The sequence below is a fragment of the Massilia agrisoli genome (genome assembly GCF_020831365.1).
Taxonomy (GTDB): domain Bacteria; phylum Pseudomonadota; class Gammaproteobacteria; order Burkholderiales; family Burkholderiaceae_D; genus Telluria_A; species Telluria_A agrisoli.
Window position 1 is genome coordinate 57,174 of record NZ_JAJHPV010000020.1, and the last position, 115,343, is coordinate 172,516.

The window sequence follows — 115,343 nt, forward strand, 5'->3', positions numbered from 1 at the left end:
GCGCCAAACCATTTCATCTCGGTGGGTGTCGGCATGACCCTGGCCAACCGCAACCACAACCAGGCGTATTTCGGCGTCACCGAGATCGAGTCCGTGCGCGGTTTGAATCCGCAATATGCGGCCTCGGGCGGCCTCAAGGACGTGCACCTGAACGCGCGCTGGAACTGGTCGCTGAGCCCGTCATGGCTGGTGACGACCGGCGCCCAGGCCACGCGCCTGCGCGGCAGCGCCGCCGACAGCCCGCTCACCGAGCGGCCGACCAACCTGACCGTCTCGACGGCCCTCGCTTACCGCTTCTGACCATGCGCGCCTCCCGTCACCTCCCGGCTATCGTTGCCCTGCTGCTTGCGGCAGGCAGCGGTACGGCCGTGGCTGCGGCAACGGGGGAGTGGATCAGCTACCGCGACGCTTACCGCGCCATGGTGGTGTTCGAGAAATACGGCAAGCCGAAGAATTTCATCCAGAACCACTACCAGGTAATGCCGCGCGAAAAAGGCATCAGCCTGGATGGGGTGCAGCTCAGCCTGCAGGGCAAGACGATGCAGGTCAACCTGCCGCTCGATCCGACCGGCCGCACGGTATTCCCGTTCCTGAAGGCGGCCTACGACGAAAATGCGGCCCTGGTGCTGAACCGCAAAGTCGCGAACTATGTGTTCCGTCCGCGCATTTCCATTATTGTCCAGGCCGACGGCCTTTATGAAACGGGGGACCTGCGCGCGGCCTGCGAACAAGTGCTGGCCTGGCGGCGCCATGTTGACGCCACGGCAAGCGCCAAGAAATGCGTCGGCGTGCGCTTTGCCTTTACCGGCGCGGGCGGCGAACCGGAAGTACGGCTGAGGAGGGGAGCTGCGGGAGAAACCGTGCTGCCGGCAGTCACGGGCGCGGCCTTCAGCGACGATCCCAACGCGGCCTTCCGCGTGGTCAACTACCGCTTTGCCGACAGCACGGTCGCGGGGCAGGTCGTGATGACCGACGCGCCGCTGTCGATTGCGGCGCTGATCGAATAAGCCGGGCTCAGGCCCAGGCCGACGGCGAGAACAGGTAGCCCTCGCCCCACACCGTCTTGATTTTTTCCGACTCGGCGTCGTCGAACTTGCGGCGCAGCTTGGAGATGCAGTTATCGATGCTGCGGTCCAGGCCATCGAACTCGATCCCGCGCATCTTCTTCAGCAAGGCATCGCGCGACAGCACCGTCCCGGCCGCTTCGGCCAGCACCAGCAGCAGCTTGTACTCGGTATTGCTCAGCACGCAAGGCTGGCCGCGCCAGGTGACGCTGCGGTCATTGGTAAAGATCGACAGCGCGCCGAAGGCCAGCACGCCGGTGTCGGGCGCCGAGCGGTTCTGGGCGCGGCGCATCAGGGCGCGCAGGCGCGCCAGCAACACGCGCGGCTGCACTGGCTTGTTGACGAAATCGTCGGCGCCCTGTTCCAGGCCGGACACCTCGTCATACGAATCCTCGCGCGCGGTCAGGATCAGGATAGGCACATCGCCCAGCTCGCGCAGCTGGCGGCACACCACCATGCCATCGAGGCCGGGCAGCATCAGGTCGAGCACCACCACATCCGGCGAAAGTTCGCGGTAACGCTGCAGCGCCTCATCGCCGCGTGTGACCACGTCGACTGAAAACTCGTAGGCCGTCAGGTACTCCGTCACCAGCTGCGCAAGGCGCGCATCGTCTTCCACCAGCAGTAATTTATGCATAACGCTCTCCTAACCGATCATTGTATAAGAGCAAGTGCCGAAAAGGACGATTGCAGGACCAAGACGACAAATCGATACATTTTGATGACAAAGCTGAGTCGGTGAGCAACAGTTTCCAAAATCGGGGTCAGACCACAGGTTTTTTGGAAGATTCCAGAACAGGCGTGGTCTGACCCCGAATTGGGAAACGTTGGCGCAAAATCGGGGTCAGACAACAGGTTTTTTGGAATATTCCAGAACAGTGTGGTCTGACCCCGAATTGGGAAACGTTGGCGAAAAAAAAATCCGCCGGAGCGGATTTTTTTGGAGGCACGCTTGGAATTTAAGCGGCGTTTTGGGCGACGAAGTCCCAGTTGACCAGGCCCCAGAACGATTCAACGTACTTGGCGCGCAGGTTGCGGTAGTCGATGTAGTAGGCGTGCTCCCAGACGTCGCATGTCAGCAGCGGGGTGTCGCCAGTGGTCAGCGGGGTGCCGGCGTTCGAGGTGTTGACGATGTCAACCGAACCGTCCGCTTTCTTGACCAGCCAGGTCCAGCCGGAACCGAAGTTGCCGACGCAGGACTTGGTGAATTCTTCCTTGAACTTGTCGAACGAGCCCCACTTGGCGTTGATCGCGTCAGCAACCACGCCAGTTGCCTGGCCGCCGCCTGCCGGCTTCATGCAGTTCCAGTAGAAGGTGTGGTTCCATACCTGGGCTGCATTGTTGAACACGCCGCCGCTCGACTTCTTGACGATCTCTTCGAGCGACATGTTTTCGAACTCGGTGCCCTTGATCAGGTTGTTCAGGTTCGTTACATAGGTCTGGTGATGCTTGCCGTAGTGGTACTCAAGCGTTTCCTGCGAGATGTGCGGTGCGAGGGCGTCCATCGCGTATGGCAGTGCCGGCAGTGTATGTTCCATGTTGTTGTCCTTTATTGATTTGGAAATGCGTTATTTCTTCAGAAACGACGCTTATTGTAATTCGTCTCAGGTTTCATTGCACATTGCTTCGCGCCGGCAAAAAGGATGGGGCTATTCCAGCACCTTTTGCACGCTCGCTACGCCGACCTCGGCAGTACCCTCGGCCAGCCTCACCGTCAGCGCTTCGCGCGCCTGGATGTCGTCCGGCGAGCGCAGTACCTTGCCGCGGCTGTCGCGCACGATGGCGTAGCCGCGTTCCAGCGTGCGCTGCGGGTTAAGCAGCTCCAGCTGGGCCGCCAGCGCGCCCAGCGCATCGCGGCGCTGCCCCAGCTGGCTGGCAATGCTGGCCGCGCAGTGGCGCTGCTGCGATGCGAGTTCCGCGCGTAGCGCGCGTACGTCGGGACGGTGGCGCGCCCAGCGCGCGCGCAGCTGCGCCAGCGCGAAGCCGTGGCGGTTGACCGGCGCGCGCACCGCATGGGTGAGGGCGGTCGACAGCGCCACCACCTTCAGGCGCTGGTGCCCGATCTGCGCCGATGGGCTGAGCAGGCGGCGGGTGTAGTTGTCGAGGTTGAGGTTCGCTTCCGCCAGCGCGCGCCGCATCGCGCGCCGCAGGTCGGTGGCGTCGCCCGACAGGGAGGCCATCCAGTCGGCGCGCGGCGTGGCCGCCAGTTCGGCCGCCGCCGTGGGCGTGGCGGCGCGCATGTCGGCGGCGAAGTCGGCGATCGTGAAGTCGGTTTCGTGCCCCACGCCGGAGATCACCGGCACGCTGCAGCCGGCGATCGCGCGCGCGACCACTTCTTCATTGAAGCTCCACAGGTCTTCAATGGAGCCGCCTCCGCGCACCACCAGCAGCACGTCGACTTCGGCGCGGTGCGAGGCAATGGCGATGGCGTCGGCGATCTTTTGCGCCGCCATCTGGCCCTGCACCGGCGCGGGGTAGAGCACGATGCGCAAGTGCGGCGCGCGCCGCTGCAGCGCCGTCAGCACGTCGCGCAGCGCCGCCGCCTGCGGGCTGGTGACGATGCCGACCGAGCGCGTGAACATCGGCAGCGCGCGCTTGCGGTCCTGGTCGAACAGTCCCTGCGCGGTCAGCTTGTCCTTCAGGCGCAGGAAGGCTTCGTAGAGCGCGCCGACGCCTGCGCGGCGGATCGCCTCGACATTGATCTGGTAGTCGCCCCGCGCGCCATACAAGGTGACCAGCGCGCGCACTTCAACCTTGTCGCCTTCGCGCGGAATGAAGCCTGCAAACTGGGCGCGCCCGCGGAACATCACGGCGCGCACCTGGGCCGCGTCATCCTTGAGCGTGAAGTACCAGTGCCCCGAACTGGCGCGCGTGAAGTTGGAGATCTCGCCGCCAATCCATGTCAATGGAAAGCTGCGCTCAAGCAGGCGCGCCACTTGCGCGTTCAGCGCGGTCACGGTCAGGACGGGCGGGGCAGCGTAGCCTGGGTCGGCGTCGGGAATGGTTTGCATGGCTCGGACGAATCTATCTGATGCTTTTGTCGCAAAGCCGACATGGTATCAAGATATCAGCTTAAGTATTTGATTTTCAAAGAAGTTATCCGCTGCCTCAAATTGCTGCATCGAACAAAAACCTTTACGGATCAAGGACTTTGCATCGCTCCCTGCGAATTGCGCACAAAGTTATCCACAGAATGTGTGGGGAAGTCGGGCCGGTCCGGAAAGCATTTCCGTGCTGAAAAATTGAGCGCAGGAAAGAAATCCTTTGCGAATCAAAGACTTACCGGTTTGTCAATTTGATTGCGCACAGTGTTGTCCACAGAAGGTGTGCAGAAACACCCGTCCAGAGGCGCCAGGGGCCTGGTTTATCCACTGCCGTATTTTTAAGCGGCGACAGATTTTCCTTTAAAAACAAGGGGCTTACGGAGTGTTTGGGGGCTTGCACACAGTCTTCTCCACAGAAGGTGTGCAAAACAGCGCGAGAGGTCCCCAGCGCGGGAAAAACGGCCTGTATCGCACGATTGCGGGTCACCAAACGGGGCCATGAGCGGATCAAAACCCGCCTTGCATACAATTTACGCAAGGAAAGAAAGCTGTTTCAAATCAACGATCTTGGCGCGCAACGGGCAGCTTGCTCACAATTTTATCCACAAAAAATGTGAAGAAACCCACAGGCCGATCTGTCACCTACAGGGCATCACGCTGCGTATTTTTTAATCGGTGGGAGATTGTTCTTTGGAATCAACGACTTGCGCGGTGAGGAAGGGCATTGCTCACAATTTTATCCACAGTAAATGTGCAAAAATGTGGACGAGTCATGATTTCAGCTCAACAGGAAATCCTGCCATATTTTTAAGCTGATTGAATTTCTTGTTTTGAATCAGTGGCTTGCAATCGTGCGCGCCCTATTGCTCACAATTTTATCCACAGATTCTGTTTGCAACTGGGGATAAGCCCCGTAACCAATCGCGCGAAGTATTCCTCGTCGGGCTTCTTCCTCTGCCTTTTCCACCCTGCCTTGATTTTGATCAATACGATAATTCCTATTGAAATCATGGGCTTAGGTATATGCATGCCTGCTTGCGCACAATCTTATCCACAAAAGCTGTGCGTAACCGTACTTGCCGTCTTGCTGGCAACACGTTACATTGCCGGGGTTGTCTCACCCCGGCTTTTTTCTTCTCAGGAGTTTGTTTTGCTCGCCATTATTCAAGCTGCAGGCTGGCCTATCTGGCCATTGTTGATCGCCTCCGTCGTCGCCCTGGCGTTGATTATCGAACGCCTGATCTACCTGCGCCGCGCAAAGCTGCTTCCGCCGCAGCTGCTCGACGAGGTAGTGCGCGTCTACCATAATGGCAAGATCACCAAGGACGTCGTCGAAAAGCTCGAGCAGAATTCGCCGCTCGGCACCGTGCTCGCGGCAGCCCTGCGCAATGTGAACGCGCCGCGCGACGTGATGAAAGAGTCGATCGAGGAAGCAGGGCGCGGCGTCGCCCACGTGCTTGAACGCTTCCTGACCACGCTTGGCACCATCGCTTCGCTGGCGCCGTTGATGGGATTGTTCGGCACCGTGGTCGGCATGATCGAAATCTTCGGCGCCCAGAACGCCACCGGCACCAACCCGGCGCAGCTGGCGCACGGCATTTCGGTCGCCCTGTATAACACCGGCTTTGGCCTGGCTATCGCCATGCCGGCACTGGTCTTCTACCGCCACTTCCGCGCGCTGGTCGACAGCTTCATCATCGACATGGAGCTGCAGTCGGTGAAGCTGGTCGACATCGTGCACGGTGCCCGCAAATGATGGACTTTCGCCGCGGCCAGCGCCGCGAAGACCCCGAGATCAACCTGATCCCGTTCATCGACGTGCTGCTGGTCGTGCTGATCTTCCTGATGGTGACGACCACCTACAGCAAGTTCACCGAGCTGCAGATTACCTTGCCGACGGCCGACGCCGAGAAGGCGCTGGAGAAGCCGTTCGAGATCAACGTCACCGTCGACGCCAAGGGTAATTACACCGTCAATAACGTGCCGGTGTCGTTCCACAGCGTGGCCGGCCTGGCCGAAGAGCTGAAGAACGCCGCCCGCACCGGCGCGGACGGCCAGCCGCTCGCAACGCCTGCGGAAAGCCCGGTCGTCATCGTCAACGCCGACCAGTTCGCGATGCACCAGATGGTCATCAACGTGCTGGAAGCGTCGCGCATCGCCGGCTACGACAAGCTGACCTTCGCCGCCCAGACGGGCACCAAAAAGTAGTAACGCGGGCGAAGCACTTCGCCCGCTGTTCGCATGCCCCACACTAAACCTTCCCTCGAATCGACGCTCACGCGCGCCTGGCTGCGCCGCGGCCCGCTCGCCTGCGCGCTGCTGCCGCTGTCGCTGCTGTTCGGCGCGCTGGCGGCGCTGCGCGTGCGCCTGTTCAGGTCCGGCGTGCTGGCCTCGACGCGCCTGCCGGTGCCGGTGGTCGTGGTCGGGAACATCTTCATCGGCGGCACCGGCAAGACGCCGCTGACGATCTGGCTGGCCGGGGCGCTGCGCGACGCAGGCTTTAGCCCGGGCATCATCTCGCGCGGCCATGGCGGGGAGGGAGGCGCAGCGCGCGCCGTCACGATCGGCTCGAACGCGCAGGAAGTGGGCGACGAGCCTTTGCTGATGGCGCGCCGCACCGGCTGCCCGGTGGTGGTGGGCCGCAAGCGCGCCGAGGCGGGGCTGGCGCTGCTGGCGGCGCATCCCGGCGTAAACGTTCTGATTGCCGACGATGGCCTCCAGCACTACGCATTGCAGCGCGATGTCGAAGTGCTGCTGTTCGACGGCCGCGCCGTCGGCAATGGCTGGCTGCTGCCGGCCGGGCCCCTGCGCGAGCCGCGCGGGCGGCGCCGCGATTTCACGGTGGTTAACACGCCCCAGCTGACGCCGCAACTTGCCGCGGACGTCGGCGGGCAGCCGTTCCAGATGCGCCTGGCGGGCGAATATGCCGAGCCGCTGGCCGGCGGCGCGCGCGTGCCGCTGGCGTCGCTGGCCGGCAAGCGCATCGCCGCCGCCGCCGGTATCGGCAATCCCAAGCGCTTCTTTGACATGCTGCGCGGCGCCGGCCTGGCGTTTGCCGAGCTGCCGCTGCCCGACCACCACGACTTCCTCGACGACCCGTTTGCCAGCGTCGACGCCGACATCATCCTGATCACCGAGAAGGATGCAGTAAAATGTGGGCAAATTGAAAACCTGATCAACGATCCACGTTTGTGGGTCGTCCCGGTGACGGCGCAGCTTGACCGCGCGCTGGCCGAACAAATTGTGGAGAAATGTCGTGGATGCTCGACTGCTTGATATCCTGGTCTGCCCGCTGTGCAAGGGTCCCCTCGAATACGATAAAAAGGCGCAGGAACTGATCTGCCGCGGCGACCGTCTCGCGTTCCCGATCCGCGACGGCATCCCGATCATGTGGGCCGACGAGGCGCGCAAGGTCGAGCCGCAATAAGATGGGCTTCACCGTCATCATCCCGGCGCGCCTGGCGTCGACCCGGCTGCCGAACAAGCCGCTGGCCGACCTGGGCGGCAAACCGATGGTGGTGCGCGTGGCCGAACGCGCCGCGCTGTCGGGCGCCTCGCGCGTGATCGTCGCCACCGACCATCTCGATATCGCCGCTGCCTGCGCCGCCCACGGCGTCGAAGCTGCCATGACCCGTTCCGACCATCCGTCCGGCACCGACCGCATCGCCGAAGTGGCGCGCGCGCTCGATCTCGCGCCTGGCGAAGTCGTGGTCAACCTGCAGGGCGACGAGCCGCTGATCGACCCGGCGCTGTTGTCCGCCTGCGCGGCGCGCATTTCGCCCGACGTGCCGATGGCCACCTGCGCGCATCCGCTGCATGATGCCGCGGACTGCTTCAACCCGAACGTGGTCAAGGTGGTGCTCGACAAGCATGGCCGCGCGCTGTACTTCTCGCGCGCGACGATTCCGTGGCACCGCGACGCCTTCGCGCAGTCGAAGGAGTCGCTGCCCGCCGGCTACGCGCCGCTGCGCCACATCGGTCTTTACGCTTACAGCAACGCCTTCTTGCAGGCCTATCCGGGCCTGGCCGCGTCGCCGCTCGAAGACGTCGAGGCGCTGGAACAGCTGCGCGTGCTGTGGCATGGCTATCCGATCGCCGTCCACATTACCGACAGCGCACCGGCGGCCGGCGTGGACACGCCCGAGGATCTGGTGCGCGTGCGCCAGCACTACCCCACAATGGCCTGAGCATTGTGCGCATGCGCATTTCTTGAGTGCACAGAAATGAACGCTGCCTGCGCCAGATCAATCAAAAATGGCAAAGCATTTCCAAAGTGGCTTATTCAATGACTTTTGTGGTAAGTTTCGTACCAAGGTAGTCAGATATGCATCAATGTGAAGTTGTTGCCAAAACTATAATCAAATTTAAATCAGTCTAGGAATTTTCATGCGTCTCATTTTGTTAGGAGCACCAGGTGCCGGCAAGGGCACCCAAGCTAACTTCATCAAGGAAAAGTACAACATTCCCCAGATTTCGACCGGCGACATGCTGCGTGCCGCGATCAAGGCCGGGACCGAACTTGGCCTGGCTGCCAAGAAGGTGATGGACGCAGGCGGCCTGGTGTCGGACGACATCATGATCGGCCTGGTCAAAGACCGCCTGAAGGAAAAGGACACCGAAAACGGCTACCTGTTCGACGGCTTCCCGCGCACCATTGCGCAGGCCGACGCCATGAAGGACGCCGGCATCGACGTCGACTATGTACTCGAATTCGACGTGCCCGATGAACTGATCGTCGAGCGTATGAGCGGCCGCCGCTCGCACCCGGCTTCCGGCCGCGTGTATCACACCAAATTCAATCCGCCAAAAGTGGAGAACGTCGACGACATCACCGGCGAACCGCTGGTGCAGCGCGACGACGACCTCGAAGAGACCGTCAAAAAGCGGCTCGCCGTCTACCACAACCAGACCGAAGTCCTGCTCGGCTACTACAACCAGTGGGCCCAGTCGGGCAAGCCTGGCGCGCCGAAATACCGCAAGATTTCCGGCGTAGGTCCAGTCGAGGAAGTGCGCGACCGCGCGTTCGCGGCACTGTCCCAATAATCGAACGAAGCGGACCTTGGTCCGCTTTTTTTATGCTCATTGAATGAAGCCAGCGCGCTGCAGCAGCAGTTGCGCGAGGTCTCCGGGTTTTTAGTTTCAAGGTTTTGCAGCACGCAGTTGTTTGACTGGTAAGCGGTCTTTCGGATGTGTTTTTGTGTTACTTGATTAGAAAAACAAGGGGACTTTTATGGCAGCGAGCTTTCTCGTATTTGCGGTAGCGTGTGGCTTCATCGCGGTGATTTACGGCCTATGGTCGCGTAGCTGGATTCTCAGGCAGGATCCTGGCAACGCCAGGATGCAGGAAATCGCACAGGCGATCCAGGAGGGGGCTGCCGCCTACCTTGGACGCCAGTACCGCACCATCGGCCTTGTCGGCGCGGTGCTGCTCGTTGCGATCGCCGTCCTGCTGGGCATGCAGACCGCAGTCGGTTTCCTGATTGGCGCCGTGCTGTCGGGGGCCTGCGGCTTCATCGGCATGAACGTGTCGGTGCGCGCCAACGTCCGTACCGCGCAAGCGGCTACCAAGGGCATGAACGAAGCGCTCAACGTCGCCTTCAAGGGCGGCGCCATCACCGGCATGCTGGTGGTCGGCCTGGGCCTGCTTGGCGTCACCTTGTTTTACTGGTACCTCACCATGTACGCCGTCGGCGACATGACCCCGCACGACACGATTGAGCCGCTGATCGGCCTCGCGTTCGGCGCATCCCTGATCTCGATCTTCGCCCGCCTGGGCGGAGGCATCTTCACCAAAGGCGCGGACGTCGGCGCCGACCTGGTCGGCAAAGTCGAAGCCGGCATTCCGGAAGACGACCCGCGCAACCCCGCGGTGATCGCCGATAACGTGGGCGACAACGTCGGCGACTGCGCCGGCATGGCGGCCGACCTGTTTGAAACCTATGTCGTGACCCTGATCGCCACCATGCTGCTTGGCGCACTGGTGTTTGCGGACGCCACCGCGGTCCAGGCCATGATCTACCCGCTGCTGCTTGGCGCGGTATCGATCCTCGGCTCCATCGTGGGCTGCTCGATGGTCAAGGCCAAGCCGGGCAAGAAGATCATGTCGGCGCTGTACACCGGCTTGTGGTGGGCCGCCATCCTGTCGCTGATCGGCTTTGCCGCCGTCACCTGGATCGTGTGGGGCGATGAGGCGATGCGCATGAAGATGATCGGCTGCGCCGTCGTCGGCATCGTTCTGACCGGCCTGATGGTCTACATCACCGAGTACTACACCGGCACCGAATTCAAGCCTGTGCGCCACATCGCCGAAGCCTCGACGACTGGCCATGGCACCAACATCATCGCCGGCCTGGGCGTGTCGATGAAGTCGACCGCGTATCCGGTACTGGCAGTGTGTATCGCGATCCTGGCGTCCTACCAGATGGGCGGCCTGTATGGCATCGCGATCGCAGCGACCTCGATGCTGTCGATGGCCGGCATCATCGTCGCGCTCGACGCCTATGGCCCGATCACCGACAACGCCGGCGGCATCGCCGAAATGTCCGGCCTGCCGGACTCGGTGCGCGCCATCACCGATCCGCTCGACGCCGTCGGCAACACCACCAAGGCCGTCACCAAAGGCTATGCGATCGGCTCGGCGGGCCTGGCCGCATTGGTGCTGTTTGCCGATTACACCCACGCGCTGCAGGACGTTGGCCAGGACATTTCGTTCGACCTGTCGAACCCGATGGTCATCGTCGGCCTGTTCATCGGCGGCCTGATTCCTTACCTGTTCGGCGCGATGGCGATGGAAGCGGTAGGTCGCGCGGCCGGCGCCGTGGTAATCGAAGTACGCCGCCAGTTCCGCGATATCAAGGGCATCATGGACGGCACCGGCAAGCCGGAGTACGACAAGGCGGTCGACATGCTGACCGCGTCGGCCATCAAGGAAATGGTGCTGCCATCGCTGCTGCCGGTCGTGGTGCCGATTTTGGTTGGCATGCTGCTCGGCCCTGCCGCGCTGGGCGGCCTGCTGATGGGGACCATCGTCACCGGCCTGTTCGTCGCGATCTCGATGACCACGGGCGGCGGCGCATGGGACAATGCGAAAAAGTACATTGAAGACGGCAACCACGGCGGCAAGGGCTCCGAGGCGCACAAGGCGGCCGTGACCGGCGATACCGTTGGCGATCCGTACAAGGACACGGCCGGCCCGGCGGTGAACCCGTTGATCAAGATTATCAACATCGTGGCGCTGCTGCTGGTGCCGCTGCTGCCGCAAACCGGCTGGATTGCGGTCACCGAGCCTGCGGCAGCCCATGCCCCGGCCCCGATCGTTCCAGCGGCGGTGGACGCGCCTGTCGTGGCGCCCGCTCCGGCTCCTGCGCAGTAATCGCAATTGAACGCCGTTCCCGTCCCGAGGGCGGGAACGGCGTGGCCGCGCCAGCTTGAACTCCCACCCGCGCCACCTATACTGAAACCTCCAGATGCCTTATCGCAGGAGGTGTGTCATGGGACGCAAATTCATCGATTGCCGTGAGGTTCCCAGCGAGACTCACTGCTCCATTGCCATTGCCGCGGATAGCGAAAATGAACTGATCGAGGCAGCCGTCCAGCACGCCGTCGCGGTGCACGGGCACCATGACGACGAGCAGTTGCGTGGACAGCTCAGGCAAGCCATCCACGAGGGTACGCCGCCGCCCTGACGCAGCATCGCGTTCAGAAAACACACATCTTGTTGGCCGCCTCGCGTAGCGCAGGGCGGAAGTCCGGGTGCGCGATCGCGATCATTGCCTGCGCGCGCTCCTTGGCCGATTTGCCGCGCAGCTGGGCCACGCCGTATTCGGTCACCACGTAGTTGACGTCGTTCTTGCTGGTGGTCGCATGGGTGCCGGGCGTGAGCGTCGGCACAATGCGCGAGATGCTGTTTTCCTTCGCCGTCGATGGCAGCACGATAAATGACTTGCCGCCGCGCGAGCGGTTTGCCGCGCGCACGAAGTCGACCTGGCCGCCGGTGCCGGAATAGGGCAGGTGGGCGATGCTCTCGGAGCCGCACTGGCCCAGCAGGTCCACCTGCAGGCTGGCGTTGATCGAGATGAGATTGTCGTTCTGGCCGGCGATGTACGGGTCGTTGGTGAAGTTCGACGGATGCATCTCGATCATCGGGTTGTGGTGCATGAACTTGTACAGCTTCTGCGATCCGAGCGCGAAGGTGGCCACCATCTTCCCCGGCATGAAGGTCTTGCGGCGGTTGGTCACCGCGCCCGATTCGATCAGGGTCAGGATGCCGTCGCCCAGCATCTCGGTGTGGATGCCGAGGTCGTGCTTGTGCGTCAGCTGCATGACGACCGCGTCGGGAATGCCGCCGTAGCCGATCTGCAGGGTGGAGCCGTCGTCGATCATGTCGGCCACGTATTTGCCGATGGCTTCCTGGACCTGGCCGATCTTCGGCAGGCCCACTTCCAGGATGGCTTCCTCGCTTTCGACTACCGCCGTCACCTGCGAGATGTGGACGTGGCACTGGCCATGCGCGAACGGGACGTTGGTATTGACTTCAAGGACCACCGCGCGCGCTTTGGCGAGCGCCGCCATTGTGTAGTCGGTACCGAGGCTGAGCGAGAAAAATCCCTGCTCATTCATCGGGGATGCCATCGCAAACACGACGTCGGACGGCATCAGGCCGCGCTCGATCAGCACCGGAATCTCGGAGAAATAGTTGGGGATGAAGTCGCACCATCCGCCTTGCCCCGCGCTACGCGAGGCGCCGCCGAAGAACAGCGCCGCATGGCGCACGTGGCGCGACGTTTCCTGGTCGAAATATCCGAACTTGCGCATGGCCAAAATCTGCGCGACCTTGACGTCGTGGAAACGGGTGCGGTGGCCGGAGAGGGCGGTCAGCAGGGCGGGCGGTTCGCCCACGCCGGTGGGGACGATGATCATGTCGCCGTCGCGGAGGTGATTCAGTGCATCTTCCGCGCTGCACAGTTTTGCCTGGTATTGCTCGTGTGGTTTTTGCATTGCTGTCTCCTTATGCGCCCATGCTAGCCCGCCAAGCTGACCGCGCGCTTACTTGCCTGCATTGTTACGATGTGTATCGATGCGCGTGCGCGCCTGCCGCATGGGCAATAATGGCAGCATACGCACGAGGCAGGCGGAGGCCACCATGAGAGTCGCGAACATCGTAACCATGCTGTCTGTCGCGCTGGCGACCGCCGGCGGCGGCGCGCTGGCGCAGGAACAGGCCGCGCCCGCGGAAAAGGCGCAAGAGGCGCTGCCGCTCCGGCCAGATCCGTCAAAGCTGAAGAAGCCGCTGGTCAAGCGCCGCTCGGTGCAGCAACGCATCGAGCGCATGCCCACGCCGGCCCCGATCGTTACTGACGGTTACCGCCCGACCCTGACGACGCGCGGGCCGATCGTCGCAGGCCAGCCGGCGCCCGCGCTGCCCGCGCCGTCCCCGCCGATGCCGTCGCAGGTCAACAGCTGCGACGGCGGCGGCTGCACCGACACCAGCGGCGCTCGCTATACAGGCGGCGTCGGCAACACGGTGCTGGACCAGAACGGGCGCAGCTGCACCCGCACGGGCAACACCGTGCAATGCTTTTAATGCCAGTTTTCGGTTGATCCAATCAAAAGTTCGCTACAATCCTGTTGGTTGACGTTTACGTAAACGTTAAAAAGAACTTTTCTGAGGAAAACCATGCAAATCCAAAACAATGTCTTCATCGTTACCGGCGGTGCGTCGGGCCTGGGCGCTGCCACCGCGCGCATGATCACGGAAGCGGGCGGCAAAGTCGTCATCGCCGACGTGCAGGCTGAAGCTGGCGCCGCGCTGGCCCAGGAATTGAACGGCCAGTTCGTCCAGTGCGACGTCACCTCGGAAGCCGATGGCCAGGCGGCAGTCGCCGCTGCCGTCGCGATGGGCACGCTGCGCGGCCTGGTCAACTGCGCCGGCGTCGCGCCAGCGGTCAAGACCGTGGGCAAGGATGGCCCGCACCCGCTCGACGTGTTCCAGCGCACCGTCAACATCAACCTGGTCGGCACCTTCAACATGGCGCGCCTGGCGGCTGACGCAATGAGCAAGACCGAAGCGGGCGACTCCGGCGAGCGCGGCGTGATCATCAACACCGCGTCGGTGGCGGCGTTCGACGGCCAGATGGGCCAGTGCGCTTACGGCGCGTCGAAGGCGGCGGTGGCCGGCATGACCCTGCCGATGGCGCGCGACCTGGCGCGCAACGGCGTGCGCGTGATGACGATCGCGCCTGGCATCTTCGAGACCCCGATGCTGATGGGCATGCCGGAAGAAGTGCGCGAATCGCTGGGCAAGATGGTGCCGTTCCCGCCGCGCCTCGGCCGCGCCGTCGAATACGCCCACCTGGCCAAGGCCATCATCGAAAACACCATGCTCAACGGCGAGACCATCCGCCTCGACGGTGCGATCCGCATGCAGCCCAAGTAATTGATGTAGCATTGCAAGAGTATCGGGCGCGCGGCCCTGGTCGCGCGCCTTTTTTTTATTCCGGAGGAGGATTCATGGTCAAGTTGAAGATGCTGGCGCTCGCTGCGCTGCTGGCGGGCGCGTTCGCGCCGGTGCACGTACTGGCGCAGGACGCGGCGCAGGCGGCGCCCGAAGTCGGCATCAACTACACCGACAAGGCTGGCTGGGCCTCCAAAAAATTCATGGTGTCGGCGGCCAACCCGCTGGCTGTGGAAGCCGGCTACACGATCCTGCGCCAGGGCGGTTCGGCCATCGACGCCGCCATCGCCACCCAGCTGGTGCTGACCCTGGTCGAGCCGCAGTCGTCGGGCATCGGCGGCGGCGCCTTCCTGGTCCATTACGACGGCAAGGACGTGCAGGCATTCGACGGCCGCGAGACCGCACCCGCCAAGGCCACTGAAACCTTGTTCCAAAAGGCCGACGGTTCGCCGGTCTCACGCCTTGACGGCGTGGTGGGCGGCCGTTCGGTCGGCGCGCCGGGCGTGCTGCGCATGCTTGAAATGGCGCACAAGGAGCACGGCAAGCTGCCGTGGAAGGCGCTGTTCGCGCCGGCGATCGCGCTGTCCGAGCGCGGCTTCCCGGTCAGCGAGCGGCTCAATGGCATGCTCCAGTGGGACAAGCATATCCGCAAGGACCCGGTCGCCGCGGCCTACTTCTACGACAAGGCCGCCAAGCCATGGCCGGTCGGGCACCTGCTCAAAAATCCGGAGCTGGCCGACACCTTGCGCGCAATTGCCGCCGGCGGCGCCGACGCCTTCTACAAAGGCTACATCGCCCGCGATATCGCCGCCAAGGTGGCTGCCCACCCGACCAATCCTGGCCTCTTGAGCGCCGCCGACATCGCCGGGTACCAGGCCAAGGTGCGCAAGCCGGTCTGCAACGACTACCGCGCCTTCACCGTGTGCGGCATGCCGCCGCCATCGTCTGGCGGCATCGCCGTGGCGCAGATGCTGGGGATCCTTGAAACGAAGGACATGCGCGCGCTGGCGCCAGTCGACGGCAAGGTCGGCGCGGATGCGGTGCACCTGTTCTCCGAAGCCGGACGGCTGGCCTACGCGGACCGCAACCGCTATGCGGCCGATACCGACTTCATTCCGCTGCCTGGCCGCGGCATCCCCAGCCTGCTCGACAAAACCTACCTGGCCAAGCGCGCCGCGCTGATCGGCGAGAAGTCGATGGGCGTGGCCACCGCCGGCACGCCGCCCGGCATGGACGTGGCGTGGGGACTCGATAACGCGATCGAAACGCCATCGACCTCGCACCTGGTGGTGATGGACGGCAGCGGCGCCGGCCTGTCGATGACCACCACGGTGGAAGACGCCTTCGGCTCGCGCCAGATGGTGCGCGGCTTCATCCTGAATAACCAGCTGACCGACTTCTCGTTCGACTCGCGCGACGCAAACGGCCCGGTGGCCAACCGGGTCGAGCCGGGCAAGCGCCCGCGCAGCGCGATGTCGCCGACCATCGTGTTCGACAAGAAGACGAAAAAGCTGGTGCTGGCGGTTGGCTCGCCGGGCGGCCCGGCCATCATCAACTACGTGGCCAAGGTATTGGTGGGCACGCTGGACTGGGGCCTCAACGTCCAGCAGGCGATCAGCCTGCCGAACTTCGGCAGCCGCAACGGTCCCACCGAGCTGGAAGCAGGGCGCTTTTCACCCGCCGTGCATGAAGCGCTGAAGGCGCGCGGCCACCAGTTGCGCAGCTACGACATGAACTCCGGCCTGCACGGCATCCAGCGCCTGACCATCCACGGCCAGCAGTACTGGTTCGGCGGCGCCGACCCGCGCCGCGAAGGCGTTGCGAAGGGCGACTGAGACGCCGTCATGCAGTAAGTTTTGCTACCGCAAGCAGGGCAGAGCCTGATAACCTTGCTGTATGGGATTAAATCAGAAAACCGGGCTGATTCTGACCGGGGGCGGGGCACGCGCGGCCTACCAGGTCGGCGTGCTGCAGGCCATATCGCGCATTTTGTGGGAAGCCGGCTGGGCGCCCGCGCGCTCGCCTTTCGACATCATCTGCGGCACGTCGGCCGGCGCCATGAACGCGACAGCGCTGGCCTGCCGCGCCGACAACTTCGGCGAGGGCGTGCAAAAGCTGCTCGACGTGTGGGAAAACATCGCGGTCGAACAGGTCTACCGCGCCGACTCGATCGGCGTGCTGCGTTCCGGCGCGCGCTGGCTGTCGCTGCTGTCCTTCGGCTGGCTGCTGCGCAAATGGCGCGCCGCGCCGCCTGCCTCGCTGCTCGATAACACGCCGCTGGTCGGCCTGTTGCACCGCATGCTCGACCTGCCGCGCCTCGACGCCGCGCTGTCGGAAGGCCTGCTGCATGCGCTGGCCGTCACGGCCTCGTCGTACACGGCCGGTAACCACATCACCTTCTACCAGTCCGCCACCGAGATCGCGCCGTGGGTGCGCATGCAGCGCATCGCGATGCAGGCGCAGATCGGCGTCGAGCACCTGCTTGCCTCGTCGGCGATCCCGTTCATCTTCCCGGCGGTGCCGCTGTACACCGAGGGGCGCCACGAGTACTGCGGCGACGGCTCGATGCGCCAGCTGGCGCCAATCTCGCCGGCCATCCACCTGGGCGCGACCCGTGTGCTGGTGGTCGGCGCCGGACGCCTCGCCGAGCCCCCGCACACCGGCCCGGCCAATCCCAGTTATCCAAGCCTGGCGCAGATCGCCGGCCACGCGATGTCCTCGATCTTCCTCGACAGCCTTGCGGTCGACATCGAACGCCTGAACCGCATCAACCTCACCTTGTCGCTGCTGCCGGGCGAGTACCGCGACATGACCCCGCTCAAGCCGGTCGACCTGCTGGTAATCGCGCCGTCCGAGCGGCTCGACGACATCGCCAGCCGCCACGTCGCCAGCCTGCCCGCGCCGGTGCGCACGCTGTTGTCGGGAATCGGCGCCACCGAAGCGCGCGGCTCGGCGCTGGCGTCTTACCTGCTGTTCGAGGCGAGCTATACGCGCGAACTGATCGCCCTTGGCCGCCGTGATACCGAACAGCGCAAGGACGATGTGCTGGCCTTCTTCGCTTCATGAGGAATCAATGAACCACACCATGAAACAACTGCTGGCCGTAGTGGCGCTGTTCTGGATGCTTGCCGCGGGCAGCCAGGCGGTTGCGCCAACCCGCTCGCTGCGTTTCGAGCACCTCAGCGTGGAGCATGGCCTGGCCCAGGAATCAGTGCTGGCGATCGTGCAGGACCGCGACGGCTTCATGTGGTTCGGCAGCCAGGCCGGCCTGTCGCGCTTCGACGGCTACCGGGTGGTGGTCTACCGCCATGAAATCGACAATCCGAAAAGCCTGGTCAATAACTGGGTGCGCGTGCTGCATGTCGATGCGCGCGGCGACCTGTGGATCGGCACCGACGGCGGCATCGACCGCTTCGATCCGAAGACCAACAGCTTCCGGCATTACTTCCCGCAGGAGACGGTCCGGCGCGGCAACGGCAACCGGCACATCCGCGCCATTACCGACGACGGCGAGGACGGCTTGTGGGTCGCCACCAGCGACGGACTGCAGCACCTCGATACCGCAACCGGCAATTTCACCGTCTGGCACAACGTGCCGGGCGATCCGGCCAGCCTGGCCGACGACCAGGTCAACGCACTGGCAGTCGATGCTGGCGGGCGCCTGTGGGTGGGCACCGCGACGGGCCTGGACAGCCTGGCGCCGGGCTCGCGCAGCTTCGTGCACCATCCGGCCGCCGACGGCGACCTGCGCTTCAACGCGGTGCAGGCACTGATCGTCGACGCCCAGCAGACCCTGTGGATCGGCAGCATGGGCGGGCTGGAACGCAGCACCGGCGACGTGCGCGATGCCAAAGAGCGGATCGAGCGCCGCCGGCTGGGCCAGTCCAGCGGCCTGAAAGCCGGGGTGATCGCCAGCCTGTACGAGGACGCCGACGGCAGCATCTGGGTCGGCAGCTACGCCGACGGCCTGTATCGCTGGGATCCGCGCGCCGAACGCTTCCAGGGCCACCGCCACCTCCCGGGCGATGCGCACAGCGTCGCCGACAACCGCATCTCCGCGCTGTACCGCGACCGCGTCGGCACGCTGTGGGTCGGCACCTGGTTCGCCGGCGTGAGCCGGGTTGACCTCAACAGCGGCGGCTTCTCGCGCATCAGGCGCCAGCCCGACGCGCCAGGCGCCCTGTCGGGCAACAAGGTCCGCGCGATCCTCGACGACGGCAACGGCAAGCTGTGGCTGGGCATGAACAGCGGGCTGAATCACTACGACCCGCTGACCGGCATGGCGCGGGTGTACCGCCACGATCCGGACAACCCGAACAGCCTGGCCGACATGGCGGCAGGGGCGCTGGCGCGCGACCGCAACGGCGGCCTGTGGGTGGGCGGCGATAGCGGCCTGACGCGCTTCGACCCCGCCACCGGGCGCTTTGCCCGCATGTCGCTGGGCGACCCTGAAAGCGACAAGGTGCGCGGCATGCTGGCCGACCGCGCCGGCCAGGTATGGGTGGCCACCCGCGGCGGCCTGCACCAGGTTGACCCGGTGACGCGGCGCGTTGCCAGCTACCGCCATGACGCGGCCGATCCTGCCTCTCTGGCCGATAACGTGGTGCGCCCGATCCTCGAAGACCGCCGCGGGCGCTTCTGGGTCGGCACCTTCGATGGCCTCGACCTGATGGACCGCGCCACCGGAACGTTCCGCCATTTCCGCCACGACGCCAACGACCCGGCCAGCCTGTCGCATGACGAAGTCCACTACCTGCTCGAAGACAGCAAGGGCACGATATGGGTGGGCACCGCCGGTGGCCTGAACCGCATGCGTATCGATGCGCGCGGCAAAATCAGCTTCCAGCGCTACACCGTGCGCGACGGCATGTCCGACGATGCGGTTGCCGCCATCCTCGAAGACAGCGCCGGCTTCCTGTGGGTCAGCACCAATACCGGCATCTCGCGGCTCGAGCCGCTGACCGGCAAGTGGCGCAATTACAGCGCCATCGACGGCACCATCGAAGGCGCCTACTTCGACGGCTCGGCCCTGCGCGCGCCGGATGGCACGCTGTATTTCGGCGGCTTCAACGGCGTCACCGCGTTCAACCCGCGCGCCATCACCGACAACCGCATCCCGCCGCGCGCGGTGGTGACCGGGTTCCAGATTTTTAACCAGCCGGTGGAACTGGCGCGCCCGGGGCTCGTCAAGGGACCGGTCGAGCGCATGCGCGCGATCACGCTCGACGCTTCCGATTCGGTGTTTTCGCTTGAGTTCTCGGCGCTCCATTACGCCGCGCCGCAGCGCAACCGCTTCGCCTACCAGCTCGAAGGCTTCGACCGCGACTGGGTCGATACCAGCGCGGGCCGGCGCTTCGCCACTTACACCAACCTCGATCCCGGCACCTACACGTTCCGGGTCAAGGCAGCCAACAAGGACGGCGTCTGGGGCGTGCCGGGCGATCCGCTGGTCATCACGGTCCTGCCGCCGGTATGGAAGACCTGGTGGTTCCGCACCCTGGCCACCTTGATGCTGCTGGGCGCCGCCTGGCTGGCCTACCGCGGGCGGATGTCCGGCCTGCGCCGCCAGAAACTGCTGCTCGAACGCCAGGTCAGCGCGCGCACCGAGGAGATCGAACAGCAGAACCGCCTGCTCGAACAGCAGAAACGCGAACTGGAAGCCGAGCGCCTTGAGGCGGACCGCCAGCGCGCCGAGGCCGAGCGGCGCCGCGCCGACGCCGAGCGCCAGAAGGAAGAAGTGCAGCGCCAGAAAGAAAACGTCGAACAGGCGCACCGCGACATTTCGGTGCTGTCCGAACGCCTCAGCCTGGCCAAGCGCCGGGCCGAGGACGCGACCCGCCAGAAGTCGGAGTTTTTGGCCAACATGAGCCACGAGATGCGTACCCCGCTGGCCGGCGTGATCGGCATGCTGGGCTTTGCGCTGCGCGACCAGAAGCTGCAGCCGGCCACGCGCGAACAGGTGGTGCGCGGCCAGGCCAACGCCCGCTCGCTGCTGGCGATCATCAACGACCTGCTGGACTTTTCCAAGATCGAAGCGGGCAAGCTGGCGCTGGAGCACATCGACTTCAGCCTCGAGAAAAAGATCGAAACCGTGGCCAGCCTTTTCGAGGAGCAAGCCGCGTCGCAGGGCGTCCACTTCGCCATCGAGCTGGGCGAAGGCCTGCCGCGCTTTGTGGTGGGCGACCCGACCCGCTTGCGCCAGGTGCTGGTCAACCTGGTCGGCAACGCCTTCAAGTTCACCAAGCAGGGCAGCGTTACCTTGCGGGTCGAACGCGCGGCGGCGCCCGATGCGGCCAGCATGGTCAACATGATCCGCTTTTCGGTGCAGGACACCGGGATCGGCATCGCGCCGGAAGCGCTGGCGCGGCTGTTCCAGAAGTTCGAGCAGGCCGACAGCACCACCACCCGCCGCTATGGCGGCACCGGACTGGGACTGGCGATCTGCCGCCAGCTGGTGCTGCTGATGGGCGGCACCGTCACTGCCGAGAGCACTGAAGGAGTGGGCAGCACCTTCAGTTTTGTGCTGCCGCTTGCCGACGGCAGCCGGCCGCAGCAGGCGCCGCAGGCGCCGCGCGAACCGCATTCGCACCGCCTGACGGTGCTGTGCGCCGAGGACTTCCCGACCAACCAGATCATCATCCGCACGATGCTCGAAGACCTCGGCCATTATGCCGATGTGGTGCCGAACGGCTTGCTGGCGGTGGCGGCATGCGCGCGCACCGATTACGACCTGGTCCTGATGGATGGCCGCATGCCCGAAATGGATGGCGCCAGCGCCACGCGCCTGATCCGCGCGGGCGGCCCGGCCGATGCGCCGGTGCGCGACCCCGGCGTCATGATCGTCGCGCTGACCGCCAACGCCAGCGAGGAAGACCGGGCGCGCTACCTGGCCGCCGGCATGGACGATTTCCTGACCAAGCCGATCGACGAAGCGGCGCTGTACGCCCAGTTGGGCAACGCCGTGGTGCGCCAGCTGGCGCGCGGCGTGGCGCTGGCGCCGATGCCCCCGCAAGGACCGAGCACCAGCGACCTTGACGCCATGTTCGGCGTGGTCACCGGTACGCCGTCCCTGGACGGCGGCCGTGGCCCCGGTTTGCCGGATGAGGCACTGCAGCGCCGCATCCGCGCGGCGTTCGCCGCCGACCTGCCGGCGCGCCGCGCCGAGCTGGAGGCGTCGGTCGCCGCGCGCGACCACGACACCGCGGCGCGCCTGCTGCACGGGATGAAAGGCAGCGCCGGCCACCTGCGCGCGGGCGCACTGCACGCGCTGTGCGGCGAACTGGAAAGCGCCGCCGATGCGGGCAACTGGCAGGCGCTCGAACACGCGCTGCCGCGGCTGTATGCGCTGCTGGCCGACTATGAAATGGCCCCAACGAATTCTGGAGGAATTGAATGAAAGTGCTGGTAGTGGATGACGATGTAGTCTCGCGCATGGTGCTGATGCACCTGGTGGACAGTTGCGGCGGGTACGACATCATCGAGGCCGCCGACGGCCAGGATGCATGGGACCAGCTGGAAGCGGGGCTGCGTCCCGCGATCCTGTTCTGCGACCTGCGCATGCCGCGCCTGTCCGGAATGGAGCTGCTGGCGCGCGTGCGCGCCGATCCCGCCTTCGAGGCGATGCCCTTCATCCTCGTCACTTCCAGCACCGACACCGCCACCCTGGAGCAGGCGGCCAGCCTCGGCGTGGCCGGGTTTATCGTCAAGCCATTCCAGGCGGGCCAGGTGAAAGTGCACCTTGCCGCGTTTTCCGACCCGCCCGCCGGCTGGGTGCACCGCGCCGAACCGCCTGCGGCCACCATGGCTCGCCTGCGCATCGACGCGCGCCGGCTGCTGGCCTACCTGGGCGGCTTCCAGGTGCAGCTGACCGCGGCCAGCGGCGACATCGACGCCATGGCCGCGCGCGGCGAAGCGGAGGCGGCGCGCGCGCGCATCGAACGCTTGCATACGGGCTGCGTCACGCTCGGCCTGCTTGGCGCCGCCGACGCCTTTGAAGCACTTGGCCAGCGCGGCTATGAAGGCGACCGCGTGCACCTGGTACTGGCCGACGCGGTGCGCGCCGCGATGGCCCAGGCCGGCCTTGCGCGGACCCTGATGGCGGCCAATTGACGGGGATCAAATAGCACTTGCTGAGGGTATAGTTTAGGTTTAAAGTTCCTGCCACACATCCGACTCAACCTTTATCCCGGGGCGACCATGGCAAGCTTGACCGCAGCAGAACTGAGTCCATCCGGCTATGCCGACCATTTCGCGCGCGAGCATTTGCCGCCCGCGGATCAATGGCCTGAGTTCCTGTTCGACCTGCCCGAACTGCGCTATCCCGAGCGGCTTAATTGTGTCGCCGAGCTGCTCGACGCCGCCGTTGCGCGCGGCGAGGGCGGACGCACCGCCGTCATCGGCGAGCACGAAACCCTGACATACGCCCAGCTGCTGGCGCGCGTCGACAGCTTCGCCCACGTGCTGCGCGAAGACATGGGACTGGTCACCGGCAACCGGGTCATGCTGCGCGGCGCTAACAACCCGGCGATGGCGGCCGCCGTGCTGGCGGTGCTCAAGGCCGGCTGCATCGCGGTGCCCACCATGCCGCTGCTGCGCGGACGCGAGCTTGCCACCATCATCGACAAGGCCAGGGTCGACGCGGTGCTGTGCGCGCAATCGCTGCGCGCGGAAATCGATGCGGCGATCGAGAGCGCCGATCCTGGCAACGTCAGGCGCGGCACGGTGTTCTTCAATGATCCGGGCAATGAAGGTTCGCTGGAAGCGCTGGCTGCGCGGCACAAGGCGCCTTTTGCGGCATGCGACAGCGCCGCCGACGACGTCTGCCTGATCAGCTTCACCTCGGGCACCACCGGCGTGCCCAAGGGGACGATGCACTTCCACCGCGACGTGCTGGCGATCTGCGACTGCTTCCCGCGCCACACGCTCGGTTCGCAGCCGGACGATATTTTTATCGGCACGCCGCCGCTGGCCTTTACCTTCGGGCTCGGCGGCTTGCTGCTGTTCCCGCTGCGGATCGGCGCCGCCGGCGTGCTGCTGGAAAAGCTGACGCCCGAAACACTCCTGGCCAGCATCGAAAAATACCGCGCGACGATCTGCTTCACCGCGCCCACCTTCTACCGCCAGATGGCGCCGCTGGCCGGCAAGTACGACTTGTCGAGCCTGCGCGAAACTGTCTCCGCCGGCGAAGCGCTGCCGCTGCCGACGCGCGATGCGTGGCAGGCCGCCACCGGCCTCGACATGATCGACGGTATCGGCGCCACCGAGATCCTGCATATCTTTATCTCGGCCGCCGGCGCCGACATCCGCCCTGGCGCCACCGGCAAGCCGGTGCCTGGCTACCAGGCCTGCGTGCTCGATGCGCAGGGAAGGCCGGCCGCGCCGGGCGTGGTCGGGCGGCTGGCGGTCAAGGGGCCGACCGGCTGCCGCTACCTGGCCGACGAGCGCCAGCTGAACTACGTGGTCGATGGCTGGAACCTGACCGGGGACGCATACGAGATGGACGCCGACGGCTATTTTTACTACCGCTCGCGCACCGACGACATGATCATCTCGGCCGGCTACAACATCGCCGGCGCGGAGGTCGAGGACGTGCTGCTGCGCCATCCGGCGGTCGCCGAATGCGGGGTGGTTGGATGTCCCGACGAGGAAAGGGGGCAGGTGGTGGAGGCCCATGTGGTGCTCAAGGCGGGCTTCGCGGCGTCGCCCGAAATGGCGCTGGAACTGCAGAACTTCGTCAAGGCCGGCATTGCGCCGTACAAGTATCCACGCTCGGTGAAATTTGCCGACAAGCTGCCGCGTACCGAGACCGGCAAGCTGCAGCGGTTCAAGCTGCGTAACCCATAACCCGCTGCTCCAGGTGAGGAAGCGATGCGCGATAAAACAGATAATGATGACGCCGACCATCCCGACCTTGCCAGCCGGCTGACTGAGGACCACCATCAGTCGCTCAAGCTGTGGCTGCGCATGCTGTCGTGTACCGTGCGGATCGAGAACGAGATCCGCAGCCGCCTGCGCGCCAGCTTCAACATCACGCTGCCGCGCTTTGACCTGATGGCGCAGCTTGAGCGCCACCCGGAAGGCTTGCGCATGGGCGAGCTGTCCCGGCGCATGATGGTCACCGGCGGCAATGTCACCGGCATCACCGACCAGCTCGAACGCGAACAGCTGGTGGTGCGCGTGCCGCACCGGACCGACCGGCGCGGCTACAGCGTCAAGCTGACCGACGAGGGGCGCCGCGCTTTCGCCGAAATGGCGGTCGTGCATGAGGGCTGGATTGCATCGATGCTGAAGGATATGTCGGCGGCGGAAAAGACCCAGATGATCGGGCTGCTGGCGCAGATGAAGCAAGGCCTCGATGCGCAGGATGGGGACGGCGCGTAGTTGAGTGGGCTGCAGCGCCCTCCCGACCTATCGTGCACCCTCCACAGTCCAGCTCGTTGCAAAATACCTGACTCATCATCAGGACGGAGCAACGCATGCTGTTCAAGGCACTGGTTACCCTGCTGTTCGGCTCGGAGTGGAAGCTCAAGCAGCGCATCGTGGCCGCGCGCCATCCCCGCGCGCGCCAGCTGATGGTCAAGCTGTGGGGGGCGCTGCAGTACGAATGCGGCAGCTCGGTCGCATGGAATGCCAGCTTCGCCGGCGAACCCTGTTTCCCGCACGGGATCAAGAGCATCTTCATTTCCGGCGCCGCCAGCGTCGGCAGGAACGCCGTGATCTTCCAGCAGGTAACGATCGGCTCGAACACGCTGGCCGGGTCGAAAGGCTTCGGCGCCCCCGAGATCGGCGACAACTGCTACATCGGGGCCGGCGCCAAGATCGTCGGCAAGGTGAGGGTGGGGAACAATGTGCGGATCGGCGCGAACGCCGTGGTGTACAAGGATGTGCCCGACAACAGCGTCGTGCTGAGCGGCGAGCAGCGCACCGTGGCCGGGCGCGAGCACATGGATAACCGCTTCTACAGCTTCCGCGGCCAGTGGTGCTACTTCGATGAAGGCAGCTGGCGCCCGGTCAGCGACCCGGCCGTGCTTGCGCACCTGGCCGGCGTCAGCGCAGGCGCTTGATGATCTCGGGAAGGCGGTAGGGCTTGGACACGAAAGGGAACTCGTCGATGTCCCCTTGCTGCTCGAGCAGGGCAGGCACCGGATAGCCGGACGCCAGCACGATGCGCGCGGCCGGATACGCGCGCCGCACGATGCGCGCCAGTTCGATGCCCGACATGTGCGGCATCATCACGTCGCTGAACACCACGTCGACATCCGGATTGCGCTCCAACATCGACAGCGCATCCTTGCCGTTATTGGCAATCAGCACCTCATAACCGAGGCTTTCGAACAGCGTTGCCGCCAGCAGGGCCAGGTCTTCCTCGTCCTCGACCACCAGCACCTTTTCGCGCCCGCTTCCCGCGGCCGGGGCCTTGCCCTCGAGCCCGGCGCTGGCAGGGAGCAGGATCCGGAAAGTGGTGCCTTTGCCCGGCGTGCTCTCGACGGTGATGTCGCCACCGGACTGGACGAGGAATCCGTGCACCTGGGCCAGGCCCAGCCCGGTCCCCTTGCCAACGGGTTTGGTAGTGAAGAAGGGCTCGAAAACGCGCGCGGCGACATCGGGCGGCATGCCCATGCCGGAATCGATCACGATGACTTCGACATAGTCGCCCGGCGCCAGTGAATTGTGGGAGTCCAGTGTCACGGCGCGGGTTTCCAGCAGCAGCCGCCCGCCGTCGGGCATCGCATCGCGCGCGTTGACGACCAGGTTGAGGATCGCGGTTTCGAAGCGCGCCTCGTCGATGCACGCGTTAGGCAGGCCGGCAGCCAGGCGGCACTGGAAGTCGACCGAGGAGTCGACCGCGCGCCGCAGCACGCTCTCGAATCCCTCGATCAGCTTGTTGATGTTGTGGATTTCCGGCGCCAGCGGCTGCTGGCGCGCGAACGCCAGCAACTGCTGGGTCAGTGACGCGCCGCGCTCGATCGCGCGGTTCATGCTGTCGATGACCCTGCGGTCGACGCCGCCGCCGCCTTGCGCCTTGATGATTTCCAGCCCGCTGGCCACCACCGACAGCAAGTTGTTGAAGTCATGCGCGATGCCGCCGGTCAGCTGGCCGATCGCTTCCATCTTTTGCGACTGGAACAGCGCGGCGCGGGTTTGCTCGAGCGATTGCGCGGCCTCGCGCTGTTCGGTGACGTCGCGGGTGATCTTGGCAAAGCCAAGCAGGGTGCCGCTATCGTCGCGGATCGGGTCGACCACCACGTGGGCCCAGAAGCGCGAGCCGTCCTTGCGCACGCGCCAGCCTTCGGACTCGTACTTGCCGCTGCGCTCGGCGGTGGCGAGCGCCAGCGCCGGCATGCCGGCTGCGCGGTCGGGCTCCGTGTAGAAACGGGAGAAGTGCGAGCCGATCACCTCGGCCGCGCAATAGCCCTTGATGCGCTCGGCGCCGGCGTTCCAGTTCGATACCTCGCCCGTTGGCGACAGCATGTAGATGGCGTAGTCGACCACCCCTTGCACCAGCAGGCGGAAGTGCTGTTCGCTGGCGTGCAGCGCGTCGCGGGCGGCCTTCTGCTCGGTGATGTCGCGGGTGATCTTGGCAAACCCGATCAGCTCAGTACCATCGAACACGGGGTCGATCACGACGCTGGCCCAGAACCGGGTCCCGTCCTTGCGCACGCGCCAGCCTTCGCATTCGAACTTGCCCTCGGTGCGGGCGGTCTGCAGGGCCCGGGCCGGCACGCCCCTGGCCTGGTCCTCCGGCGTATGGAAGCGCGAGAAATGCTGCCCGACGATTTCGTCGGCCTGGTAGCCCTTGAACCGTTCGGCGCCGGCGTTCCAGGAACTGACACGGCCCTCGGCGTCCAACAGGTAAATGGCGTAATCCCGTATGCTCGAGATTAACAGTTGCTGGCGCTGCTCCTGGTTAAGGGAGGGAATCCGGTTGGTCATGTTGCAGGGTGTCCTCGTGAGGTTGACGCGACGCGACGCGGCCAAGCGTGCGCTTGCTGGCGTTCAGGCTCGAGTACGTTTGCCCGAGGCATTCGCCCTGGGCAAAATTCACGGTCGTTTTCGGCCGTAACTATTTGGCAATTGTAAAGCAACAGGCAAAACCGTGCTTCACTGCTGAGCAGTGGCAGTGGTAGCTTGACGGGTGCGGTGAAACGAGGGGAATGTTCGCTCCGTTGCGAATTCACTTCCCTATGTGGGATCGTGAATTGCAACGGAGATACCAATAAAGCCGGCAGCAATCTTCCACTGCTATGAGCCATCCATTCGCCGCACAGCCACGGCGCGCTGATCTTTAATATCAGGCAACAGGATGAGGCGCGGACGAAAGTGGCAGCGACTGATGGTCGGGAGCCAGGAGTGTGACATGGGAGGCGTGGCCATTCCGAATCACGATCTCTTCGCGGACGTACTCCATGCTGGCAATGGAGCTGATGTCATCGTCCCCCGTCGACTCCCAAGAGCCGGCGGCGGCATCGGTCAGTGCAGCGCGCAGTTGCAGCACGAAGCGAGCAAGCATCCAGATGAAATAGGATCCAATGGCGACGGCCAACGCCATACCGATATTAGCTAGCACGGCAAACCACCGTGCCGCCGCTCGTACTCGGCAGCGTACTTCTTGCCGTCGCGCCCTTCAGCCAACTCCCATTTGTAATGGCCGATCAACTGGTCATCGGGAATAGCGGCCAACGCTGCACTGTCCTTGGCGAACATCGCCCACAACTTGTAAGCCAGATATGCTAAAACCACCGCCGTAACAACGAGTGCTATTGTTTTCATCTCCATCCCCTTATGTGCGCCAACTAACATAGTCTCGGTTTTGTAACCAAAAAGCAAGAAAAATATCTTTGTGACAATGTGTGAGGATTGAAACTGTTGAGGCGGTCAGATTCTCGGCGCCGCATTGACGAGCCACCAGCATTCCTGGGCTCCCGTCGCTGTGCCCTTTGCTTGCCGGTGAAACGTATCTGTGGTGGTTTGCATCTCCCTGTTGGTCATCCAGCCTCGATGTCGAGATGCCAACAGAAACGCCAACAAAATGTTGGCGTTGGGATAGTTTGGAGTGGAACAAGCGGATTCGCAGCTTGTAACGAATGGCGTGGAGAGTCACAGATGGAGCGCCCAGTCGTTCGGTGCAACTACTGGTCCCCCCGACTGGAATCGAACCAGTATCCCACGCTTAGGAGGCATGTGCACTATCCATTGTGCTACGGGGAGGACTCTCGGGTTCGGCGATCGGCCGGGCCGGAAAAGGCCGGGCCGGTGTCGTGAACCGAGCGCAATTATAGCCGAGGACGGGCGACAAATAGAATGGCGTGCCCGATCTATCGGTACAATGCGTCTTTCTTTCATTCCGGCCCTGCTTTTTTGCATGGCCTCGCACCGGTAAATTAGTCATGGCTGTCATCTCCCTCTCGTCGGCGCAACTTGCGTTCGGCCACGTCGCGCTGCTCGATCACGCGGAATTTTCCATTGAAACCGGCGAACGGGTCGGCCTGATCGGCCGCAACGGCACCGGCAAGTCCTCGCTGCTGAAAGTGATCTCCGGCCGCCAGAAGCTCGACGACGGCCTCCTGGTGATGCAGCAGTCGGTCAAGATCGCCTATGTCGAGCAGGAGCCCGTGTTCGATCCGTCGACCTCGGTGTTTGACGCGGTGGCCGCCGGCATGGGCGACCAGGCCGCCATGCTGGCCGAGTACGAAACCCTGACCGGCCAGTTCGGCCAGGGCGACGACGACGCCCTGATGGAACGCATGCACGAGCTGCAGGTCAAGCTCGACGCCTGCGACGGCTGGAGCATGCAGAACAAGGTCGACACCACGCTCGACCGCCTCAACCTGTCCGGCGACATGCTGATGGGCACCCTGTCGGGCGGTATGCAAAAGCGCGTGGCGCTGGCGGTGGCGCTGGTGTCGGCGCCCGACGTGCTGCTGCTCGACGAGCCGACCAACCACCTCGACTTCAAGTCGATCCTGTGGCTGGAAGGCCTGCTGCGCGACTTCAAGGGCTCGGTGCTGTTCATCACCCACGACCGCAGCTTCCTCGATAACGTCGCCACCCGCATCATCGAGCTGGACCGCGGCCGCATCCTTTCGTTCCCCGGCAACTTCACCACCTACCAGTCGCGCAAGGCGGAACTGCTGGAAAACGAGGAAGTGGAGAACGCCAAGTTCGACAAGTTCCTGGCGCAGGAAGAAGTGTGGATCCGCAAAGGCGTCAAGGCGCGCCGCACCCGTGACGAGGGCCGCGTGCGCCGGCTTGAAGAACTGCGCCTGCAGCGCAACGCGCGCCGCGAGCAGCAGGGCCAGGTGAAGCTCGACGTCGGGTCGAGCGAGCGTTCGGGCAAGATCGTGGCGGACATGGAAAACATCTCCAAGCGCTATGGCGACAAGGTCATCATCGAGGACTTCAGCGCCACCATCCTGCGCGGCGACAAGGTCGGCCTGATCGGCCCGAACGGCGCCGGCAAGACCACCTTGCTGAAGATTATCCTCGGCGAGGAAACCGCCGACAGCGGCAAGGTCCGCCTCGGCACCAAGCTGCAGGTGGCGTACTTCGACCAGATGCGCGCCCAGCTCAACGAGGAAGCGAGCCTGATGGATACCATCGCGCCGGGCAGCGACTATGTCGAGGTCAACGGCCAGCGCAAGCACGTGATGAGCTACCTGAACGACTTCCTGTTTGCGCCGGAGCGCGCGCGCTCGCCGGTCAAGTCGCTGTCGGGCGGCGAACGCAACCGCCTGCTGCTGGCGCGCCTGTTCGCCAAGCCGGCCAACTGCCTGGTGCTGGACGAGCCGACCAACGACCTCGACATCGATACCCTGGAACTGCTGGAAGAACTGCTGGAAGATTACAAGGGCACCGTGTTCCTCGTCAGCCACGACCGTACCTTCCTCGATAACGTGGTCACCCAGGTGATCGTGGCCGAGGGGCAGGGACGCTGGCGCGAGTTCGTCGGCGGCTACAGCGACTGGGAGCGGGTCAAGGCCCAGGCGCCGGCGCCGGCGCCGGCCAAACCGGCCGCCAAGCCGGCCGCGGCGGCGAGCACGGTAGACGCTCCTGTTGCAAAAAAAATAAAGTTGAGCTACAAGGAACAGCGCGAGCTTGAAGAGCTGCCGCTGCTGATCGCCAGCCTCGAAGACGAGCAGAGCCAGATCACCTTGCAGCTCAACGCCCCCGACTTCTACAAGACCAACCCGGCCGACGCGCGCCGCATCAACGCGCGCTTTGCCGAGATCGAAGAGCAGCTGCTGGTGGCGCTCGAACGCTGGGAGGAGATCGAGGCTCGCACGAATGGGTAATTAACCAAGGAGAGCCATGCCAGAGAAAGACCAGACGCCGCCCGCGTCCGCCAGTGCCGCAGGCGACGGGTCCGCCGCAGAAGCACCGATGTTCAGCCGCGCCGCGTGGGCGCGGATCCTGCCGTTCATCACCTACATCTTGTTCATCCTGGTGGCCGACCTGCTTGGCCGCCTCGGATGGAATGCCCACGACTTGAGATGGCTCTACGCCGTCAAAATCAGCGCCGTCATGCTGATGCTGGTCATCTTCCGCCGCCACTACACCGAATTGCGCGACGCCCGCCTGGGGTTGGGCGCGGCCATCGCCGCGCTGGTCACTGGCGCGGTGGTGCTGGTGCTGTGGGTCAGCCTGGACGCGGACTGGATGATCATCGGTTCGCCCGACGGTTTCAACCCCACCACCGATGGCCGGATTGACTGGCTGATGGTGGCGGTGCGCATCTTCGGCGCGGCGCTGGTGGTGCCGGTGATGGAAGAGTTGTTCTGGCGCTCTTTCCTGATGCGGTGGATCGACAACGCCGATTTTGAAAAAGTTGAACCAGCGAAAATTAGCTTGAAAGCATTTGTTGTCACAACTTTATTGTTCGGCTTTGAACACAACCTTTGGCTGGCTGGAATCGTCGCCGGGGCGGCTTTTAGCATCCTATATGTTCGGCACCGCACGTTGTGGTCGCCCGTTTTAGCTCATGCTTTGACAAACGGCCTGCTGGGCGTCTGGATTGTCACTACCGGTAACTGGACTTATTGGTAAGGGCAAGCTACGGTTTCCAGCAGCACTATCAATAAAAAGATGGCTGATATGTTGAAACCTTTCCAAACTACTTTGGGCGCGCACGCGCCGCGCGCCTGCCGGATTGCCCTGATGATCGGCGCCGTCTGCAGCATGCAAGTGTCCCAGGCCGCCCCCGGCGACGAGGGCTTCGATGTGATGGCCGGGCTCGGTTACTTCCACGATGACAACCTGTTCCGCCTGGCGGACGACCAGCCGGCCTTCGACGGCAAGCGCAGCGATTCGGCGCGCCAGGCCCACGCCGGCCTGGTCTTCAACAAGACCTACAGCCGCCAGAAGATCTACGCCCAGGCCAAGCTGACCAAGGTCGAGTTCGACCATTTCGACCAGCTCGATTACGACGGCAAGGACCTGCAGGCGCGCTGGAACTGGCAGCTGGGCAACCGCTTCGAAGGCGTGCTGGGCGCGAACTATGAGCAGACCCTGGCGCCGTACACCGATTTCCGCAGCAACGAGCGCAACCTGCGCGAGCACCGCCGCCAGTACTTCGACGGCGCCTGGCGCTTCCATCCGAGCTGGCGCGCCCGTACCGCCGCCTCGCATGACAAATACGAATACGAGCTGCTGGCCCAGCGCTTCAACAACCGCACCGAGGATGCCTACGAGGCCGGGGTCGACTACCTGCCGCGCAGCGGCAGCACGGTGGGCCTGGTGGCGCGCAAGGTCAAGGGCAAGTACGACAACCGGCGCATCCTGGGCGGCCTGTCGCTCGACGAGAGCTTCGAGCAGGACGAGCTGAAGGCGCGGGTCAACTGGATCGCCAGCGGCAGCACCACGGTGCAGGTGCTGGCCGGGCACGCCAAGCGCAAGTACAAGTCGCGTTCGGAACGCGACGCCAGCGGCTTCAACGGCCGCATCACGGCCACCCACCAGCCGCGCGGCAAGATGCGCTACACGGCGGCGGCCTGGCGCGAGTTCTCCGCTGTCGAAAGCAACATCGTCAGCTACAGCCTGAACCGCGGCGCCAGCGTCGGCGCCACCTGGGACGCGACCGCCAAGATCCGGGTCGACGCCAATGCCAGCTACGAAAAACGCGCCTACAACGCGCGCGTGTCGCAGGGCGCCGCGCAGGACCTGGACGACTCGCTCAAGCAGGCGGCGCTGTCGGCCACCTGGAGCCCGCGCCGCACGGTGGCGGTGACGGCGCAGGTGGCGCGCCAGGAGCGCAGCGGTTCGCCGTTCCTGGGCCTCGGCCGCTTCAAGTCCAACACGGTGTCGCTGGTCGCCAACGCACAGTTCTGAGCATGACGGTCAATGATATCCCCCTGATCTCATTCTTCCAGCGAGTCCTCGACCCGCTGATCATCATGGGGACGCTGTACGTGGCGACCCTGCTGTACCAGGAGCCGTTCAACGGCTACTCGCTGGTGCTGATGGTGCTGGCCTTCTTTATTTCGTCGGCGGTGTACCAGCATGTCGACCCGTACAAGCCGTGGCGGCGCGGGCGCATGGGCGCGTATGTGCGCGATACCGTGCTGGGCTGGGTGCTGACGATCGGGGTGCTGCTGTTCCTCGGTTCGGCCAGCGGCCTGTCCTACTATTTCGACGAACGCGTGGTGCTGTTGTGGTTTATCGCCACGCCGGTGTTCCTGCTGGCCAGCCACCTGGCGGTGCGGCGTTCGTCGATCGGGCCCGGCAGGAAGGGCGGGGTGCGTTCGGTGGTGGTGGTCGGCGCCAACAACGCCGGGCTGAAGTTCGCCGGCAACTGCGCGCGCCAGCCCAACCTGTTCATGGAAGTGCGCGGCTTCTTCGATGACCGCGCCGACGAGCGCCATCCGGAGGCGCTGCGCCATCCGATGCTGGGCAAGATGGACGACATCGCGGCCTACGTCCGCCAGCACAACATCAAGATGATCTTCATCAGCCAGCCGATTTCGGCGCAGCCGCGCATCCGCAAGCTGCTCGACGCGCTGCAGGACACCACCGCCTCGGTCTATTTCCTGCCCGACGTGTATGTGTTCGACCTGATGCAGGCGCGCTTCGACAATGTCGGCGGCATGCCGGTCGTGGCCATCTGCGAAAGCCCCTTCATGGGCGTCAACAGCATGGTCAAGCGCACCAGCGACATTGTGTTCGGCGCCGCCATCTTGCTGATGCTGCTGCCGGTGATGGCGGTGATTGCCCTCGCGGTCAAGCTGACCTCGAAGGGGCCGGTGATTTTCCGCCAGCGCCGCTACGGCCTGTATGGTGAAGAGATCATCGTCTACAAGTTCCGCTCGATGACGGTGACCGACGACGGCAGCACCATCGTGCAGGCGCGCAAGAACGATGCGCGGGTGACGCCGATCGGCGCTTTCCTGCGCCGCAGTTCGCTCGATGAGCTGCCGCAGTTCGTCAACGTGCTGCAAGGGCGCATGAGCATCGTCGGCCCGCGCCCGCACGCGGTGGCGCATAACGAGCAGTACCGCAAGCTGATCAAGGGCTACATGCTGCGCCACAAGGTCAAGCCAGGCATCACCGGCTGGGCCCAGGTCAACGGCATGCGCGGCGAAACGGAAGTGCTGGAAAAAATGGAAGCGCGGGTGCAGTACGACCTGGACTACCTGCGCAGCTGGTCGCTGTGGCTGGACCTGTGGATCATCCTGAAGACGGTCAAGGTGGTGCTGACGCGCGAGAACGCGCACTGAACAGTGCAACAAAAGTTCCACCAACAAGCGCTTCCTTAAACGCCGCTTAAGCAGCCTCCGCACGATTGGCGCAGCGGTTGAATTTGGGTTTTGAGGCGTTAGAATGATCTGAAAATTGCAATGTTTTCAATATGGCCTCAAGGGCGTAGCATGTTGTAGGCACTGCACTGAAGAAGGGTTGGTATAAGAATGAAGAAAGCACTGATTACCGGGGTGACCGGGCAGGACGGCTCCTACCTCGCCGAGCTCTTGCTGGCCAAGGGTTACGAGGTACACGGCATCAAGCGCCGTTCGTCGCTGTTCAACACCGACCGCATCGACCATATCTACCAGGACCCGCACGCGCCGAACCCGAATTTTTTCCTGCATTACGGCGACCTCTCTGACACCTCCAACCTGACCCGCATCCTGCACGAGGTGCAGCCGGACGAGGTCTACAACCTGGGCGCGATGAGCCATGTGGCGGTGTCGTTCGAGTCCCCCGAATACACCGCCGACGTCGACGGCATCGGCACCTTGCGCCTGCTCGAAGCGATCCGCTTCCTGAAGATGGAAAAGACCACGCGCTTCTACCAGGCCTCGACCTCCGAGCTGTACGGGCTGGTGCAGGAAACGCCGCAGCGCGAAAGCACGCCGTTCTATCCGCGCAGCCCGTATGCGGTGGCCAAGCTGTACGCTTACTGGATCACGGTCAATTACCGCGAGGCGTATGGCATGTACGCCTGCAACGGCATCCTGTTCAACCACGAATCGCCGCGCCGCGGCGAAACCTTCGTCACGCGCAAGATCACGCGGGCCCTGGCCAACATCGCGCTGGGCCTGGAAGGTAAGCTTTTCCTCGGCAACATGGATGCGCTGCGCGACTGGGGCCACGCGCGCGACTACGTCGAGATGCAATGGCTGATGCTGCAGCAGGACCGGGCCGAGGATTTCGTCATCGCCACCGGGCGCCAGTATTCGGTGCGCCATTTTGTCGAAGTGGCCGCGCGCGAGCTCGGCATCGACATCGAATGGCGCGGCCATGGCGCCGCCGAAACCGGCACGGTGGCGGCGGTGCGCGGCGAGCGCGCCAAAGGCGTGCGGGTGGGGCAGGTCATCGTGGCCGTCGACCCGCAATATTTCCGCCCGACCGAAGTCGAGACCCTGCTGGGCGACCCGGGCCGGGCGCGCGACAAGCTGGGCTGGGTGCCGCGCATCACGTTTGAAGAAATGGTGCAGGAGATGGTGGCGCATGACCTCGACAAGGCGCGCCGGCATGCTTTGCTGAAGTCGCATGGATATAACGTAGCAATTTCACTGGAGTGAGTTTTGAAGAACGAGCAACCACGTATTTTTGTCGCCGGCCATAAGGGCCTGGTCGGTTCGGCCATCGTCCGCGTCCTCAAGGGCCAGGGCCTGGCCAACATCGTCACGCGCAGCCACGCCGAACTGGAACTGACCGACCAGGCCCAGGTGCGCGAGTTTTTCCGTACCGAACAAATCGACCAGGTCTACCTGGCCGCGGCCAAGGTCGGCGGCATCCATGCCAACAATACCTATCCGGCTGAATTCATCTACGACAACATGATGGTGCAGGCCAATGTGGTGCACGAGGCATGGAAGAGCGGCGTGCAGAAGCTGCTGTTCCTCGGTTCGTCCTGCATCTACCCGCGCATGGCCGGGCAGCCGATCCGCGAGGAATACCTGATGAGCGGGGCGCTCGAGCCGACCAACGAGCCGTATGCGATGGCCAAGATCGCCGGCATCAAATTGTGCGAGAGCTACAACCGCCAGTACGGCACCGATTACCGCAGCGTGATGCCGACCAACCTGTACGGGCCGGGCGACAACTACCACCCGGAAAACAGCCACGTGATCCCGGCGCTGATCCGGCGCTTCCATGAAGCCAAGGTGGGCGCCGCGCCGGAAGTGGTGATCTGGGGCAGCGGGCGGCCGATGCGCGAGTTCCTGTATGTCGACGACATGGCCGAGGCCAGCGTCTACGTGATGCAGCTCGACCGCGCAACCTATTGCGACAACACCGACCCCATGCATTCACACATCAACGTCGGCACCGGCCAGGATGTCACGATTGCCGAGCTGGCCAGGCTGGTGGGCAAGGTGGTGGGCTACAACGGCAACATCGTGTTCGACGCAAGCAAACCGGACGGCACGCCGCGCAAGCTGCTCGATGTATCGAAGCTGCGCACGCTGGGCTGGAGCGCGCGCACCACCCTTGCCGACGGCCTCGGCAGCGCATACCGCGCCTTCCTGGAAAGCCAGGCGGCGCACTGATTTCCTGCTTGAAAAGGCAGGCGGGCGCGTCCTACGGGGCGCGCCAATTTCTGGGTCCGTGATAAATTTGTAAAGAGTATTGTTGATTCGGCAAGACCCAACCAACGATAAAAAGAGGAACTATCTTGAACAACACTGACATGGCTAGCCCGATGAAATACAAGACCACACCACCACCGCGCCGCGCCCTTGGCGCCGCCGCACTGATCCTCGCCATCCTCGCCACCGCCGCCCTGACCGGCTGCGGCGACAAGGAAACCGAGGCCAAAAAACCAGGCCAGGCGATCGCCAGCGTCAACGGCGAAGAGATCACCACGATGCAGCTGAACGAAGAGCTGCAGCGCGCCAACATCGCCCCGGCCAACCAGCAGGCCGCCAGCAAGCAACTGGTGCGCGTGCTGGTCGACCGCCAGCTGCTGCAGCACGAGGCGGAAAAGGAAAAGCTCGACCGCGACCCGAAGGTGATGCAGGCGATCGAACGCGCCAAGGCGCTGATTATCGCCCAGGCCTACATGCAGAAGCACATCGGCACCCAGGCCAGGCCGACCCGCGCCGAAGTCGAAGCCTACTTCAACGCGCATCCTGAATTCTTCAGCAAGCGCAAGGCCTTCGACATGCAGCAGCTGGTCATCGCCACGCGCGACCTGACGCCGGAAGCGAAGAAGGCGGCGGAAACCTCCAAGTCGCTGGAAGAAATGGCGGCCTGGTTCGACGCCAACAAGGTCAAGTACGCGCGCAACCGCGTTACCCGCAGCACCGCCGACATGCCGCCGGAACTGTCGGCCAAGCTGATGTCGATGCAGAACGGCCAGATTTTCGCCGTGCGTGAAGGCGAGCGCAGCCTGCTGGTGTCGATCGCCGATGTGCGCGACGCGCCGGTCACGGTCGATGTCGCCGCCCAGCAGATTGAACAGTTTTTGATGAACAAGAAGAACAAGGATGCCGCCGATGCCGAACTGGCGCGCCTGCGTTCGACTGCCAAGATCGAGTACCTGAACAAGGACCTGGTGCCGGATGCAACGGCGCCGGCGGCCCCGGCGGCCATGCCTGCCGCGGCCGACACCGCCGCCGCCAGCCCGGCCACCACCGGCGACGCGGCGGCGACAAGCGCCGAGCAGAAAGCGGCACTCGATCGCGGCGTAGCCGGACTGAAGTAAGCGCGTTAATTTGAACAACAACATTTTCACGGAAGAGGGCACATCATGAAACGACTCGTAAACTGGTTGATGGCAACCGCGCTGGTAGTGGGCATGGGTTTCGCCGGCATGGCCAGCGCCGCCGAAACCCCGCTGGGCGCGGGCGACGTGGTCAAGCTGTCGGTCTACGGCAATCCCGACCTGGCGCTGGAGACCCGCATCAGCGAAGCGGGCACCATCACCTTCCCGCTGGTCGGCCAGGTGGAAATCGGCGGCCTGTCGGTGGCGGCGGCGGAAAAGAAGATCGGCAACCTGCTCGAGCGCGGCGGCTACCTGAAGAAGGCCCAGGTCAACATGATCGTCACCACGCTGCAGAGCCAGCAGGTAGCGGTGCTGGGCCACGTCAACCGCCCGGGCCGCTATCCGGTCGAAGGCAAGCGCAGCGTGCTTGACCTGCTGGCGATGGCCGGCGGCATGTCGGCCGAAGGCGGCGACGCCATCAGCCTGGTGCGCAACCGCAAGGGCGCCGTGACCCGCGAGACCATCGACATCGTGCAGATGGTGCGTTCGGGCCAGCTCGACCAGAACATGGAAGTGGCCGGCGGCGACGTGATCTACGTCGAACGCGCACCGCGCTTTTACATCGTCGGCGAAGTCCAGCGCCCAGGCGCCTTCAAGGTCGAGCGTTCGATGACCGTGCTGCAGGCCCTGTCGGCCGGCGGCGGCCTGACCGCGCGCGGCACCGACCGCGGCATCCGCATCACCCGCAAGGATGCCAGCGGCAAGCCGACCATCATCAACGCCAGGCACGACGACATCGTGCAGGTCGACGATGTGATCACGGTAAAGGAAAGCTGGTTCTAAGCTTTCTCCTGCAATGCAAGACGACTTGAGGTTCAACCATGAATGTTCACCAATTTTTGCTCATCCTGCTGGCGCGTAAAAAGCTCATCCTGGCGGTGCTTGCCGCCACGGTGCTGCTGACGCTGGGTTACAGCTTGCTTCAGGCAAAGACGTACAAGGCGACCGCATCCGTGCTGTTGAACTACAAGGGCGTCGATCCGCTGACCGGGCTGACCATGCCCGGCCAGCTGCTGCCGGGCTACATGGCCACGCAAATCGACATCATCGGCAGCAAGAACGTCGCGCTGCGCGTGGTCGACCAGCTGAAACTGGCCAGCAGCCCGGCCGTTGTGGCCCAGTTCAAGGAAGCATCCGACGGGCGCGGCACCGTGCAGGACTGGCTGGCCGACTTGCTGCTGCGCAAGCTTGAAATCGTGCCTTCGCGCGAGTCGAGCGTGCTGGAAATTTCCTTCAAGGGCGCCGACCCGACCTTCGTGGCGGCGGTGGCCAACGCCTTCGCCGACGAATACCAGAAACTGTCGGTGCAGCTGAAAACCGAACCGATGAAAAAGGCCTCGACCTATTTCGACCAGCAGACCAAGCAGCTGCGCGACAACCTCGAGGCCGCGCAGGCGCGCCTGTCCAAGTACCAGCAGGAGAAGGGCATCGTCAGCCTGGACAACAACCGGGTCGATGTCGAGCTGTCGCGCCTGAACGACCTGTCGGCCCAGATGGTCGCGGCGCAGTCGCAGTCGATTGAAGCGGGCTCGCGCGAGCGGATGGCCAATGGCGCCGGCGGCAGTTCGCCCGACGTCGCCAACAACGCGATGGTGCAGAACCTGCGCGTCTCGCTCAGCATGGCCGAATCGAAGCTGGCCGAAATGGGCCAGCGCCTGGCCCGCAACCACCCGCAATACGTCGCTTCCAAGGCCGAGGTCGACCAGCTGCGCCGCCAGCTGAACGGCATCGTGTCGAACGTGTCTTCCAGCGTCAGCAACAACGCCGAAGTGCTGCGCCAGCGCGAGAACGAACTGCGCAGCGCGGTGGCGGCGCAAAAGATCAAGGTGCTGGAACTGAACCGCGCCCGCGACGAGCTGGGCGTGCTGCTGAAAGACGTCGAGAGCGCCCAGCGCGCCTACGACGCCACCTCGCAGCGCCTGTCGCAGACGCGCATCGAAGGCCAGTCCGAGCAGTCCGATATTTCCACGCTCAACCCGGCCACGCCGCCGATGGCCGCCGACGGCCCGCGCGTGCTGTTCAACACCCTGGTGTCGCTGCTGCTGGGCACCATCCTCGGCGTAGCCATCGCGCTGCTGGCCGAAATGCTGAACCGCCCGATCCGCTCGCCGGGCGACCTCAAAGAGTCGCTCGGCATTCCGGTGCTGGGTACGATCGAATGGAATCCGCCGCGCCGCTACAACAGCGCGGGCCTGAAGAACCTGTTGAATCCGCGCCGATTGCGCCTGAACTAAAGAGACGGACCAGACTATGAACTCTCCAGTGCTGTCAGCGGCGACGCCGCCTCCCGAGCATCACCACGTAAGGCCCCCGATCGACCGCCCGGCGCCCGAGACCACCAGCATGGGCGCCATGCTGCTCGATTCCGGCAAGCTCACCCCTGAAAACGCCGAGCGCGTGCTGCGCATGCAGAAAGAACTTGGCATCCGCTTCGGCGAAGCGGCGCAGCGCCTCGGCCTGGTGACCGAATCGGACATCCAGCAAGTGCTGGCGCGCCAGTTCGAGTATCCCTACCTGCAGCGCGGCGAAGCGAATTTCTCGCCCAACCTGGTGGCCGCGTTCGAACCGTTTTCGCCCCAGGTCGAAGCCTTGCGCGCCGTGCGCAGCCAGCTGATGCTGCGCTGGTTCGCGCGCGGCCGGCGCGCACTGGCCGTGGTCGGCGTGGGCGAGGGCGATGGCGTGAGCATGTTCTCGGCCAACCTCGCGGTGGTGTTTTCGCAGCTCGGCGAGCAGACCCTGCTGGTTGACGCCAACCTGCGCCATCCGTGCCAGCACGAAATTTTCGACCTGAAGGGCCGCCAGGGCCTGTCCGACATGCTGGCCGGCCGTGCCGAGCTCGACGTGGTGCAGCGCATCCCGTCCTTCGTCGACCTGTCGGTGCTGCCTGCCGGCACCTTGCCGCCGAATCCGCAAGAACTGCTGGCGCGCGCTTCCTTCCGCGCGCTTAACACCCAGCTCGAATCGCGCTACGACGTGGTGCTGTACGACGTGCCGCCGTTCTCGAAAGGCGTCGATGCGCTGGCGGTGGCCAGCCGCGCCGGCGGCGTGCTGCTGGTCGCCCGCAAGGACCGCACCCGCATTTCCAATGTCAGCCGGATGGCCGAGCAAATGGCGCAGGCCGGCGCCGAAGTGGTCGGCTCGGTGGTGGTGGACTTCTGATGACGGCGCACGCACAGCGCGGCATGCGCATCGACATGGGACAGGCCCGTGCCGCCATGCCTGAATGGCTGCCGGTCGTGCTTGGCCTGCTGGTGTTGTTCGTCCCGACTTTCTACCGCCTGGCCACCGGCGCCTGGGCCACCGAAGAACAGGGCCACGGCCCGATCATCTTCGCCCTGTTTGCCTGGCTGACCTGGCGCAAGTGGCCGGAAATGCTGGCCGCCACCAATCCGGGCGACACCTCCTGGGCCGGCTGGCCGCTGCTGGCCATCGGCCTGTTGCTGTACATGTTCGGGCGCTCGCAAAGCATCCTGATGCTCGAAGTGCTATCGATCGTGCTGGTGCCTGCCGCGGTACTGCTGGTCAAGCGCGGCGCGCGCGCCCTCAAGGTGCTGTGGTTCCCGTTCTTCTTCCTGTTGTTTATGGTGCCGCTGCCGGCCGAATTCGTGGCGATGGTGACGATGCCGATGAAGATGGCGGTGTCCTACGTGACCGAACACCTGCTGTTCATGGCCGGCTACCCGATCAGCCGCTCCGGCGTGATTTTGCAGATCGGCCAGTACCAGCTGCTGGTGGCGGACGCCTGCGCCGGCCTGCAGACTTTGCTGACCCTTGAAGCACTCGGCCTGTTCTACCTGAACCTGGTGCGCCACCCTTCCGCCTTCCGCAACATTGCGCTGGCGATCCTGATCATCCCGATTTCGTTCGCGGCCAACGTGATCCGCGTGATCACCCTGACCCTGATTACGTACAACTTTGGCGACGCCGCCGGCCAGGGCTTCCTGCACGGCTTTGCCGGCATGGTGCTGTTCCTGACGGCGCTGGTGCTGATTTTGGCAATGGACTCGCTGCTGCAGTGGATCATCCGCCGCAGGCAGGGTCGCGCCGCGCCCAAGGGGAGGGCCGCATGAACCGCCGCATCCTTGCCAGCGTCGTGCTGGGCGCCGCCATGGTCAGCGCCTCGGCGCTGACCGGCGCGCTGACCCCGACCGTCAAGCTGGCCGAGCAACAGGGTCAGTTCAAGCTCGAGACCATGATCCCGGCCTCGTTTGGGCAATGGCAGGTGGACACCTCGATCGTGCCGCTGCAGGCCGACCCCGAGCAGCAGGAACTGCTGGAAAAAATCTACGACCAGACCTTGTCGCGCACCTACGTCGACCGCGACGGCCAGCGCGTGATGCTGTCGATCGCCTACGGCGGCGACCAGAGCCGCGCGCTGCAGATCCACCTGCCCGAAGTCTGCTACGTGGCCCAGGGATTCGACATGCTCGACTCGCGCGACGATATGCTCGACACCGGCCACGGCGTGGTGCCGGTCAAGCGCCTGGTGGCGAAGCAAAATGCCCGCAACGAACCGATCACCTACTGGATCACGGTCGGTGACAAGGCCATCAAGTCCGGCATCGAGCAAAAGATCCAGCGCTTCGCCTATGGCTTGTCGGGCAAGATCCCGGATGGCATGCTGGTGCGCGTCTCGACCATCGGCCCGAATGCGGCCAGCGCCTACCAGGTACAGGACCGCTTTATCAAGGACATGCTGTCCGTGGTCGACGGCCGCGACCGGGTTCGCCTGATGGGGGCCGCTACCGCCGAACGGACGGCCGCGCGCTGATGGACCCGATTCTCCAGTATGTCTTCACCGCGCTGCCGTTCATCGTCGTGCTGGCGATGGCGGTGCTGTCGGTGGTCGGCATCGGCGTCGGCCTGGTGCAGCCGCGCATGCTGGCCTATGTGTACCTGGCGATCTTCTTCCTGTTTAATTCCTCGACCTACGGCAACCTCGCGCTGATGTCCGGCGGGAACATCTATGGCCGCGGTTCGGGATTGCTGTATTTCCCGCTGCTGCTGTGGTACCTGCTGGGCGCCTGGTGCTGCGCGCGGGTGGCTGCCACCTTCTCGCGCGAGGCGCTGCAACCTTGCAACCTGCGCCCCTGGTTCTGGGGCTGGGCCGCGCTGCTGGCGCTGCACGTGGTGGCCGCCTTCTTCCTCGACGTCAAGCTGCGCGAGGCGCTGGCGCCGTCGGGCTTCTCGAACATCGTCTGGATGGCGCCGCTGGTGTCCTTGCTGCTGCTGTCGTTCCGTACCCGCGCGCACGTGATCGAGCTGTCGCGCTTCGTCATGCTGATGGGGCTGGGCCGCGCCACCTACGGCCTGGCGCGCTGGGCCATCGGCGGGGGCGACCCCAACAATGTGTACGCCAACATGAACGCCATCAAGATCAAGCTGACCTTCTTCGACATCAACGACAGCCTGCTGTGCGTGGTGGCCCTGTCGATCGCCGCCGTCAACCTGTTCCAGACCGGCCAGGCCCACGCGTCGCGCTTCTGGCGCAGCGTCGAGTGGGCCACCTTGCTGGCCACCACCGCCTGCATCGTGCTGTCCTACCGCCGCACCGCCTGGATCGGCCTGCTGCTGGCGCTGGTCGTCATCGCCTTCCGCTTCCCGCTGGCGCGGCGCACCCAGATGCTGGTGTTCGGCCTGCCGGCTGCCGGCGCCGCCGTGCTGTTCGTGGCCATCCGGCGCCTGTCGCAGACCAAGGGCGCCACCGGCGGCGGCATCGAGCGCTTTTTCTACGACATGGGCTCGCGCCGCTTTGGCGCCGAGAGCGAGCGCGTGCTTGAACTGAAGTATGCGCTGGCCGACTTTTTGTCGAACCCGATCACCGGCATTGGCTCATGGGGCCGGTATACCGGCTACCAGCGCATCACCTGGCAGGCCGGCCCGGATGGCGGCACCTTCATCCACAGCGGGGTGCTGCACCTGACGCTCAAGAGCGGCTTGCTGGGGCTGTTCCTGTTCCTCGGGCTGGCGTTCGCGTTCTACACCTTTACGCGGCGCGCGCTGCGCCAGCTGCCGCCGGAACTGGTCGGGCTGGGCACCGCCGGGCTGGCGGGCATCGCCTTCATGCTGCCCGACTTTTTGATCGGCACGCCGGTGCCCCAGCTGCGCACCACCCAGCTGCTGGCCTTCTGCATGGCCCTGCCGTATGTGGCGATGGCCGGAACAGCCGCCGCCAGGACCGCCCAGGCGGCCGCGCCGGTGCATCTGCGCAGCGCCGCGCTGGCAAGCCAATGAGGATGGCGGATCGCTGCCAGATGGCAGGATTTGGTTGTTGCTGGGAGGCGCCATGAACCTGCGCCTGATGCGTAACGCCGTGTCCAACCTGATGGGCGCGGTGGTGCCCGCGCTGGTCGCGCTGGGCACCGTGCCGCTGGTGGTCAAGGGGCTGGGCGAGGCCGGCTATGGCGTGTATTCGCTGGTGACCGCCATCGTCGGCTATTTTGCCGTCATCGACATCAATGTGACGGCCGGCTCGGTCAAGTTCATCGCCGAGCACAACGCCCGCGAAGACCGCGACAAGATCAACCAGACGCTGTTCTTCGGCATCATCGTGTACGCGCTGATCGGCCTTGTGGGCGGGCTCGGCCTGTTCTTCGGCGCCAGCTACTTGGTCAACGATGTGTTTACCGTACCGGCCGCCATCGTGCCGGAAGCGGTTGCCACCTTGCAGCTGGCCGCGCTGGGGTTTTTCCTCGGCCAGCTGCAGACCTACCTGCAAAGCGTGCCGCAAGCCTTGATGCGCTACGACATCTCCAGCCGCATCGAAATGTTCTTTGGCACCCTGGTGCCCCTGCTGACCGTTGGCGTGCTGATGCTCGGCTACGGCCTGTTCGAGGTCATCCTGCTGCGCGTGGCCGCCAGCAGCATCCACTGCCTGATCCTGTGGGCCGGCATCCGCCGCCTGCTGCCGGGGCTGGCATTTCGCTGGGCTGGCGCGGCCGTGCGGCGTGAACTGCTGGGCTTTTCCGCCTACTCGTTCCTGTCGCGTTTCGCTTCGCTGTCGTACGCCCACGCCGACAAGCTGATCATCGGCGCGCTGGTCGGGGTCACCGGCCTGGCCTACTTCACCGTGGCGGCCACCCTGGCCAACCGCATCCTCGGCATGACCTACCGCCTGTCGGGCGTGCTGTTCCCGGCCGCCAGCGCGCTCGCTGCCGGCGGCGAATTCGACCGCCTCAACCGCCTGTACCTGACCGCCAACCGCTATGTGGTGTTCCTCAACGCCGCCATCCTGGTACTGGTGGCCGTGTTTGCCGAACATATCCTGCGCTACTGGATGAATCCTGATTTCGCGCGCAACGGCGCGCTGGTGCTGGCCGTGATGGCGATGTCGCAGTTCATCGATTCGCTGACCAGCCTGCCGTCGCTGGTCAATGACGGCATGGGCCATCCGCGCGTGTCCGGGCTGTTCGCCGTCGCCCGCGCCTGCACTGGCCTGGTGATTGTCTATATCGGCGTACGCCTTGGCGGCATCGACGGCGCCGCCTACGCCCACCTGGCCGCGTCGGTGATCTTCACCATCGCCTTCCTCGGCTACGTCCACGGCCGCACCGTCCGCACCTCGCTGCGCGACTTGCTGGTCCATAGTTATTTCCCGACCCTGATCGGGGTGGCGGCCATTGCCGTCGCGGCGCGCCTGGCCGACGACCGGCTGGCCCCGACCGTCTCGAATTTCGCCTTGCTGCTGATGGCGACGATGGCCTTGCTGTTTGCGCATGGCATGTTGTTCGTCATCGAGCGCGGCGACCGCGACGCCGCCTGGCTGAAGGTCAAGAAGGCGCTCGGCCACGCGCGGGGGAAGCCCGCTTGAAGATCCTGATGGTTTCCGAAGACTTGCCCGGCACCCAGATCGGCGGGCTGGGCAAGCACGTTGTCACCCTGGCCAATAACCTACTGGCGCAAGGCCATCAAGTCGACATCCTGGGACGCAACGACCGCGGCCTGGACGCATGCGCCGCCCAGATTGGTTTCCATGGCCGCTTTATTCCCGGATTCGACTATGCGCGGCCCGGTTGGAAGGAATTGCAGCTGGGCGTGTTCAATCCGCTCAAGCGTCCGTTCTTCGCGAAAAAAATCGCCGGCGCCATCAACGCCCGCGCGCGCCATTACGACGTGGTGCATTACCACGGCCACCTGCCGATGACGGGGCTGTACCTCGATCCCGGTATTAATTATGTGCAGACCCGCCACGACCAGGGCAGTGAATGCCTGACCCACCTGCGCTTCCGCAGCGGCGAGGTATGCACGACGGTGACGCCGCAGGACTGCTCGGCCTGCATTTCCGCCAATGCCGGCCCGTTGCGCAAAGCGGTCACCGCCGTTGCGGTGCGCAACTACCGTGAAGGCGCCGCCGCGTCCTTCGGCAGCCAGAAGACCGTGTTCGTGTCCGAATTCCTGCGCCGCCAGTTCCTGCGCGCCGTGCCCGGGGCGGACCTGTCGCGCACCCGGGTGATCCACAACTTTATCGATTACGCGCGGCTGGCGCGCCACACCCGGGCCGCGGCCGGCGAAGTCCACCGCGGGCAGGTGATGCTGGTCGGGCGCATCGACGCCGGCAAGGGCTTCGGCGAATTCCTGGCGGAAGCGGCGCCGCGCCTGCCGCCGCACGCGCAGGTACTGATCGTCGGCGACGGGCCCGAGCGCGAGGCGCTGGCAGCGGCCTACGCCAGCGCCCGCATCCGCTTCCTCGGCTGGAGGGAGTATGACGAGGCCATCGCGCTGGCGGTGCGCAGCCACGTCTGCGTGGTGCCGTCGGTGTGCGAGGAAGCCTGCAGCACCACGGTGCTCGAGGCGCTGGCGCTGGGCAAGCAATGCGTGGCGCTGGCGCGTGGCGGCACCCCCGAATTGTCCGGCTACCAGCGCTACCCCGGCCAGCTGCAACTGGGCGCAACCATGCGCGAGCTGGTCGGCAAGCTGGTGCTCCAGCTGGACGGCGCCCCGCTGGTGCTGGCGCCGGCGCCCGCGTTCGGCGCCGATTCCCTGCAAGTGATTCCGAAACTACTGGATTTTTATGCTGAATAAACCCACTTTCTCCATCGTGACCTGCACTTGGAACAGCGCCGCTACCCTGGGCGACACGCTGGCGTCGGTCGCGTCCCAGACCTGCGGCGACGTCGAGCACATTTTTGTCGACGGCGGCTCCACCGACGGCACCCTGGACATGATCGCCGCCTACCAGGGCAACAAGCGCGTGCTGCGCGACGTCAAGGGCGGCATCAGCCGCGCGATGAACGAGGGCATCCGCCATGCGAAGGGCGAATACATCGCCCACCTGCACTCGGACGATTACTACTTCAGCAATGACGTGCTGGCCACCGTGGCCGAGCGTTTCGCCGCCGACAAGGTGGATTGGATGTTCGGCAATATCCAGGTGTTGAAGGACGACGTGCTGCAGGCGCCGCACACGATGAACCCGTTCAGCTACCAGTCGCTGGCGGCGGGCAAGGCCTTCGTCCCGCACCCGGCCGTATTCGTGCGCAAGGCCGCGTTCGAGCGGGTAGGGGTGTTCGACGAGCAGCTCAAGTACGCGATGGATATCGACCTGTGGCTGCGGCTGGGCGCCGTCGCGCGCCCGTCCACCGTCGACCGCACCTTTACCGTGTTCCGCGACCATGCCGGCAGCGTCTCGTCCGCCAACAAGATCAAGGCCCGCCAGGAGGAGTTCGGGGTGCGCCGCCGCCATATGGACAAGGCCCCGCTCGCCTTCGGCATGTACTGCCTGCGGTACATGAAACGCATGCGCCAGCTGCGCCGCGACGGATAATACTGGGTAAATTGTTAAATTACTGTTCAATAAACTAAGCTTGCAAGTTCGAAAACTAAGCTGATTGAAGGTCAATTGACAGCCGAATAAATGGTGTTGCTTTCACGCAGATTCCGTGAAGAATCATAGGCTTAAACGGGGAAATTGCCTCACTGAAATTTAATTTGCGGTACTATGAGTCCTGCCTAAAGCGAACTCAGCGCTTTAACAATCGCGCGCCAGCCACAGTGGCTGGGCAGCGAAACCGCAGCATTCATTTTCACGGAGTTAGTTTCATGAACCGTTATTCGCACCGAATCCTCCGCGCCGCCCTCATCACGGCGACGCTGTTCGCGGGCATCGAAGCGCGCGCGGACTGGGCCCAGTCGGCCGACCCGCTGGTGATCCAGCCGGCGCCGCGCGACTACCAGATCCAGGCGCAGAATCCGCCTGGTTTCACCTGGGCGCGCCATGCCACCGGACCTGCACAATACGAAATCGAGATCCTGGCCCAGGGCTCGACCACCCCGATCCGCGCCATCGTCGACCGCAACTGGTACCTGCCGACCAAGGCTATGGCGCACGGCAACTACACCTGGCGCGTGCGCCCGGCCACGTCGAGCGACTGGTCGGCCCAGCGCCCGTTCTCGATCACCTCGCGCTCGACGGTGTTCGAAGTGCCTGACAACGCGACCCTGCGCTCGCGCATCCTGGCCAAGGCCCGCCCGCGTTCGCTGCCTGGCACGGTCACCCCGTTCTCGACCTGGAGCACGGCCAAGAAGACCGACCTCGAAGCGTATTCGAGCCGCCTGACCAATGAAGTCAAGCTGCAGATTACGGCCTTGCCGGTACTGTCGGACGACCGCTGGCCGCTGGTCATCACCTCGCCCCTGACCGCGGCGATGGCCGCCCAGCAGACCGACATCCGCCAGCGCATCAATGAAGCGAGCCGCCAGCTCGAAGCTGCCGCGCTGATCTACCGCATCAAGCGCGAGAAGATCTTCCTGGACGAAGCGCTGCGCAAGGGCGACCAGCTGGCCTCGCTGAACCCGAAAGGCCCCACCAGCTACGTCAACCAGGACCAGGCCACCCGCCAGATCGCGCTGTCGCTGATCAAGGCAGTCGACATCCTGGCTGGCGACCTGGACGCTACCCGCAAGGCCAAATGGCTGTCCACCGTGGCCGTGCGCTCGAATGAAATCTACGCCAACCTGGCGGGCGACAACGGTCGCCTCGACCAGTATCCGTTCGACTCGCACGCCAACACCAGCCTGGTCTTCATGGTGCTGATCTCGAGCCTGTCGCTCGGCGATATCCCTGAAGCGCAGAAGTGGTTCGATTTCTCGTTCCGCGCCTACGCCAACAGCCCGTCGCCATGGAGCGGCCCGGAAGGCGGCTATGCCAACGGCACCGCCTATGCCGAATACACCGCCGGCTACCTGGTCGCGCTGTGGGACCCGCTGTCGCAGGCCACCGGCGTGAACTTCTACGCCAAGCCATGGACCCTCGGCTTCCTCGACTTTGCCACCCAGTTCACCCCGCCGGGCTCGAACAAGCACTCGTTCGGCGACGGTTCCGAGCAAAAGCCGGACACCCGCGTGTTCCGTGCCTTCGCCTCGCGCCTGGTGTCGCCGCGCGCCGCCTGGTACGTCAAGGGCCTGGGCGGCATCGAAGACTCGCTCAGCCTGCTGCAAGCGCCATACCCGCTGCCGGTCGCCCACACGACCTTCCTGTCGCCACCGTCGAACTCGGCCTACTACCCGAGCATCGGCTGGGCCGCGATGCACAGCGACATCGCTTCGCCGGGCCGCACCTCGGTCTACTTCAAGTCCAGCCCCTACGGTTCGTTCAACCACAGCCACGGCGACCAGAATGCCTTCCTGCTGTCGGTGGCCGGCCAGCCTTTGATCACCAAGGCCGGCTGGTATGACTGGTACGGTTCGCCGTACTGGAAAGACTGGTACCACCAGAGCAAGTCGCAGAACACGATTACCTTCGACGGCGGCGTTGGCCAGCTGGTCGACGGCTACCGCGAGACCCTGCAGCGCAACGGCCGCATCACCGGCTTTGCCGCCCAGCCGACCTACGACTTCGCCGAAGGCGACGCGCAGCTGGCCTACGGCGCCCAGCTGACCCAGGCCAAGCGCCAGCTCTGGTACCTGCGCAACCAGAACGCCGTGGTCATCCGCGACAAGCTGAGCTCGGCAGTTGCACGCAAGTATGAGTTCAACATGCATGCGCCGATCGCCTTCACCGTCGAGGACGCGAAAAACGTCAAGATCGCGATCAACGGCCAGTCGGTGTGCGTCCGTTCGCTCGGCGCGGGCGCCTGGGAAAAGCGCATCGGCGCGGCCCCGAAGCCAGGCACCATCGAAGACCACGGCGCCTTCGTGCTGGCTGGCAGCCCGAACGTGCTGACCGAGTTCCTGGTCGTGCTCGACGTCGGCTGCAAACGCCCGGCAATGAGCGTCACCACCACCGGCACCGGCACCTCGGCAACGCGCACGGTTACGGTGGGCTCGCAGTCGATCACGCTCAATTAAGGTAACATCGCCCAGGCCGGGTTCGCCCGGTGCTGGCGGGAACAATGTCCTTCCGTCCGCGTTTGCGGTTGGGAGGACATTTTTTTTGCCCAGGGATTCCATGCCTTTGCGACGCCGATGAAACAGGTCATCCTGATCCACGCCCACAAGGACCTCGACCAGCTCAACGCGCTGGTCGGCCAGCTGGCGCATGAGGACTTCATCATCTATGTCAATGTGGACGCCAAGTCCGCGCTCGACGTCACACGCATCAGCCCGCAGGCCCGGCTGGTGCGGCAACGCATTGCGGTGCACTGGGGCGACTGGAGCCAGGTCCGCGCCATGCTCAATTCGCTGGAAGAGATTGTCGACGGCGTGCCCGAATTCGATAAAGTTGTTTTCATCAGCGCCCAGGATTTCCCGCTGCTGTCCAACCAGGCCTTGCAGCAGGCGCTCGACGCGGCGCGCGGCAGCGAACTGCTCGAATGCGCGGCGATCGGTCCGGATGGCTGGGCCTGCCAGGAACGCTACCAATATTTTTACTGGCCGAGGGGAGGGCGCCTGGCCAAGACTGCCGGCAAGGTATTGCTGCACGCCATGCGCACGCTGGGCTTGCGCCGCAAGATGGCGGCGGGCATGCGGCCATACGGCGGCTCCTGCTGGTGGGCGCTCAGCCGGCCGTGCATCGAGATGATTCTCGCCAGGGTCAGGAACGAGCCTTCGCTGGAACGGTATTTCCGCACGGTGGCTTGCCCGGATGAAATGTTTTTCCAGACACTGGTGATGGATTCGCCGTTCGCCGCGAAGGTCGTGTCCAATAATTTCCGCTACATCCGGTGGCCGGACAGCGGCGCGCGCAATCCCAAAATTCTCGACGCCGGCGACTTCGACGACATTGCCCGATCCGGCGCCCATTTCTGCCGCAAGATCGATAGCGCCGCCAGCGCGGCCCTGCTGCCGATGCTGGTGCGGCTTAGTTCCCCGCGAACCGCCCGGCACGACTGAGGCACCGCAACCGTCGCCAGGCCGTGCGCTGGCATCGTCGAGTCATGCCATGTGGCGTGCCAGGCGGGGGCGGGATGAATGTACTGATGGTCGGGGCCGGCAATGCCGGATGCGCACTGGGCGCCTTGCTGGCGCTGGACGGGCACCGGGTGGCGCTGCTCAAGACGTCGCGCGCTTTGCACGACGAAAACTTCGACCTTGTGCGCGCGCGCCTGGCGGTCACCGTGGTCAGCAATCCTGAAGGCGGCGCCACCCGCACTGCCAGCCTGGCGCTGGCCACGCGCGACCCGGGCGAAGCGTTTGCAGTGGCGCCGGACGCCATCATCATCACCACGCAGACCCAGTGCCACCCGCGCATCGCCGCCATGATCGGCCCCTACCTTTCCGCCAGCCAGCTGGTGCTGCTGGCGCCCGGCTACATGGGCTCCTGCCATTTCCTGCCGTGGCAGGCCAGCGCCGGCTTCATGCTGGCCGAGGGCGAAAGCCTGCCCTACGATGCGCGCCTCGTTGCGCCGGGGGTCGTTAACATCTTGTACCGCAACACGCGCAACGCGCTGGCCTTTGTGCCGCGCGAGCGCAGCGCCGAAGGCCTGGCCCGCGCCGCCCGCCTGTTTCCTACCTACGTTGCCACCCGCACCAACGTGGTCGAATCGGCGATGCACAACCCGAACCTGATCGTCCATACCATCGGCACCTTGCTGTCGGCCAGCCGCATCGAATACGCGCAGGGCGAATTCTGGATGTACAAGGAGGCCTTCACGCCTGCGGTGCTGCGCCTGCTGGCGCGCCTTGACGACGAAAAGAACGCCGTCATCGAAGCCACCGGCGGCAAGCCCTCGCCGTACTTCGACGAGTGCCGCTTCCGCAACGAGGAAGACCTGGAGCAGCCCGCGCTGTCGGTGTTCCGCCGCTACGCCGAAGAGGGCGGGCCGAAGGGTCCGGCCAGCATCGACACCCGCTTCATCACCGAAGACGTGCCGATGGGCCTGGCGCTGATGTCGTCCATCGGCCGCCTGATGGGCGTGCCCACCCCGGTGGCCGACGCGCTCATTGTGATTGCCGGCGGCTTGCTCGACCGCGATTTTTCGCGCGAGGCGCGCACCCTGGCCAGCCTTGGGTTCGGCAACGTCTCGCCGGCCGAATTCCACCGCACCATCAACGGATAAGGCGATGACAATTCCCGGCTGGCTCGGTGCGCGCTACTATGCCTGGCGGCCATGGCTGCCGGAACGCCTGCTATACCACCCCGATTTTTTCCGGGTCCGCGCGCTGTTGCGGCTGGACCCGGCGCTGGGGGCGGCGCACGCCAGGATACGCCTGCGCCATATACTGGTTGGCGCGCTGACCCATGTGCCGTACTATCGGCGCACGGTGCCGGTGACGCCGGACGAAGCGCGCCACGAGCCCTTGCATGAAGTGCTGGCGCGCTTCCCGCTGCTGTCGAAGGACGAGGTCATGGCGCAGCAGCGCGCATTCCTCGACGCCCGTTTCGACCCCCGCACCCTGTTCTACGCCACCAGTGGCGGTTCGTCCGGGCAGGGCATCGGCATGTGGCGCAGCAAGCGCGTGGCCGACATAGAAAAAGCCTTCTTCAGCCATGAATGGGGCAGGTTCGGCTTCAGCTTCAACAAGGCGCGCACCTTGCGCATCGGCGCGGACGCGCGCCGCCTGGCCCACGAAAGCCCATGGCGCATTGTCGGCAACCGGCTGATGCTGTCGCCTTACCATATCAACGCGCGCTACAAGGCCGAGATTGCCGGGGCGATCCAGCGCTTCCAACCCGCCTTCGTGCACGCTTATCCAAGTTCGGCGGCGGCGCTGGCCGAACTGCTGTCGCCTGGCGACATCGGCATGCAGCCCAGGGCCGTGCTGCTGGCGTCGGAGCCGGCAACCGGACCGCAGCTCGCTGCCATCGGGCGGCTGTTCCGCTGCCCGGTGTCGGTCAATTACGGCCTGTGCGAGCGCACCAACCTGGCCTTCGCCAACCATGTCGACGGCGTCACCTCGCCGTATGCGTTCCAGCCCTTGTACGGCTGGTCCGAAAACCGCCTTGCCGACGGCCGCGCCGAAATCGTCGGCACCTCGTTGTGGAACGATGTGATGCCGCTGATCCGCTACCGCACCGGCGACTACGGGCTGATCGAGCCTGATGGCCGCTGCGCCGCGATCGACGGGCGCGGCCACGAATTCCTGGTGGACCGCTATGGCAACCACATTCCGGGGCTGGCGATTGTGATCGACGAGGCGACCTGGGACTTTGTGCGCCTGTACCAGGTACGCCAGCGACAGGCAGGCGCGATTGCGCTGGCGGTAGTCGGACGCCACGGGCCGCTGAGCGCTGCCCAGAAAGCCTTTCTGCTCAATGCCCAGCTGCGTCGGTGGGGCGGGTTCTTTGACATTGACATCGAGGAGGAGAATGATATTCCCCTGGCCGCCAACGGAAAGCGGAAGCTGGTAGTCGGGCTGACATAGGCGGCGGGAACAGGAGCTTCCCGGCAGGGGGCGCACGATTGTCATTGTTGCAATATCGAAACGACCACTTGGGTTAGAATCGCTCAGCACCCACTCGTTGCAACTAGGAAATTCATGCGCCGTACACCCCTGTCCATCGCTTTCGTCATCCGCGATCCGCTGCCGCCGATCCGGGCCGACGTGCTGACCCTGTTCGGCGCCGAGATGCCCCAGTACGGCATCGGCACCGACCTGGTCGGGCAGGTGGGCGGTGAGGCTGCGGCGGGCGGCTGGAGCGCGGGCGCCGTGCACCCGGTAGGCAGCCTGAAGCACAAACTGGCCAGCGTCCTGTCGCCGTTCTGGGACGCCCTTGGGCTGGCCCGCGCCTGGCGCCGCGCGCCGCTCGATTGCATCCAGGTGCGCGACAAGATCGCCAGCGGACTGGTCGGGCGTGCCGCGGCCGCCGTGCTGGGCCTGCCTTTCGTCTACTGGATGTCGTTCCCCATCGTCGAAGGCTTCGAGGTGCGGCGCGACGAGATCGGCCGGCGCGGCCGCGGCTTGCGCTGGCTGGCCCACGCGGCGCGCGCCGCGCTGTCGCGCTACGTGATCTACCGCCTGGTGCTGCCGGGCGCGCGCCATATTTTCGTGCAAAGCGACGCGATGGCCGACTGGCTGGCCGCCAAGGGCTTCAACCGCGCGCGCATGACGGCCGTGCCGATGGGCGTCGACGCCAACCTGTTCCGGCGCGCCTCGGTCACTCCCAGCACCGACCCGCGGCTGGACGGGCGCCGCGTCATCGTCTACCTGGGCCGCATCGCGCAGTCGCGCAAATCGGATTTCCTGCTCGACGTGGTCGAAGCGCTGCGTGAGCGCCAGCCCGACATCCTCCTGGTGATCGCCGGGGACGCGCCTTCGGCCGATGAAATGGAATGGATGCGCAGCAGCATCAGCAAACGCGGCCTCGACAGCCACGTGCTGCTGACCGGCTGGTTGCCCCAGCAGGCAGCGCTGGGCTACGCGGTGCGGGCCGAAGTGGGCCTGTCGCCGATCCCGCGCGGCGCCTTGTTCGACGTCTCCTCGCCAACCAAGCTGGTCGAATACCTGGCGCTCGGCATCCCCAGCGTCGCCAACGACATCCCCGACCAGCGCCTGGTGACTGCCCAGAGCGCCGCAGGCCTGTGCGCGCCGATGGAGGCAGGGGCCTTCCGCGACGCAGTCCTCGAACTGCTGGGCAACCCGACGATGGCCTCGCAATTTGCCGCGCGCGGCCCGGCCTGGGTGCGCACCCACCGCACCTACACCGTGCTGGCGGAAAAAGTTGCCGCCGCCTACGATCAGATCTTGCCGGACCGGCCTTGCTGACCGACCAATCATGTTGCTGCGCACAAATGCCAAAACGGGGGTAAGTCCTGATGAGGTATGATCGATTATTGCCCCATTGATAATTTTCGCATGATGAAGAAGCTTCCATATATCGGCGGAGCGCGCGGGTGACGGCCATGGCCCCGAGGGTGCTGATGATCGGTACCGCGCTGTCCGGCAAGGGAGGAATCGCCGCGGTGGTCTCGGTACTGGACCAGGACGGCCTGTTCGAGCGCGAGGGCGTGCGCTACCTGGCCACCCATGCCGAAGGTTCCCGTGCCGGCAAAGCCAGGGTGGCCCTGGCCGGCTTCTGGCGCACCGCGCTGGCCTGCCTGCTTGAACGCCCGGCCGTGGTGCACGCGCACTCGGCCTCGCACGCCAGCTTCTTCCGCAAATCGCTGCTCCTGTTGATCGCGCGCCGCTGCGGCGCGCGCACCGTCTTCCACCTGCACGGCGGCGGCTTTCGCGACTTCGCCACCAGCGAGTCGGGCCCTGTGGCTCGCTGGTGGATCCGCCATACGCTCGAGGCCAGCTCGGTGGTGATCGCCTTGTCAAGCGGCTGGGCGGCATTCCTGGCCGGCTTTGCGCCGAAAGCCCAGGTGCGCGTGGTGCCCAATTCGGTCGATGTCGCGCGCCTTGCCTCACGCTGCGAAGAAGAGCCGGGCCGCATCCTGTTCCTTGGCCGCGCCGACACGCCCAAGGGCGTGTACGACCTGCTTGCCGCCGTGGCCGCGCTGGCGCCGGCATTCCCGCACGTCCGGCTGGCCGTCGGCGGCGACGGCGACCTGGCGCTGCTGCGCACGCGCGCCGCCCAGCTTGGCGTCGCCGAACGCCTCGAAGTGCTTGGCTGGATCGGCGCGCAGGACAAGGCCGACCAGCTGGCGCGCGCGTCCGTGTTCTGCCTGCCGTCCCATGCCGAGGGCCTGCCGATGGCCATGCTCGAAGCGATGGCAGTCGGCAAAGCGGTCGTGGTGTCGCGCGTCGGCGGCATTCCTGAAGCAGTGGTGGACGGCGACAACGGCTTGCTGGTCCCGCCGCGCGATGTGCAGGCGCTGGCTGCGGCCCTGTCGCGCCTGATGTCCGATGAAGTCCTGCGCCGCCGCCTCGGCGAACGCGCGCGCCAGACCGTGGCCGAACGCTTTTCCACCGCGGTCGTCATCGGCAAGCTGTCCGCCGTGTACCGCGAACTGTGCGCGCGGGGAGCGCGATGAGCCGCCAGCCGCCGGTCGAGCGCCTGGCCTGGCTGGTCAACCGGCTGCGCTGCATGTCGGTGGGCGAAGTGGGCTACCGCATGCAGCAGGCGGCGGTCGGCCGGCTCGAACGGCGCGGCATGCTGCGCTGGTCGGCGCCCGCGCCTGAAAGCACGGCGCGCGCCTTGCCGCGCGCCGGCACGCCGCCGCTGCAGCCCGGCGAGGCCGACGCCATCCTGCTTGATGCTGAACGCATCAAGTCGGGCGAAGTCGTGCTGTTTGCCGAATGCCGCTTCAACGTCGGCGCGCAGCCCGAATGGAACCGCGACCCTGCCAGCGGCGTGCTTGGCCCGTCGGTGTTCGCCGGCGACATCCGCATCACCGACCGCGCGCTGGTGGGCGACATCAAGCACGTCTGGGAACTGAACCGCCACCTGCACCTCGTGCGCCTGGCCCAGGCCTGGCGGGTCAGCGGCGACCCGGCATGGCTGGCCGTGCTGCGCGCCCAGGTCTCGGGATGGCTGGAACAGTGCCCGCCGATGACAGGCCCGAACTGGACCAGCTCACTGGAAATGGGCATCCGCCTGATTAACTGGGCCATGGTGTGGCAACTGGCCGGCGGCGCCGACGGCCAGCTGTTTGCCGGCGAAGGCGGCCAGGCGCTGCGCCGCGCATGGCTGGACAGTATCTACGCCCACTGCCAGTCGATTGCGCGCCACCTGTCGCGCCACTCGTCGGCCAACAACCACCTGATCGGCGAACTGGCGGGCCTGTATGTGGCGACCACCGCATGGCCATGCTGGGACCAGTCGGCGCGCTGGCGCGGCCAGGCCGCGCGCGAACTCGAACATGAGGCGCTGGCGCAGTTTTCCAGCGATGGCGTCAACCGCGAGCAGGCGTTTTCGTACCATGTATTCTCGAGCGAATTCCTGTTCGTGGCGGCGCTCGCGGGGCAGGCCAGCGGAAGGCCGTTCTCAAGCCAGTACTGGGAGTCGCTGGAGCGTGCGCTGCACTTTTTGCGCTCGGTGATGGACGTGGGCGGCCATGTGCCGATGGTCGGCGACGCCGACGACGGCATCGTCTGGCGCCTCGACCCCGGCCACAACGACCGCGCTGCGCTGCTGCTGTCGCTCGGCGGCGCGCTGGCGGGCGAGCGCGCGCCGCAAAGCGCCACCGCGCGCTGGCTGCTGCACGCCTTTCCGGGACAGCGCCCACGCAGCATCCAGCCCGCGCAGGCGCCCGGCTGGTCCTTCCCGGACGGCGGCTACCTGCTGTTCGGGCGCGATTTCGGCGCCGCCAGCGAGATCAAGGGCCTGCTCGATTGCGGCCCGCTCGGCTATCTCGGCATCGCGGCCCATGGCCATGCCGATGCCTTGTCGCTGACCTTGTCGGTGGCCGGCGAAGAATGCCTGGTCGATCCGGGCACCTATTCGTACTGGCAGGCCCTGAAGTGGCGCGACTACTTCCGCGGCACCTCGGCCCACAACACGGTGCGCGTGGACGGCGCCGACCAGTCGGTCAGCGGCGGGCGCTTCATGTGGGTGCGCAAGGCGCGCAGCCACGTCGAACGCATGCCGCAATCGCCCGGCCAGTTCGATTTCCGCGGCACCCACAACGGCTACATGCGGCTGGCCGACCCGGCGCGCCACATCCGCGAAGTCAAGTTCGACGCCGCCTCGCGCACGCTGATCGTCACCGACCGGGTCGCCGCAAAGGGAGCGCACAAGGTCGAACAGTTCTGGCACTTCGCGCCCGGCCTTGCGGTCACACGCCATGCCAGCGGCGTCCACGTGCGCGGCAAAGCGTTCGGGCTCCAGCTGGAAGTGGTGGGCGAGGGGGCCGTCATCGAACTGGTGCGCGGACAGGAAGACCCGCCGCTGGGCTGGTACTCGCGCAGCTACGAAGCGAAACAGCCGTGCGATGTAGTAAAAATTACAACAGTATCGAACGGCGCGCCGTTAGAATGCCGGTTTACAATATCATTTTCTCAATGTTTACCTGAAGGTTAGCTATGCCTACTATTTACCTGGTCGCGGGCGCCCGCCCGAACTTCATGAAGATTGCACCGATCGTCCGCGCGTTCCAGGCGCAGCAGGCGCTGTCCTTCAAGATCATCCACACCGGACAGCACTACGACCGCGACATGAACGAGGTGTTCTTCGAAGAGCTGGGCATCCCGCAGCCGGACGTGTTCATGGCCGCCGGCGGCGGCAGCCACGCGCAGCAGACCGCCAAGATCATGGTCGGCTTCGAAGAGCTGTGCATGGCCGAGCGCCCCGACGCGGTGCTGGTGGTGGGCGACGTCAATTCGACGCTGGCCTGCTCGATCGTCGCCAAGAAGCTCAACATCCCGGTCGCGCACGTCGAAGCTGGCCTGCGCAGCGGCGACATGTCGATGCCGGAGGAGATCAACCGCCTCGTCACCGACAGCATCTCCGACTGGTTCTTCGTCACCGAGCCGGCCGCGCTGGAACACCTGAAGCGCGAAGGCAAGCCTGATTCGGCGGTCCACTACGTCGGCCACGTGATGGTCGATAACGTCCTGTTCCAGGCCGATAAGCTGACCCGCGCCGACACCAGCGGCTTCGAGACCGCCGGCTTCAAGGCTGCGCGCTCGGACGCAAAGCAGCGCTACGGCGTGGTCACCCTGCACCGTCCGAGCAATGTCGACGATGCGGAAAACTTCGCCCGCATCGGCGGCGCGCTGCGCGAGATTTCCAACGAACTGCCTTTGATCTTCCCGGTCCACCCGCGCACCCGCGCCAACCTGGAAAAATTCGGCATCGACCTCGGCCCGAACATCACGCTGGCAGGTCCGCAGGCTTACATGGCCTTCCTCAACCTGTGGAAGGATGCGGCGGTGGTGCTCACCGACAGCGGCGGCCTGCAGGAAGAAACCACCGCGCTGGGCGTGCCTTGCGTGACGATCCGCGAAAACACCGAGCGTCCTGTCACGGTCGATGAGGGCTCGAACGTACTGGCCGGCACCGACCCGGAGAAGATCCTGCTGGAAGCGCGCAAGGTACTGCGCGGCGAAGGCAAGACCGGACGCCGTCCGCACCTGTGGGACGGCAAGGCGGCCGAGCGCATCGTCGAGATCCTCGCGAGGTATGTGTCATGAGCGGGCGCATCACGTTGATGGGGTGCGAGGTCGATAACCTGACGATGGAAGAGACGCTTGGCAAGGTCGAGGGTTTCATCCAGTCGGGCCGGCCGCACCAGCACGTGGTGGTCAATGTCGACAAGCTGGTCAAGGCCAGCCGCGACCCTGGCCTGCGCGGCATCATCAACGAATGCGCCTTGATTAACGCCGACGGCATGCCGGTGGTGTGGGCTTCGCGCCTGCTCGGCAAGCCGTTGAAGGAAAGGGTCGCCGGCGTCGACCTTTTTGAAGCGCTGATGGCGCGCGCAGGCGACAAGGGCTGGCGCGTGTTTTTGCTCGGCGCGCGCGAGGAAGTCGTGCGCGCGGTAAAGGACACGTACGAACGCAAGTACCCGAAGCTGCAGATCTGCGGCTACCGCAACGGTTACTGGAAGGGCGAAGAGGAGGAGGCCCAGGTCGCCGCGCAAGTACGCGACAGCCGGGCCGACCTGCTGTTCGTGGCGATCAGCTCGCCCAAGAAAGAGCAGTTCCTCGGCCGCTGGCAGGCCGACATGAAGATCCCGTTCGCGATGGGCGTCGGCGGCACTTTCGATGTCGCGATCGGCAAGGTGAAACGCGCGCCGGTGTGGATGCAGAAGTCGGGCCTCGAATGGTTCTACCGCTTCCTGCAGGAGCCGCGCCGCATGTTCCGCCGCTATTTTATCGATGACATGGCCTTTATCTGGCTGTTCATCAAAGAGGCCGCAAGGCGCTAAAAATTTACCGCCGTCGTTCCCGCGCAGGCCTCGGCGGCCCCGCAGGAACCCATAGCTTCGCTCAGCATGGATTCCCGCCTCCGCGGGAACGACGGGACTAATAAAGGGACACAGATGAAGATACTCGTTACAGGCGGCATGGGCTACATCGGATCCCATACCTGCGTTGAACTGCTCAAGGCCGGCCATGAAGTGGTCGTCTACGACAACCTCTCCAACAGCAACACCGTCGTCGGCGACAAGGTCGCCCAGATCACCGGCAAAAACATGGCCTTCATCGAAGGCGACATCCGCGACCGCGCCGCGATGGAAGCGGCGTTCGGCTCCAATGCGATCGAGGCGGTGATCCACTTTGCCGGCCTGAAGGCGGTCGGCGAATCGGTGGCGCAGCCGCTGCGCTACTACGATAACAATGTCTACGGCAGCCTGGTGCTGTTCGAGACGATGGCGAAGTTCGGCGTCAAGACCCTGGTGTTCTCGTCGTCGGCCACCGTGTATGGCGATCCGGCCAGCGTGCCGATCGTCGAAGACTTCCCGCTGTCGGCCACCAACCCTTACGGCCGCAGCAAGCTGATGATCGAAGAGATGCTGCGCGACCTGTCGGTGTCCGACCCCAGCTGGCGCATCGCGCTGCTGCGCTATTTCAATCCGGTCGGCGCGCACGAAAGCGGCCTGATCGGTGAAGAGCCGAACGGCATCCCGAACAACCTGGTACCCTACATCGCCCAGGTCGCCGACGGCCGCCGCGAATTTTTATCGGTGTACGGCGGCGATTATCCGACCCCGGATGGCACCGGCATGCGCGACTACATCCACGTTGTCGACCTCGCCATTGGCCATGTAAAAACGCTAACCAAGCTGGCGACAGGTCCTGGCGTTGTTACGTACAATTTGGGGACCGGGCGCGGCAACAGCGTGCTGGAAATGGTACGCGCCTTCGAACAGGCTTGCGGCAAACCCATTCCCTACAAAATCGTTGACCGCCGCCCAGGCGACATCGCCAAATGCTACGCCGATCCCCACCGTGCCCAAACCGAGCTCGACTGGAAGGCCGAACGCGATGTCGCACAAATGTGCGCCGATGCATGGCGATACCAGTCAATGCCGAAGTAACGAAAAGGATGGACCGATGAAAGCTATGATTCTGGCTGCGGGCAAGGGAACACGCGTACGTCCGCTCACCTATGACCTGCCAAAACCAATGATCCCGCTGCTTGGCAAGCCGGTCATGGCTTACCTTGTTGAACACCTCGCCAAACACGGCGTCACCGAAATCATGGTCAACGTCAGCTACCTGCATGACAAGATCGAAGAATATTTCGGTGAAGGCCACCAGTTCGGCGTCCAGATCGGCTACTCGTTCGAAGGCTATACCAACGACGACGGCGAAGTGGTGCCGCAGCCGATCGGCTCGGCCGGCGGCATGAAAAAAATCCAGGAGTTCGGCGGCTTCTTCGACGAGACCACCATCGTCTTGTGCGGCGACGCGCTGATCGACCTCGACCTCAAGTCGGCGCTGTTCGAACACCGCCGCAAAGGCGCGCTGGCCTCCGTCATCACGCGCGAAGTCCCGTGGGACAAGGTCTCCAGCTACGGCGTGGTGGTCACCGACAAGGAGGGCCGCATCACCCAGTTCCAGGAAAAACCATCGAAGGAACAGGCGCTGTCGAACTTCATCAGCACCGGCATCTACATCTTCGAACCCGAAGTCATCGACCTGATCCCATCGGGCCAGTCGTTCGACATCGGCTCCGAGCTGTTCCCTTTGATGGCCGAGCGCGGCCTGCCGTTCTACGCGCAGAAGCGGCCGTTCAACTGGCTCGACATCGGCAGCGTGGCCGACTACTGGGAAGTGCTGCAGGACGTGCTGAAGGGCGAAGTGGCCCACATGGACGTGCCGGGCATCCAGGTCGAAGACGGCGTCTGGGTCGGCTTAAATACCAGCATCGACTGGAACGGCACCGTCATCAAGGGGCCGGTCTACATCGGCTCGGGCTGCCTGATCGAATCAGGCGTGACCATCATCGGGCCGACCTGGATCGGGCACGGCAGCCACATCTGCGAAGGCGCCGAAATCACGCGCAGCGTCTTGTTTGAATATACAAGGGTGTTGCACGATGTAACGTTGCATGAAATGATAGTATTTAAAGATTATAGTGTCGACCGTCAAGGCGAGATGAAACACAGTACCGAATACTCGTCCGAAGAGTGGGTGAATGCGCGCGACCGGCGCCAGCACCGCCGCACTGAAGGCGACATGATTTACGCAAAATAAGAAAAGGATTTACATGAAAATTTACCCAGTCATCCTCTCCGGCGGCGCCGGCACCCGTTTGTGGCCGCTGTCGCGTGCAGTGCTGCCCAAGCAGCTGCTGCCGCTGGTGACGGACCGCACGATGCTGCAAGAGACAGCATTGCGGGTTGGGGACTGGCCTGAACTGATGGCGCCGCTGGTTGTCTGCGGCAATGACCATCGCTTCATGGTGGCCGAACAGATGCGCGAAATCGGCGTGACGCCGCTTGGCATCCTGCTGGAACCGGCCGGCCGCAATACCGCGCCCGCGGTGGCTGCCGCCGCCAACTACCTGATGGCGATCGATCCTGAGGCCGTCATGCTGGTGCTGCCGGCCGACCACGTCATCAAGGACAAGAAAGCCTTTGCCGACGCGGTCGCGCGCGCCGCCAACACGGTGCGCGATGGCGCGCTGGCTACTTTCGGCATCGTGCCGACCGCGCCGGAAACCGGCTACGGCTACATCCGCCGCGGCAGCGCCATCGGTTCCGACGACTGCTACAAGGTCGACCGCTTTGTCGAAAAGCCTGACCAGCCCACCGCAGAAGGTTTTGTCGCCGATGGCGGCTACTACTGGAACAGCGGCATGTTCCTGTTCCGCGCCCAGACCTATCTGCGCGAACTGGAGCAGTTCAAGCCGGACATCGCCGCCGCTGCCGAAGCTGCCGTTCGCCTCGGCTACCGCGACCTCGACTTCTGCCGCCTGGATGAAGCCGCCTTTGCGGGCAGCCCGTCCGACTCGATCGACTATGCCGTCATGGAACGCACCTCGCACGCGGTCGTCGTGCCGGCCGATATCGGCTGGAGCGACGTCGGCTCGTGGTCGGCCTTGTGGGAAGTGCAGGAAGGCGATGCCCAGGGCAACGTGCAGCGCGGCGACGTCTACCTTGACGGCGTGTCCAATTCGCTGGTGCGCGCCGAGAGCCGCATCGTGGCCGTGGTTGGGGTGTCCGACTTGGTCGTGGTCGAAACGCCGGACGCGGTGCTGGTCGCGCACAAGAGCCAGGTCCAGCGGGTCAAGCAGGTGGTCGACCACCTGAAGTCGAAGGAACGCACCGAACACCTGCACCACACCAAGGTGTACCGCCCGTGGGGCTACTACGAAGGCATCGATGCGGGCGACCGCTTCCAGGTCAAGCGCATCTGCGTCAAGCCGGGCGAAAAACTGTCGCTGCAGATGCACCACCACCGCGCCGAGCACTGGGTGGTGGTCAGCGGCACCGCGCGCGTGACCTGCGGCGAAACGGTCAGCCTGCTGGCCGAGAACGAGTCGACCTACATCCCGATCGGCATGAACCACCGCCTGGAAAATCCGGGCAAGGTGCCGCTCCACATCATCGAGGTGCAGTCGGGCAGCTATCTTGGCGAGGACGACATCGTCAGGTTCGAGGACATTTACAAGCGCGCGTAAGCGCCAGGCAAAGGAGGCTCAGGCCTCCTTTTTTTTCGCCTGGAAATATGCATTGCGTAGCGGACTGAGCCGTAAGCGCACTGCATCCTACCGTGCGTGACCGCACCAAACTTCCAGGCCACTGTGGTAGGTTTCACTGATCACCGCATCTATAAAGGATGATGACATGAAGAAAATCAAAATGGCGGGAGCCGCCCTGGTGCTGGCCTGCGCGCTGCCGGCGCAGGCGGGCGCCATCCTCGGCGGCAGCGCGCTGCTTGACGCCAGCGGCCATGCCCAGCTTGAACGCTGGCTGGGGCAGGGGACGTTCGACCTGTCCAACGTGTTCACGCGCGACGGGGACGACACCTCGGCCGACTTCCATGCCGCCACCGACGGCCGCGGCCCCACCTTTACGCTGATGCAGGTCACCAACGACGCCGGCCAGAGCTTCCTGGTGGGCGGGTTCAATCCGCAAGGCTGGTCGTCCACCGACGGCTGGCACAACACGCCCAGCGACGCCTACCGCACCGGCTTCATCTTCAACATGACGGAACCGGCGGTGTACCGCCAGGTGCTGTCGGACTACGTGCTGCCCAGCCAGGGAGAGCGCCAGACCTTCAACGGCATCGACTACGGCCCGACGTTCGGCACCGGCCACGATTTGTACGTGAACGCCTCGCTGAAGGCGGCGTTCTCGTGGCAGGTCACCTACGGCAATCCGCTCGACTCGGGCCTGTCGATCATCGACCGCTCGCTTGGCGGCCAGCTGGTGCAGGTCGATGCGCTGGAAGTGTTCACCTTGTCGCCGATTCCCGAACCTGCCACCTACGCGATGCTGCTGGGCGGGCTGGCACTGCTGGGCGGCGCTGCCCGGCGCAGCATTGTCATAAAATAAGTATTGAAGATTTTTCAACTGATACAGGCAAGCTGAATTTGAAGAGCACAACCCTGCTGGCCCGCCACCTGGTGCGGCGCAACCTGCTGTCGCGCGCGCGCGCCGCCGGCCTGCTGGCGCGCGAGCGGCTATCCCCCGGGCGCCTGCGCGAGCGCCAGCAAACGCTGCTGCGCGCCAGCTTTGACAGCGCGCGGCGCAAGCTGCCGTTCTACGCCAGCCAGCCGGAAGCGCCGCCCGGCGCCGACCTGCACGGCTGGCTGCGCGACTACTACCCGGTACTGTCCAAGCCCGACCTGCTGGCCCGCCGCGCCGAGCTGTACCCGGCGGCCGGCAAGCGCCGCCCGTGGTGGCCGCTTGGTAAAACCAGCGGCACCTCGGGCACGCCGCTCGAAGTGTTCCGCAGCATCCCATCCGTCATATGGGAAGAAGCGTTCAACATGCAGGCCTGGGCCTGGGCGGGTTTTCGCGACGGCCAGCCGCAGGCAGTGTTGCGTGGCGACGATGTTGCCGATGTGGCGCAGACGGCGCCGCCGTTCTGGTTCTGGGACCGTTTCGGACGCCAGCTGTTCATGTCCACGCGCCACCTGTCGGCGCCCAATGCGGCGGCTATGCTCGACGCGCTCAAGGCCGCCAACCCGGCCATGCTGCGCGCCTACCCCTCGTCCTGCGTCGAGCTCGCCCGGCTGGCCGACAACAGCGGCTACCAGCTGGCGCTGCCGGCAGTGGTGACGGGGTCCGAGCCGCTGTACCCGGTGCAGCGCGAGCTGATCCAGCGCGTCTTCGGCTGCAAGATCTTCGATTTTTACGGCATGGCCGAACGGGTCGCCTACGCGGCGCAATGCGAGCACGGCCACTATCACATCAACCCGGAATACTCGGTGGTCGAGATCCTCGACGACCACAACCAGCCGACGGACGACTTCGGCTATATCGTCGGCACCACCTTGCACAACCATGTGATGCCGCTGCTGCGCTACCGCATTTCCGACCGCGCCCGCTGGATCCCCGGGCCATGCCCGTGCGGGCGCAGCTATCCGCGCATCGAACTGTCGTCGGGCAAGGTGGAAGACCAATTGTTCGACCGCGACGGCGCGCCGGTAAGCGCCAGCATCATTACCTTCGCCTTCAAAGGACTGTCCCACATCCGCAAGTCGCAGGTGGCGCAAGTCGGGCCGGGCCGCTGGGAAGTGCGGCTGGTGCCGGACGCGGGCTACGGTGACGCGGACGGCGAGGCGCTGCTGGCCAACTTCGGCAAGTACATCAGCAACAAGCTGGACGTAAGCCTGCGCATTGTCGACGACATCCCCCTGCTGGCCAGCGGAAAATACAAGTGGGTGGCGCAGGAGTGGAAGGGCGCCGCGGCGGCAGGCCCCAGCCTGCCTGTTCAACGATAGGACGCGCTATGCATCGTCTGACCCTTGCCGTACTTCTTGCCATGGTCGGCAGTGCGCAGGCTGAGCCGGCGCGGCCGGGCCTGAGCCCGAAGCAACTGGCCATCGTCATCAACGACGCCGACCCCAACAGCGTTGCGGTCGGCGCCTACTACCGCAAGGTGCGCAATATCCCGAAGGCCAATGTCGTCCATGTGAGCATCCCCAACAGCCCGCAGCGGCTCGACGCCGTGCAGTTCTCGGTGCTGAAAAAGGAAATCGACAGCCAGCTGGGCGACGGCATCCAGGCTGTGCTGATGATCTGGACCGCGCCCTACGCGGTCGAATGCAATTCAATCACCAGCGCCTACACGATGGGCTTCGACCCGGGGCAGTGCACGCGCACCTGCGACGCCGGGCGGCCCAGCAAGTACTTCAATTCCGCCGCCAGCCAGCCCTACGCGGCACTGGGCATGCGCCTGTCGATGCTGCTGCCGGCCGACTCGGTACAGCAGGCCAAAGCGGTGATCGACCGTGGCGTGGCGGCGGGTTTTCGCATCGTTCCCGCCACTGCCTATTACATGGTGACGTCCGAGGCCGCGCGCAACGCGCGCGCCAGGTTCTACCCGCCGGCGGCGCGGCTCGCGTCGAAGAAGATCGCCACCAAAGTGGTGCATGCCGACGTGCTGGAAAACGCCGACGACATCATCATCTACCAGACCGGCATGGCCCACGTCGGCAAGCTCGACACGCTGGGATTTCGTCCCGGCGCGCTGGCCGACCACCTGACCTCGCTCGGCGGCGACCTGCTTGGGCAGTCGCAAATGAGCAGCCTGCGCTGGCTCGAAGCGGGCGCGACTGCCAGCTACGGCACGGTCAGCGAGCCGTGCAACCACTGGCAAAAGTTCCCCCATCCCGCCATCTTGCTGCGCCATTATGTGGGTGGCGCCAGCGCCATCGAAGCCTACTGGAAGAGTGTCGCCTGGCCCACGCAAGGCCTGTTCATCGGCGAACCCCTCGCCGCGCCCTACCGCCGCTAAAAAACAGCTAACAAGGCGCACGTTCTTCCTCTTTCCCAACTTCGGGGTCAGACCCGGGGTCAGGTCCCGGATCTGACCCCGAAGTTGGGGTCTGTCCCCGGGTCTGATCCCGATGTTGAAGCCCGAGATTGCGATGGGTGAGCTGGCCGAGCGGCGACGCGCCAGCGCGGCGATTCTTATCCGGCATGCATACCAGATTAGTCCAAGCGGACTAATGCCCAGTCATCACGTTGTCATTTTGCGCATTTACTATCCTTTTTGCTAATAACCAATACTTTTTGCTAACAGTCGGCAGCCTGGCGCATGGATATTTCCATCACGGCTGGCGCTTTTTCGGGAATTTCAATGACCAAGATTCATGCTCCAGGACGGCTGACCGTCCTTGCCGCGTTGCTGGCCGGGATGGCTGCGCCAGCCTTCGCGGCGTCCGATATCGTCATCAGCCAGGTATATGGCGGCGGCGGGAATTCCGGTGCGGTCTATAAAAACGATTTCGTCGAGCTGTTCAACCGCGGCGCTACCGCAGTCAGCCTCGAGGGCATGAGCATCCAGTACACGTCGTCGAATGGCCCGGGCGCCACCGGTACGTCCAACTGGGGCGTGGCCGTGCTGCCTGCAAAAACGCTGCAGCCTGGCCAGTTCCTGCTGATGCAGATGGCCGCCGGCGCAGGCAGCCAGCCGGCGTTGCCCGTTGCCCCTGATGGCACCGGCTCGCTGAACCTGTCTGGCAGCGGCGGCAAGATCCTGCTGAGCAGCGGCACCGCGCCGCTCACCGGCTTCCAGCCAACGACCTCCGTGCTGGACCTCCTCGGTTGGGGCACCACCAACGGCTACGAGGGCGCCTTCGCATCCGGCACCAGCAACGCGACCGCCATTGCGCGTGCGAACGCTTGCGTCGATACCGACAACAACGCCGCAGACTTCGCGGTGCAGGCTCCGTCGCCACGCAATATGGAAACCACCCCGACCCCTTGCGGCGGCCCGGTGGTAGTCCCGATCGTGGCAAGCTGCCCGGCCAACCTGCTGGTCCAGCAGGGCGTTGCCGGATCCGCGCCCTTGTCGGCGTCCGATGAAGACGGCATCGTCACCGGCGCATCGATCACCGGCGGCGCGGCTGCGGGCATCACCTTGGCAGGCTTTACCGCGTCAAGCGCCAACGGCCAGCCGGCCACGGTCAGCCTCGACGTCGCGTCCAGCGTGGCGGCCGGCACCTATCCGGTGGTCGTCAACTTCACCAACAACCAGTCGCAGGAAAAGAGCTGCACCATCGGCGTGAGCGTGCAGGGCCTGGCCGCCGTCACCCACACGATTCCCGAGATCCAGGGGCCAGCCGCAAAGAGCCCGTACGAGAACACCGTGCAGACCACCGAAGGCGTCATCACGCACAAGGTCGGCAGCGGCTTCTTCATGCAGGACGCGGCCGGCGACGGCGTCGAAGCGACTTCCGACGGCATCTTCGTCTACATGGGCAGCACGGCGCTGTCGGCCAATGTGGGCGACCTGGTGCGCGTCACCGGCACCGTGACCGAATACGCGCCAACCGGCGCGTCGCGTAGCTACACCGAACTGAAAGATACGACCGCGGTCATGGTGCGCAGCAGCGGCCACAGCGTGGCGCCGACCAACGTCGATTCGCTGGCCGGCCTCGACAAGGTCGAAGGCATGCTGGTCAATTTCACCAACACCCTGACCGTCAACCAGACCGCCTACCTGGGCGAGCGCGGCGAACTGACCCTGTCGGTGGGCCGCCGCGAAACCCCGACCAACCGCTTCCGCCCGAACTCGCCGGACGCACTGGCACTGGCCGCTGCCAACGCAGCGAACCAGCTGGTCCTCGACGACAACATCTTCGTCACGCCAACCGTGATTCCTTACATCGGCGAAGGCGGCACCGTGCGCGCCGGCGACAGCGTGACCGGCCTGACCGGGGTGATCGATTTCGGCGCCATCGGCGGTGGCGGCGCCACCTTCAAGCTGCAACCGACCGCGGCGCCGCTGTTCTCGCGCACTAACGCGCGCACCGATGCACCGCTTGTGGCCGCGGGCAATGTCAAAGTGGCCAGCGCCAACGTGCTGAACTTCTTCACCACCTTTACCAACGGCGGCGATGCCTGGGGCCGTACCGGCCAGGGCTGCAAAGTCGGCAGCACCACCCGCGCGTCGAACTGCCGCGGCGCCGACAACATGGCCGAGTTCGAGCGCCAGCGCGACAAGATCGTCCATTCGCTCAAAGCCATCGACGCCGACATCGTCGGCCTGATGGAAATCCAGAACAACGACGACGTCGCGGTATCCTACCTGGTCGATGCGCTGAACCAGGCCGTTGGCTTCACCGCCTACGCCTACGTGCCGCGTCCGCCGCAAACCGGTACCGACGCGATCCGCGTGGCGATGATCTACAAGCCGGCCAAGGTCAGCCTGCAAGGCACGGCGCTGTCCGATGGCGACCCGGTCAACAACCGTCCGCCGATGGCGCAGGCCTTCAAGGCTGCCAACGGCGCACGCTTCTCGCTGATCGTCAACCACCTGAAGTCGAAGGGCTGCGGCGGGGCCTCCGGCCTCAACGCCGATCTCGGCGACGGCCAGTCGTGCTACAACGCCGACCGGGTCGAGCAGGCGGTCCGCCTGCGCGACGTGTTCATCCCGCAGGTCGTCGCAGCCGCCAACGACACCGATGTGCTGGTGATCGGCGACATGAACGCGCATGGCTTCGAAGACCCGATCCACGAACTGATGAAGGGCGGCTATGTCAACCAGCTGGAACGCTTCGTGCGTCCGCATGGCCTGCCTTATTCCTACGTGTTCGGTGGCCACAGCGCCTACCTCGACCATGCACTGGCCAGCGCGTCGCTCAATAGCCAGGTCGCTGATGCCACCGAGTGGCACAACAATGCCGACGAGCCGGAAGTGATCGACTACAACCTGGACGGCAAGCCCCAGGACCTGTACGTCAACAACGCCTACCGCGCATCGGACCATGACCCGGTCGTGGTCAGCCTGGCGCTGGCGCCGACCTACGCCGACGTCACCACCAGCTTCAGCCGCGCGCTGTCGGGCCCGACCTACAACCGCAGCACCGGCAAATACACCGGCAAGGCCACCTTCACCAACAAGACCGGCGCCACGATCAACGGCCCGTTCCATGTGACCTTCAGCGGCCTGGCGGCAGGCATCACGCTCGATAACGCCAGCGGCCAGCACAACGGCGTGCCTTACATCACTGCCACCGCAGCGTCGGTCGCCCCAGGCGCCACCGTCACCGTGTCGATGACCTTTACCAACCCGGCCAAAGCCGGTATCAGCTTCAGCAACGCCGTCTACCGCGGCGCATTCTAAGGAATTATTACCATGTTCAAACTCCAGACCCTTCTCCGCCAGGCCATGCTCGCACTGTTGTTGTGCGGCGCCAGCCTTGCCGCCCACGCCGACGTGATCCCGGGCAGCTACCGCGTCACCATCAACTCCAATGTTGCGGGCGCCAGCTTCCTTGACATGAACTTCAACAGCTTCGGCGGCGCTGCCGAAGCCATCGCCACCATCTCGAACCTGCAGGGCGCTTTCGGCGCGGTCGACTCCTTCGAGGGCAACGTCGGTTTCATGCCAGGCGGCGTATTCACGATCAGCAACCAGGGTACGAACTTCCTGACGCACAGCATTACCGCTGGCGGCATGCTCAGTTTCGATGTCGTCTTCAGCGGCGCCTTCCTGACCGAGATCGGCGACTTCACCAGCATCTTCTCGGCCGCCTTGCTTGGCGATGACTACGCCGCTGTCGGCAACGCCGAGGGCGACGTGATTTTCTCGATCGCCCAGATCAGCGACACCGCGGCCGCCGCCGTTGGCTTCGAGACCTTCGGCAATGCCGAGGTGTCGGTCAACGCGGTGCCGGAACCTTCCGAACTGCTGCTGATGCTGACCGGCCTTGCGCTGATGGGCGCGATGGTGCGCCGCCGCCAGCGTTGACCGGCACGCAACGGGCCACATCGGCCCGTGTTCTGCAAGCACATTTGCTCGGAAACGACAGATGTGCTTTTTTTTAGCCTGTGTGCAACTTGTCTCTTAGAATAGGGCAGGTTTTCATGCACAAGGTGTTTCATGGCAGCACAGATTCTCGTCGTGGACGCCGACCAGGCGATCCAGCAGCTCATCGGGCTGAACCTCGCCAGCGCGGGCTACCAGGTGCAGGCCGCGGCCGACGCCGAGGCGGCGCTGGTGATGCTCGACGAGGATCTGCCCGACCTGGTGCTGGCCGAATGGACCTTGCCCGGCCAGTCCGGGGTTGCCTTGGTCAGGCGCATGCGCTCCCAGCCGCGAACGCGCGAGCTGCCGGTGATCATGGTCAGCGCGCGCAGCAGCGAACACGACAAGGTACTGGCGCTGGAATCGGGCGCCGACGATTACATCACCAAGCCTTTCGGCACGCGCGAGATGCTGGCGCGCATCCACGCGCTGCTGCGCCGGCGCGCCCCGCACGCGTCCGCCGATACCGTCCAGATGGCGGGGCTGCGCCTGGAGCCGGGCACCCAGCGTGTCACGGCCGGCTCGCACCAGATCACGCTGGGACCGGTCGAGTTCCGCCTGCTCAATTTCCTGATGCACCATCCCGAGCGTGTCCACAGCCGCTCCCAGCTGCTCGACAAGGTGTGGGGCAGCCACGTCTACCTCGATGAACGCACGGTCGACGCCCACGTCGGCCGCCTGCGCAGTGCGCTGCAGCCGAGCGGCCACCAGGAGCATATCCAGACGGTGCGCGGCAGCGGCTACCGTTTCGTGGTGGCGTGGGAAGCGCGCCCGCGGCTGGGCTGGCCGAGCGCGGCCTGAACCGTCGATGAACGAACTCGTCATCCTCTCGCCGCTGGAGCAGGAGTACCTGCTGCGGGTGGTGGAAGCGGGCGCCCGGGTGCGCGACATGCGCCAGTTTTTCCTGTGGACGCAGGGCCAGCTGCAGGCCCTGCTGCCGCACCAGGTGCTGCTGTGCATGGAGTACGGCCCCGGCGACGCCTTGCGCCGCCTCGAATGCATCCACGGCGCCGTGCTGGACGAGGATATCCTGCGCCAGCTGACCGATCCGGCCCACGGGCTGGCGGTGCAGGCGGCGCGCGCCGGGCGCGAAGGCTGGCGCATGCCGGCGATCGCCGTCGCCAGCCAGGGCGGCGCGCCGGCGGCAGTCGGGCTGGCGCTGGAGCGCAGCGGCTTTGATAATCTTCTGGTGCATGGCAGCGGCATGCTGGCCGGCGGCGCCAGCGTGTTTGCGCTGCTGGGCCTGCCGATCAAGCCGGGTCCGCGCCACGCCTACTTCCTCGAACTGGTGTTGCCGCACCTGCATTTCGCCTTGCTGCGTTGCGCGCAGCAAGAGCCGGCCCGCATGGTGCAGGGACGCGCCGGCATCGCGCGCCCTCTGTCGGTGCGCGAGGCGGAAATTTTGTCCTGGGTAAGGGAAGGGAAGAGCAACTACGAGATCGGCAGCATCCTGGGCATCAGTGCACTTACCGTCAAAAACCACTTGCAGCGAGTGTACCGCGCACTCGGCGTCAGCAACCGTGCCCACGCCCTGTCGCGCTGCCACGCGCTTCGGCTGCTGGAGCCGGAAGGGATGGCGCCGGCGGGCGGGCGGCGCGCCCGGCCGGGGTAAGCCCGCATGGGCGGCGCAGGATGATTATTGTGCGCGCTGCAGGGTGGCGGTGCCGAGCGCTTCCGGCATGCGTGCCTCGGCCAGGGTCATCGCGTGCGACGGAACATTCGGATAGCCTGGTTGCGCCGAGGCGTCCGCTTGCGCGGCGCGCTCCATCGATGCAGCACGGAACTGGTCCGCGAGGCCGTCCGCGCCGCCCAGGCAGGAAGGATCGTTGCAGGCAGAAGCGACTGGCATCGGGGCTTGGCTTGGCGCTGGCGCGGCAGGCGACGCCGCGATCTGGGCCGGCGCCTCTGCGCTCAAGGCAACGGCGTCGCCGCTGCCGCCACATGCGGCCAGCGAAGCCAGGATCAGCGAGCCAAACAAGGTACGGAAGAAGCAGGATTTCATGATTATTTCCACAGGGCAAATGCGATTAACGTAAAGCATTGTATGTCCGAATTTTGCCGTAGGCCAACTTTTCTTTGTTGATCCAACGCGAAGGTTTACGTTTTTGTATCGAAATGACGTGGAAATCCATGATTTTGGCAGCCAATAAGCGAAAATGTCCTCGCGGAAATGTCAATTTTATAGGATTGGCGTAACATTTCCGCGACGAAAAAAAATCTATTTTGTAAAAAAATGTATGAAAGCTGGCATGCCGACGCGGAGCGCCGTTGCGATTTGAAAAGTTGGAAGGGCGTGCAAGGGCGTGCATGGCCACCGCCGCGATGGCGGGGCGGATCTGCACCAATTTGTCGTAAATTTGTCGGTGTTTCTTACAGCTGGGCCCGGCCTGACAGCCCGGCTTTACCCAACTTGTTGATTAGTATGACGTCTTTCCCCTAGGCATAGATCATGCTTATGGATGAGTTGCTGGCACAAGCCAGCGAGCAAGCGCAGTTGCTTGAAACGCCGGGCCAACAGTTTGGCGTACTCATCATAATTACTAGAACAGGGGATTTCGTGGCTACATTCAAACAGACGCGAGTAGGTGGCAAGCTGGTCAAGCAGCTTGCAGTGGCAGCAGCACTGTGCACCGCTAGCGTGGCGCAGGCAGGGGTGCTGAATTTCGAAGGCGCGGTGTCGCCATTCGTGTTCGCCAATGAGACGGTTACCGATGGGAAGTACTGGATGACCGCCCTCGGCGGCGCCGAAGGTGACCTGACAGGCATGTTCATCAATGGTGCGGAGCAGGCGGATATCTGCGCCGGCGCTGAACTCAAGTGCCCGCAGAACAACAGCAGCACCTACTATGCGGCCCTGGCTGACAGCTACCTCGTGTTTGGTTTGAATAGTGGCAACAGCTTCCGACTGGACAGCTTCTCGGCCAGCTTCATCGGCACCGGCGGCGCGCTGACCCGCGGCCTGCTGCTCCTGCAAGGCTACGGCCAGGATGGCCTGGCCCTGGGCGGCGCGCTCCAGATTGCCTTGCCGGTGGCGGTGAACGGCCAATACAACTTTGGCACCTTCAACCTGGGCGCCGCGTTCAGCACCGAATACGCCGCGGTCCGCTTCCTCGGCTATGGCTGCGACGCCAGTGGCATGTGCTTCCGCAACCTGAACGGTTCCAACTTCGCGATCGACAACATCGTGACCTCAGCGGACATTCCTGAACCAGCCAGCTTCGGCCTGCTCGGCCTGGGCCTGCTCGGAATGGCTGCCTTGCGCCGCCGCAAGCACGCTGCCTGAGCAGTTCCCTCCGCACCCAACTGACCTGATCGAGAACCGTTCATGATGCCCAAACTTCGCCCAATTTCCCTGGCAGCGATGCTGCTGCTGTCCGGTGTCACCCTGGCCGTATCGGCCCAGGAGGCACGCCGCCCTTATATCGTCCAGCTGCAAGACCAGCCTGCCGCCAGCTACACCGGCGGCGTCGCCGGCCTGGCCGCGACCCAGCCACAACCTGGCGTGCCCTTCGACTACACCGCGAGCGGTGTCCAGGATTACGTCCAATACCTCGACGACAAGCGTAGCGCAGTGCTGGCCACCGTCGCCAATGCGCCGGTGATCGCCAGCTACGACGTCGTGCTGAACGGCTTCGCCGCGATGCTGACCGACGCGGAAGTACTCAAACTGAAGAGCAACTCGGCCGTTGCCGACGTGCAGGCCGACGTGGCCCGCCACGTCGATACCGTCTCGACCACCAGCTTCCTGAAGCTGACCGCCAACGGCGGCCTGCACTCCCAGTATGCCGGCGGCGCGCTGGTCAAGGGCGAAGACATGGTCGTCGGTATCGTCGACGGCGGTATCTGGCCTGAAAACCCATCGTTCGCCGACCGCGTCGACGCCAACGGCAAGCCGACCTTCGACCCAAGCGCCACCCTGGCGTACACCAGCATCCCGGCCTCGTTCAAGGGCGGTTGCCAGGCCGGCGAGGGCTTCGACCCGGTCAAGCATTGCAACACCAAGCTGGTCGGCGCGAAATTCTTCAACGCCGGCTTCCTGGCGGCGAACCTGCCGAAGAACTGGACCGAGTACTATTCGCCACGCGACTCGAACATCGGCAGCGACGGCGTGTCGAGCGGCCACGGCGGCCACGGCGACCACACCGCAGCGACTGCGGCCGGCAATGCCGGCGTCGCGGTGACGATCAACGGCGTGCCGATGGGCGAAGCGTCCGGCGTGGCGCCGCGCGCCCGCGTGTCGTCGTACAAGGTGTGCTGGACCTACGACGACAAGACCAATCCGGACGGCTCCAACTCGCGCAACTCCTGCTTCAACTCCGACTCGGTCAAGGCGATCGACGAAGCGGTCAAGGATGGCGTCAACGTCATCAACTACTCGATCAGCGGCTCGCAGACCTCGTCGGCCGACCCGGTCGAGCAGGCGTTCTACCGCGCTTCGCTGGCCAATGTCTTCGTTGCAGCCTCGGCCGGCAACAGCGGCCCGGCCAATGCGGTCGCCCACATCAGCCCATGGCTGACCACGGTAGCCGCGTCGACCCACGACCGCAACTTCCAGGGTAGCGTTGTGCTGGGTAACGGCGGCAGCTATTCCGGCGCGTCGCTCAACACCGTCACCGTCACTGCCCAGCCGATGATCCTGGCCGAGCACGCCGCCCTCGGCGCCGGCAACGCCAGCCTGTGCTACAGCGCCAATGCGCCAGCCGGCCAGGCCTTGCTCGACCCGGCCAAGGTGGCTGGCAAGATCGTGGTCTGCACCCGCGGCGAGAACGCCCGCGTCGACAAGAGCCTGGCGGTCGCCAATGCCGGCGGCATCGGCATGATCCTGGTCGACAACGGCGCCGGCCTGGTCGGTGAAGTCCACTCGGTACCGACTGTCCACGTTTCGGCAGCGGACGGCGCCCTGATCAAGGCCTACGCACCGACCGCAGGCGCGACCGCAACCATCAACCGCTTCACCCTGCAGACCAAGCCGGCGCCAATCATGGCTGGCTTCTCGTCGCGCGGCCCGAACATGGGCGACGCCAACATCCTCAAGCCTGACCTGACCGCGCCAGGCGTCGATGTCATCGCCAGCGTCACGCCGGCGCTGAGCCCGGCCGAGCGCAACGGCGTGGCCGATGGTTCCTTCGTGCCGGGCGACGCGTATGCTTCGTACCAGGGCACCTCGATGTCGAGCCCGCACGTGGCCGGTATCGCGCTGCTGCTGCGCCAGCTGCGTCCGGAGTGGTCGCCTGCCGCCGTCAAGTCGGCGCTGATGACCACCGGCTTCACCACCCTGAACGACGGCCTGGCCGGCGCGCAAAATGGCTTGCTGCCATGGGCGCAGGGCGCGGGCCATGTCGACCCGAACAAGGCTGCCAATCCGGGCCTGGTGTACGACGCAGGCAAGGCTGACTTCATCCAGTACCAGTGCAAGGTCAACAAGGCACTGGTGAGCCCGGCTTCCGATTGCACCACCTTCGGCACCCTGGACGAAACCTACAACCTGAACCTGCCGTCGATTACCGCCGGCCAGATCCAGTCGAGCGTCACCATCCGCCGTACCGTGACCAACGTCAGCGGCGCCCAGGCGACCTACAATGCCACCGCATCGGTTCCTGGCTTTAGCACCGTCGTATCGCCATCGACGCTGACCATCCCGGCCGGCGGCAAGGCAAACTTCACCGTCAAGCTGACCCCGACCAGCGCGCTGACCAGCACCTGGTACTTCGGCAGCCTGGCCTGGAGCGACGGCGCCACCACGGTGCGCAGCCCGATCCAGGCCCGCGCAGCCCAGTCGATCACCGCGCCAGCTGAACTGACCAGCGACAAGGTCTCCGGCAGCAAGCTGTTCCTGGTCAAGACCCTGTTCTCGGGCAAGATGACCGCGACCAAGGGCGGGATGAAAGCCGTGACGATGGGCAGCCCTGTGACGCTGGCTCCGACCAGCGCCTCCAGCGCGACCCTGCGTACCGCCTGCGGCAACGGTTCGCTGGCCGGGTCGGTCAAGACGTATGAAGTGACCATCCCTGCCGGCGCCGTCGTGGCCCGCTTCGCCCTGCGCCAGCAAGACACCAACGGCGCCGACCATGACAACGACATGGGCCTGCTGCACCCGTCGGGCGCCTGGTCGTACTCGGGTAACGGTGGTTCCAACGAGTCGATCCAGCTCAGCAGCCCGGCGGCCGGCACCTACCGCCTGTGCGTCCTGGCATACGGCGGCGCGCCGAGCATGACCCACCAGCTGTCGTCGTGGGTCGTGACCCCGTCCGACGTTGGCGGCAACCTGACCGTGGCCATTCCTTCCAAGGTTGTTGCTAACGCAAACACCACGGTCGGCATGAGCTGGTCCGGCCTGCAGTCGGGCAAGCGTTACCTGGGCGGCGCCCAGTTCCGTGACCTGAGCGGCAACGTCCAGGCCACCACGGTCCTGCGTGTCGAAACCGGCACGGAATCGGTACCGCTGGCGGACGGCGGCGCCAAGGCATCGGCCAACAAGAAGTAATTTGCTGAAGCAGGGCAGCCGCCTGGGATTTCCCAGGCGGCTGTTTGCATTTCAAGGGGGCGGTTTGCCCCGGAAGACGAGCCGCAAATGAAGCGAAAGAAAAGTTGTCTCATCTATTGGCGGCATGGTAGCCTTGCACGCCAAACATCTTTGGCAGTACGCAATATCATTCAGTAATCCAGGAGGCGGCAGCATGTATCGACCAGCGAAACACGGCGCAACCATCATGCATGCGCCATCGCCACGCGCACGCGGCTTCACGCTGCTTGAACTGCTGGTGGTCATCGTCATCATCGGCCTGCTGGCCGCTTACGTTGGTCCGAAATATTTCTCCCAGCTTGGCAAGTCGGAAGTGACGATCGCCAAGGCCCAGATCGAAGCATTCGAAAAATCGCTCGACACCTACCGCCTCGATGTCGGCCGCTATCCGACCACCGAAGAGGGCATGGCCGCGCTGATGACCGCGCCGCCGGCGGCCGGCATCAAGTGGAATGGCCCTTACCTGAAAAAAGGCGTGCCGCAAGACCCGTGGGGCCAGGCTTACCAGTACCGTTCGCCGGGCAGCAAGGGCGACTACGAGATCGTCTCGCTGGGCCGCGACGGCCAGCCTGGCGGCACCGGCGACAACGCCGATATCAGCTCGCAGTAAGCGCGCACAATCAACCGACTTCGCCCACCGACTTCGCCAAGGCACCATGCAGTTTGCTGTCCGTACCCTCGCGCCTGACATGTCGATCGCCAGCCAGGTCGTGGACGCCCACGACGCCGCCGACGCCCGCCGCCAGGTCGAGGCGCGCGGCCTGTTCGTCAGCGCCGTCGAGCCGGTGCGCTCCGGCGGCCTGGGCGCGCGGCGCGGCCCGCGCATGTCGCTCGTCCTGTTCAGCCAGGAGCTGCTGGCCCTGCTGACCGCTGGCCTGGGCATCGTCGAAGGCCTCGAAGCCCTGCTCGAAAAAGAAGCCAACCCGTCCACCCGCGGCGTCATCGAACGCCTGCTTGGCGGCCTGCGCGAAGGCAAGCGCTTTTCCAGCGTGCTGGCCGAACAGCCCGACCTGTTTCCGCCCCTGTATATCGGCATCGTGCGCGCGGCCGAAGGCACCAGCGACCTGCCGCGTTCCCTGTCGCGCTATATCGACTACCAGCAGCGCATCGACCTCGTGCGCAGCAAGATCGTCAGCGCCGCTATCTATCCGGTGATCCTGCTGGCCGTCGGCGGCGGGGTCAGCGTATTCCTGATCGCCTACGTGGTGCCGCGCTTCGCCGAGGTGTACCACGGGGCAGGGCGCAACCTGCCGTGGATGTCGAAGATGCTGCTGTCATGGGGCCAGTTTGCCGCCGCCAACACCACCGTGCTGATGGCCGCCGCCGCCGCGCTGCTGGCCGGCCTGGTGCTTGGCCTGCGCCGCCTCGCCGGCAACGGCGGCTTTGCGCGCCTGGCCGCGCGCCTGCCCGGCATCGGCGAGCGCGTGCGCATCTATGAACTCTCGCGCCTGTACCTGACGCTGGGCATGCTCAGCGAAGGCGGCATCCCGCTGGTGCAGGCGATCGGCACCGTGCAGGCGATGGTCTCGCCCGCGATGCGCGCCAACCTGGCCGCGGCCCGCAGCGACATCGAGTCCGGCCTGCCGCTGTCGGGCGCGTTCGACGCCCATGGCCTGACCACGCCGATCTCCCTGCGCATGCTGCGGGTGGGCGAGCGCACCGGCGACATGGGCCCGATGCTGACCCAGTCGGCCGCCTTCTACGACGGCGAGATCACGCGCTGGATCGACCGCTTCACCCGCACCTTCGAACCGCTGCTGATGGCGGCCATCGGGCTGGTGGTCGGCGCCATCGTGGTGCTGCTGTACATGCCGATCTTCGACCTCGCCGGGGACATGTCGTGAGCGCCGCAATCGATTCGGCGATGCTGGCGCGCGCGCGCGTGCAGAGCGCGGCGACGCGCCGCTCGCTGGTGGCCGAGCTGGAAGCGGCCACCGGGCTGGAGCCGCGCGAGATCGTGCGCGCGCTGGCCGAGCCGTTCGGCCTCGACGTCATGGAAACGGCCGAGATGCTGGGCATGGCGCCGGCCTTCGACCTGCTGCCGCTGGCGCAGGCGATGGCGCGCCACTGCGTGCTGCTGCGCGGCGCCGGCGGCGCGCTGGTCGGCGTGATTGCCGACCCCTTCGACCTCGACCTGCAGACCTGGCTGGCCACGCGCGCCCGCGCCACGCCCGGCGCGCCGCTGGCGACCAGGCTGGCGCTGCAGGCGGACATCCAGGCTTACCTGTCGCGCCAGGAGGAATCCGCGCGCGCCACCGATACCCTGGTCGCCGGCGCGGCGGAAGTGCGCAACGACGGCAAGACCGCGGCGGTGCTGTCGTTCGCCTCGGTGTCGGAAGCGGCCAGCCCGGCGGTCAGGCTGGTCAACTCGACCCTGTACGACGCGCTGAAAGCCGGCGCCTCCGACATCCACCTGGAGAGCACCTCGGGCGGCCTGGCGGTCAAATACCGCGTCGACGGCGTGCTCGATCACGCTGCATCGGTCAACGGCGTCGAAGTGGCCGAACACATCATCTCGCGCCTGAAGGTGCTGGCCGAACTCGATATCGCCGAACGCCGCGTGCCGCAGGACGGCAGCTTCCGGGTAGAGTCGGGCGGCCGCGAGATCGACCTGCGCGTGTCGATCATGCCGAGCATCCACGGCGAGGACGCGGTCATCCGTATCCTCGACAAGCGCGCGATGATCGAAGCCTACGGCTCGCTGACCCTGGAGGCGCTCGGCTTCGACGCGCCGTCGCTGGTGTCGCTGCGCAGCCTGGCGCAGGAAGCCTACGGCATGCTGCTGGTGACCGGGCCTACCGGTTCCGGCAAGACCACCACCTTGTACGCCGCGCTCACCGAGATCCACAACGGCCGCGAAAAGATCATCACCATCGAAGACCCGGTCGAATACCAGCTGCCCGGCATTTTGCAGATCCCGGTCAATGAAAAGAAGGGGCTGACCTTCGCCAAGGGCCTGCGCTCGATCCTGCGCCACGACCCGGACAAGATCATGGTCGGCGAAATCCGCGACCGCGAGACTGCCGAAATCGCGGTGCAGTCGGCGCTGACCGGCCACCTGGTGCTCACCACCGTCCACGCCAACAACGTATTCGACGTGTTCGGCCGCTTTACCCACATGGGCATCGACCCGTACGCCTTCGTGTCGGCGCTGAACGGCATCTGGGCCCAGCGGCTGGTGCGCATGAACTGCCCGCACTGCGCCACCCGGTTCACCCCAACGGACGAAGAACTGGCGTCGGTCAACCTTGAACGGAACGACGTGGCCGACTACGTTTTCATGCAGGGCAAGGGCTGCGGCGATTGCCGCGGCACCGGCTACAAAGGGCGCCGTTCGATCGCCGAGATCCTGACCCTGAACGACGAGATCCGCGAGCTGATCGTCGACAAGCGGCCGATCCGCCAGATCAAGGCGGCGGCGCACGCCAACGGCACCCGCAGCCTGCGCATGGCGGCGCTGGCGCTGGTGCGCCGCGGGGCGACGACGCTGTCGGAAATCAAGCGGGTGACCTTGCATGCGTAGGCGCTTCGGACAGGCATTGCGCATCGGCGTGTCGAACGCCGGGATCACGCTGGTAAAAACCAGCCGCTGGGGCGCTGATCGCGCCGCCGTCGTGGCCGAACACGCTGTTGCCGACGGCGCGAGCGGGCCGCAGGTGGCGGACGCACTGCGCGCGCTGCTGGCAGGCGGCAGCTGGTCGCGCTGGCCCGCCAGCGTAGTGGTGGCCGACGACCTGGCGCGGATGTGGCAGGTCACGCCGCCGCCGGGCGCCGCGCGCATGGCCGACCTGGAAGCCGCCGCCGCGCTGCGCTTCCAGCAGCTGTACGGCGAGCCGGCGTCGGGCTGGCAGGTTGCCGGCAGCTGGGACCCGTCGCGCGCATTCACGGCCGCCGCGCTGCCGCGCCATTTGCACGACGCGCTAACCGGCGCCGCGGCCGAGCACCGGCTCGCGCTGGTCGAAGTCGTCCCCCAGTTTATCGCTGGGTGGAACCGCTGGTGCCACCTGGTGGCGCCGGACGCCTGGTATGGCCTGGTGCATGATGGCGTGCTGACCTTCGGCATTCCTGAAAACGCCGGCCTGGGCGCAGTGCGCGCGGCCCAGGTGCCGGCCGGCGCCGATGCGCGCTGGCTGGAAGCGCACGCCGCGCGCGAGGCGTTGCGCCTTGGCGTCGCGGCGCCGGCCCGCTTGCAGTTGTCGGGACAGGTTCCCGATGCGTGGTTAAGTGGTGGCCTGACCGTGCTGGGCGAAACGCTGGCTGGATGGACCGCAGGCGCGGCGTTGGCAGCAACCGGGAGCCGCGCATGAAGCCGGTGCGTATCGACTTTGCGCCGCCAGGCATGGCGCGCACGCTGCACCGGACGCCGCCTGCGGCCTGGATGCTGGCGGCGTTTGCGCTCCTCCTCTTGCTGGCTGGCGCGGTTGCGGGCGCCGACGTGGTCAAGCGCCAGCGCGCCCATGAACGCCAGCTCGCCGCATTGCAGGCGCGCGCCGCCGTGCCCGCGCCCGCGCCGCTTGCCGCTGCGACGCCGATCTCGGAAACCCAGGCGGCGGCGGTCAATGCCGCCGTCATGCAGCTCAACCTGCCGTGGCGCGCCTTGCAAGACGCGGTCGCATCGGCCACGCCGCCCGGCGTCGCGCTGCTGGCGCTCGAACCGGATGCGCGCAAGCGCAGCTTGCGCATCAGCGCCGAAGCGCGCACCAGCGACGAGATGATCGCGTATGTCGCCCGCCTCAAGCGCGAGGAACTGTTCAGCGACGTCGCGCTGACCCACCACGAGATCAACGACCAGGACCCGAACCGGCCGATCCGCTTCGAGCTCGACGCAGCATGGAGCGCGCCATGAACGACACCAGCGTCCATGCGCTGCTGCTGCGCCTGCGTCTTGCAGGCAGGGCGCTGGGACCGGTCGCCTGCGGCGCGGCGCTGTGCTGCCTGCTCGGCGCGGCCGCGCTGGCCTGGCTGCTGCCGCAGCGCGCGCTGCAGGTGCGCGAACACGAGCTGGCGCTGCGCATCGCGGCCACCCCGGCCGTCGTGGTCAAGGCCGCGCCGGTGCTGGCCAACGAAAACCTCGCGCTGTTCTACGACACCCTTGGCGAACGCCGCTACGCCGAACAGCAGGTCGCCACCTTGTTCGGGCTGGCCGCCAAGTCCGGGCTCAACTTAAGCCAGGGCGAATACAAGGCAGGCTATGACCGCAACGCGCGCGTCTACACCTACCAGGTGGTGCTGCCCGTGAAGGGGAGCTACGGCGCGGTATGGAAGTTCGGCATGATGGCGCTGCGCGCGATTCCGTTTGCCTCGCTCGACGAAATCAGCTTCCGGCGCGATGCGATCGGCGACGCCGCCGTGGAAGCGCGCGTACGCCTGACCTTGTACCTTGCCGGACCTGGTACCGGAGCGCATCCATGAAGCCGCGCATCCTCATGTACGGCCTCGCGCTGGCCGGCGCCGCCGCCTTGCTAATTTTTGGCGATAACACCCCCGACAGCGGCGTGGCCGAAGCGGTCGACCGCGCGCCAGCCGCCGCCGCGCGCCCGGCTGCGCCAGTGCGGGTGGCAGGCAGCGCGCCGCGCGTGGCCGAACCTGCGATCCTGCGCGTGCTGGACCGGGCGGCGCTACTGGGCGACGACGATGACGGCGCGCCTGCCGCGGGCGTCTTCGGCACCCAGGACTGGAACCCGCCGCCGGCCGAACCGCCGCCGCCGCCGCCGCCGCCGGCGCCAAGCGCGCCGCCGCTGCCGTTCACCTACATCGGCAAAGCCGTCAGCGACGGCGCGGTGGAGGTCTACCTGGCGCGTTCCGGCACCACCTATATCGTGCGCGACAACATGGTCATCGACGGTATCTACCGCGTCGACGACATCAGCCCGCCCACCTTGAAACTGACCTATCTTCCGTTGAACCAGGTCCAGCAAATTAACATTGGAGTCCTCGAGTGATGGCAAGTCCCCGCATGCATAAACTGGGCCGCCTGGCGGCGCTGCCGCTGCTGGCGCTCGCGCTGGCCGGCTGCGCCGCGCAGATGGCCTACCGCGACGGCCGCAACCTGGTGGAGCAGGACAAGGTCGAAGAAGGCCTGCTGAAGTACCAGGAAGCGATCGCTGCGGAACCCGGCAACGCGGTCTACAAGGCGGCCTTCCTGCAGGCGCGCGACCGCAATGCGGTGCGCCTGCTCGAGCAGGCCGAGCGCAGCCGCGCGGCGGGCAAGGGCGCGCTGGCGCTGCAGGACTACCGCCGCGTGCTGGCGTTCGACCCGGGCAACGAGCGCGCCCGCGCCGGCATGCTGGCCATCGAAATGGACGAGCGCCACGCTCGCATGATGGAGGCGGCCGCCGCGTCGGTCGATAAAAAGGAATACGAACAGGCGCGCCTGAAGCTCGGCGCCATCCTGTCCGAGCGTCCGCAGCATGAAGAAGCGCGCCTGATGCTGGCGCGCGTGAACGAGCAGGCGGGCGCGCGCGCGCCGGAAGATGCGCTGGCAGCGGCGTTCCGCCAGCCGATCACCATCGAATTTCGCGAGGCGCCGCTCAAGCAGGTGTTCGAAGTGATCTCGCGCCGCTCCGGCCTGAATTTCGTCTTCGACAAGGATGTCAAGGCCGACCAGCGTACGTCGATCTTCCTGAAGAACAGCACCGTCGAGGCGGCCGTCTACTACCTCATGGTCGGCAACCAGCTGGCGCACCAGGTCATGGACGGCAACACCATCCTGATCTACCCGAACAGCGCGGTCAAGCTGAAGGAATACCAGGAGCTGACGGTCAAGACCTTCTTCCTCGCGAACGCCGAGGCCAAGACCATCGTCAACACGCTCAAGACCATCCTCAAGGCGCGCGACGTGGTGGCGGACGAAAAGCTCAACCTCGTGATCATGCGCGACAACCCGGAGGCGATCCGCGTGGCGTCGCGCCTGGTGGCGCTGCAGGACGTGGCCGAAGCCGAGGTGATGCTCGACGTGGAGATCCTCGAAATCAAGCGAAGCCGCATGATGGAGCTTGGCATCTCGTGGCCGAATGAAGTCACGCTGGCGCCATTGACGTCCGCTGGCGGCGGGCCGCTGACGCTGGAAACGGTGCGCAACCTGCGGCGCCGCGACATCGGCATCTCCAACCTGTCGGCGACTGTCACCGCCGCCAAGACGGACGGCGATTCGAACACGCTGGCCAACCCGCGCATCCGCGTGCGCAACAAGGAAAAAGCCAAGGTCGTCATCGGCGACAAGGTCCCCAACGTCACCACCACGATTTCGCCGGGGGCGGGCGGCTTTGCGTCGGAGTCGGTCAACTACATCGACGTCGGCCTGACACTGAACGTCGAGCCGACCATTTACCTGAACAACGAGGTGGCGATCCGCATCGCGCTGGAGGTGAGTAACCTGGTCAGCACGATCACGACGCCGAACGGCACCACCGCGTACCAGATCGGCAGCCGCTCGGCCAGCACCATGCTGCAGCTGAAGGATGGCGAGACCCAGGTGCTGGCTGGCCTGATCAACAGCGAAGACCGCAGCAGCGGCAGCAAGGTGCCTGGCCTCGGCAGCCTGCCGATCGTCGGCCGCCTGTTCGGCACCACGCGCGACGACAACGAGAAGACCGAGATCGTGTTGTCGATCACGCCGCACCTGGTGCGCACGGTGCAGCGCCCCGCGGCATCGCTGTCCGAGTTCAACGCGGGCACCGAATCGAGCTTCCGTTCACGCCCCGACCAGTCGCCGCGCACCGCGGTAGCCGCGCCAGTGCGCCAGCCTGCGCCGCAGCCGGCGCCTGCGATTCCGTCCGCGCCGCCGCCGCCTGCGCCGGCATCACAGCCGCCGCAAGCGGCGCCCGTGCCGCCACAGGTTGCGCCGCAGGTCACGCCGATCCCGGCGCCGACGACTGCCGAAGCGGCCGAACCGCCGCCTGAAACGGAAGAATAATGCTGCAGCGCCTGCCTCGCGGCTTCACGCTGATCGAACTGCTGGTCAGCCTGGCCATCCTCGCCCTGCTGGCGTCGATGGTCATCCCGGTGACGCAGGTGAGTGTGCAGCGCAAGCAGGAACAGGAGCTGCGCCGCGCGCTGCGCGACATCCGGCAGGGGATCGACTCTTACAAAAAGGCGTATGACGAAGGCCGCATCGCCAAGACGCTCAATTCAACCGGGTATCCGCGCACGCTGGAGGTCCTGGTCGATGGCGTTCCCGACCTGCGCAGCCCGAAGCGGTCGAAGATCTTCTTCATGCGGCGCATTCCGCGCGATCCTTTCAACCCAGAGCCGGACCTGCCCGACGCGGCCACCTGGGGCAAGCGCAGCTACGCCAGCGAAGCCCTTGACCCGCGCGAAGGCGACGACGTGTACGACGTGTATTCCACGTCCGAGCGGGTGGGCCTGAACGACGTCCCTTACCGGAAATGGTAGCCTCCATGATGCGCCGCCTGCGTGCCGGCTTTACCCTGATCGAGCTGCTGGTGGTGCTTGCCATCGTCGCCTTGCTGCTGACCCTGGCCGTGCCGCGCTACCTGCCGCGAATCGACGGCGCCAAGGAGACCATCCTGCTCGACAACCTGCGCAACACGCGCGAGGTCATCGACCAGTTCTACTCGGACACCGGCCGCTACCCCGATTCGCTCGACCAGCTGGTGGAAAAAAAGTACTTGCGCAGCGTGCCGGTCGATCCGATCACGGACAGCAGCGCGACCTGGATCGTGGTGCCGCCGGAAGACGGCGCCAAGGGCGCGGTCTACAGCATCAAGAGCGGCGCGCCGGGCGTTGACCGCAGCGGCAAGCCTTACCTCGACTGGTAGCGCGATGGCACCGGGAGCGCGCAACGGCGGCTTTACCTATATCGGCCTGGTCGTGCTGCTGGCGATCCTCGGCCTGGTCGCCGCGGCCGGCATGAAGACCGGGTCGCTGATGCAGCGCGCCGCCGCCGAAGAAGAACTGCTCGAAATCGGCGCTGCCTTCAGCGAGGCGCTGCGCAGCTACGCGGCCGCCACCCCAAGGGGGCAGCCGCAACAGCCGCCCAACCTCGAAGCGCTGCTGAAGGACCCGCGCTTTCCCGGCGTGCGGCGGCACCTGCGCCGGATCTTCGTCGACCCGGTGACCGGCAAGGCCGAGTGGGGCGTCATGACGAACGGCGACAAGGCAGGCGTCACCGGCGTCTACAGCTTGTCTGCAGCCAGGCCGCTCAAGGTCGGCAACTTCGACGCGCGCTTCCTCAATTTCGACAACAAGGAACGGATCTCGGACTGGAAGTTTACCGCGGCTGGACAGGGCATCATCGTGGTCAACCCTGGCGGCGCCACGCCGCCGCCCGCCGACGCCGGGCCGCCACCGGCGCCGCCGGAACCCGCGCCCGTCGCCGAGGAAGTCCCGGCGGTTCGCGAACTGCCGTCGGCGCCGGATCCGGAAGAAGCGGCAACGCCGCCCGAGCCGCCGGCTGAAGAAAAGACCGAAGAAGGCGCCGACGATACGGAAACGCCAAAGCCGGTTGCAAAATAGCCACAGCTCTTTCCTTAAGTTAACGAAAATGCCGTGCGCGGGGCATGGCTGGCGAGGTGGCATGGTACGATCTTGACATGCATTAAACTGCGACAACACAACAATAAAAACAGCCTGAGTAGGTCGGTTGTTTTGCAAAACCCGCCTTAACGGCGGGTTTTTTTTCGCCTGCGCAACGGCCGGGCACGCACGGACCAGTTCAAACGCGAACTTGCCTGTTTTCTGATTTACACTGGAAAAAAATGCGGACGCGGGAGCGCGAATGGGGCAAGACGACAGGCAGGAGCTTGACGAGGAGAGGCTGAAGCTGGTGCTGGAGGCGGCCGATCTCGACCTGTGGGAAAACGACCTGGTGTCGGGCGAAGTCACGCGCCGGGCCGCCCGGGTTTTCGGCGAGCTTGGCTACAGCGGCGACGAGACGGCGCGCCTGATCGACGACCTGTTCTCGCTGGTGCACCCGGATGACCTGCCGGTGCTGAAATCAGCGCTGCAGCAGCACATGGAGGGGGTGACGCCGCATTACCGCTGCGAGTTCCGCCTGCGCACCAAGACCGGCGCCTGGGTCTGGTATGCGAACCACGGCAAGATCGTGGACAGCGGCGACGGGGTGCGCGGGCGGCGCCTGATCGGCGTCTCCTTCAACATCGATGAACGCAAGCAAAGCGAAGAGCGGGTGCGCGACCAGCAGCGCCTGCTGGCGGAAAGCGAGTCGCGCTACCGTGAACTGCTCAGCAACCTGCGTACCGGCATCGTCGTGCACGGTCCCGACACCAGCATCGCCTACAGCAACGCGCGCGCCCACGAACTGCTGGGGCTGTCCGAGGACGAGATCCGGGGCAAGCTGGCGCCCGACCGGACCTGGCGTTTCGTCGACGAACAGGGCGCGCCGCTGCCGCTTGCCCACTATCCGGTCAACCGGGTGCTGGCGAGCGGGCAGGCGATCGAATCCCAGGTGCTCGGTGTGATCCAGCGCGGCGGGGCCCCGGTGTGGCTGCTGGTGAGCGCCTTCCCTGAATTTAAAGGCGACGGCGCGCTCAAGCAGGTGGTGGTCAATTTCGACGACATCACGCCGCGCAAGCACGCGGAGCAGGAAATCCACCAGCTGGCGTTTTACGATTCGCTGACCGGCCTGCCCAACCGGCGCATGCTGATGGACCGCCTGCACGAAGCGCTGGCGGCCTCCGCGCGCAGCCAGCGTTACGGGGCGGTGCTGTTTATCGACATGGATAATTTCAAGGCGATCAACGATGTGCTGGGGCACTCGGTTGGCGACCTGATGCTGGTCGAGGCTGCCGCCCGCATCGGCCACTGCCTGCGCGAAGCCGACATGGTGGCGCGCCTGGGCGGCGATGAATTCGTCGTACTGGTGGCGGCGGTGCAGGGCGACGCGGGCATGGCCGCGCAACGCATCGCGCTCATTGCCGAAAAGATCCGCACCTCGCTCAGCGCCCCTTACCAGCTGTTGGGACATGAACGGCACTCCTCACCCAGCATTGGCGTGGCGATGTTCCTCGGCGGCGGGCAGGGCAATGCCGACACCGTGATCCGCCAGGCCGACATGGCGATGTACAAGGCCAAGGACGCCGGGCGCAACACCTTCCGTTTCTTCAGCGCCGCGATGCAGCTGGCGGTGGAAAGCCGCGCCGCCCTCGAAGCCGACCTGCGCCTGGCCATCGGCCTCGGCCAGCTGCAGCTGCACTACCAGGTCCAGGTCGACGCGCGGCAGAACGTGCTGGGCGCCGAAGCGCTGGTGCGCTGGCGCCATCCGGTGCGCGGCCTTGTGTCGCCGCTGCAATTCATTCCGATTGCCGAGGAAAGCAGCCTGATCCTTGAGATCGGCAACTGGGTCCTCGATACTGCCTGCGCCCAGCTGGCGCGCTGGCAGGACAAGCCCGCGCTGCGCCACCTGACCCTGGCCGTGAACGTGAGCGCCCGGCAATTCCGCCAGGCCGACTTCGTCGACATGCTACGCGCGATCGTCGAACGCCATCCCTGCGATGTGTCGCGCCTGAAGCTTGAACTGACCGAAAGCATGGTGCTGAGCGACGTGGCGGAAGTGGTGCACAAGATGGAATCGCTGCAAGCCCTCGGACTGAGCCTTTCGATGGACGACTTCGGTACCGGGTATTCCTCGCTGGCTTACCTGAAGAAACTGCCGCTGGCCCAGATCAAGATCGATCAAAGCTTTGTCCGCGACATCACGACCGACGCGGCCGATGCGGTGATGGTCAAAACCATCATCGACCTGGCCCGCAACTTCCACCTGGAAGTGATTGCAGAAGGAGTGGAAACGGTGGAGCAGCTCGAGTTCCTGCGCGCGCACGGCTGCGCCATGTACCAGGGCTTTTTGTTCGGCAAGCCGCAACCCGTCGAGGCGTTCGAAGAACAGCTGGCCACGCGGGGCGCTGTCGTCCCCGCGTGAACCGGCTTACTTGCCGCGGCGCTTGAAGTCGCCCAGGCGGAAGCCGAGCGCGAACAGCACGGCGAAATAGGCGGCGGCGCTGGCGCCGATGATGCACAGCAGGGCCAGCGCGCGCAGCCACGGCGTGGACTGCATTGCCGCCCAGTCGAACTGGCTGGCGCTGTACCAGCTCAGCGCGCCCATCACCGATACCGCGACCGCCAGCTTGATGAAGAACACGATCCAGCCCTTTTGCGGCACATAGATGCCACGGCTGCGCAAGCCGCCGTAGAGGAAGCCGGCGTTGACGCAGGCGCCCAGGCCGATCGACAGCGCCAGGCCGGCAACCGCGAAGATCGGCACGAATACCAGGTTCATCAGCTGGGTGAAGACCAGCACGCCGACGGCGATGCGCACCGGGGTGCGCACGTCCTGGCGCGCGTAAAAGGCCGGCGCCAGCGTCTTGACCAGAATAATGCCGAGCAGGCCGACGCTGTAGGCCACCAGCGGCATCGCCGAGGTGGTGATCGCCTGCGTGGTGAATTTGCCGTAGTGGAACAGCGTGGCGATCATCGGTTCGGCCAGGGTGGCCAGGCCGACCGCCGCCGGCAGCGCCAGCAGGAAGGTCAGGCGCAGGCCCCAGTTCAGCAGCGCCGAATATTCGGCCGTGTCGCCGCTGGAGTTCGCCTTCGATAGGCTCGGCAGCAGCACGGTGCCGAGCGCCACGCCCAGCATGGCGGTCGGGAATTCCATCAGCCGGTCGGCGTAGGTGAGGGCGGACACGCTGCCGGCCGACAGGCGCGAGGCGATACCGGTATTAATCAACAGGCTGATCTGGGCGGCGGAGACGGCGAACACGGCCGGGCCCATCTTGCGCAGCATGCGCATTACGCCCGGGTTGCGCAGGGCGGCGATGGGGTTGAACGAGATGCGCGGCAGCATGCCGATTTTCATCAGCGCAGGGATCTGGATGCCGACCTGCAGCAGGCCGCCCACGCACACCGCCACCGCCATCGCGTAGATCGGCTGTTCAAGGTAATCGACCAGTACCAGCGAAGCAAGGATGAAGGAGATATTCAGCAGCACCGGCGTGAAGGCCGGGATCTTGAACTGGCTCCAGGTGTTGAGGATGCCGCCGGCCAGCGCGACGAAGGCCATGCAGGCGATGTAAGGGAACATCCAGCGCGTCATCACGACGGCAGCATCAAAAGCCTGCGGATCGTTGGCCGACTGGCCCATCACCAGCATGATCAGCCAGGGCGCGGTGATGATGCCCACCAGGCTGGTGAGCAGGGTGGCCCAGACCAGCGCAGTGCCGACGCTGTCGGCGAGGGATTTGGTCTCGGCCTCGCCATGCTGGTTTTTATATTCTGACAAGATCGGCACGAAGGCCTGCGAAAACGCGCCTTCGGCAAACAGGCGGCGCAACAGGTTGGGCAGGCGGAATGCAACAATAAAGGCGTCGGTATAGGCGGAAGCGCCAAAGGCGCGCGCGAACAGGCTTTCGCGCAGTAATCCGGTGACACGGGACAGCATCGTCATGCTGGAGACGGCGGCCAGGGTTTTGAGCAAGTTCATGGGGCGAGATTATATCCCGGCAACAGTCTGCCCCGACCCCGCGCGCAAGCGTTGGGGAAACTTATTGTTGAATTTGGAATTGCTCTTGAACGATTATGGCGCTATAATCGAAGGCTGTACAAAATTCTGTTTCGCAGACACTAATGTTTGGCAGGCACTGGTTTGACTCACATGGTTCTTCGGCAGTTATGAAACCAGTTTGACAGACGCATATGTCCGCAAACGCAACTTTGACCCCGATTTAGGAAATTCCATGGCAAATACCGCACAGGCACGCAAGCGCGCTCGTCAAGCAGTCAAACAAAACGCTCACAACTCCGCTCAGCGTTCGACCCTGCGTACCGCAATCAAAGCAGTTCGCAAGGCTATCCAGGCTGGCGACAAAGCAGCAGCAACCACGATTTTCCAGGCATCCGTGTCGAAGATCGACAGCATCGCTGACAAGAAGATCATCCACAAGAACAAGGCAGCTCGCCACAAGAGCCGCCTGGCAGCAGCCCTGAAAGCACTGGCAGCTTAAATAGCGCTAGTTCGGCGGAATGCCGGCCCGCACGGGCCGTTCCGCCAGGCTGTACCAGTTCTGGACTAAGAGAACCCGCCTGACTTGCGTCACGCGGGTTTTTCGCTTTACCTCACTTCGGCAGGCCGTTGACGGTGCTGCCCGGCTTGACGTTTTTCTGCTTGAACCAGCCCAGGTTCATTTCCAGCGCGTACTTCACCGGCGTGGCCGAGCAATGGCTGTCGAGGGTCTGCGGCTGCATGTCTTCGATGTTGACGATCTTGCCCTCGGCGTCGATGAAGGCGACCGACAGCGGCAGCGGGGTGTTCTTCATCCACATGCATTGCGAGGTCGCCTGGTCGAACACGAACACCATGCCGTGGTTGTTGGCCATTTTTTCGCGGAACATCAGGCCTTGCTGGCGCTGGGCGTCGGTCTGGGCGACTTCGGCCTGGATCAGGTGCATGCCGGCCGACAGCTGGATGGTCGTGAAGCGGGCGTTCTGGGCGCCGGCGCCGCAGGCAACCAGCGAGAGCAGGGCGGCCGCGGCCAGGGGGGCGAGTTTCTTGTTCATATTCGTCGAGTTGGATAAGGGTGGCTGATTAAGCCACGCCGGTGCTTCGAGCGTCAAGCGCGGACATGCTCGGTTACACCCCGCGTCGTTCCCGCGCAGGCGGGAACCTATACACCGCGTGCCCGCCCGGCTCGGCATGGGTTCCCGTTTGCACGGGAACGACGTTTACGCGCCGCGGACCGCGCTGGCCGGCACTTCGACAAATTCCCCGGGCATCAAGGGATGGGTCGCCAGCGAAAACGGCCCGATGCTGCTGCGTACCAGCCGCAGGGTCGGCAGCCCGACGGCGGCCGTCATCCTGCGCACCTGGCGGTTCTTGCCTTCCTGCAGCGTAATCGCGATCCAGCTGGTCGGCTTGTCGGCCCGCGCCCGGATCGGCGGATTGCGCGGCCACAGCCATTCCGGCTCGGCGATGCGCACCGCCCGGCACGGCTTGGTGATGAAGTCGCCCAGGTCGATCGGCGCCTGCAGCTTTTCCAGCGCGGCAGCGTCGGCCACCCCATCCACCTGTACCAGATACGTCTTCGCTTCCTTGTGGTCGGGGTGGGCGATCTGGTGCTGCAGGCGGCCGTCGTCGGTCAGCAGCATCAGGCCTTCACTGTCGGCGTCCAGCCGTCCGGCGGGGTAGATGTTGGGTTGCTTCAGGTAGTCGGCCAGCGATTCGCGCCCAGGCTGGGGCGAAAACTGGCACAGCACCTGGAACGGCTTGTTAAAGAGGATCAGGGACATGGGGTGCGGCGGCTGCCTTTCAGGTCGAAAGCCATTGTTCGTGTCTTAAAACGGTGGCACCTAGTAAAATACTAGTGCATAATGTGAAACGGCTCTTATGTCTTATAGAAGACCTTCCGGCCAGTACAACATAATTGTAACCAGTTTCAGTATCCAGACCTATCCATCGCGGCACCGTTCGCGAATACCGAGGAAATGCGCATGAGCAGTGATCAGACCATCATTTACACCCTGACCGACGAGGCGCCGCTGCTGGCAACCCACGCCTTCCTGCCAGTCGTCAGCACGTTCGCCAAAGCCGCCGGCGTCACCGTCGAGAAGAGCGACATCTCGGTCGCGGCCCGCATCCTGGCCGCCTTCCCGGAGCGCCTCAAGCCCGAGCAGCGCGTGCCGGACGCCCTGGCCGAACTCGGCAAGCTGACGCTCACGCCGGAAGCCAACATCATCAAGCTGCCGAACATCAGCGCCTCCGTGTCGCAGCTGGAAACGGCGATCGAGGAATTGCAGGCCAAGGGCTACGACGTGCCCGACTATCCTGCCAGCCCGAAGACCGACGAAGAAAAAGAGATCAAGGCCCGGTACGGCAAGTGCATCGGTTCGGCAGTGAACCCGGTCCTGCGTGAAGGCAACTCCGACCGCCGCGCGCCGCGCGCAGTCAAGGAATACGCCCGCAAGAACCCGCACTCGATGGCCGAATGGTCGGCAGCCTCGCGCACCCACGTCTCGCACATGACCGAAGGCGACTTCTACCATGGCGAGAAGTCGATGACGATCAACGGCGCGCGCGACGTCAAGATGGAACTGATCACCAACAGCGGCAAGACCGTCGTGCTCAAGCAAAAGGTGGCCCTGCAGGACGGCGAGATCATCGATTCGATGTTCATGAGCCGCAAGGCCCTGCTGGCCTTCTACGAAAAACAGATCGAAGACGCAAAGAACACCGGCGTCATGTTCTCGCTGCACGTCAAGGCGACCATGATGAAGGTGTCGCACCCGATCGTGTTCGGCCACTGCGTGCGCATGTTCTACAAGGAAGCGTTCGAGAAGCACGGCGCCCTGCTGGACAGCCTGGGCGTCAACGTCAACAACGGCATGGCCGACCTGTACAACAAGATCGCCGACCTGCCGGTGTCGCAGCGCGATGAAATCGTGCGCGACCTCCACGCCTGCCAGGAAAACCGTCCGGCGCTGGCAATGGTCGATTCGGCCAAGGGCATCACCAACTTCCACTCGCCGAACGACGTCATCGTCGACGCGTCGATGCCGGCAATGATCCGCGCCGGCGGCAAGATGTACGGCGCCGACGGTCGCCTGAAGGAAGTCAAGGCCGTGATCCCGGAGAGCACCTTCGCCCGCATTTACCAGGAGATCATCAACTTCTGCAAATGGCATGGCGCCTTCGACCCGAAAACCATGGGCACCGTGCCGAACGTGGGCCTGATGGCCCAGCAGGCCGAAGAATATGGTTCGCACGACAAGACCTTCGAGATCCCGGAAGATGGCGTGGCCAACATCACCGACCTGGCAACGGGCGAAGTGCTGCTGTCGCAAAACGTCGAGCAGGGCGATATTTGGCGCATGTGCCAGGTGAAGGACGCGCCGATCCGCGACTGGGTCAAGCTGGCCGTCACGCGCGCGCGCAACTCCGGCATGCCGGCGGTGTTCTGGCTCGACCCATACCGTCCGCATGAAAACGAGCTGATCAAGAAGGTCAGGACTTACCTGAAGGACCACGACACGACCGGCCTGGACATCCAGATCATGTCGCAAGTACGGGCGATGCGCTACACGCTCGAGCGCGTGGCACGCGGCCTGGACACCATTTCGGTGACCGGCAACATCCTGCGCGACTACCTGACCGACCTGTTCCCGATCCTGGAACTGGGCACCAGCGCCAAGATGCTGTCGATCGTCCCGCTGATGGCCGGCGGCGGCATGTACGAAACGGGCGCGGGCGGTTCGGCGCCGAAGCACGTGCAGCAGCTGGTGGAAGAAAACCACCTGCGCTGGGATTCGCTGGGCGAGTTCCTGGCGCTGGCCGTGTCCTTCGAAGACCTCGGCCTCAAGACCGGCAACGCCAAGGCCAAGATCTTGGCCAGCACGCTCGACACCGCGACCGGCAAGCTGCTGGACAACCGCAAGTCGCCATCGCCGAAAACCGGCGAACTCGACAACCGCGGCAGCCAGTTCTACCTGTCGATGTACTGGGCCCAGGAACTGGCCGCGCAGACCGACGACGCCGAACTGGCAGCGCACTTTGCGCCGCTGGCCAAGTCGCTGACGGAAAACGAAGACAAGATCGTGGCTGAACTGCTGGCAGTGCAGGGCAAGCCGGTCGATGTGGGCGGCTACTACAAGCTGGACGAAGCGAAAGTATCGGCAGCCATGCGTCCTAGCGCGACCTTCAACGCAGCGCTCGCAACCCTGGCGTAATACCAGCCCCGGCCCCTGATGGCCGAAGAAAAAAACCCGCCCGGCCTTGATGGCCGCGGCGGGTTTTTACTTTTGCGCGATGAGTGGTGCATAATGCAATATTCAAATCATATGTCTTATGGAAGAGTAGCCGCGCCATGCCGCAATGGCGCCTCAGTCCAATTGGGAGAGCACAATGTACCAACATATCACCGTCCCGGCCGATGGCCAGAAAATCAGCGTCAACGCCGATCTGACACTGACGGTTCCGGATAACCCGATCATTCCCTTCATCGAAGGCGATGGCACCGGCATCGACATCACCCCGGTCATGATCAAGGTGGTCGACGCCGCGGTGGCCAAGGCCTACGGCGGCCGCCGCAAGATCAGCTGGATGGAAGTGTTTGCCGGCGAAAAGTCGACCAGCGTGTATGGCCCGGACGTGTGGCTGCCGGACGAGACGCTGGACGCGGTCAAGGACTACGTCGTCTCGATCAAGGGCCCGTTGACCACGCCAGTGGGCGGCGGCATCCGTTCGCTCAACGTCGCCCTGCGCCAGCAGCTCGACCTGTACGTCTGCCTGCGCCCGGTACGCTACTTCACCGGTGTGCCTTCGCCGCTGAAACAGCCTGAAAAAACCAACATGGTCATCTTCCGCGAGAACTCGGAAGACATTTACGCCGGTATCGAATACCAGCAGGGTTCGGACGGCGTCAAGAAACTGATGGACTTCCTGGTTAAGGAAATGGGCGTCACCAAGATCCGCTTCCCTGAGACTTCGGGCCTGGGCATCAAGCCGGTGTCGATCGAAGGTACCGAGCGCCTGGTGCGCAAGGCGATCCAGTACGCGATCGACAACGACAAGCCTTCGGTGACCATCGTCCACAAGGGCAATATCATGAAGTACACCGAAGGCGGCTTCCGTGACTGGGCTTACGCCCTGGCCCAGAAGGAATTCGGCGCGGAACTGATCGACGGCGGCCCATGGTGCAAGTTCAAGAATCCGAAGACCGGCCGCGAGATCATCATCAAGGATTCGATCGCCGACGCATTCCTGCAGCAGATCCTGCTGCGTCCGGCCGAGTACAGCGTGATCGCGACGCTGAACCTGAACGGCGACTACATCTCGGACGCGCTGGCGGCCCAGGTTGGCGGCATCGGTATTGCGCCAGGTGCAAACATGTCCGATTCCGTCGCCATGTTCGAAGCCACCCACGGCACTGCGCCCAAGTACGCAGGCAAGGACTACGTGAACCCGGGTTCCTTGATCCTGTCGGCCGAGATGATGCTGCGCCATATGGGCTGGGTTGAAGCGGCTGACCTGATCATCGAATCGATGCAGAAATCGATCGCCTCGAAGCGCGTCACCTACGATTTCGCCCGCCTGATGGAAGGCGCGACCCAGGTGTCGTGCTCGGGCTTTGGCGATGTGATGATCGAAAACATGTAATTGTTCGCCTTACCGGCCGCGGCGCGGCAGGGTACGCCGGCAAAGGCCCCGTTCCTCGCAAGAGGGCGGGGCCTTTCTCGTGGGCGGTTGATTATTGTTCATGCAATAATCGGGCTTCGCAGCGGAGGGGCTTATGGACGACAATCAGAAGTTCATGCAGGTCGGGCACTTTATATATGGGTTCCAGCGGGTCAGGATGACGCTGGCCGGCCTGTACCAGATGCTGGACGGTAGCGGGCACAACGATTTGCAACTGGCGGAACTCGCCAGCCGCACCGCCGCCTTGTTTGCGCGGCGGCGCGCGGCCGACGCCGTGGCGGTTTCCGGCTTCAACGCGGTGATTGAAAGCGTCCAGAAACACGGTGCGCGCCTGGATAAATTACTCGCGCAAATTGATCCCGACAACGTGCCCGACGAAGACGAGCTTCAAGGCTTGCTCAACTGCCAGCACGAACTGGAACGCTTTCAGCGGCTACTGGCATCGGCGCCGGGCGATATTGCCGGATCCTGATATTCATTCGATCACGAACGTAATTCTTGTTGTTGCGACAAAGCTGTTTTTGTCATGGACAAGAGTTGGACAAAGTGCGGCTTCGGCTATACTTTCTCAGTGGCATCTAATGATGCTGTTGTGACTAGCCGACCCGCGCTATCCAACCCAACACCAGGCCCAAACAATGCCCATCGTCGACCGCACCCATTACCACCAGGCTGATCGCCTCATGCTATTCATCATCTGGGGCTTGTTCCTGATGTCCCTGGGTTTATCGGGCATGCACGACACCATGAAGTGGGCGCTGATCGCCGGGCTGCCAGCGGCGCTGGTCCCGACCGCCATGATCATCATGGCGGGCGGCACCCGCCTCACGGCATCGGTGGTGGCGGTATCGCTGATGGTGTTCAGCGCCTTGCACATCCACCAGGCGGCGGGCATGAACGAGCTGCATTTCGGTATTTTCGTTCTGCTGGCGTTCCTGCTGTGCTACCGCGACTGGATGGTCGTGGTGGTGGGCGCGGCCGTGATTGCACTTCATCACTTGAGCTTCAACTACTTGCAGGAGCTGGGGTACGGCGTGCGCTGCATGACCGAACCCGGCTTCGGTCGCGTATTGGTGCATGCCGCTTACGTTATTGTCGAGACCGGCGTCCTGTGCTTCCTCGCCATCCTGCTGCGCCGCGAAACCCAGCAGGCGGCGGAGCTGACGGCGACGGTGGCCGCGCTGTCCGGCAGCGGCGGCGCGATCGACTTGCGCCGCGATGAACACAGCGCGCAAAGTGCCGCCGGACAGGCGCTCCAGAACGCGCTTGGCGTGATGCATGGCGCGATAGCGCGGGTGCACCAGGGTGTGGAAACCATCGCCGCGGCCTCGCGCGAAATTGCCACCGGCAACCTCGACTTGTCGGAGCGCACCGAGCGCCAGGCCTGTTCGCTTCAGGGGACGGTGGCGTCGATGGAGGCGCTGACGTCGCGCGTGCGACTGAACGGTGAAAGCGCGCGCAGGGCCAACGAGCTGGCCATTTCCGCTTCGAGCGTGGCAGTGCGCGGCGGCGAAGTGGTGTCGCAGGTCGTTGATACGATGTCGTCGATTAACGATTCGTCAAAGCAGATCGTCGATATCATCTCCGTCATCGACGGTATCGCTTTCCAGACCAACATCCTGGCCTTGAATGCTGCGGTGGAGGCGGCCCGGGCCGGGGACCAGGGGCGCGGCTTTGCGGTAGTCGCGTCCGAGGTGCGGGTGCTGGCGCAACGCTCTGCCGCTGCCGCCAAGGAAATCAAGCAACTGATCGGCGACTCGGTCGGCCGCGTGCAGACTGGTTCGGAGCTGGTCAGCAAGGCTGGCGCCACCATGGAAGAGATTGTGCACAGCGTCCGCCGCGTGACCGACATCATGGGCGAGATCAGCGCCGCCAGCGCGGAGCAGGAGTCGAACATCAACGAGATCGACCGGGCGATCAGCGACATGGACAGCGTTACCCAGCAGAATGCGGCGCAGGTCGAAGAAGCCGCGGCCGCGGCGCGCTCGCTGCAGGACCAGGCCGACGAGCTGGCACGGGTGGTGGACACTTTCGCGCTCGACGCCAACCGGGCGCCCGAGGCCGGCAAGGACAGGGCGCGGTTGCCAGGGCGCCGGGTCAGCCAGCTAGCAGCCTGAAAACTTAACGCGGGTGCGCATCTTCCCATGGGGAGCGGCGCACCGACCACTGCACCAGCGGCTCGCCATCGTCATCAATGAGAGTGTCATGCGCCGTGAAACCAAGCGATTGCACGGCCCGGGTCGAGCCGACGTTGTCGGCATTCACCTGGGCCAGCACCGCGTCGACTTGCCCTGAAGCAAACGCAAGCCGGACCAGCTCGCTAATCGCGGCGCTCGCCATTCCCTGCTTGCGGCATGCCGGAGCGACTCCATATCCGATCTCGACGCAGCCGTCGGCCGGTTCGTCCTTGAATCCGCAGGCGCCGACAACAGCCGAATCGGAAACGCGGATAATCAGGAAGGTGCTGCACCAGTCAGGATGTGCGCCCTTGTGCAGTTGGCGCAACGATCGTTCCGCCACGAAACCAGGCGGCAGCGCACCCTCGGCGACAGCGCCGGGCAGCCCGGCGGGAGCGCGGGATGCCGCAAGCGCGCGCAAGTCGGCAGGGGAGAGGGAGTGAAGTCGAACTTTGGTCATCATTGCAAAAAAAACCCCGCCACGGGGGCGGGGTTTTTCACACCAAGTGAGCTTTGATTAAGCGGACTGGATGTTGGAAGCTTGCTTGCCTTTAGGGCCTTGCGTGACTTCGAACTGAACTTTTTGACCTTCTTTGAGGGTCTTGAAACCGTTCATGTTGATTGCGGAGAAGTGTGCGAACAGATCCTCGCCGCCGTCATCTGGAGTGATGAAGCCAAAGCCTTTGGAATCATTGAACCACTTAACTGTACCTGTTGCCATAAAAGAACTTTCAAATATAAACAAATCACACGAGCCATAAAAGCAAGAAGCTTCTTGCCCCCTCCTCAGCTGCTCACATCTTATCAACAAGTACATAAGTACAAGTCAATATCCGCATTGTTGGCGGAATAATTTTTGAAGTCAAGGGCTTTTGAAAATAAATTGTCATTCCTGCCACAGCGGTCCAAAACGCAACTCTTGATTTCCTGAATCGGGTCGCCATCTGCGCTTAGTCTCGAAAACGCGTAAGATGGGAAAATAAATGTAGTGGCCTGATGTTTACACATTGCATCATCGTTGAAAGCCTTAGAATAAGCGTATGGCAACCAAGCAAGATACCGAACAAGTGCTGGAGCGGCAGGTGGTTAAACCGCCTCCGCTATACCAGGTAGCGCTGCTGAATGATGACTATACCCCGATGGAATTCGTAGTGGCCATCATCCAGGAGTACTTCAATAAGGATCGCGAGACGGCGACGCAGATCATGCTATCCGTTCACCGCCACGGCAAAGGAGTGTGCGGCGTGTTTTCCAAAGATATAGCGTGTACCAAAGTGGAGTTTGTATTAACGCATGCGCGCAAGGCGGGGCATCCCCTGCAGTGCGTGATGGAGGAAGTATGATTGCGCAGGAACTTGAAGTCTCTTTACACATGGCCTTTGTCGAAGCCCGGCAAGCACGGCACGAATTCATTACCGTTGAGCACCTGCTGCTGGCGCTGCTGGACAATCCGTCCGCTGCCGAAGTCCTGCGTGCCTGCGCGGTCAACATTGAAGACCTGCGCAAGACCCTGACCAATTTTATCGGCGATAACACGCCGACCGTGCCGGGCACGGGCGAGGTCGACACCCAGCCGACGCTGGGCTTCCAGCGCGTGATCCAGCGCGCGATCATGCACGTCCAGTCGGCCTCGAACGGCAAGAAGGAAGTCACCGGCGCCAATGTGCTGGTGGCCATCTTCGGCGAAAAAGACTCGCATGCGGTGTACTACTTGCACCAGCAGGGCGTCACGCGCCTTGACGTGGTCAACTTCATTTCGCACGGCGTGCGCAAGGACCAGCAGATCGACAGCCAGAAGGCATCCGAAGGCGTGGAAGAAGCCCAGGTCGAAGGACAGACCAAGGAAAGCCCGCTCGACCAATTCACCCAGAACCTGAACAAGTCCGCGTCCGAAGGCAAGATCGATCCGCTGATCGGGCGCGAGGAAGAAGTCGACCGCGTCATCCAGATCCTGTGCCGCCGCCGCAAGAACAACCCGCTGCTGGTCGGTGAAGCCGGTGTTGGCAAGACCGCCATCGCGGAAGGCCTGGCATGGCGCATCACCCAGGGCGACGTGCCTGAAGTGCTGAGCAACGCCATCGTCTACTCGCTGGACATGGGCGCGCTGCTGGCCGGCACCAAGTACCGCGGCGACTTCGAGCAGCGCCTGAAGGCCGTGCTCAAGCAGCTGAAGGACGCGCCGAACGGCATCCTGTTCATCGACGAGATCCACACGATCATCGGCGCCGGTTCGGCGTCGGGCGGCACCCTGGACGCGTCCAACCTGCTCAAGCCTGCGCTGTCCAATGGCCAGCTCAAGTGCATCGGCGCGACCACCTTCACCGAGTTCCGCGGCGTGTTCGAAAAAGACCACGCGCTGTCGCGCCGCTTCCAGAAGGTCGACGTCAACGAGCCGACCGTCGAGCAGACCGTGCAGATCCTGCGCGGCCTGAAGTCGCGCTTCGAAGAGCACCACGGCGTCAAGTACTCGTCGTCGGCGCTGTCGACCGCGGCTGAGCTGGCGGCCCGCTTCATCAACGACCGCCACCTTCCGGACAAGGCGATCGACGTCATCGACGAAGCCGGCGCTGCGCAGCGCATCCTGCCGAAGTCGAAGCAGAAGAAAACCATCGGCAAAACCGAGATCGAGGACATCATCGCCAAGATCGCGCGTATTCCGCCGCAAACCGTCAACCAGGACGACCGCAGCAAGCTGCAGACCATCGACCGCGACCTGCGCAACGTCGTGTTCGGCCAGGACCCTGCGATCGACGCGCTGTCGTCAGCCATCAAGATGGCGCGTGCTGGCCTCGGCAAGACCGACAAGCCGATCGGCTCCTTCCTGTTCTCCGGTCCTACCGGCGTCGGCAAGACCGAAGTGGCGAAGCAGCTGGCCTTCATCCTCGGCATCGAGCTGATTCGCTTCGACATGTCCGAGTACATGGAACGGCATGCGGTCAGCCGCCTGATCGGCGCGCCTCCGGGCTACGTCGGATTCGACCAGGGCGGTTTGCTGACCGAAGCCATCACCAAGAAGCCGCACGCGGTGCTGCTGCTGGACGAGATTGAAAAAGCCCACCCGGACATTTTCAATATCCTGCTGCAGGTGATGGACCATGGCACGCTGACCGACAACAACGGACGCAAGGCCGACTTCCGCAACGTGATCATCATCATGACCACCAACGCTGGCGCGGAAAGCCTGACCAAGCGCTCGATGGGCTTCACCGATTCGAAGGCGCAGGGCGACGAGATGGCCGACATCAAGCGCATGTTCACGCCTGAGTTCCGCAACCGTATCGACGCGACCATCAGCTTCCGTGCGCTGGACGAAGAAATCATCCTGCGCGTGGTCGACAAGTTCCTGATGCAGCTTGAAGAGCAGCTGCACGAGAAGAAAGTCGAAGCGGTGTTCACCGAGAAGCTGCGCAAGTACCTCGCGCGCAAGGGCTTCGATCCGCAGATGGGAGCGCGTCCGATGTCGCGCCTGATCCAGGACATGATCCGCAAGGCGCTGGCCGACGAGCTGCTGTTTGGCCGCCTGGTCAACGGCGGGCGCATCACGGTCGACCTGGACGACAACGACAACGTGCTGATCGAGTTCCCGGAAGGCGACACCATGCCGCCGCCGGCGCCGGCCGAGACGGTCGAAATCGAGTAAGCGCGCAAGCGCAACCAGAAAACCCGCACAGTTCGCACTGTGCGGGTTTTTTTTACGGGCGTCGTTACTTTGGCTGGACCCACCACTTATGCCCTCCCGCTATCTCGTCCTTTGCTTATTGCTTTTCGCTGCTCACGCACCTGCGAGCGATGACCCATTGGCTGAACTGAAGAAAGGGCAACCGAGGGATGTCAAACAACTGATTGATCGCATCGCCCTCTGTACACACTGGAGTGGCGAAGAGCCCTATGACGCTGAACGTAGCCAGGAAATCTCGCGAGCGATGAAAGACTCGCGATGCAATGAACTGGCGAAGGATGAAGCGGCAGCGCGCAAACGCTACGCAAAACGGCCGGGCACGATCAAGGCGTTGGAACAAGCTAAAGAGTTAGGGTATTGACCAGCCGATAGTCGCACGTGCTGCCAGGCCCCGCGGGCAAGGATGTGAATCAAATTACGAACGGACCGACACATGAAAATTCATAGCACCACTCCCATCCTCCGCATCTTCGATGAAGCGAAAGCCAAAGAATTCTATGTGGATTTCCTTGGATTCAAGGTCGACTGGGAGCACCGCTTCGAGCCAGCCCTACCTCTCTACCTGCAAATCTCGCGCGAGGGCTGCATCCTTCACCTGTCCGAACATCACGGCGATTGCTGCCCCGGCTCGGCCATGCGGATTGAAGTGAACGGCATCGACGAGCTGCATGCTGAGCTGATCGCAAAACAGTTTAAGTATGCGCGGCCCTCCCTGGACGACACCCCATGGGGTACTCGTGACATGTCGGTCAAAGACCCGTTCGGCAATCGCCTGACCTTTACCACCGCAATCAGCACCTGAGATGACTGTGCTATGAAACGCGAAGCACCCCATCAACACAGGTCACCGAGTTGCCTCCAACCTCAACAGCCTTTTCGCTGACCGCGAGCCGCAGCTGTCCATTCCGTTTAACCACAACGCCCTGTGACGCGACGAAAGCGCGGCCGAAGCGTTCGACCTGGCCGGTATGCCGGATAAACGCGCCCACGGTCCCCGAGCCGCTGCCGCAGACCGGGTCCTCGTCAATCCCATGCGCCGGCGCGAACGCGCGTATCTCGATGCGCGCCTCGCGCCCATCGTTATGCGGCCCGAAGATCACCACGCCGGTATGCCGACCCTTCCTGTCCTGTTCCTTCATGCGGACAAAGTCCGGCCGCGCATCGAGCACCGCCTGCGCGCTATCAAGCTGCGCGACGATCCAGCGCGCGCCCACATCAACCAGGCATGGCGTATGGCCGCGATCAACGCGCAAGCCGAGCACCGCCTCAAGCTCATCGCACTGCGCCTCGTCCAGGCGCGTGATGGCCGGCTCCGGAAGACTGAACGAGATCGACTGCGCGCCATCCGTTCCAGCCTCCACTTCCAGCCGGACCAGGCCCACGCGGCACTGCTGCACCAGCACGCCGTCGGTCGCCTTCACCATGCCAGCCTCCAGCAACGCATGCGCGGTACCGATGGTCGGATGCCCTGCGAAGGGCAGCTCGGCATGCGGCGTGAAGATGCGCACGTGGTAATCCGCCTGCGCATCGGTAACCGGCACCACGAAGGTGGTCTCCGACAGGTTGGTCCAGTTTGCGACCTGCTGCATCTGTTCGGTGGATAGCGCGCTTGCGTCGAGTACGACGGCGACCGGATTGCCCATGAACGGCTTGCGGGTAAACACATCGACTTGCTTGAACGGTAGGGCGGACATGGCGGGTCCTTCGTAAACGGGAAAAGGGGCTTCGATTATAGGCACAGGGAGATCGCTTACGTCGATCTGGTGTAAAGTTCTCAAGAGCAAACATTCCCGGACTACGCCATGCACCAGATGAACAAACTTGCCGCAGCCCTGTTGGCCGCGGGGCTCCTCAACACCGCCTTCGCTGCTGAGAGAATCGCCGTCGACGTCGCGCTGACGCAGGCCACCATCATCGACGTGGCGGCCGGCACCCGCGCCACCGGCCAGTCCGTGCTCCTGAAAGGCGACACCATCATCGCCGTGGTCAAGGACGCCGAGCTGAAAAACTACGCGCCGAAGAAGGTCATCAAACTGCGCGGCAAATACCTGATGCCCGGCCTGTGGGACACCCACGTCCACTTCGGCGGCGGCGAAGCGCTGATCGAAGAGAACAAGCAGCTGCTGCCGCTGTATCTCGCGCACGGCATCACAACGGTGCGCGACTGCGCAGGCGACTTGTCCGACACGGTGCTGTCATGGCGCCGCCAGATCGCCGAGGGCAAACTGGCCGGCCCCACGATCTTCGCATCCGGCCCCAAGCTGGAAGGGATCAAGCCGATGTGGAAGGGCACCCTTGAAGTGGGCACGCCTGAAGACGTGAGCAAGGCGCTCGACAAGCTGCTGGCGCAGGGCGTCGATTTTGTCAAGATCACCGAGAGCACAATGACGCCGGAGATCTACCTCGAGGCACTGCGCCAGGCCAAGGCACGCGGCATGCGCACATCGGGCCACCTGCCGGGCCAGATGCCGCTGGCGCGCGCCTTCGAGGCGGGGCTCGGCACGGTTGAACACCAGACCTACCTGCTGCGCGCAACCACGCCGCGCGAGGGCGAGCTGGCTGGGCAGGTCGCCGCCGGCAAGCTGACCGGGCGCGAGGTCATGCGCCTGAGCCTGGAGGGCTATGACGAAGCCACCGCGCGCAAAGCCTTCCGCCACATGGCCGCCCAAGGCACGGCGGTGGTGCCGACGCTGTGGGGATCGCGCATCACAGCCTATCTCGACCAGGAAAGCCACCACGCTGACGACTACCTGAAGTACATCGGCAAGGGCATTCGCGCGACCTACGAATGGCGGGTGCAGCGCGCAGCGCAGGATGGACCGGAGGCGATCGCGTTGCGGCACGCGATTTTCGAAAAATCCGCCGGGCTGCTGCCCCTGCTGGCGCAGGAAGGCGTGAGCATCATCGCCGGCACCGACGCGGGTTTCCTCAACTCGTTTAACTATCCGGGGCAGGCGCTGCACGACGAGATCGGGCTGTTCGTGCGCTACGGGCTGACGCCGCAGCAGGCGCTGCAAAGCGCGGTGGTCAACGGACCGCGCTTCCTCGGCAAGCTGGAACGTTACGGCAGCGTCGCAGCCGGCAAGACGGCCGACCTGCTGGTCCTCGACGCCGACCCGCTGGCCGATATCGGCGCGACGCGCAAGATCCGCATGGTGGTCAGCCGTGGCGAGGTGCACGACCGTGCGCGTCTCGACAAGATGCTGGAAGGCGTGAAGCGCTGGGTAGCCAGCCGTGGTTGACCAACGTCCGTCTACAATGCGCAACAGCTGGCGACCGGCGAACCGAAGCGTATTTACATATCGCTGATGCCGCGCTAGCATTGATCGCTTGAATTCCGTCGTTTGTGTCGTTCCTGTCGAGGTGAACACCATGCGCAATTCGTCGATCCGCCCCGCTGCGTCAGCCATCCTGCTGGCGTCTGCCCTCAACCTCGCAGCCGCCGCACCGCCGACTTCGGCCACGCTTGACAGGGGCCGGTACCTGATGAACGGCGTCGTCGCCTGCGCCAATTGCCACATGGCGCGCGGCCCGCGTGGCGAATACCTGCCCGACAAAGGCCTGTCCGGCGGGCTGCTTTTCCAGGACAAGATGTTCACGGCCTACGCGCCCAATGTCACGCAGGACCGCGAGACCGGCGTCGGAAAATGGACTGACGCCCAGTTGGCCAGGGCGATCCGCGAAGGCGTCCGTCCCGACGGCAGCCTGATCGGCCCGCCCATGCCGGTCGAGTTTTACCGCCACATGTCAGACGAGGATGTCAATGCGATTGTCGCCGTACTTCGCACAGAACGCGCCGTCAGCAATGCGGTCCCGAAAAGCACCTATAACTTCCCGCTGCCTCCCAGTTGGGGGCCCCCGGTCACGAGCGTAAAGGCGCCGTCGCGTGCCGACAAGGTCAAATACGGCGAGTACCTTGCCACCATCGGCCACTGCATGGAATGCCATACCCAGCGCGACCCGAAGGGGATGCTGGTGACGGCCAGCCTCGGTTCGGGCGGCCGTGTGTTCCCCGGCCCCTGGGGCGAGAGCATCTCACGGAACCTGACGCCGCATGAAAGCGGTTTGAAAAGCTGGACCGACGCCCAGATCTCGAACGCCGTCCGCGGCGGGGTCGACCGCTACGGGACGCCCTACAAGCCGCCGATGGCGTACCAGCACTACAAGAACATCGACGACTCCGATATGGCGGCGCTGACCGCCTATCTCCGTTCGCTGCCGCCGCGCCCATTCGGAGAATAGATGGATAAGCCCGCGCCATCCCCTGAACTCAGATCGCGGCCAGGGCGGTGCGCAAATCGTCGCGCTGGTCATCCAGGTGCTCTACGCCCACCGACAGGCGGATAAAGCTGTCGCTGATGCCAAGCAGCGCCCGCTGCGCCGCTGGAATCGTCGCATGCGTCATCAAGGCCGGATGTTCGATCAGGCTCTCGACGCCCCCAAGGCTTTCGGCCAGCGTGAACACCTCGCACCGCTCCAGGAAGCGGCGCGCCCCGGCCAGGTCGGCATCGAGCTCAATCGAGATGATCCCGCCATAGCCATTCATCTGGCGCCGGGCCAGCGCATGCTGCGGATGCGACTCCAGCCCCGGGTAGTACACCTTGCGCACCTTCGGCTCGCGATCGAGCCACTGCGCCAGCGCCAGCGCGTTGCTGCAGTGGCGCTCCAGCCGCAGCGCCAGCGTCTTAATCCCGCGCAGGACCAGGAAGCTGTCGAACGGCCCCTGTATCGCCCCCACCGAGTTCTGCAAGAATCCCAGCTGCTCGGCCAGCTCGCGCTGATGCAGCTCCGCGCCGACGACTGCGATGCCGCCGATGATGTCCGAGTGTCCGTTCATGTATTTGGTCGTCGAGTGCACCACGATGTCGAAGCCGAATTCAAGTGGCCGCTGCACGATAGGGCTGGCAAAGGTGTTGTCGCACACCGAGATGATGCCGCGATCGCGGCAGATCCTCGCGATCGCTTCCAGGTCCGCCAGCTTGAGCATCGGGTTGGTCGGCGTCTCGACCCACACCATCCGGGTCTCCGGCTTGATGGCAGCCAGCAGCGACTCGGTCGAGGTGAGGTCGACATAGCTGAAGTCATGCCCCGCGCTGCGCCTGCGCACGCGCTCGAACAGCCGGTAGGTGCCACCGTACATGTCGTCGCCCGCGATGATATGCGAGCCGCTGTCGGCCAGCTCCAGCACCGTCGAAATCGCAGCCAGGCCCGATGCGAAGGCAAACGCCTGCGATCCGCTTTCAAGGTCGGCCACGCAGCGCTCCAGTGCCCAGCGGGTCGGATTGTGCGAACGGCCGTAGTCGAGGCCCTTGTGCACGCCGGGGCTTTGCTGCACAAAGGTGGAGGTGGCATAAATCGGCGGCATCACCGCACCGGTGCTCGGGTCGGGAGACTGCCCGCCGTGGATGACCCGCGTGGCGATGTGCTTCTTGGTCGATTCGTTCACGATAGCGTCCTGCGAAGGTGGTTAAGGAGGTCGAAGCGTGTGATCAGGCCGAAGAAGTGGCCGTCGTCGGTGATGACGGCAGTCAGGCCAAGGTCGATGATCTCGCGAAGCTGCTGCATGCTGGCGTTGGGGCGAAGCGTACGTAATTGCGCCGTCATGGTGCTGCTGACAAGGCTGGAGAATTTGCCGCCTGCCGTCGTCACGTGCAGCAGCAGGTCGGACTCGTCGATCAGTCCCACCAGCTTGCCGTTGTCAATCACGGGCAGCTGCGCCAGGTCGGCGCTGCGCATGCGGTTGAATGCGGTGAGCAGGTTGTCCGACGGCGCCACCGTCACCACTTCGCCTTCGTCGTAGCGGCGGCCGATCAGGTCGCGCAGGTCGCCCAGGAGAGGGCGCTTGAGCAGGCCCTGGTCGACCAGCCAGCCATCGCTGTACACCTTGGTGAGGTAGCGGGTGCCAGTGTCGCAGACAAAAGTGGCGACGCGCTTGGGCGTCGTTTGCGCGCGGCAGTAGCGCAGCGCCGCGGCGAGCAGCGTGCCGGTGGACGACCCGGCCAGGATGCCTTCCTCGCGCAGCAGCAGGCGCGCGCTGTGGAAGCTCTCTTCGTCGCTGATGGTATAGGCGCGGGCCACGCGCGACAGGTCGGCGATGCCGGGAATGAAGTCCTCGCCAATGCCTTCCACCGCCCATGATCCCGATACTTCCGACAGCTTGCCCGTCTCGACGTACTCCGCGAGGATCGATCCCTTCGGGTCTGCCAGCACGAACTCCAGCTCGGGGTGCACTGCGCTGAAGTAGCGCGACAGGCCGGTGAGGGTGCCGCCGGAACCGACGCCGACCACAATCGCGTCCAGCCTTTCGCCGCTTTGCCGCCACATCTCAGGCCCGGTGGTCGATTCGTGCGCATACGGGTTGGCCTGGTTGTTGAACTGGTCGGCAAACCAGGCGCCGGGAATTTCACGCGCCAGCCGGGCCGCGTAGTCCTGGTAGTACTCGGGATGGCCCTTGCCGACGTCGGAGCGCGTCGGGTGGATTTCGGCGCCCAGCGCCTTCAGGTGCAGCACCTTTTCGATGGCCATCTTGTCGGGCACCACCAGCACAACGCGGTAGCCCTTGATGCGCGCGACCAGCGCGAGGCCGATGCCGGTGTTCCCCGCCGTCGCCTCGACCACCGTGCCGCCCGCCTGGAGCGCGCCGTCGGCCTCCGCCTTTTCAATCATCGCGCGCCCGATGCGGTCCTTGATCGAGCCGCCGGGGTTTTGGCATTCAAGTTTGAGGAAGAGCCGGCAGGGGCCAGTGTCGATGCGGCTTACTTCAACCAGGGGCGTGTTACCGATCAAGGAAAACAGCGCCGGTTGCGGTGTCTGTGCCATCGTGTTTCTCCAAGGCCAAAAGTTGGGCCAAGGAATGTCCCCGGCCGAATATCTGGACGATTTTGCGCCGATTCAGCGCAAGCTGCATTGACGTGCGGGGAAACGAAACACGGTGGATGTGCTAGTTATGCTTTTCGCAATTTCCGCCACAAGGTGGTGCGGCTGATGCCGAGGTATTGCGCGGCTTCGTCGCGCCGGCCGCCGAAGCGCGCCAGCACCTCCTCGACCGTTTCGCCGGCAGGTGCCGCGGTTGCCACCTCAAGCGCGAGCGGCTCTTTGGGCTGGCGCGCCAGTTCAGGCGCGACCGAGAGCATGAAGGCCGGCGTCAGTGCCTGCAGCGGCTCGGCGGCGAGGAACAGGGCGAGCCGTTCGGCCAGGTTGCGCAGCTCGCGCACGTTGCCCGGCCAGTCATAGCGCTCAAGCAGCGGTGTGCACGCGGCGATCTCGGCGTGCAGGTTCGGGTGCGGCCGCGCGCCCAGTGCAGCCAGCGCGTTCTTCAGCGACCACTCGGCCAGCACGCCGATGTCCGCCGGGCGCTCGCGCAGCGGGGGCAGCGCCATGCGCAGCACCGCCAGCCGGTAGAACAGGTCGGCGCGGAAGCGGCCTTCGCGCACCCGCGCTTCCAGGTCGCAGTGGGTTGCGCTGATCACGCGCACGTTGACCGCAACCGGACGGGTGCCGCCGACGCGCACGACTTCGCGTTCTTCCAGTACGCGCAGCAGCCGCGTTTGCAGCGCCAGCGGCATTTCGCCAATTTCATCGAGGAAGAGGGTGCCCCTGTGCGCGGCCTCGAACAAGCCGGCGTGGCCGCCGCGCCTCGCGCCGGTGAAGGCGCCTTCCTCGTGGCCGAACAGTTCGGATTCCAGCAGCGACTCGGCAATCGCGCCGCAGTTGACGGCGACGAAAGGCCGGTTGGCGCCAAGGCTGCGCGGGCCTTCACGGTGAATCGCCTGCGCCACCAGCTCTTTGCCGGTGCCGGTCTCGCCCTGGATCAGCACAGTGGCGGGCGAACGCGCGTACAGCACGACCGACTGGCGCAGCTTTTCCATGGCGGCCGATTCGCCGCGCAGGTCGTTCAGTCCGTGCTTGGCGCGCAGCGTGTCGGCCACCACGGTGCGCGGACCGCGGTTCGATTCAAGGTGGGTCAGGCGCGCCATCTCCAGCGCGTCGTCGAACGCCTGGCGGATCGACGCGGCCGAGTAGACGAACACCCCGGTCAGCCCGGCTTCCTCGGCCAGATCGGTGATCAGGCCTGCGCCGACGATGGCTTTGATGCCCGCCGCTTTCAGGTCGTTGATCTGGGCGCGCGCATCTTCTTCGGTGACATAGGTGCGCTGCGCGATCGGCACGCCGAAGGTGGCGCCGAATTCGGCCAGCTCGGGCAGCTGCTCCTGGTAAGTGATCACGCCGATGCGGTCGGATACGCGGCGCGCGCGGGCCAGCGCCTGCATTACATCGAAACCGCTGGCCTTGGCGATCACCACCGGCACCGACACGCGGCCTTTCAGGTAGGCCGCGTTGGAGCCGGCCGCAATCACCACGTCGCACCGGTCGGTCGCCATGCGCTCGCGGATGTGGCGTGCGGCGTCGTCGAAGCCGAGGTTGATCGGCTCGATCGATGCGAGATGGTCGTATTCCAGCGTGATGTCGCGGAACAGGTCGGACAGGCGCGACACGGATACCGTCCAGATAACAGGCTTGTCGTTGCTCTCGGCGGGAACGCGGGGTTGATAGCTCATGTTCCAATTTTAACTCAAACGTTTCGCTGTGTTTCATATGAAACGAATTTGGAACATAAATGAAATGTTGTCATGCAAATAATGTTTGCACTTTTTGCTTCTAATGCATTGAATATTCGAGGTTTTTCCAAATATTGCAAAGGAATGAAGGCGCCGCCTGGCGTTGGCACGCCCCTTGCAATAGAAGGGCATCACCGTCACCGATGCAACATGAAAGGGGAGTACACATGAAGGAATCACCAGGCGCGTTGTTCCGCCGCGCAGTGCAGGAAGAATCGCCGTTGCAAGTTGTCGGCGCCATCAACGCCAACCATGCCCTGCTGGCCAAGCGCGCGGGCTTCCGCGCCATCTACCTGTCCGGCGGCGGCGTCGCTGCCGGTTCGCTCGGCCTGCCTGACCTTGGCATCTCGAACCTCGACGACGTGCTGACCGACGTGCGCCGCATCACCGATGTCTGCGACCTGCCGCTGCTGGTCGACGTCGACACCGGTTTCGGCGCATCGGCCTTCAACGTCGCGCGCACCGTCAAGTCGATGATCAAGTTCGGCGCCGCCGCCATGCACATCGAAGACCAGGTCGGCGCCAAGCGCTGCGGCCACCGTCCGGGCAAGGAGATCGTCACCAAGCAGGAGATGGTCGACCGTATCAAGGCCGCAGTCGATGCGCGCACCGACGACAGCTTCGTCATCATGGCGCGCACCGACGCGCTGGCGGTCGAAGGCCTGGAAGCCGCAATCGAGCGTACCATCGCGTGCGTCGAAGCAGGCGCCGACATGGTGTTCCCTGAAGCGATCACTGACCTGGCGATGTACTCGCAGTTTGCGAAAGCGGTCAAGGTGCCGGTCCTCGCCAACATCACCGAATTCGGTTCGACCCCGCTGTTCACCACTGAAGAACTCAAGGGCGCCGACGTCGGCCTGGTGCTGTATCCGCTGTCCGCTTTCCGTGCGATGAACAAGGCTGCCGAAAACGTCTATGGCGCGATCCGCCGCGACGGTACGCAAAAGAACGTGGTCGACACCATGCAGACCCGCATGGAGCTGTACGAACGCATCAACTATCACGACTTCGAGCAAAAGCTCGATGCGCTGTTCGCAGCGCAGAAAAAATAATCCGCCGACGTTTACTGGAGACCCAAACATGAGTGAGCAACAAGCAGCACCAGGCTTCAAGCCAAAGAAATCGGTAGCACTGTCCGGCGTCGCAGCCGGTAACACGGCCCTGTGCTCGGTCGGCAAAACCGGCAATGACCTGCACTATCGCGGCTACGACATCCTCGACATCGCGGACACGTCGGAATTCGAAGAAATCGCCTACCTGCTGGTACACGGCAAGCTGCCCAATTCGGCCGAACTGGCGGGCTACAAGGCCAAGCTGAAATCGCTGCGCGGTTTGCCGCAGGCAGTCAAGGCCGCGCTGGAAGCGCTGCCGGCATCGAGCCACCCGATGGACGTGATGCGCACCGGCGTATCGACCCTGGGCTGCGTGCTGCCTGAGAAGGACGACCACAACGCGCCGGGCGCGCGCGACATCGCCGACCGCCTGATGGCGTCGTTCGGCTCGATGCTGCTGTACTGGTACCACTTCAGCCACAACGGCAAGCGCATCGACGTCGAGACCGACGACGATTCCATCGGCGGCCACTTCCTGCACATGCTGCATGGCGTGAAGCCGCCGAAGAGCTGGGAAAAAGCGATGCACACCTCGCTGATCCTGTACGCCGAACACGAGTTCAACGCATCGACCTTTACCTCGCGCGTTATCGCAGGCACGGGTTCGGACATCCACTCGGCCATCACCGGCGCGATCGGCGCGTTGCGCGGACCGAAGCACGGCGGCGCCAACGAAGTCGCGCTGGACATCCAGAAGCGCTACGAGAACCCGGACGAAGCGGAAGCGGACATCCGCAACCGCGTCGCCAACAAGGAAGTCGTGATCGGCTTTGGCCACCCTGTGTACACGGTCTCCGACCCTCGCAACAAGGTGATCAAGGAAGTGGCGCGCTCGCTGTCGCGCGATGCGGGCTCGATGAAGATGTTCGACATCGCCGAGCGACTTGAGACCGTGATGTGGGAAGTGAAGAAGATGTTCCCGAACCTGGACTGGTTCTCGGCCGTGTCGTACCACATGATGGGCGTGCCGACCGCGATGTTCACGCCGCTGTTCGTCATCTCGCGCACGTCCGGCTGGGCCGCGCACATCATTGAGCAGCGCATCGACAACAAGATCATCCGCCCGAGCGCAAACTACGTCGGCCCGGAAGACCTGCAATTCGTGCCGCTGTCGGCCCGTAAGTAATAGCCACCGTCGTTTGAACCGTCATTCCCGCGCAGGCGGGAACCCATATCGCCGCAGATTTTCCGGCTCAGCATGGGTTCCCGCTTTCGCGGGAACGACGATAAGGAATCAACTATGAATACCGCTCACCGCAAACCCCTGCCGGGCACCAAGCTCGATTACTTCGACACGCGCGCAGCGGTTGAAGCCATCCAGCCCGGCGCCTACGACAAGCTGCCGTACACCTCGCGCGTGCTCGCCGAGAACCTCGTGCGCCGCTGCGACCCCTTGATGCTGACCGCATCGCTCAAGCAGATCATCGAGCGCAAGCGCGACCTCGACTTCCCATGGTTCCCTGCGCGCGTCGTCTGCCACGACATCCTCGGCCAGACCGCGCTGGTCGACCTGGCCGGCCTGCGCGACGCCATCGCCCTCGAAGGCGGCGACCCTGCGATGGTCAACCCGGTCGTGCCGACCCAGCTGGTGGTGGACCACTCGCTGGCAGTCGAGTGCGGAGGCTTCGACCCGGACGCGTTCGACAAGAACCGCGCCATCGAAGACCGCCGCAACGAAGACCGCTTCGACTTCATCAACTGGACCAAGAAGGCGTTCAAGAACGTCGACGTGATCCCGCCCGGTAATGGCATCCTCCACCAGATCAATCTCGAGCGCATGTCGCCGGTAATCCAGGTGAAGGGCAACGTCGCCTACCCGGATACGCTGGTCGGCACCGACTCGCACACCCCGATGGTCGATGCGCTGGGCGTGATCGCCATCGGCGTCGGCGGCCTCGAAGCCGAAAGCGTCATGCTTGGCCGCGCGTCGTACATGCGCCTGCCGGACATTATCGGCGTTGAGCTGACCGGCAAGCCGCAGCCTGGCATTACCGCCACCGACATCGTGCTGGCGCTGACCGAATTCCTGCGCGCGTCCAAAGTCGTCTCGTCCTACCTGGAGTTCTTCGGCGAAGGCGCGTCCACCCTGACCTTGGGCGACCGCGCCACCATCTCGAACATGGCGCCGGAATTCGGCTCGACCGCGGCGATGTTCTACATCGACGAACAGACCATCAAGTACCTGAAGCTGACCGGCCGCGACGACGAACTGGTCAAGCTGGTCGAGATCTATGCGAAGGAAACCGGCTTGTGGGCGGACAGCCTGAAGAACGCCGAGTACGAGCGCGTACTGAGCTTCGACCTGTCGACCGTGGTGCGCAACATCGCCGGCCCGTCCAACCCGCACAAGCGCGTGCCGACGTCGGAGCTGGCAGCGCGCGGCATCAGCGGCACGGTTGAAAACGAGCCTGGCCTGATGCCGGACGGCGCGGTCATCATCGCCGCGATCACCAGCTGCACCAACACCAACAACCCGCGCAACATGATCGCCGCCGGCCTCATCGCGCGCAACGCCAACAGGCTTGGCCTCGCGCGCAAGCCGTGGGTCAAGAGCTCGCTGGCGCCAGGCTCGAAGACTGTCGCGCTGTACCTGGAAGAAGCAGGGCTGATGCCGGAACTGGAAAGCCTCGGCTTCGGCGTCGTGGCGTTTGCCTGCACCACCTGCAACGGCATGAGCGGCGCGCTGGATCCGGTCATCCAGCAAGAGATCATCGACCGCGACCTGTACGCCACGGCTGTCCTGTCGGGTAACCGCAACTTCGACGGCCGCATCCACCCGTATGCCAAGCAGGCATTCCTGGCGTCGCCGCCGCTGGTGGTCGCATATGCGATTGCCGGTACGATCCGCTTCGATATCGAGAAGGATATCCTCGGCCTTGATGCGAACGGCAATCCGATCCGCCTGGCCGACATCTGGCCATCGGACGAAGAGATCGACGCGATCGTCGCATCGAGCGTCAAGCCGGACCAGTTCCGCAAGGTGTACACGCCGATGTTCGCGGTCCAGGCGGACAACGGCGAGAAGGTCAGCCCGCTGTACGACTGGCGCGCGCAAAGCACCTACATCCGCCGCCCGCCGTACTGGGAAGGCGCGCTGGCTGGCGAGCGTTCGCTCAAGGGCATGCGTCCGCTCGCGGTCCTCGGCGATAACATCACCACCGACCACCTTTCGC

General features: G+C 64.6%; 99 protein-coding genes and 1 tRNA gene (2 of these 100 cut by a window edge). 82 read left to right on the forward strand and 18 right to left on the reverse strand.

The window, feature by feature from the left end; all coding sequences use genetic code 11:
- Both LMJ30_RS16860 and LMJ30_RS16865 read left to right on the forward strand, forming a co-directional pair.
- Positions 1-300, forward strand: the 3' portion of a protein-coding gene (locus LMJ30_RS16860; RefSeq protein WP_229433594.1) for a MipA/OmpV family protein. Its footprint begins 567 nt before the window's first position; the window shows 300 of its 867 coding nt (coding positions 568-867); its start codon lies beyond the left edge, outside the window; the stop codon is at positions 298-300.
- A gap of 2 nt (positions 301-302) precedes the next feature.
- The gene (locus LMJ30_RS16865; protein WP_229433595.1) at positions 303-1,007 is read left to right on the forward strand and encodes a hypothetical protein; all 705 of its coding nucleotides are present in this window, start codon (positions 303-305) and stop codon (positions 1,005-1,007) included.
- A gap of 7 nt (positions 1,008-1,014) precedes the next feature.
- Here the strand turns inward: LMJ30_RS16865 and LMJ30_RS16870 are convergent, their stop codons facing one another.
- The 3 genes from LMJ30_RS16870 to xseA all read right to left on the reverse strand — a co-directional run bounded on the left by LMJ30_RS16870 (position 1,015) and on the right by xseA (position 4,075).
- Positions 1,015-1,701: a response regulator gene (locus LMJ30_RS16870; protein WP_229433596.1), complete on the reverse strand. Its 687-nt coding sequence runs from the start codon at positions 1,699-1,701 to the stop codon at positions 1,015-1,017.
- A 322-nt stretch (positions 1,702-2,023) separates the two neighbouring features.
- Positions 2,024-2,602, reverse strand: coding sequence for a superoxide dismutase (locus LMJ30_RS16875; protein ID WP_229433597.1), 579 nt, complete (start codon positions 2,600-2,602; stop codon positions 2,024-2,026).
- Between the two features lie 111 nt (positions 2,603-2,713).
- Positions 2,714-4,075: an exodeoxyribonuclease VII large subunit gene (gene xseA / locus LMJ30_RS16880; RefSeq protein ID WP_229433598.1), complete on the reverse strand. Its 1,362-nt coding sequence runs from the start codon at positions 4,073-4,075 to the stop codon at positions 2,714-2,716.
- Between the two features lie 1,183 nt (positions 4,076-5,258).
- Here xseA and LMJ30_RS16885 point away from each other — a divergent pair.
- From LMJ30_RS16885 to LMJ30_RS16920, 8 genes are all read left to right on the forward strand, one after another.
- A complete protein-coding gene (locus tag LMJ30_RS16885) occupies positions 5,259-5,864 on the forward strand; it encodes a MotA/TolQ/ExbB proton channel family protein (RefSeq protein ID WP_229433599.1) in 606 nt (201 codons plus the stop codon).
- The gene (locus LMJ30_RS16890; RefSeq protein WP_229434016.1) at positions 5,864-6,316 is read left to right on the forward strand and encodes an ExbD/TolR family protein; all 453 of its coding nucleotides are present in this window, start codon (positions 5,864-5,866) and stop codon (positions 6,314-6,316) included. Before LMJ30_RS16885 ends, LMJ30_RS16890 begins: the two co-directional genes overlap by 1 nt.
- A 33-nt stretch (positions 6,317-6,349) precedes the next feature.
- Positions 6,350-7,384 carry a tetraacyldisaccharide 4'-kinase gene (gene lpxK / locus LMJ30_RS16895; protein ID WP_229433600.1) on the forward strand — a complete coding sequence of 345 codons (1,035 nt, stop codon included), beginning with the start codon at positions 6,350-6,352 and terminating at the stop codon, positions 7,382-7,384.
- Positions 7,365-7,535, forward strand: a complete 171-nt coding sequence (locus LMJ30_RS16900; protein ID WP_229433601.1) for a Trm112 family protein — start codon at positions 7,365-7,367, stop codon at positions 7,533-7,535. The genes lpxK and LMJ30_RS16900 overlap by 20 nt, the downstream gene beginning before the upstream one ends.
- A 1-nt stretch (position 7,536) precedes the next feature.
- Entirely contained in the window at positions 7,537-8,295 is a 759-nt protein-coding gene (kdsB, locus tag LMJ30_RS16905; RefSeq protein ID WP_229433602.1) for a 3-deoxy-manno-octulosonate cytidylyltransferase, read from the forward strand.
- A 199-nt stretch (positions 8,296-8,494) separates the two neighbouring features.
- Complete coding sequence (gene adk / locus LMJ30_RS16910; protein ID WP_229433603.1) at positions 8,495-9,151, forward strand: adenylate kinase; 657 nt, start codon at positions 8,495-8,497, stop codon at positions 9,149-9,151.
- Between the two features lie 187 nt (positions 9,152-9,338).
- Positions 9,339-11,480, forward strand: a complete 2,142-nt coding sequence (locus tag LMJ30_RS16915; RefSeq protein WP_229433604.1) for a sodium-translocating pyrophosphatase — start codon at positions 9,339-9,341, stop codon at positions 11,478-11,480.
- A gap of 118 nt (positions 11,481-11,598) precedes the next feature.
- Positions 11,599-11,793 carry a DUF1059 domain-containing protein gene (locus LMJ30_RS16920; protein WP_229433605.1) on the forward strand — a complete coding sequence of 65 codons (195 nt, stop codon included), beginning with the start codon at positions 11,599-11,601 and terminating at the stop codon, positions 11,791-11,793.
- Positions 11,794-11,806: 13 nt separating this feature from the next.
- Here the strand turns inward: LMJ30_RS16920 and LMJ30_RS16925 are convergent, their stop codons facing one another.
- Positions 11,807-13,105, reverse strand: a complete 1,299-nt coding sequence (locus LMJ30_RS16925) for an acetyl-CoA hydrolase/transferase family protein (RefSeq protein WP_229433606.1) — start codon at positions 13,103-13,105, stop codon at positions 11,807-11,809.
- A 145-nt stretch (positions 13,106-13,250) separates the two neighbouring features.
- Between LMJ30_RS16925 and LMJ30_RS16930 the strand changes: the two genes are divergently transcribed.
- The 9 genes from LMJ30_RS16930 (at position 13,251) to LMJ30_RS16970 (ending at position 25,624) form a co-directional block, all read left to right on the forward strand.
- On the forward strand, positions 13,251-13,691 hold the full coding sequence (locus LMJ30_RS16930; protein WP_229433607.1) for a hypothetical protein: 441 nt from the start codon (positions 13,251-13,253) through the stop codon (positions 13,689-13,691).
- A gap of 93 nt (positions 13,692-13,784) precedes the next feature.
- Entirely contained in the window at positions 13,785-14,543 is a 759-nt protein-coding gene (locus LMJ30_RS16935) for a 3-hydroxyacyl-CoA dehydrogenase (RefSeq protein ID WP_229433608.1), read from the forward strand.
- A gap of 74 nt (positions 14,544-14,617) precedes the next feature.
- Positions 14,618-16,396, forward strand: a complete 1,779-nt coding sequence (gene ggt / locus LMJ30_RS16940; protein WP_229433609.1) for a gamma-glutamyltransferase — start codon at positions 14,618-14,620, stop codon at positions 16,394-16,396.
- Between the two features lie 61 nt (positions 16,397-16,457).
- Positions 16,458-17,627: a patatin-like phospholipase family protein gene (locus tag LMJ30_RS16945; protein WP_229433610.1), complete on the forward strand. Its 1,170-nt coding sequence runs from the start codon at positions 16,458-16,460 to the stop codon at positions 17,625-17,627.
- A gap of 7 nt (positions 17,628-17,634) precedes the next feature.
- On the forward strand, positions 17,635-21,957 hold the full coding sequence (locus tag LMJ30_RS16950) for a hybrid sensor histidine kinase/response regulator (RefSeq protein WP_229433611.1): 4,323 nt from the start codon (positions 17,635-17,637) through the stop codon (positions 21,955-21,957).
- Positions 21,954-22,670, forward strand: coding sequence for a response regulator (locus LMJ30_RS16955; RefSeq protein ID WP_229433612.1), 717 nt, complete (start codon positions 21,954-21,956; stop codon positions 22,668-22,670). The genes LMJ30_RS16950 and LMJ30_RS16955 overlap by 4 nt, the downstream gene beginning before the upstream one ends.
- Before the next feature lie 87 nt (positions 22,671-22,757).
- On the forward strand, positions 22,758-24,404 hold the full coding sequence (locus LMJ30_RS16960; protein ID WP_229433613.1) for an AMP-binding protein: 1,647 nt from the start codon (positions 22,758-22,760) through the stop codon (positions 24,402-24,404).
- 24 nt (positions 24,405-24,428) lie between these two features.
- Positions 24,429-24,941 carry a MarR family winged helix-turn-helix transcriptional regulator gene (locus LMJ30_RS16965; protein ID WP_229433614.1) on the forward strand — a complete coding sequence of 171 codons (513 nt, stop codon included), beginning with the start codon at positions 24,429-24,431 and terminating at the stop codon, positions 24,939-24,941.
- A 95-nt stretch (positions 24,942-25,036) separates the two neighbouring features.
- Positions 25,037-25,624, forward strand: coding sequence for a serine acetyltransferase (locus LMJ30_RS16970; RefSeq protein WP_229433615.1), 588 nt, complete (start codon positions 25,037-25,039; stop codon positions 25,622-25,624).
- Here LMJ30_RS16970 and LMJ30_RS16975 read toward each other — a convergent pair.
- From LMJ30_RS16975 to LMJ30_RS16990, 4 genes are all read right to left on the reverse strand, one after another.
- Entirely contained in the window at positions 25,608-27,494 is a 1,887-nt protein-coding gene (locus LMJ30_RS16975) for a hybrid sensor histidine kinase/response regulator (RefSeq protein ID WP_229433616.1), read from the reverse strand. The two genes, LMJ30_RS16970 and LMJ30_RS16975, sit on opposite strands and share 17 nt — an antisense overlap.
- 358 nt (positions 27,495-27,852) lie before the next feature.
- Positions 27,853-28,128, reverse strand: coding sequence for a hypothetical protein (locus tag LMJ30_RS16980; protein WP_229433617.1), 276 nt, complete (start codon positions 28,126-28,128; stop codon positions 27,853-27,855).
- Positions 28,122-28,331: a hypothetical protein gene (locus LMJ30_RS16985; RefSeq protein ID WP_229433618.1), complete on the reverse strand. Its 210-nt coding sequence runs from the start codon at positions 28,329-28,331 to the stop codon at positions 28,122-28,124. The genes LMJ30_RS16980 and LMJ30_RS16985 overlap by 7 nt, the downstream gene beginning before the upstream one ends.
- A gap of 363 nt (positions 28,332-28,694) precedes the next feature.
- Positions 28,695-28,769, reverse strand: a tRNA-Arg gene (locus LMJ30_RS16990).
- Positions 28,770-28,948: 179 nt separating this feature from the next.
- On the opposite strand from LMJ30_RS16990, the gene LMJ30_RS16995 reads away from it, so the two are divergent.
- From LMJ30_RS16995 to epsA, 35 genes are all read left to right on the forward strand, one after another.
- Positions 28,949-30,853: an ATP-binding cassette domain-containing protein gene (locus LMJ30_RS16995; RefSeq protein WP_229433619.1), complete on the forward strand. Its 1,905-nt coding sequence runs from the start codon at positions 28,949-28,951 to the stop codon at positions 30,851-30,853.
- 16 nt (positions 30,854-30,869) lie between these two features.
- Entirely contained in the window at positions 30,870-31,604 is a 735-nt protein-coding gene (locus LMJ30_RS17000; protein ID WP_307729355.1) for a CAAX prenyl protease-related protein, read from the forward strand.
- A 48-nt stretch (positions 31,605-31,652) separates the two neighbouring features.
- The gene (gene epsL / locus LMJ30_RS17005) at positions 31,653-32,885 is read left to right on the forward strand and encodes an XrtB/PEP-CTERM-associated polysaccharide biosynthesis outer membrane protein EpsL (protein WP_229433620.1); all 1,233 of its coding nucleotides are present in this window, start codon (positions 31,653-31,655) and stop codon (positions 32,883-32,885) included.
- Positions 32,886-32,887: 2 nt separating this feature from the next.
- Positions 32,888-34,270: an undecaprenyl-phosphate glucose phosphotransferase gene (locus LMJ30_RS17010; RefSeq protein WP_229433621.1), complete on the forward strand. Its 1,383-nt coding sequence runs from the start codon at positions 32,888-32,890 to the stop codon at positions 34,268-34,270.
- 189 nt (positions 34,271-34,459) lie between these two features.
- The gene (gmd, locus tag LMJ30_RS17015) at positions 34,460-35,575 is read left to right on the forward strand and encodes a GDP-mannose 4,6-dehydratase (protein WP_229433622.1); all 1,116 of its coding nucleotides are present in this window, start codon (positions 34,460-34,462) and stop codon (positions 35,573-35,575) included.
- 3 nt (positions 35,576-35,578) lie between these two features.
- On the forward strand, positions 35,579-36,544 hold the full coding sequence (fcl, locus tag LMJ30_RS17020) for a GDP-L-fucose synthase (RefSeq protein WP_229433623.1): 966 nt from the start codon (positions 35,579-35,581) through the stop codon (positions 36,542-36,544).
- A 125-nt stretch (positions 36,545-36,669) separates the two neighbouring features.
- A complete protein-coding gene (locus LMJ30_RS17025) occupies positions 36,670-37,701 on the forward strand; it encodes an EpsD family peptidyl-prolyl cis-trans isomerase (RefSeq protein ID WP_229433624.1) in 1,032 nt (343 codons plus the stop codon).
- 45 nt (positions 37,702-37,746) lie between these two features.
- The gene (gene epsE / locus LMJ30_RS17030; RefSeq protein WP_229433625.1) at positions 37,747-38,544 is read left to right on the forward strand and encodes a polysaccharide export protein EpsE; all 798 of its coding nucleotides are present in this window, start codon (positions 37,747-37,749) and stop codon (positions 38,542-38,544) included.
- A 38-nt stretch (positions 38,545-38,582) separates the two neighbouring features.
- Entirely contained in the window at positions 38,583-39,995 is a 1,413-nt protein-coding gene (gene epsF, locus LMJ30_RS17035) for a chain length determinant protein EpsF (RefSeq protein ID WP_229433626.1), read from the forward strand.
- A 16-nt stretch (positions 39,996-40,011) separates the two neighbouring features.
- Entirely contained in the window at positions 40,012-40,920 is a 909-nt protein-coding gene (gene epsG / locus LMJ30_RS17040; RefSeq protein WP_371873041.1) for a chain length determinant protein tyrosine kinase EpsG, read from the forward strand.
- Positions 40,920-41,831: an exosortase B gene (xrtB, locus tag LMJ30_RS17045; protein ID WP_229433627.1), complete on the forward strand. Its 912-nt coding sequence runs from the start codon at positions 40,920-40,922 to the stop codon at positions 41,829-41,831. The genes epsG and xrtB overlap by 1 nt, the downstream gene beginning before the upstream one ends.
- Complete coding sequence (epsI, locus tag LMJ30_RS17050) at positions 41,828-42,532, forward strand: exosortase-associated protein EpsI, B-type (protein ID WP_229433628.1); 705 nt, start codon at positions 41,828-41,830, stop codon at positions 42,530-42,532. Before xrtB ends, epsI begins: the two co-directional genes overlap by 4 nt.
- On the forward strand, positions 42,532-43,995 hold the full coding sequence (locus LMJ30_RS17055) for an O-antigen ligase family protein (protein ID WP_229433629.1): 1,464 nt from the start codon (positions 42,532-42,534) through the stop codon (positions 43,993-43,995). Before epsI ends, LMJ30_RS17055 begins: the two co-directional genes overlap by 1 nt.
- 52 nt (positions 43,996-44,047) lie before the next feature.
- Complete coding sequence (locus tag LMJ30_RS17060; RefSeq protein ID WP_229433630.1) at positions 44,048-45,571, forward strand: oligosaccharide flippase family protein; 1,524 nt, start codon at positions 44,048-44,050, stop codon at positions 45,569-45,571.
- An 8-nt stretch (positions 45,572-45,579) separates the two neighbouring features.
- Positions 45,580-46,782, forward strand: coding sequence for a glycosyltransferase family 4 protein (locus tag LMJ30_RS17065; RefSeq protein WP_229433631.1), 1,203 nt, complete (start codon positions 45,580-45,582; stop codon positions 46,780-46,782).
- Positions 46,772-47,524: a glycosyltransferase family 2 protein gene (locus LMJ30_RS17070; RefSeq protein WP_229433632.1), complete on the forward strand. Its 753-nt coding sequence runs from the start codon at positions 46,772-46,774 to the stop codon at positions 47,522-47,524. Before LMJ30_RS17065 ends, LMJ30_RS17070 begins: the two co-directional genes overlap by 11 nt.
- 275 nt (positions 47,525-47,799) lie before the next feature.
- Complete coding sequence (locus tag LMJ30_RS17075) at positions 47,800-50,046, forward strand: heparinase II/III domain-containing protein (protein ID WP_229433633.1); 2,247 nt, start codon at positions 47,800-47,802, stop codon at positions 50,044-50,046.
- Between the two features lie 117 nt (positions 50,047-50,163).
- Positions 50,164-51,030, forward strand: a complete 867-nt coding sequence (locus LMJ30_RS17080; RefSeq protein WP_229433634.1) for a beta-1,6-N-acetylglucosaminyltransferase — start codon at positions 50,164-50,166, stop codon at positions 51,028-51,030.
- A gap of 74 nt (positions 51,031-51,104) precedes the next feature.
- The gene (locus LMJ30_RS17085; protein ID WP_229433635.1) at positions 51,105-52,196 is read left to right on the forward strand and encodes an NAD/NADP octopine/nopaline dehydrogenase family protein; all 1,092 of its coding nucleotides are present in this window, start codon (positions 51,105-51,107) and stop codon (positions 52,194-52,196) included.
- 4 nt (positions 52,197-52,200) lie between these two features.
- Positions 52,201-53,502 (forward strand): phenylacetate--CoA ligase family protein, encoded by a 1,302-nt coding sequence (locus LMJ30_RS17090; RefSeq protein ID WP_229433636.1) that lies wholly within the window; start codon positions 52,201-52,203, stop codon positions 53,500-53,502.
- A gap of 114 nt (positions 53,503-53,616) precedes the next feature.
- Entirely contained in the window at positions 53,617-54,843 is a 1,227-nt protein-coding gene (locus LMJ30_RS17095) for a glycosyltransferase (RefSeq protein ID WP_229433637.1), read from the forward strand.
- A gap of 137 nt (positions 54,844-54,980) precedes the next feature.
- Positions 54,981-56,054 (forward strand): glycosyltransferase, encoded by a 1,074-nt coding sequence (locus tag LMJ30_RS17100; protein WP_229433638.1) that lies wholly within the window; start codon positions 54,981-54,983, stop codon positions 56,052-56,054.
- Complete coding sequence (locus LMJ30_RS17105) at positions 56,051-58,042, forward strand: heparinase II/III family protein (RefSeq protein ID WP_229433639.1); 1,992 nt, start codon at positions 56,051-56,053, stop codon at positions 58,040-58,042. Before LMJ30_RS17100 ends, LMJ30_RS17105 begins: the two co-directional genes overlap by 4 nt.
- Before the next feature lie 2 nt (positions 58,043-58,044).
- On the forward strand, positions 58,045-59,154 hold the full coding sequence (gene wecB, locus LMJ30_RS17110; protein WP_229433640.1) for a non-hydrolyzing UDP-N-acetylglucosamine 2-epimerase: 1,110 nt from the start codon (positions 58,045-58,047) through the stop codon (positions 59,152-59,154).
- Positions 59,151-59,891 carry a WecB/TagA/CpsF family glycosyltransferase gene (locus tag LMJ30_RS17115; RefSeq protein ID WP_229433641.1) on the forward strand — a complete coding sequence of 247 codons (741 nt, stop codon included), beginning with the start codon at positions 59,151-59,153 and terminating at the stop codon, positions 59,889-59,891. Before wecB ends, LMJ30_RS17115 begins: the two co-directional genes overlap by 4 nt.
- Before the next feature lie 114 nt (positions 59,892-60,005).
- Entirely contained in the window at positions 60,006-61,004 is a 999-nt protein-coding gene (galE, locus tag LMJ30_RS17120; protein WP_229433642.1) for a UDP-glucose 4-epimerase GalE, read from the forward strand.
- Between the two features lie 16 nt (positions 61,005-61,020).
- The gene (locus tag LMJ30_RS17125) at positions 61,021-62,166 is read left to right on the forward strand and encodes a nucleotidyltransferase family protein (protein ID WP_229433643.1); all 1,146 of its coding nucleotides are present in this window, start codon (positions 61,021-61,023) and stop codon (positions 62,164-62,166) included.
- A gap of 13 nt (positions 62,167-62,179) precedes the next feature.
- Complete coding sequence (locus LMJ30_RS17130) at positions 62,180-63,595, forward strand: mannose-1-phosphate guanylyltransferase/mannose-6-phosphate isomerase (protein WP_229433644.1); 1,416 nt, start codon at positions 62,180-62,182, stop codon at positions 63,593-63,595.
- Positions 63,596-63,761: 166 nt separating this feature from the next.
- Entirely contained in the window at positions 63,762-64,472 is a 711-nt protein-coding gene (locus LMJ30_RS17135) for a PEP_CTERM-anchored TLD domain-containing protein (protein WP_229433645.1), read from the forward strand.
- A gap of 38 nt (positions 64,473-64,510) precedes the next feature.
- Entirely contained in the window at positions 64,511-65,866 is a 1,356-nt protein-coding gene (locus LMJ30_RS17140) for a phenylacetate--CoA ligase family protein (RefSeq protein ID WP_229433646.1), read from the forward strand.
- Positions 65,867-65,874: 8 nt separating this feature from the next.
- Complete coding sequence (locus tag LMJ30_RS17145; RefSeq protein WP_229433647.1) at positions 65,875-66,882, forward strand: TIGR03790 family protein; 1,008 nt, start codon at positions 65,875-65,877, stop codon at positions 66,880-66,882.
- Between the two features lie 345 nt (positions 66,883-67,227).
- On the forward strand, positions 67,228-70,218 hold the full coding sequence (locus LMJ30_RS17150; RefSeq protein ID WP_229433648.1) for an ExeM/NucH family extracellular endonuclease: 2,991 nt from the start codon (positions 67,228-67,230) through the stop codon (positions 70,216-70,218).
- 12 nt (positions 70,219-70,230) lie between these two features.
- Positions 70,231-70,845 carry an NF038129 family PEP-CTERM protein gene (locus LMJ30_RS17155; protein ID WP_229433649.1) on the forward strand — a complete coding sequence of 205 codons (615 nt, stop codon included), beginning with the start codon at positions 70,231-70,233 and terminating at the stop codon, positions 70,843-70,845.
- A gap of 132 nt (positions 70,846-70,977) precedes the next feature.
- Complete coding sequence (gene phoB, locus LMJ30_RS17160) at positions 70,978-71,703, forward strand: phosphate regulon transcriptional regulator PhoB (protein ID WP_229433650.1); 726 nt, start codon at positions 70,978-70,980, stop codon at positions 71,701-71,703.
- A gap of 7 nt (positions 71,704-71,710) precedes the next feature.
- Entirely contained in the window at positions 71,711-72,514 is an 804-nt protein-coding gene (gene epsA, locus LMJ30_RS17165) for an XrtB/PEP-CTERM-associated transcriptional regulator EpsA (RefSeq protein ID WP_229433651.1), read from the forward strand.
- Between the two features lie 24 nt (positions 72,515-72,538).
- Here the strand turns inward: epsA and LMJ30_RS17170 are convergent, their stop codons facing one another.
- The gene (locus tag LMJ30_RS17170) at positions 72,539-72,904 is read right to left on the reverse strand and encodes a hypothetical protein (RefSeq protein ID WP_229433652.1); all 366 of its coding nucleotides are present in this window, start codon (positions 72,902-72,904) and stop codon (positions 72,539-72,541) included.
- Between the two features lie 555 nt (positions 72,905-73,459).
- Here LMJ30_RS17170 and LMJ30_RS17175 point away from each other — a divergent pair.
- From LMJ30_RS17175 to LMJ30_RS17240, 14 genes are all read left to right on the forward strand, one after another.
- Entirely contained in the window at positions 73,460-74,185 is a 726-nt protein-coding gene (locus LMJ30_RS17175; protein WP_229433653.1) for an NF038120 family PEP-CTERM protein, read from the forward strand.
- 42 nt (positions 74,186-74,227) lie between these two features.
- A complete protein-coding gene (locus LMJ30_RS17180; RefSeq protein ID WP_229433654.1) occupies positions 74,228-77,386 on the forward strand; it encodes a S8 family serine peptidase in 3,159 nt (1,052 codons plus the stop codon).
- 193 nt (positions 77,387-77,579) lie between these two features.
- The gene (gspG, locus tag LMJ30_RS17185) at positions 77,580-78,035 is read left to right on the forward strand and encodes a type II secretion system major pseudopilin GspG (RefSeq protein ID WP_229433655.1); all 456 of its coding nucleotides are present in this window, start codon (positions 77,580-77,582) and stop codon (positions 78,033-78,035) included.
- A 46-nt stretch (positions 78,036-78,081) separates the two neighbouring features.
- Positions 78,082-79,269: a type II secretion system F family protein gene (locus LMJ30_RS17190; RefSeq protein WP_229433656.1), complete on the forward strand. Its 1,188-nt coding sequence runs from the start codon at positions 78,082-78,084 to the stop codon at positions 79,267-79,269.
- 20 nt (positions 79,270-79,289) lie between these two features.
- Positions 79,290-80,948 carry a GspE/PulE family protein gene (locus LMJ30_RS17195; RefSeq protein WP_229434021.1) on the forward strand — a complete coding sequence of 553 codons (1,659 nt, stop codon included), beginning with the start codon at positions 79,290-79,292 and terminating at the stop codon, positions 80,946-80,948.
- Entirely contained in the window at positions 80,941-81,732 is a 792-nt protein-coding gene (locus LMJ30_RS17200; RefSeq protein WP_229433657.1) for a hypothetical protein, read from the forward strand. The genes LMJ30_RS17195 and LMJ30_RS17200 overlap by 8 nt, the downstream gene beginning before the upstream one ends.
- Positions 81,729-82,271, forward strand: a complete 543-nt coding sequence (locus LMJ30_RS17205) for a PilN domain-containing protein (RefSeq protein ID WP_229433658.1) — start codon at positions 81,729-81,731, stop codon at positions 82,269-82,271. Before LMJ30_RS17200 ends, LMJ30_RS17205 begins: the two co-directional genes overlap by 4 nt.
- Positions 82,268-82,837, forward strand: coding sequence for a hypothetical protein (locus LMJ30_RS17210; protein ID WP_229433659.1), 570 nt, complete (start codon positions 82,268-82,270; stop codon positions 82,835-82,837). Before LMJ30_RS17205 ends, LMJ30_RS17210 begins: the two co-directional genes overlap by 4 nt.
- Positions 82,834-83,367, forward strand: coding sequence for a hypothetical protein (locus tag LMJ30_RS17215; protein WP_229433660.1), 534 nt, complete (start codon positions 82,834-82,836; stop codon positions 83,365-83,367). The genes LMJ30_RS17210 and LMJ30_RS17215 overlap by 4 nt, the downstream gene beginning before the upstream one ends.
- A 14-nt stretch (positions 83,368-83,381) precedes the next feature.
- Complete coding sequence (locus LMJ30_RS17220) at positions 83,382-85,340, forward strand: secretin GspD/PilQ domain-containing protein (protein ID WP_229433661.1); 1,959 nt, start codon at positions 83,382-83,384, stop codon at positions 85,338-85,340.
- A complete protein-coding gene (locus LMJ30_RS17225; RefSeq protein ID WP_229433662.1) occupies positions 85,340-85,819 on the forward strand; it encodes a type II secretion system protein in 480 nt (159 codons plus the stop codon). The genes LMJ30_RS17220 and LMJ30_RS17225 overlap by 1 nt, the downstream gene beginning before the upstream one ends.
- A gap of 5 nt (positions 85,820-85,824) precedes the next feature.
- Entirely contained in the window at positions 85,825-86,205 is a 381-nt protein-coding gene (locus tag LMJ30_RS17230; protein WP_229433663.1) for a type II secretion system protein, read from the forward strand.
- 4 nt (positions 86,206-86,209) lie between these two features.
- Positions 86,210-86,902, forward strand: coding sequence for a type II secretion system protein (locus LMJ30_RS17235; RefSeq protein ID WP_229433664.1), 693 nt, complete (start codon positions 86,210-86,212; stop codon positions 86,900-86,902).
- Between the two features lie 262 nt (positions 86,903-87,164).
- The gene (locus LMJ30_RS17240; protein ID WP_229433665.1) at positions 87,165-89,324 is read left to right on the forward strand and encodes a putative bifunctional diguanylate cyclase/phosphodiesterase; all 2,160 of its coding nucleotides are present in this window, start codon (positions 87,165-87,167) and stop codon (positions 89,322-89,324) included.
- A 6-nt stretch (positions 89,325-89,330) separates the two neighbouring features.
- Here the strand turns inward: LMJ30_RS17240 and murJ are convergent, their stop codons facing one another.
- Positions 89,331-90,881 (reverse strand): murein biosynthesis integral membrane protein MurJ, encoded by a 1,551-nt coding sequence (murJ, locus tag LMJ30_RS17245; RefSeq protein ID WP_229433666.1) that lies wholly within the window; start codon positions 90,879-90,881, stop codon positions 89,331-89,333.
- Positions 90,882-91,134: 253 nt separating this feature from the next.
- Between murJ and rpsT the strand changes: the two genes are divergently transcribed.
- The gene (rpsT, locus tag LMJ30_RS17250; RefSeq protein ID WP_119811533.1) at positions 91,135-91,401 is read left to right on the forward strand and encodes a 30S ribosomal protein S20; all 267 of its coding nucleotides are present in this window, start codon (positions 91,135-91,137) and stop codon (positions 91,399-91,401) included.
- Between the two features lie 112 nt (positions 91,402-91,513).
- Here the strand turns inward: rpsT and LMJ30_RS17255 are convergent, their stop codons facing one another.
- Together LMJ30_RS17255 and LMJ30_RS17260 are read right to left on the reverse strand one after the other, a co-directional pair.
- A complete protein-coding gene (locus LMJ30_RS17255; RefSeq protein ID WP_229433667.1) occupies positions 91,514-91,954 on the reverse strand; it encodes a DUF192 domain-containing protein in 441 nt (146 codons plus the stop codon).
- Between the two features lie 165 nt (positions 91,955-92,119).
- Positions 92,120-92,683 (reverse strand): pseudouridine synthase, encoded by a 564-nt coding sequence (locus LMJ30_RS17260; protein ID WP_229433668.1) that lies wholly within the window; start codon positions 92,681-92,683, stop codon positions 92,120-92,122.
- Between the two features lie 201 nt (positions 92,684-92,884).
- Between LMJ30_RS17260 and LMJ30_RS17265 the strand changes: the two genes are divergently transcribed.
- From LMJ30_RS17265 to LMJ30_RS21795, 4 genes are all read left to right on the forward strand, one after another.
- Positions 92,885-95,116 (forward strand): NADP-dependent isocitrate dehydrogenase, encoded by a 2,232-nt coding sequence (locus tag LMJ30_RS17265; RefSeq protein ID WP_229433669.1) that lies wholly within the window; start codon positions 92,885-92,887, stop codon positions 95,114-95,116.
- 175 nt (positions 95,117-95,291) lie between these two features.
- On the forward strand, positions 95,292-96,545 hold the full coding sequence (icd, locus tag LMJ30_RS17270; RefSeq protein ID WP_229433670.1) for an NADP-dependent isocitrate dehydrogenase: 1,254 nt from the start codon (positions 95,292-95,294) through the stop codon (positions 96,543-96,545).
- A gap of 133 nt (positions 96,546-96,678) precedes the next feature.
- A complete protein-coding gene (locus LMJ30_RS17275) occupies positions 96,679-97,056 on the forward strand; it encodes a hypothetical protein (protein WP_229433671.1) in 378 nt (125 codons plus the stop codon).
- A 166-nt stretch (positions 97,057-97,222) separates the two neighbouring features.
- Positions 97,223-98,701: a methyl-accepting chemotaxis protein gene (locus LMJ30_RS21795; protein ID WP_307729356.1), complete on the forward strand. Its 1,479-nt coding sequence runs from the start codon at positions 97,223-97,225 to the stop codon at positions 98,699-98,701.
- 4 nt (positions 98,702-98,705) lie between these two features.
- On the opposite strand, the gene LMJ30_RS17285 is transcribed toward LMJ30_RS21795, so the two are convergent.
- Both LMJ30_RS17285 and cspE read right to left on the reverse strand, forming a co-directional pair.
- Positions 98,706-99,089, reverse strand: a complete 384-nt coding sequence (locus LMJ30_RS17285) for a GNAT family N-acetyltransferase (RefSeq protein ID WP_229433672.1) — start codon at positions 99,087-99,089, stop codon at positions 98,706-98,708.
- A 189-nt stretch (positions 99,090-99,278) separates the two neighbouring features.
- Positions 99,279-99,482, reverse strand: coding sequence for a transcription antiterminator/RNA stability regulator CspE (gene cspE, locus LMJ30_RS17290; protein WP_008446468.1), 204 nt, complete (start codon positions 99,480-99,482; stop codon positions 99,279-99,281).
- Between the two features lie 319 nt (positions 99,483-99,801).
- On the opposite strand from cspE, the gene clpS reads away from it, so the two are divergent.
- From clpS to LMJ30_RS17310, 4 genes are all read left to right on the forward strand, one after another.
- Complete coding sequence (clpS, locus tag LMJ30_RS17295) at positions 99,802-100,104, forward strand: ATP-dependent Clp protease adapter ClpS (protein WP_119811538.1); 303 nt, start codon at positions 99,802-99,804, stop codon at positions 100,102-100,104.
- Positions 100,101-102,401, forward strand: coding sequence for an ATP-dependent Clp protease ATP-binding subunit ClpA (gene clpA / locus LMJ30_RS17300; protein WP_229433673.1), 2,301 nt, complete (start codon positions 100,101-100,103; stop codon positions 102,399-102,401). Before clpS ends, clpA begins: the two co-directional genes overlap by 4 nt.
- 157 nt (positions 102,402-102,558) lie before the next feature.
- Positions 102,559-102,801, forward strand: a complete 243-nt coding sequence (locus LMJ30_RS17305; protein ID WP_229433674.1) for a hypothetical protein — start codon at positions 102,559-102,561, stop codon at positions 102,799-102,801.
- A 72-nt stretch (positions 102,802-102,873) separates the two neighbouring features.
- A complete protein-coding gene (locus LMJ30_RS17310; protein ID WP_229433675.1) occupies positions 102,874-103,242 on the forward strand; it encodes a glyoxalase superfamily protein in 369 nt (122 codons plus the stop codon).
- A gap of 10 nt (positions 103,243-103,252) precedes the next feature.
- Here the strand turns inward: LMJ30_RS17310 and LMJ30_RS17315 are convergent, their stop codons facing one another.
- On the reverse strand, positions 103,253-104,134 hold the full coding sequence (locus tag LMJ30_RS17315) for a PhzF family phenazine biosynthesis protein (RefSeq protein ID WP_229433676.1): 882 nt from the start codon (positions 104,132-104,134) through the stop codon (positions 103,253-103,255).
- Between the two features lie 108 nt (positions 104,135-104,242).
- Between LMJ30_RS17315 and LMJ30_RS17320 the strand changes: the two genes are divergently transcribed.
- Positions 104,243-105,682: an amidohydrolase family protein gene (locus LMJ30_RS17320; protein WP_229433677.1), complete on the forward strand. Its 1,440-nt coding sequence runs from the start codon at positions 104,243-104,245 to the stop codon at positions 105,680-105,682.
- A gap of 130 nt (positions 105,683-105,812) precedes the next feature.
- Positions 105,813-106,682 (forward strand): c-type cytochrome, encoded by an 870-nt coding sequence (locus tag LMJ30_RS17325; protein ID WP_229433678.1) that lies wholly within the window; start codon positions 105,813-105,815, stop codon positions 106,680-106,682.
- A 28-nt stretch (positions 106,683-106,710) separates the two neighbouring features.
- Here LMJ30_RS17325 and LMJ30_RS17330 read toward each other — a convergent pair whose 3' ends face one another.
- The 3 genes from LMJ30_RS17330 to prpR all read right to left on the reverse strand — a co-directional run bounded on the left by LMJ30_RS17330 (position 106,711) and on the right by prpR (position 110,998).
- Complete coding sequence (locus LMJ30_RS17330; protein WP_229433679.1) at positions 106,711-107,886, reverse strand: trans-sulfuration enzyme family protein; 1,176 nt, start codon at positions 107,884-107,886, stop codon at positions 106,711-106,713.
- Complete coding sequence (locus LMJ30_RS17335; protein ID WP_229433680.1) at positions 107,883-109,259, reverse strand: pyridoxal-phosphate dependent enzyme; 1,377 nt, start codon at positions 109,257-109,259, stop codon at positions 107,883-107,885. Before LMJ30_RS17335 ends, LMJ30_RS17330 begins: the two co-directional genes overlap by 4 nt.
- A 125-nt stretch (positions 109,260-109,384) precedes the next feature.
- Positions 109,385-110,998, reverse strand: coding sequence for a propionate catabolism operon regulatory protein PrpR (prpR, locus tag LMJ30_RS17340; RefSeq protein WP_229433681.1), 1,614 nt, complete (start codon positions 110,996-110,998; stop codon positions 109,385-109,387).
- Between the two features lie 227 nt (positions 110,999-111,225).
- Here prpR and prpB point away from each other — a divergent pair, with 227 nt between their 5' ends.
- From prpB to acnD, 3 genes are all read left to right on the forward strand, one after another.
- Complete coding sequence (gene prpB / locus LMJ30_RS17345; protein ID WP_229433682.1) at positions 111,226-112,110, forward strand: methylisocitrate lyase; 885 nt, start codon at positions 111,226-111,228, stop codon at positions 112,108-112,110.
- 28 nt (positions 112,111-112,138) lie between these two features.
- Complete coding sequence (prpC, locus tag LMJ30_RS17350) at positions 112,139-113,296, forward strand: bifunctional 2-methylcitrate synthase/citrate synthase (RefSeq protein WP_229433683.1); 1,158 nt, start codon at positions 112,139-112,141, stop codon at positions 113,294-113,296.
- A 114-nt stretch (positions 113,297-113,410) separates the two neighbouring features.
- Positions 113,411-115,343, forward strand: partial view of a Fe/S-dependent 2-methylisocitrate dehydratase AcnD gene (gene acnD / locus LMJ30_RS17355; protein ID WP_229433684.1) — the 5' portion only. 665 nt of this gene lie beyond the right edge of the window; 1,933 of the gene's 2,598 nt are visible here — the first part of the coding sequence; the start codon lies at positions 113,411-113,413; its stop codon lies off the right edge, out of view.

Excerpts from the sequence above, each read along its gene's own strand:
- clpS (WP_119811538.1), top strand. The coding sequence starts at position 99,802 with ATGGCAACCAAGCAAGATACCGAACAAGTGCTGGAGCGGCAGGTGGTT.
- LMJ30_RS16935 (WP_229433608.1), top strand. The coding sequence starts at position 13,785 with ATGCAAATCCAAAACAATGTCTTCATCGTTACCGGCGGTGCGTCGGGC.
- LMJ30_RS17230 (WP_229433663.1), top strand. The coding sequence starts at position 85,825 with ATGATGCGCCGCCTGCGTGCCGGCTTTACCCTGATCGAGCTGCTGGTG.
- ggt (WP_229433609.1), top strand. The coding sequence starts at position 14,618 with ATGGTCAAGTTGAAGATGCTGGCGCTCGCTGCGCTGCTGGCGGGCGCG.
- cspE (WP_008446468.1), bottom strand. The coding sequence starts at position 99,482 with ATGGCAACAGGTACAGTTAAGTGGTTCAATGATTCCAAAGGCTTTGGC.
- prpB (WP_229433682.1), top strand. The coding sequence starts at position 111,226 with ATGAAGGAATCACCAGGCGCGTTGTTCCGCCGCGCAGTGCAGGAAGAA.
- LMJ30_RS16975 (WP_229433616.1), bottom strand. The coding sequence starts at position 27,494 with ATGACCAACCGGATTCCCTCCCTTAACCAGGAGCAGCGCCAGCAACTG.
- LMJ30_RS17320 (WP_229433677.1), top strand. The coding sequence starts at position 104,243 with ATGCACCAGATGAACAAACTTGCCGCAGCCCTGTTGGCCGCGGGGCTC.
- LMJ30_RS17220 (WP_229433661.1), top strand. The coding sequence starts at position 83,382 with ATGCATAAACTGGGCCGCCTGGCGGCGCTGCCGCTGCTGGCGCTCGCG.
- LMJ30_RS17150 (WP_229433648.1), top strand. The coding sequence starts at position 67,228 with ATGACCAAGATTCATGCTCCAGGACGGCTGACCGTCCTTGCCGCGTTG.
- LMJ30_RS16970 (WP_229433615.1), top strand. The coding sequence starts at position 25,037 with ATGCTGTTCAAGGCACTGGTTACCCTGCTGTTCGGCTCGGAGTGGAAG.
- LMJ30_RS17075 (WP_229433633.1), top strand. The coding sequence starts at position 47,800 with ATGAACCGTTATTCGCACCGAATCCTCCGCGCCGCCCTCATCACGGCG.
- lpxK (WP_229433600.1), top strand. The coding sequence starts at position 6,350 with ATGCCCCACACTAAACCTTCCCTCGAATCGACGCTCACGCGCGCCTGG.
- LMJ30_RS17060 (WP_229433630.1), top strand. The coding sequence starts at position 44,048 with ATGAACCTGCGCCTGATGCGTAACGCCGTGTCCAACCTGATGGGCGCG.
- LMJ30_RS17065 (WP_229433631.1), top strand. The coding sequence starts at position 45,580 with ATGGTTTCCGAAGACTTGCCCGGCACCCAGATCGGCGGGCTGGGCAAG.
- LMJ30_RS16890 (WP_229434016.1), top strand. The coding sequence starts at position 5,864 with ATGGACTTTCGCCGCGGCCAGCGCCGCGAAGACCCCGAGATCAACCTG.
- LMJ30_RS16870 (WP_229433596.1), bottom strand. The coding sequence starts at position 1,701 with ATGCATAAATTACTGCTGGTGGAAGACGATGCGCGCCTTGCGCAGCTG.
- LMJ30_RS17260 (WP_229433668.1), bottom strand. The coding sequence starts at position 92,683 with ATGTCCCTGATCCTCTTTAACAAGCCGTTCCAGGTGCTGTGCCAGTTT.
- LMJ30_RS17195 (WP_229434021.1), top strand. The coding sequence starts at position 79,290 with ATGCTGGCGCGCGCGCGCGTGCAGAGCGCGGCGACGCGCCGCTCGCTG.
- LMJ30_RS17055 (WP_229433629.1), top strand. The coding sequence starts at position 42,532 with ATGGACCCGATTCTCCAGTATGTCTTCACCGCGCTGCCGTTCATCGTC.
- epsA (WP_229433651.1), top strand. The coding sequence starts at position 71,711 with ATGAACGAACTCGTCATCCTCTCGCCGCTGGAGCAGGAGTACCTGCTG.
- LMJ30_RS17335 (WP_229433680.1), bottom strand. The coding sequence starts at position 109,259 with ATGGCACAGACACCGCAACCGGCGCTGTTTTCCTTGATCGGTAACACG.
- LMJ30_RS17275 (WP_229433671.1), top strand. The coding sequence starts at position 96,679 with ATGGACGACAATCAGAAGTTCATGCAGGTCGGGCACTTTATATATGGG.
- LMJ30_RS17180 (WP_229433654.1), top strand. The coding sequence starts at position 74,228 with ATGATGCCCAAACTTCGCCCAATTTCCCTGGCAGCGATGCTGCTGCTG.
- LMJ30_RS17240 (WP_229433665.1), top strand. The coding sequence starts at position 87,165 with ATGGGGCAAGACGACAGGCAGGAGCTTGACGAGGAGAGGCTGAAGCTG.
- epsE (WP_229433625.1), top strand. The coding sequence starts at position 37,747 with ATGAAACGACTCGTAAACTGGTTGATGGCAACCGCGCTGGTAGTGGGC.
- LMJ30_RS17095 (WP_229433637.1), top strand. The coding sequence starts at position 53,617 with ATGCGCCGTACACCCCTGTCCATCGCTTTCGTCATCCGCGATCCGCTG.
- LMJ30_RS17145 (WP_229433647.1), top strand. The coding sequence starts at position 65,875 with ATGCATCGTCTGACCCTTGCCGTACTTCTTGCCATGGTCGGCAGTGCG.
- LMJ30_RS17130 (WP_229433644.1), top strand. The coding sequence starts at position 62,180 with ATGAAAATTTACCCAGTCATCCTCTCCGGCGGCGCCGGCACCCGTTTG.
- LMJ30_RS16950 (WP_229433611.1), top strand. The coding sequence starts at position 17,635 with ATGAACCACACCATGAAACAACTGCTGGCCGTAGTGGCGCTGTTCTGG.
- LMJ30_RS17215 (WP_229433660.1), top strand. The coding sequence starts at position 82,834 with ATGAAGCCGCGCATCCTCATGTACGGCCTCGCGCTGGCCGGCGCCGCC.
- epsI (WP_229433628.1), top strand. The coding sequence starts at position 41,828 with ATGAACCGCCGCATCCTTGCCAGCGTCGTGCTGGGCGCCGCCATGGTC.
- epsL (WP_229433620.1), top strand. The coding sequence starts at position 31,653 with ATGTTGAAACCTTTCCAAACTACTTTGGGCGCGCACGCGCCGCGCGCC.
- LMJ30_RS21795 (WP_307729356.1), top strand. The coding sequence starts at position 97,223 with ATGCCCATCGTCGACCGCACCCATTACCACCAGGCTGATCGCCTCATG.
- prpC (WP_229433683.1), top strand. The coding sequence starts at position 112,139 with ATGAGTGAGCAACAAGCAGCACCAGGCTTCAAGCCAAAGAAATCGGTA.
- prpR (WP_229433681.1), bottom strand. The coding sequence starts at position 110,998 with ATGAGCTATCAACCCCGCGTTCCCGCCGAGAGCAACGACAAGCCTGTT.
- LMJ30_RS16920 (WP_229433605.1), top strand. The coding sequence starts at position 11,599 with ATGGGACGCAAATTCATCGATTGCCGTGAGGTTCCCAGCGAGACTCAC.
- LMJ30_RS17100 (WP_229433638.1), top strand. The coding sequence starts at position 54,981 with ATGGCCCCGAGGGTGCTGATGATCGGTACCGCGCTGTCCGGCAAGGGA.
- LMJ30_RS17170 (WP_229433652.1), bottom strand. The coding sequence starts at position 72,904 with ATGAAATCCTGCTTCTTCCGTACCTTGTTTGGCTCGCTGATCCTGGCT.
- LMJ30_RS17085 (WP_229433635.1), top strand. The coding sequence starts at position 51,105 with ATGAATGTACTGATGGTCGGGGCCGGCAATGCCGGATGCGCACTGGGC.
- LMJ30_RS17315 (WP_229433676.1), bottom strand. The coding sequence starts at position 104,134 with ATGTCCGCCCTACCGTTCAAGCAAGTCGATGTGTTTACCCGCAAGCCG.
- wecB (WP_229433640.1), top strand. The coding sequence starts at position 58,045 with ATGCCTACTATTTACCTGGTCGCGGGCGCCCGCCCGAACTTCATGAAG.
- adk (WP_229433603.1), top strand. The coding sequence starts at position 8,495 with ATGCGTCTCATTTTGTTAGGAGCACCAGGTGCCGGCAAGGGCACCCAA.
- LMJ30_RS16925 (WP_229433606.1), bottom strand. The coding sequence starts at position 13,105 with ATGCAAAAACCACACGAGCAATACCAGGCAAAACTGTGCAGCGCGGAA.
- icd (WP_229433670.1), top strand. The coding sequence starts at position 95,292 with ATGTACCAACATATCACCGTCCCGGCCGATGGCCAGAAAATCAGCGTC.
- LMJ30_RS16965 (WP_229433614.1), top strand. The coding sequence starts at position 24,429 with ATGCGCGATAAAACAGATAATGATGACGCCGACCATCCCGACCTTGCC.
- LMJ30_RS17210 (WP_229433659.1), top strand. The coding sequence starts at position 82,268 with ATGAACGACACCAGCGTCCATGCGCTGCTGCTGCGCCTGCGTCTTGCA.
- LMJ30_RS16955 (WP_229433612.1), top strand. The coding sequence starts at position 21,954 with ATGAAAGTGCTGGTAGTGGATGACGATGTAGTCTCGCGCATGGTGCTG.
- LMJ30_RS17325 (WP_229433678.1), top strand. The coding sequence starts at position 105,813 with ATGCGCAATTCGTCGATCCGCCCCGCTGCGTCAGCCATCCTGCTGGCG.
- LMJ30_RS17010 (WP_229433621.1), top strand. The coding sequence starts at position 32,888 with ATGACGGTCAATGATATCCCCCTGATCTCATTCTTCCAGCGAGTCCTC.
- LMJ30_RS16985 (WP_229433618.1), bottom strand. The coding sequence starts at position 28,331 with ATGAAAACAATAGCACTCGTTGTTACGGCGGTGGTTTTAGCATATCTG.
- murJ (WP_229433666.1), bottom strand. The coding sequence starts at position 90,881 with ATGAACTTGCTCAAAACCCTGGCCGCCGTCTCCAGCATGACGATGCTG.
- clpA (WP_229433673.1), top strand. The coding sequence starts at position 100,101 with ATGATTGCGCAGGAACTTGAAGTCTCTTTACACATGGCCTTTGTCGAA.
- LMJ30_RS17080 (WP_229433634.1), top strand. The coding sequence starts at position 50,164 with ATGAAACAGGTCATCCTGATCCACGCCCACAAGGACCTCGACCAGCTC.
- LMJ30_RS17310 (WP_229433675.1), top strand. The coding sequence starts at position 102,874 with ATGAAAATTCATAGCACCACTCCCATCCTCCGCATCTTCGATGAAGCG.
- LMJ30_RS16930 (WP_229433607.1), top strand. The coding sequence starts at position 13,251 with ATGAGAGTCGCGAACATCGTAACCATGCTGTCTGTCGCGCTGGCGACC.
- LMJ30_RS17190 (WP_229433656.1), top strand. The coding sequence starts at position 78,082 with ATGCAGTTTGCTGTCCGTACCCTCGCGCCTGACATGTCGATCGCCAGC.
- epsF (WP_229433626.1), top strand. The coding sequence starts at position 38,583 with ATGAATGTTCACCAATTTTTGCTCATCCTGCTGGCGCGTAAAAAGCTC.
- LMJ30_RS17090 (WP_229433636.1), top strand. The coding sequence starts at position 52,201 with ATGACAATTCCCGGCTGGCTCGGTGCGCGCTACTATGCCTGGCGGCCA.
- LMJ30_RS17000 (WP_307729355.1), top strand. The coding sequence starts at position 30,870 with ATGCCAGAGAAAGACCAGACGCCGCCCGCGTCCGCCAGTGCCGCAGGC.
- LMJ30_RS17225 (WP_229433662.1), top strand. The coding sequence starts at position 85,340 with ATGCTGCAGCGCCTGCCTCGCGGCTTCACGCTGATCGAACTGCTGGTC.
- gspG (WP_229433655.1), top strand. The coding sequence starts at position 77,580 with ATGTATCGACCAGCGAAACACGGCGCAACCATCATGCATGCGCCATCG.
- LMJ30_RS17135 (WP_229433645.1), top strand. The coding sequence starts at position 63,762 with ATGAAGAAAATCAAAATGGCGGGAGCCGCCCTGGTGCTGGCCTGCGCG.
- kdsB (WP_229433602.1), top strand. The coding sequence starts at position 7,537 with ATGGGCTTCACCGTCATCATCCCGGCGCGCCTGGCGTCGACCCGGCTG.
- LMJ30_RS16960 (WP_229433613.1), top strand. The coding sequence starts at position 22,758 with ATGGCAAGCTTGACCGCAGCAGAACTGAGTCCATCCGGCTATGCCGAC.
- gmd (WP_229433622.1), top strand. The coding sequence starts at position 34,460 with ATGAAGAAAGCACTGATTACCGGGGTGACCGGGCAGGACGGCTCCTAC.
- LMJ30_RS17155 (WP_229433649.1), top strand. The coding sequence starts at position 70,231 with ATGTTCAAACTCCAGACCCTTCTCCGCCAGGCCATGCTCGCACTGTTG.
- LMJ30_RS16945 (WP_229433610.1), top strand. The coding sequence starts at position 16,458 with ATGGGATTAAATCAGAAAACCGGGCTGATTCTGACCGGGGGCGGGGCA.
- LMJ30_RS17205 (WP_229433658.1), top strand. The coding sequence starts at position 81,729 with ATGAAGCCGGTGCGTATCGACTTTGCGCCGCCAGGCATGGCGCGCACG.
- LMJ30_RS16875 (WP_229433597.1), bottom strand. The coding sequence starts at position 2,602 with ATGGAACATACACTGCCGGCACTGCCATACGCGATGGACGCCCTCGCA.
- LMJ30_RS17070 (WP_229433632.1), top strand. The coding sequence starts at position 46,772 with ATGCTGAATAAACCCACTTTCTCCATCGTGACCTGCACTTGGAACAGC.
- rpsT (WP_119811533.1), top strand. The coding sequence starts at position 91,135 with ATGGCAAATACCGCACAGGCACGCAAGCGCGCTCGTCAAGCAGTCAAA.
- galE (WP_229433642.1), top strand. The coding sequence starts at position 60,006 with ATGAAGATACTCGTTACAGGCGGCATGGGCTACATCGGATCCCATACC.
- LMJ30_RS17235 (WP_229433664.1), top strand. The coding sequence starts at position 86,210 with ATGGCACCGGGAGCGCGCAACGGCGGCTTTACCTATATCGGCCTGGTC.
- LMJ30_RS17200 (WP_229433657.1), top strand. The coding sequence starts at position 80,941 with ATGCGTAGGCGCTTCGGACAGGCATTGCGCATCGGCGTGTCGAACGCC.
- LMJ30_RS17125 (WP_229433643.1), top strand. The coding sequence starts at position 61,021 with ATGAAAGCTATGATTCTGGCTGCGGGCAAGGGAACACGCGTACGTCCG.
- LMJ30_RS17115 (WP_229433641.1), top strand. The coding sequence starts at position 59,151 with ATGAGCGGGCGCATCACGTTGATGGGGTGCGAGGTCGATAACCTGACG.
- LMJ30_RS17255 (WP_229433667.1), bottom strand. The coding sequence starts at position 91,954 with ATGAACAAGAAACTCGCCCCCCTGGCCGCGGCCGCCCTGCTCTCGCTG.
- LMJ30_RS16915 (WP_229433604.1), top strand. The coding sequence starts at position 9,339 with ATGGCAGCGAGCTTTCTCGTATTTGCGGTAGCGTGTGGCTTCATCGCG.
- LMJ30_RS17265 (WP_229433669.1), top strand. The coding sequence starts at position 92,885 with ATGAGCAGTGATCAGACCATCATTTACACCCTGACCGACGAGGCGCCG.
- LMJ30_RS16865 (WP_229433595.1), top strand. The coding sequence starts at position 303 with ATGCGCGCCTCCCGTCACCTCCCGGCTATCGTTGCCCTGCTGCTTGCG.
- xseA (WP_229433598.1), bottom strand. The coding sequence starts at position 4,075 with ATGCAAACCATTCCCGACGCCGACCCAGGCTACGCTGCCCCGCCCGTC.
- epsG (WP_371873041.1), top strand. The coding sequence starts at position 40,012 with ATGAACTCTCCAGTGCTGTCAGCGGCGACGCCGCCTCCCGAGCATCAC.
- phoB (WP_229433650.1), top strand. The coding sequence starts at position 70,978 with ATGGCAGCACAGATTCTCGTCGTGGACGCCGACCAGGCGATCCAGCAG.
- LMJ30_RS17105 (WP_229433639.1), top strand. The coding sequence starts at position 56,051 with ATGAGCCGCCAGCCGCCGGTCGAGCGCCTGGCCTGGCTGGTCAACCGG.
- LMJ30_RS16995 (WP_229433619.1), top strand. The coding sequence starts at position 28,949 with ATGGCTGTCATCTCCCTCTCGTCGGCGCAACTTGCGTTCGGCCACGTC.
- xrtB (WP_229433627.1), top strand. The coding sequence starts at position 40,920 with ATGACGGCGCACGCACAGCGCGGCATGCGCATCGACATGGGACAGGCC.